104 protein-coding genes (1 of these 104 only partly in view) are annotated in these 113,337 nt (G+C 72.2%); 65 read left to right on the forward strand and 39 right to left on the reverse strand.

Going from position 1 to position 113,337, the window contains the following annotated elements:
• The first annotated feature begins 157 nt into the window (after positions 1-157).
• Positions 158-472, forward strand: coding sequence for a response regulator transcription factor (locus ACZ6W9_RS09545; RefSeq protein WP_389968872.1), 315 nt, complete (start codon positions 158-160; stop codon positions 470-472).
• A 153-nt stretch (positions 473-625) separates the two neighbouring features.
• Here ACZ6W9_RS09545 and argG read toward each other — a convergent pair whose 3' ends face one another.
• A complete protein-coding gene (gene argG / locus ACZ6W9_RS09550; protein ID WP_470117206.1) occupies positions 626-2,074 on the reverse strand; it encodes an argininosuccinate synthase in 1,449 nt (482 codons plus the stop codon).
• A 283-nt stretch (positions 2,075-2,357) separates the two neighbouring features.
• Between argG and ACZ6W9_RS09555 the strand changes: the two genes are divergently transcribed.
• Positions 2,358-2,585, forward strand: a complete 228-nt coding sequence (locus ACZ6W9_RS09555) for a TetR-like C-terminal domain-containing protein (RefSeq protein WP_389968869.1) — start codon at positions 2,358-2,360, stop codon at positions 2,583-2,585.
• Positions 2,586-2,690: 105 nt separating this feature from the next.
• On the forward strand, positions 2,691-3,539 hold the full coding sequence (locus ACZ6W9_RS09560; RefSeq protein ID WP_389968867.1) for a phosphotransferase: 849 nt from the start codon (positions 2,691-2,693) through the stop codon (positions 3,537-3,539).
• Positions 3,540-3,710: 171 nt separating this feature from the next.
• On the opposite strand, the gene ACZ6W9_RS09565 is transcribed toward ACZ6W9_RS09560, so the two are convergent.
• Both ACZ6W9_RS09565 and ACZ6W9_RS09570 read right to left on the reverse strand, forming a co-directional pair.
• Positions 3,711-4,343, reverse strand: coding sequence for a response regulator (locus tag ACZ6W9_RS09565; RefSeq protein ID WP_389968865.1), 633 nt, complete (start codon positions 4,341-4,343; stop codon positions 3,711-3,713).
• Positions 4,340-5,599, reverse strand: coding sequence for a sensor histidine kinase (locus tag ACZ6W9_RS09570; protein ID WP_470117209.1), 1,260 nt, complete (start codon positions 5,597-5,599; stop codon positions 4,340-4,342). Before ACZ6W9_RS09570 ends, ACZ6W9_RS09565 begins: the two co-directional genes overlap by 4 nt.
• A 229-nt stretch (positions 5,600-5,828) precedes the next feature.
• On the opposite strand from ACZ6W9_RS09570, the gene ACZ6W9_RS09575 reads away from it, so the two are divergent.
• Positions 5,829-6,911, forward strand: coding sequence for an FtsX-like permease family protein (locus ACZ6W9_RS09575; protein ID WP_389968861.1), 1,083 nt, complete (start codon positions 5,829-5,831; stop codon positions 6,909-6,911).
• Positions 6,908-7,582 (forward strand): ABC transporter ATP-binding protein, encoded by a 675-nt coding sequence (locus tag ACZ6W9_RS09580; RefSeq protein ID WP_470117211.1) that lies wholly within the window; start codon positions 6,908-6,910, stop codon positions 7,580-7,582. Before ACZ6W9_RS09575 ends, ACZ6W9_RS09580 begins: the two co-directional genes overlap by 4 nt.
• Positions 7,583-7,598: 16 nt before the next feature.
• On the opposite strand, the gene ACZ6W9_RS09585 is transcribed toward ACZ6W9_RS09580, so the two are convergent.
• The 3 genes from ACZ6W9_RS09585 to ACZ6W9_RS09595 all read right to left on the reverse strand — a co-directional run bounded on the left by ACZ6W9_RS09585 (position 7,599) and on the right by ACZ6W9_RS09595 (position 10,869).
• Positions 7,599-8,795, reverse strand: coding sequence for an NAD(P)/FAD-dependent oxidoreductase (locus ACZ6W9_RS09585; RefSeq protein ID WP_470117213.1), 1,197 nt, complete (start codon positions 8,793-8,795; stop codon positions 7,599-7,601).
• Between the two features lie 120 nt (positions 8,796-8,915).
• Entirely contained in the window at positions 8,916-9,860 is a 945-nt protein-coding gene (locus tag ACZ6W9_RS09590) for an RNA polymerase sigma-70 factor (protein ID WP_470117215.1), read from the reverse strand.
• Between the two features lie 49 nt (positions 9,861-9,909).
• Positions 9,910-10,869, reverse strand: coding sequence for an MBL fold metallo-hydrolase (locus ACZ6W9_RS09595; protein ID WP_470117217.1), 960 nt, complete (start codon positions 10,867-10,869; stop codon positions 9,910-9,912).
• A 219-nt stretch (positions 10,870-11,088) separates the two neighbouring features.
• On the opposite strand from ACZ6W9_RS09595, the gene ACZ6W9_RS09600 reads away from it, so the two are divergent.
• The 5 genes from ACZ6W9_RS09600 (at position 11,089) to ACZ6W9_RS09620 (ending at position 18,388) form a co-directional block, all read left to right on the forward strand.
• Entirely contained in the window at positions 11,089-11,547 is a 459-nt protein-coding gene (locus ACZ6W9_RS09600; RefSeq protein WP_470117569.1) for a helix-turn-helix transcriptional regulator, read from the forward strand.
• A 5-nt stretch (positions 11,548-11,552) separates the two neighbouring features.
• Positions 11,553-11,963, forward strand: a complete 411-nt coding sequence (locus tag ACZ6W9_RS09605) for a VOC family protein (protein ID WP_389968852.1) — start codon at positions 11,553-11,555, stop codon at positions 11,961-11,963.
• A gap of 135 nt (positions 11,964-12,098) precedes the next feature.
• Complete coding sequence (locus ACZ6W9_RS09610; RefSeq protein ID WP_470117219.1) at positions 12,099-14,489, forward strand: ATP-binding cassette domain-containing protein; 2,391 nt, start codon at positions 12,099-12,101, stop codon at positions 14,487-14,489.
• 199 nt (positions 14,490-14,688) lie between these two features.
• Positions 14,689-17,499 carry an ATP-binding protein gene (locus ACZ6W9_RS09615; RefSeq protein WP_470117221.1) on the forward strand — a complete coding sequence of 937 codons (2,811 nt, stop codon included), beginning with the start codon at positions 14,689-14,691 and terminating at the stop codon, positions 17,497-17,499.
• Between the two features lie 475 nt (positions 17,500-17,974).
• Positions 17,975-18,388: a hypothetical protein gene (locus ACZ6W9_RS09620; RefSeq protein WP_389968846.1), complete on the forward strand. Its 414-nt coding sequence runs from the start codon at positions 17,975-17,977 to the stop codon at positions 18,386-18,388.
• A gap of 113 nt (positions 18,389-18,501) precedes the next feature.
• Here ACZ6W9_RS09620 and ACZ6W9_RS09625 read toward each other — a convergent pair whose 3' ends face one another.
• Together ACZ6W9_RS09625 and map are read right to left on the reverse strand one after the other, a co-directional pair.
• Entirely contained in the window at positions 18,502-19,614 is a 1,113-nt protein-coding gene (locus ACZ6W9_RS09625) for an ABC transporter substrate-binding protein (RefSeq protein ID WP_470117223.1), read from the reverse strand.
• A complete protein-coding gene (map, locus tag ACZ6W9_RS09630; RefSeq protein WP_470117225.1) occupies positions 19,611-20,420 on the reverse strand; it encodes a type I methionyl aminopeptidase in 810 nt (269 codons plus the stop codon). The genes ACZ6W9_RS09625 and map overlap by 4 nt, the downstream gene beginning before the upstream one ends.
• A 625-nt stretch (positions 20,421-21,045) precedes the next feature.
• Between map and ACZ6W9_RS09635 the strand changes: the two genes are divergently transcribed.
• The 10 genes from ACZ6W9_RS09635 to ACZ6W9_RS09680 all read left to right on the forward strand — a co-directional run bounded on the left by ACZ6W9_RS09635 (position 21,046) and on the right by ACZ6W9_RS09680 (position 32,884).
• Positions 21,046-23,226, forward strand: coding sequence for a glycoside hydrolase family 18 protein (locus ACZ6W9_RS09635; protein ID WP_470117227.1), 2,181 nt, complete (start codon positions 21,046-21,048; stop codon positions 23,224-23,226).
• 160 nt (positions 23,227-23,386) lie between these two features.
• Complete coding sequence (locus ACZ6W9_RS09640; RefSeq protein ID WP_389968838.1) at positions 23,387-24,502, forward strand: GntR family transcriptional regulator; 1,116 nt, start codon at positions 23,387-23,389, stop codon at positions 24,500-24,502.
• Between the two features lie 52 nt (positions 24,503-24,554).
• Positions 24,555-25,847: an extracellular solute-binding protein gene (locus tag ACZ6W9_RS09645; protein WP_389968836.1), complete on the forward strand. Its 1,293-nt coding sequence runs from the start codon at positions 24,555-24,557 to the stop codon at positions 25,845-25,847.
• Between the two features lie 2 nt (positions 25,848-25,849).
• The gene (locus ACZ6W9_RS09650) at positions 25,850-26,776 is read left to right on the forward strand and encodes a carbohydrate ABC transporter permease (protein ID WP_389968834.1); all 927 of its coding nucleotides are present in this window, start codon (positions 25,850-25,852) and stop codon (positions 26,774-26,776) included.
• The gene (locus tag ACZ6W9_RS09655; RefSeq protein ID WP_389968832.1) at positions 26,769-27,581 is read left to right on the forward strand and encodes a carbohydrate ABC transporter permease; all 813 of its coding nucleotides are present in this window, start codon (positions 26,769-26,771) and stop codon (positions 27,579-27,581) included. The genes ACZ6W9_RS09650 and ACZ6W9_RS09655 overlap by 8 nt, the downstream gene beginning before the upstream one ends.
• Before the next feature lie 29 nt (positions 27,582-27,610).
• The gene (locus ACZ6W9_RS09660; protein WP_389968830.1) at positions 27,611-28,618 is read left to right on the forward strand and encodes a Gfo/Idh/MocA family protein; all 1,008 of its coding nucleotides are present in this window, start codon (positions 27,611-27,613) and stop codon (positions 28,616-28,618) included.
• A complete protein-coding gene (locus ACZ6W9_RS09665; protein WP_389968828.1) occupies positions 28,615-29,385 on the forward strand; it encodes a sugar phosphate isomerase/epimerase family protein in 771 nt (256 codons plus the stop codon). The genes ACZ6W9_RS09660 and ACZ6W9_RS09665 overlap by 4 nt, the downstream gene beginning before the upstream one ends.
• Positions 29,382-30,848 (forward strand): beta-N-acetylhexosaminidase, encoded by a 1,467-nt coding sequence (locus tag ACZ6W9_RS09670; RefSeq protein WP_470117231.1) that lies wholly within the window; start codon positions 29,382-29,384, stop codon positions 30,846-30,848. The genes ACZ6W9_RS09665 and ACZ6W9_RS09670 overlap by 4 nt, the downstream gene beginning before the upstream one ends.
• Position 30,849: 1 nt before the next feature.
• A complete protein-coding gene (locus tag ACZ6W9_RS09675; RefSeq protein WP_389968824.1) occupies positions 30,850-31,875 on the forward strand; it encodes an NAD-dependent epimerase/dehydratase family protein in 1,026 nt (341 codons plus the stop codon).
• 1 nt (position 31,876) lies between these two features.
• Entirely contained in the window at positions 31,877-32,884 is a 1,008-nt protein-coding gene (locus tag ACZ6W9_RS09680) for a dihydrodipicolinate synthase family protein (protein ID WP_389968822.1), read from the forward strand.
• Between the two features lie 94 nt (positions 32,885-32,978).
• Here the strand turns inward: ACZ6W9_RS09680 and ACZ6W9_RS09685 are convergent, their stop codons facing one another.
• The 3 genes from ACZ6W9_RS09685 to ACZ6W9_RS09695 all read right to left on the reverse strand — a co-directional run bounded on the left by ACZ6W9_RS09685 (position 32,979) and on the right by ACZ6W9_RS09695 (position 37,722).
• A complete protein-coding gene (locus ACZ6W9_RS09685; protein WP_389968820.1) occupies positions 32,979-34,124 on the reverse strand; it encodes a mandelate racemase/muconate lactonizing enzyme family protein in 1,146 nt (381 codons plus the stop codon).
• A gap of 300 nt (positions 34,125-34,424) precedes the next feature.
• Positions 34,425-36,989 (reverse strand): glycosyl hydrolase family 18 protein, encoded by a 2,565-nt coding sequence (locus ACZ6W9_RS09690; protein ID WP_470117234.1) that lies wholly within the window; start codon positions 36,987-36,989, stop codon positions 34,425-34,427.
• Positions 36,990-37,110: 121 nt separating this feature from the next.
• Complete coding sequence (locus ACZ6W9_RS09695; RefSeq protein ID WP_389968816.1) at positions 37,111-37,722, reverse strand: LysE family translocator; 612 nt, start codon at positions 37,720-37,722, stop codon at positions 37,111-37,113.
• Positions 37,723-37,844: 122 nt separating this feature from the next.
• On the opposite strand from ACZ6W9_RS09695, the gene ACZ6W9_RS09700 reads away from it, so the two are divergent.
• Positions 37,845-38,819: a LysR family transcriptional regulator gene (locus tag ACZ6W9_RS09700; RefSeq protein WP_470117236.1), complete on the forward strand. Its 975-nt coding sequence runs from the start codon at positions 37,845-37,847 to the stop codon at positions 38,817-38,819.
• 89 nt (positions 38,820-38,908) lie between these two features.
• Here the strand turns inward: ACZ6W9_RS09700 and ACZ6W9_RS09705 are convergent, their stop codons facing one another.
• Positions 38,909-39,913, reverse strand: a complete 1,005-nt coding sequence (locus tag ACZ6W9_RS09705; protein ID WP_389968812.1) for a D-alanyl-D-alanine carboxypeptidase family protein — start codon at positions 39,911-39,913, stop codon at positions 38,909-38,911.
• Between the two features lie 190 nt (positions 39,914-40,103).
• On the opposite strand from ACZ6W9_RS09705, the gene ACZ6W9_RS09710 reads away from it, so the two are divergent.
• Genes ACZ6W9_RS09710 through ACZ6W9_RS09720 form a run of 3 tightly spaced genes read left to right on the forward strand, consistent with a single transcriptional unit; the run spans position 40,104 to position 42,800 of the window.
• Positions 40,104-40,778 carry a response regulator gene (locus tag ACZ6W9_RS09710; RefSeq protein WP_389968923.1) on the forward strand — a complete coding sequence of 225 codons (675 nt, stop codon included), beginning with the start codon at positions 40,104-40,106 and terminating at the stop codon, positions 40,776-40,778.
• 7 nt (positions 40,779-40,785) lie between these two features.
• A complete protein-coding gene (locus ACZ6W9_RS09715; protein ID WP_470117238.1) occupies positions 40,786-42,276 on the forward strand; it encodes an ATP-binding protein in 1,491 nt (496 codons plus the stop codon).
• Positions 42,273-42,800 (forward strand): hypothetical protein, encoded by a 528-nt coding sequence (locus tag ACZ6W9_RS09720; RefSeq protein ID WP_470117240.1) that lies wholly within the window; start codon positions 42,273-42,275, stop codon positions 42,798-42,800. Before ACZ6W9_RS09715 ends, ACZ6W9_RS09720 begins: the two co-directional genes overlap by 4 nt.
• 66 nt (positions 42,801-42,866) lie before the next feature.
• On the opposite strand, the gene ACZ6W9_RS09725 is transcribed toward ACZ6W9_RS09720, so the two are convergent.
• The 3 genes from ACZ6W9_RS09725 to ACZ6W9_RS09735 form a co-directional block, all read right to left on the reverse strand.
• Positions 42,867-43,559: an aspartate/glutamate racemase family protein gene (locus ACZ6W9_RS09725; protein ID WP_389968806.1), complete on the reverse strand. Its 693-nt coding sequence runs from the start codon at positions 43,557-43,559 to the stop codon at positions 42,867-42,869.
• A gap of 131 nt (positions 43,560-43,690) precedes the next feature.
• Positions 43,691-45,061, reverse strand: a complete 1,371-nt coding sequence (locus ACZ6W9_RS09730) for a UDP-N-acetylmuramoyl-tripeptide--D-alanyl-D-alanine ligase (protein WP_389968921.1) — start codon at positions 45,059-45,061, stop codon at positions 43,691-43,693.
• A gap of 5 nt (positions 45,062-45,066) precedes the next feature.
• A complete protein-coding gene (locus tag ACZ6W9_RS09735; protein ID WP_389968804.1) occupies positions 45,067-46,095 on the reverse strand; it encodes a D-alanine--D-alanine ligase family protein in 1,029 nt (342 codons plus the stop codon).
• 1,020 nt (positions 46,096-47,115) lie between these two features.
• Here ACZ6W9_RS09735 and ACZ6W9_RS09740 point away from each other — a divergent pair.
• Positions 47,116-47,685 (forward strand): dihydrofolate reductase family protein, encoded by a 570-nt coding sequence (locus ACZ6W9_RS09740; protein ID WP_389968802.1) that lies wholly within the window; start codon positions 47,116-47,118, stop codon positions 47,683-47,685.
• Here the strand turns inward: ACZ6W9_RS09740 and ACZ6W9_RS09745 are convergent.
• Together ACZ6W9_RS09745 and ACZ6W9_RS09750 are read right to left on the reverse strand one after the other, a co-directional pair.
• Positions 47,675-48,136 (reverse strand): hypothetical protein, encoded by a 462-nt coding sequence (locus ACZ6W9_RS09745; protein WP_389968801.1) that lies wholly within the window; start codon positions 48,134-48,136, stop codon positions 47,675-47,677. The two genes, ACZ6W9_RS09740 and ACZ6W9_RS09745, sit on opposite strands and share 11 nt — an antisense overlap.
• A 73-nt stretch (positions 48,137-48,209) precedes the next feature.
• A complete protein-coding gene (locus ACZ6W9_RS09750) occupies positions 48,210-50,807 on the reverse strand; it encodes an AfsR/SARP family transcriptional regulator (RefSeq protein WP_389968799.1) in 2,598 nt (865 codons plus the stop codon).
• A gap of 57 nt (positions 50,808-50,864) precedes the next feature.
• Between ACZ6W9_RS09750 and ACZ6W9_RS09755 the strand changes: the two genes are divergently transcribed.
• Positions 50,865-54,338: a serine/threonine-protein kinase gene (locus ACZ6W9_RS09755; RefSeq protein ID WP_470117243.1), complete on the forward strand. Its 3,474-nt coding sequence runs from the start codon at positions 50,865-50,867 to the stop codon at positions 54,336-54,338.
• Between the two features lie 266 nt (positions 54,339-54,604).
• Here the strand turns inward: ACZ6W9_RS09755 and ACZ6W9_RS09760 are convergent, their stop codons facing one another.
• Positions 54,605-54,841, reverse strand: coding sequence for a hypothetical protein (locus ACZ6W9_RS09760; RefSeq protein WP_470117245.1), 237 nt, complete (start codon positions 54,839-54,841; stop codon positions 54,605-54,607).
• A 481-nt stretch (positions 54,842-55,322) separates the two neighbouring features.
• Here ACZ6W9_RS09760 and ACZ6W9_RS09765 point away from each other — a divergent pair, with 481 nt between their 5' ends.
• From ACZ6W9_RS09765 to ACZ6W9_RS09785, 5 genes are all read left to right on the forward strand, one after another.
• Entirely contained in the window at positions 55,323-55,829 is a 507-nt protein-coding gene (locus ACZ6W9_RS09765; RefSeq protein WP_389968793.1) for a hypothetical protein, read from the forward strand.
• 277 nt (positions 55,830-56,106) lie between these two features.
• On the forward strand, positions 56,107-56,322 hold the full coding sequence (locus ACZ6W9_RS09770) for a hypothetical protein (RefSeq protein WP_470117247.1): 216 nt from the start codon (positions 56,107-56,109) through the stop codon (positions 56,320-56,322).
• A 206-nt stretch (positions 56,323-56,528) separates the two neighbouring features.
• Positions 56,529-57,419 carry an RNA polymerase sigma-70 factor gene (locus ACZ6W9_RS09775; protein ID WP_389968789.1) on the forward strand — a complete coding sequence of 297 codons (891 nt, stop codon included), beginning with the start codon at positions 56,529-56,531 and terminating at the stop codon, positions 57,417-57,419.
• Positions 57,420-57,519: 100 nt separating this feature from the next.
• A complete protein-coding gene (locus ACZ6W9_RS09780) occupies positions 57,520-58,263 on the forward strand; it encodes an SDR family oxidoreductase (protein WP_389968788.1) in 744 nt (247 codons plus the stop codon).
• Positions 58,260-58,658 carry a hypothetical protein gene (locus ACZ6W9_RS09785; protein WP_389968786.1) on the forward strand — a complete coding sequence of 133 codons (399 nt, stop codon included), beginning with the start codon at positions 58,260-58,262 and terminating at the stop codon, positions 58,656-58,658. Before ACZ6W9_RS09780 ends, ACZ6W9_RS09785 begins: the two co-directional genes overlap by 4 nt.
• Before the next feature lie 133 nt (positions 58,659-58,791).
• Here ACZ6W9_RS09785 and ACZ6W9_RS09790 read toward each other — a convergent pair whose 3' ends face one another.
• Entirely contained in the window at positions 58,792-59,160 is a 369-nt protein-coding gene (locus ACZ6W9_RS09790) for a DoxX family protein (RefSeq protein WP_389968785.1), read from the reverse strand.
• A 97-nt stretch (positions 59,161-59,257) separates the two neighbouring features.
• Between ACZ6W9_RS09790 and ACZ6W9_RS09795 the strand changes: the two genes are divergently transcribed.
• From ACZ6W9_RS09795 to ACZ6W9_RS09805, 3 genes are all read left to right on the forward strand, one after another.
• Positions 59,258-59,866 carry a TetR/AcrR family transcriptional regulator gene (locus ACZ6W9_RS09795; RefSeq protein ID WP_470117250.1) on the forward strand — a complete coding sequence of 203 codons (609 nt, stop codon included), beginning with the start codon at positions 59,258-59,260 and terminating at the stop codon, positions 59,864-59,866.
• A gap of 82 nt (positions 59,867-59,948) precedes the next feature.
• Positions 59,949-61,574 carry an FAD-dependent monooxygenase gene (locus ACZ6W9_RS09800; protein ID WP_470117252.1) on the forward strand — a complete coding sequence of 542 codons (1,626 nt, stop codon included), beginning with the start codon at positions 59,949-59,951 and terminating at the stop codon, positions 61,572-61,574.
• Positions 61,575-61,608: 34 nt separating this feature from the next.
• Entirely contained in the window at positions 61,609-62,481 is an 873-nt protein-coding gene (locus tag ACZ6W9_RS09805; protein ID WP_470117254.1) for an SAM-dependent methyltransferase, read from the forward strand.
• A gap of 324 nt (positions 62,482-62,805) precedes the next feature.
• Here ACZ6W9_RS09805 and ACZ6W9_RS09810 read toward each other — a convergent pair whose 3' ends face one another.
• Positions 62,806-63,162, reverse strand: a complete 357-nt coding sequence (locus ACZ6W9_RS09810; RefSeq protein ID WP_470117256.1) for an ArsR/SmtB family transcription factor — start codon at positions 63,160-63,162, stop codon at positions 62,806-62,808.
• Positions 63,163-63,311: 149 nt separating this feature from the next.
• Here ACZ6W9_RS09810 and ACZ6W9_RS09815 point away from each other — a divergent pair, with 149 nt between their 5' ends.
• The 7 genes from ACZ6W9_RS09815 to ACZ6W9_RS09845 all read left to right on the forward strand — a co-directional run bounded on the left by ACZ6W9_RS09815 (position 63,312) and on the right by ACZ6W9_RS09845 (position 71,031).
• Positions 63,312-64,367 carry a cation diffusion facilitator family transporter gene (locus ACZ6W9_RS09815; RefSeq protein WP_470117258.1) on the forward strand — a complete coding sequence of 352 codons (1,056 nt, stop codon included), beginning with the start codon at positions 63,312-63,314 and terminating at the stop codon, positions 64,365-64,367.
• A 249-nt stretch (positions 64,368-64,616) separates the two neighbouring features.
• Positions 64,617-66,320: an ABC transporter substrate-binding protein gene (locus tag ACZ6W9_RS09820; protein ID WP_470117260.1), complete on the forward strand. Its 1,704-nt coding sequence runs from the start codon at positions 64,617-64,619 to the stop codon at positions 66,318-66,320.
• Complete coding sequence (locus ACZ6W9_RS09825; RefSeq protein ID WP_389968773.1) at positions 66,307-67,236, forward strand: ABC transporter permease; 930 nt, start codon at positions 66,307-66,309, stop codon at positions 67,234-67,236. Before ACZ6W9_RS09820 ends, ACZ6W9_RS09825 begins: the two co-directional genes overlap by 14 nt.
• Positions 67,233-68,219, forward strand: a complete 987-nt coding sequence (locus ACZ6W9_RS09830) for an ABC transporter permease (protein ID WP_389968771.1) — start codon at positions 67,233-67,235, stop codon at positions 68,217-68,219. Before ACZ6W9_RS09825 ends, ACZ6W9_RS09830 begins: the two co-directional genes overlap by 4 nt.
• Positions 68,212-69,246 (forward strand): ABC transporter ATP-binding protein, encoded by a 1,035-nt coding sequence (locus ACZ6W9_RS09835; protein WP_389968769.1) that lies wholly within the window; start codon positions 68,212-68,214, stop codon positions 69,244-69,246. The genes ACZ6W9_RS09830 and ACZ6W9_RS09835 overlap by 8 nt, the downstream gene beginning before the upstream one ends.
• Positions 69,243-70,031 carry an ATP-binding cassette domain-containing protein gene (locus ACZ6W9_RS09840; protein ID WP_389968767.1) on the forward strand — a complete coding sequence of 263 codons (789 nt, stop codon included), beginning with the start codon at positions 69,243-69,245 and terminating at the stop codon, positions 70,029-70,031. Before ACZ6W9_RS09835 ends, ACZ6W9_RS09840 begins: the two co-directional genes overlap by 4 nt.
• A gap of 121 nt (positions 70,032-70,152) precedes the next feature.
• Positions 70,153-71,031 carry an alpha/beta fold hydrolase gene (locus tag ACZ6W9_RS09845; protein WP_470117263.1) on the forward strand — a complete coding sequence of 293 codons (879 nt, stop codon included), beginning with the start codon at positions 70,153-70,155 and terminating at the stop codon, positions 71,029-71,031.
• On the opposite strand, the gene ACZ6W9_RS09850 is transcribed toward ACZ6W9_RS09845, so the two are convergent.
• The 5 genes from ACZ6W9_RS09850 to ACZ6W9_RS09870 form a co-directional block, all read right to left on the reverse strand.
• Positions 70,989-71,951, reverse strand: a complete 963-nt coding sequence (locus ACZ6W9_RS09850; protein WP_389968763.1) for a LysR family transcriptional regulator — start codon at positions 71,949-71,951, stop codon at positions 70,989-70,991. The genes ACZ6W9_RS09845 and ACZ6W9_RS09850 overlap by 43 nt on opposite strands.
• A 454-nt stretch (positions 71,952-72,405) precedes the next feature.
• Positions 72,406-72,801 (reverse strand): nuclear transport factor 2 family protein, encoded by a 396-nt coding sequence (locus ACZ6W9_RS09855; RefSeq protein WP_389968761.1) that lies wholly within the window; start codon positions 72,799-72,801, stop codon positions 72,406-72,408.
• Complete coding sequence (locus tag ACZ6W9_RS09860; protein WP_389968759.1) at positions 72,798-73,766, reverse strand: helix-turn-helix transcriptional regulator; 969 nt, start codon at positions 73,764-73,766, stop codon at positions 72,798-72,800. The genes ACZ6W9_RS09855 and ACZ6W9_RS09860 overlap by 4 nt, the downstream gene beginning before the upstream one ends.
• 245 nt (positions 73,767-74,011) lie before the next feature.
• Positions 74,012-74,449 carry an IS5 family transposase gene (locus ACZ6W9_RS09865; protein ID WP_389968757.1) on the reverse strand — a complete coding sequence of 146 codons (438 nt, stop codon included), beginning with the start codon at positions 74,447-74,449 and terminating at the stop codon, positions 74,012-74,014.
• 46 nt (positions 74,450-74,495) lie between these two features.
• Positions 74,496-75,905, reverse strand: a complete 1,410-nt coding sequence (locus tag ACZ6W9_RS09870) for an FAD-dependent oxidoreductase (RefSeq protein WP_389968755.1) — start codon at positions 75,903-75,905, stop codon at positions 74,496-74,498.
• A 755-nt stretch (positions 75,906-76,660) separates the two neighbouring features.
• Between ACZ6W9_RS09870 and ACZ6W9_RS09875 the strand changes: the two genes are divergently transcribed.
• The 5 genes from ACZ6W9_RS09875 to ACZ6W9_RS09895 all read left to right on the forward strand — a co-directional run bounded on the left by ACZ6W9_RS09875 (position 76,661) and on the right by ACZ6W9_RS09895 (position 78,724).
• Entirely contained in the window at positions 76,661-77,410 is a 750-nt protein-coding gene (locus ACZ6W9_RS09875) for a TetR/AcrR family transcriptional regulator (RefSeq protein ID WP_389968753.1), read from the forward strand.
• A gap of 13 nt (positions 77,411-77,423) precedes the next feature.
• Positions 77,424-77,870: a hypothetical protein gene (locus ACZ6W9_RS09880; protein WP_389968751.1), complete on the forward strand. Its 447-nt coding sequence runs from the start codon at positions 77,424-77,426 to the stop codon at positions 77,868-77,870.
• 77 nt (positions 77,871-77,947) lie between these two features.
• A complete protein-coding gene (locus ACZ6W9_RS09885) occupies positions 77,948-78,226 on the forward strand; it encodes a hypothetical protein (protein WP_470117265.1) in 279 nt (92 codons plus the stop codon).
• Complete coding sequence (locus tag ACZ6W9_RS09890) at positions 78,180-78,503, forward strand: hypothetical protein (protein WP_470117266.1); 324 nt, start codon at positions 78,180-78,182, stop codon at positions 78,501-78,503. The genes ACZ6W9_RS09885 and ACZ6W9_RS09890 overlap by 47 nt, the downstream gene beginning before the upstream one ends.
• Positions 78,500-78,724, forward strand: a complete 225-nt coding sequence (locus tag ACZ6W9_RS09895; protein WP_389968744.1) for a hypothetical protein — start codon at positions 78,500-78,502, stop codon at positions 78,722-78,724. Before ACZ6W9_RS09890 ends, ACZ6W9_RS09895 begins: the two co-directional genes overlap by 4 nt.
• A 198-nt stretch (positions 78,725-78,922) precedes the next feature.
• On the opposite strand, the gene ACZ6W9_RS09900 is transcribed toward ACZ6W9_RS09895, so the two are convergent.
• Complete coding sequence (locus tag ACZ6W9_RS09900; RefSeq protein WP_470117267.1) at positions 78,923-79,366, reverse strand: Tn3 family transposase; 444 nt, start codon at positions 79,364-79,366, stop codon at positions 78,923-78,925.
• A gap of 225 nt (positions 79,367-79,591) precedes the next feature.
• On the opposite strand from ACZ6W9_RS09900, the gene ACZ6W9_RS09905 reads away from it, so the two are divergent.
• A complete protein-coding gene (locus ACZ6W9_RS09905; protein WP_470117269.1) occupies positions 79,592-79,732 on the forward strand; it encodes a hypothetical protein in 141 nt (46 codons plus the stop codon).
• 95 nt (positions 79,733-79,827) lie between these two features.
• Here the strand turns inward: ACZ6W9_RS09905 and ACZ6W9_RS09910 are convergent, their stop codons facing one another.
• Positions 79,828-80,220, reverse strand: a complete 393-nt coding sequence (locus ACZ6W9_RS09910; RefSeq protein ID WP_389968738.1) for a hypothetical protein — start codon at positions 80,218-80,220, stop codon at positions 79,828-79,830.
• A gap of 130 nt (positions 80,221-80,350) precedes the next feature.
• Between ACZ6W9_RS09910 and trpB the strand changes: the two genes are divergently transcribed.
• Genes trpB through ACZ6W9_RS09925 form a run of 3 tightly spaced genes read left to right on the forward strand, consistent with a single transcriptional unit; the run spans position 80,351 to position 83,118 of the window.
• A complete protein-coding gene (gene trpB / locus ACZ6W9_RS09915; RefSeq protein ID WP_470117271.1) occupies positions 80,351-81,553 on the forward strand; it encodes a tryptophan synthase subunit beta in 1,203 nt (400 codons plus the stop codon).
• Complete coding sequence (trpA, locus tag ACZ6W9_RS09920) at positions 81,550-82,353, forward strand: tryptophan synthase subunit alpha (RefSeq protein ID WP_389968734.1); 804 nt, start codon at positions 81,550-81,552, stop codon at positions 82,351-82,353. The genes trpB and trpA overlap by 4 nt, the downstream gene beginning before the upstream one ends.
• Before the next feature lie 9 nt (positions 82,354-82,362).
• Positions 82,363-83,118 carry a GntR family transcriptional regulator gene (locus ACZ6W9_RS09925; protein WP_389968732.1) on the forward strand — a complete coding sequence of 252 codons (756 nt, stop codon included), beginning with the start codon at positions 82,363-82,365 and terminating at the stop codon, positions 83,116-83,118.
• 19 nt (positions 83,119-83,137) lie between these two features.
• On the opposite strand, the gene ACZ6W9_RS09930 is transcribed toward ACZ6W9_RS09925, so the two are convergent.
• The 3 genes from ACZ6W9_RS09930 to ACZ6W9_RS09940 form a co-directional block, all read right to left on the reverse strand.
• The gene (locus ACZ6W9_RS09930; RefSeq protein WP_470117273.1) at positions 83,138-84,295 is read right to left on the reverse strand and encodes a hypothetical protein; all 1,158 of its coding nucleotides are present in this window, start codon (positions 84,293-84,295) and stop codon (positions 83,138-83,140) included.
• Positions 84,296-84,379: 84 nt separating this feature from the next.
• Entirely contained in the window at positions 84,380-85,573 is a 1,194-nt protein-coding gene (locus ACZ6W9_RS09935; protein WP_389968728.1) for a hypothetical protein, read from the reverse strand.
• A gap of 4 nt (positions 85,574-85,577) precedes the next feature.
• Positions 85,578-86,666, reverse strand: coding sequence for a HesA/MoeB/ThiF family protein (locus ACZ6W9_RS09940; protein WP_389968726.1), 1,089 nt, complete (start codon positions 86,664-86,666; stop codon positions 85,578-85,580).
• Between the two features lie 229 nt (positions 86,667-86,895).
• On the opposite strand from ACZ6W9_RS09940, the gene ACZ6W9_RS09945 reads away from it, so the two are divergent.
• Positions 86,896-89,805 (forward strand): AfsR/SARP family transcriptional regulator, encoded by a 2,910-nt coding sequence (locus ACZ6W9_RS09945; protein ID WP_470117276.1) that lies wholly within the window; start codon positions 86,896-86,898, stop codon positions 89,803-89,805.
• Between the two features lie 30 nt (positions 89,806-89,835).
• On the opposite strand, the gene ACZ6W9_RS09950 is transcribed toward ACZ6W9_RS09945, so the two are convergent.
• Positions 89,836-91,017 (reverse strand): erythromycin esterase family protein, encoded by a 1,182-nt coding sequence (locus ACZ6W9_RS09950; protein WP_470117278.1) that lies wholly within the window; start codon positions 91,015-91,017, stop codon positions 89,836-89,838.
• 90 nt (positions 91,018-91,107) lie between these two features.
• Between ACZ6W9_RS09950 and ACZ6W9_RS09955 the strand changes: the two genes are divergently transcribed.
• Together ACZ6W9_RS09955 and wrbA are read left to right on the forward strand one after the other, a co-directional pair.
• Positions 91,108-91,791: a TioE family transcriptional regulator gene (locus tag ACZ6W9_RS09955; RefSeq protein ID WP_389968720.1), complete on the forward strand. Its 684-nt coding sequence runs from the start codon at positions 91,108-91,110 to the stop codon at positions 91,789-91,791.
• Between the two features lie 241 nt (positions 91,792-92,032).
• Entirely contained in the window at positions 92,033-92,647 is a 615-nt protein-coding gene (wrbA, locus tag ACZ6W9_RS09960; RefSeq protein ID WP_389968718.1) for an NAD(P)H:quinone oxidoreductase, read from the forward strand.
• A 36-nt stretch (positions 92,648-92,683) separates the two neighbouring features.
• Here the strand turns inward: wrbA and ACZ6W9_RS09965 are convergent, their stop codons facing one another.
• Positions 92,684-93,595 (reverse strand): helix-turn-helix transcriptional regulator, encoded by a 912-nt coding sequence (locus ACZ6W9_RS09965; protein ID WP_470117281.1) that lies wholly within the window; start codon positions 93,593-93,595, stop codon positions 92,684-92,686.
• A gap of 251 nt (positions 93,596-93,846) precedes the next feature.
• On the opposite strand from ACZ6W9_RS09965, the gene ACZ6W9_RS09970 reads away from it, so the two are divergent.
• From ACZ6W9_RS09970 to ACZ6W9_RS10015, 10 genes are all read left to right on the forward strand, one after another.
• Entirely contained in the window at positions 93,847-94,863 is a 1,017-nt protein-coding gene (locus ACZ6W9_RS09970; RefSeq protein WP_389968714.1) for a zinc-dependent alcohol dehydrogenase family protein, read from the forward strand.
• Positions 94,864-94,986: 123 nt separating this feature from the next.
• Positions 94,987-95,142 carry a hypothetical protein gene (locus tag ACZ6W9_RS09975; protein ID WP_389968712.1) on the forward strand — a complete coding sequence of 52 codons (156 nt, stop codon included), beginning with the start codon at positions 94,987-94,989 and terminating at the stop codon, positions 95,140-95,142.
• A gap of 264 nt (positions 95,143-95,406) precedes the next feature.
• Positions 95,407-96,654: a hypothetical protein gene (locus ACZ6W9_RS09980; RefSeq protein WP_470117283.1), complete on the forward strand. Its 1,248-nt coding sequence runs from the start codon at positions 95,407-95,409 to the stop codon at positions 96,652-96,654.
• Positions 96,655-96,739: 85 nt separating this feature from the next.
• Positions 96,740-97,009, forward strand: a complete 270-nt coding sequence (locus ACZ6W9_RS09985) for a metal-sensitive transcriptional regulator (protein WP_362931900.1) — start codon at positions 96,740-96,742, stop codon at positions 97,007-97,009.
• Positions 97,010-97,385: 376 nt separating this feature from the next.
• A complete protein-coding gene (locus tag ACZ6W9_RS09990; RefSeq protein ID WP_470117286.1) occupies positions 97,386-98,783 on the forward strand; it encodes an MBL fold metallo-hydrolase in 1,398 nt (465 codons plus the stop codon).
• 79 nt (positions 98,784-98,862) lie between these two features.
• Complete coding sequence (locus ACZ6W9_RS09995) at positions 98,863-99,456, forward strand: rhodanese-like domain-containing protein (RefSeq protein WP_362931896.1); 594 nt, start codon at positions 98,863-98,865, stop codon at positions 99,454-99,456.
• Positions 99,457-99,535: 79 nt separating this feature from the next.
• On the forward strand, positions 99,536-100,318 hold the full coding sequence (locus tag ACZ6W9_RS10000) for a sulfite exporter TauE/SafE family protein (RefSeq protein ID WP_389968705.1): 783 nt from the start codon (positions 99,536-99,538) through the stop codon (positions 100,316-100,318).
• Between the two features lie 194 nt (positions 100,319-100,512).
• Positions 100,513-101,142: an SAM-dependent methyltransferase gene (locus ACZ6W9_RS10005; RefSeq protein WP_389968703.1), complete on the forward strand. Its 630-nt coding sequence runs from the start codon at positions 100,513-100,515 to the stop codon at positions 101,140-101,142.
• 93 nt (positions 101,143-101,235) lie between these two features.
• The gene (locus ACZ6W9_RS10010) at positions 101,236-102,051 is read left to right on the forward strand and encodes an ABC transporter ATP-binding protein (RefSeq protein WP_389968701.1); all 816 of its coding nucleotides are present in this window, start codon (positions 101,236-101,238) and stop codon (positions 102,049-102,051) included.
• Positions 102,036-103,772 (forward strand): hypothetical protein, encoded by a 1,737-nt coding sequence (locus ACZ6W9_RS10015; RefSeq protein ID WP_470117289.1) that lies wholly within the window; start codon positions 102,036-102,038, stop codon positions 103,770-103,772. Before ACZ6W9_RS10010 ends, ACZ6W9_RS10015 begins: the two co-directional genes overlap by 16 nt.
• Before the next feature lie 27 nt (positions 103,773-103,799).
• On the opposite strand, the gene ACZ6W9_RS10020 is transcribed toward ACZ6W9_RS10015, so the two are convergent.
• From ACZ6W9_RS10020 to ACZ6W9_RS10045, 6 genes are all read right to left on the reverse strand, one after another.
• Entirely contained in the window at positions 103,800-104,876 is a 1,077-nt protein-coding gene (locus tag ACZ6W9_RS10020; protein ID WP_470117291.1) for an epoxide hydrolase family protein, read from the reverse strand.
• Positions 104,877-105,155: 279 nt separating this feature from the next.
• Positions 105,156-106,751, reverse strand: coding sequence for an ABC transporter permease (locus ACZ6W9_RS10025; RefSeq protein WP_470117293.1), 1,596 nt, complete (start codon positions 106,749-106,751; stop codon positions 105,156-105,158).
• On the reverse strand, positions 106,748-106,936 hold the full coding sequence (locus ACZ6W9_RS10030; protein WP_470117295.1) for a hypothetical protein: 189 nt from the start codon (positions 106,934-106,936) through the stop codon (positions 106,748-106,750). Before ACZ6W9_RS10030 ends, ACZ6W9_RS10025 begins: the two co-directional genes overlap by 4 nt.
• Complete coding sequence (locus ACZ6W9_RS10035) at positions 106,929-107,615, reverse strand: TetR/AcrR family transcriptional regulator (protein ID WP_470117297.1); 687 nt, start codon at positions 107,613-107,615, stop codon at positions 106,929-106,931. The genes ACZ6W9_RS10030 and ACZ6W9_RS10035 overlap by 8 nt, the downstream gene beginning before the upstream one ends.
• 350 nt (positions 107,616-107,965) lie before the next feature.
• Positions 107,966-110,077 (reverse strand): AfsR/SARP family transcriptional regulator, encoded by a 2,112-nt coding sequence (locus ACZ6W9_RS10040; RefSeq protein WP_389968689.1) that lies wholly within the window; start codon positions 110,075-110,077, stop codon positions 107,966-107,968.
• A gap of 332 nt (positions 110,078-110,409) precedes the next feature.
• Complete coding sequence (locus ACZ6W9_RS10045) at positions 110,410-111,276, reverse strand: alpha/beta fold hydrolase (RefSeq protein WP_389968687.1); 867 nt, start codon at positions 111,274-111,276, stop codon at positions 110,410-110,412.
• Between the two features lie 106 nt (positions 111,277-111,382).
• Between ACZ6W9_RS10045 and ACZ6W9_RS10050 the strand changes: the two genes are divergently transcribed.
• Together ACZ6W9_RS10050 and ACZ6W9_RS10055 are read left to right on the forward strand one after the other, a co-directional pair.
• A complete protein-coding gene (locus ACZ6W9_RS10050) occupies positions 111,383-111,862 on the forward strand; it encodes a CGNR zinc finger domain-containing protein (protein WP_389968685.1) in 480 nt (159 codons plus the stop codon).
• A 76-nt stretch (positions 111,863-111,938) separates the two neighbouring features.
• On the forward strand, positions 111,939-112,307 hold the full coding sequence (locus ACZ6W9_RS10055; RefSeq protein ID WP_470117300.1) for a hypothetical protein: 369 nt from the start codon (positions 111,939-111,941) through the stop codon (positions 112,305-112,307).
• A 260-nt stretch (positions 112,308-112,567) separates the two neighbouring features.
• On the opposite strand, the gene ACZ6W9_RS10060 is transcribed toward ACZ6W9_RS10055, so the two are convergent.
• Positions 112,568-113,337, reverse strand: the 3' portion of a protein-coding gene (locus tag ACZ6W9_RS10060) for a helix-turn-helix transcriptional regulator (protein ID WP_470117302.1). Its footprint extends 181 nt past the window's final position; the window shows 770 of its 951 coding nt (coding positions 182-951); its start codon lies off the right edge, out of view — the gene reads right to left on this strand; it ends in the stop codon at positions 112,568-112,570.

The following is a 113,337-nucleotide window of genomic DNA, read 5'->3' on the forward strand; positions in this document are numbered from 1 at the left end:
TTCGCACTCGAAGGATCACGCGATGGCCGTTCTCATTTCACGGCGCCACGCCTGCTAGCTGGGGAAACTCATACACCACCTCCGTGGACGCAACCCCGCCCCGCCCCGCGACGCCCGGCCGGTGCGCGCAGGGCGTGTCCGGTTTCGTGCCGAAGACATGCGCCCCCGACGAACTGATCCGGGCGGTCCGCGCCGCCCACGCCGGACACGCCTACCTGTCACCGCCCGTGGCCCGTCAGGTCCTCGACACGGCGGTGCCGGGCGACGACGTGCGCCGGCCGCCCTCACCGCGCGCGAAGCCGACATCCTCGCCCCGGTGGCGCAGGGGCTGTCCAGCGCCCAGGTGGCTCGGCGCGTCCACATGACCGAGGCCGGCGTCAAGACCTACGTCAGCCGCATCCTCACCAGACTGGACTGCGCGAACCGGGTGCAGGCGGCCTTGCTGCTGCACGACGCGCCGCTCCCGTCCTGATACGGGGAAACCGCCGGGTCGTCGGTTCTCCGGATGAAGACCCGGCACATGACCCGGTGCGGACGCCTCCCCGTTTGCTCCATCAAGCCGAGGAATCCCCTGATCGTGAAGGCGGCCTCCCGGATCGGGAGACCGCCTTCACGTGGTGGCCGGTCAGTCGGTGCCGGACTCCATCGCGGCCTGGTCGAGCAGCACCTCGTCGGCGGGGGCCTCGCCGCGGGAGGCGATCGCCTCGGCGCCGCCCTCGGACATCGCGCCGATCAGCCCGGTCGAGGCGGCCTGCGCGGCGCCGATCAGCTGCGGGTGGCCGCTGCCGACCATGCCGAGCCGGGCGTACTGCTCCAGCTTGGCGCGGGAGTCGGCGATGTCGAGGTTGCGCATGGTCAGCTGGCCGATGCGGTCGACCGGGCCGAAGGCGGAGTCCGCGGTCCGCTCCATCGACAGCTTGTCCGGGTGGTAGCTGAACGCCGGTCCGGAGGTGTCGAGGATCGAGTAGTCGTCGCCGCGGCGCAGCCGCAGGGTCACCTCGCCGGTGATCGCCGTGCCGACCCAGCGCTGCAGCGACTCCCGCAGCATCAGCGCCTGCGGGTCCAGCCAGCGGCCCTCGTACATCAGCCTGCCCAGCCGCCGACCCTCGTTGTGGTAGCTGGCGAGGGTGTCCTCGTTGTGGATCGCGTTGACCAGCCGCTCGTAGGCGGCGAACAGCAGCGCCATCCCCGGCGCCTCGTAGACGCCCCGGCTCTTGGCCTCGATGACCCGGTTCTCGATCTGGTCGGACATGCCCATGCCGTGCCGGCCGCCGATGGCGTTGGCCTCCAGCACCAGGTCGACGGGGGAGGCGAACTCCTTGCCGTTGATCGTCACCGGGCGGCCCTGCTCGAAACCGATCGTGACGTCCTCGACGGGGATCTCGACGGACAGGTCCCAGAACCGGACGCCCATGATCGGGTCGACGATCTCGATGCCCGCGTCGAGGTGTTCCAGCGCCTTGGCCTCGTGGGTCGCGCCCCAGATGTTGGCGTCGGTGGAGTACGCCTTCTCGGTGCTGTCGCGGTAGGGCAGGTCGTGGGCGAGCAGCCACTCCGACATCTCCTTGCGGCCGCCGAGCTCGGTGACGAAGTCGGCGTCCAGCCACGGCTTGTAGATCCGCAGGGAAGGGTTGGCCAGCAGGCCGTAGCGGTAGAACCGCTCGATGTCGTTGCCCTTGAAGGTGGAGCCGTCGCCCCAGATCTGCACGCCGTCCTCGAGCATGGCGCGCACCAGCAGGGTGCCGGTGACGGCCCGGCCGAGCGGGGTGGTGTTGAAGTAGACGCGGCCGCCGGAGCGGATGTGGAACGCCCCGCAGGCCAGGGCCGCGAGGCCCTCCTCCACGAGGGCGGCCCGGCAGTCGACCAGCCGGGCGATCTCCGCGCCGTACGCGGTGGCGCGCCCGGGCACCGAGGCGATGTCGGGTTCGTCGTACTGGCCGATCTCAGCGGTGTAGGTGCATGGCACCGCACCCTTCTCGCGCATCCACGCGACCGCAACAGAGGTGTCGAGGCCGCCGGAGAAGGCGATCCCGACCCGTTCACCGACAGGCAGAGAAGTGAGCACCTTGGACACGAGTAGAAGTATATACATAGCACTGCATGACTATGCAAGCGGAGGAGGCGGGCGCGTGTCCGGCGTCCCCGCCGGGGACGTACGCCACGCCCCGGCGCCCCGGCCGGCACGCTCTCCGTCCCGCGGGAAGATCATCCGGGCGCCCTGCGGCTGAGGTGCTCCCAGGCGCGGTACTTCGCCGCCCGGTCCTGGAGGTCCTGCTGCACCATGTCGTAGGACGCGGCGCCGACGATGAGACGACCCCGCCCTGACCGCCCTCTACCTCGAGAAGCTGGCCGGTCCGGTGGACGAGGCCAAGAAGGCCCGGCTGCGCGGTGCGCAGCGCGCCGGGCAGCTCGCCGCCGACGCCGACCCCGACCTGGCGCTCGAACTGCTGTACGCCCCCCTCTACCAGCGCTGGCTGCTGCGTTCCGGCCCGCTCACGGCGCAGTACGCCGACACCCTCGTCGACGCCTTCCTCAAGGCCATGGGGCCGGACACCGACCGCGGCACCGCCGCCCCCCGCGGCTGAACCGCTGCGGAACGGGCCCTCCCGGGCACCGGAGGCGGGCCCTGCCCCAGGAGGACCGCCGGAGCGGATCTCATGCCGGGGGACTCCGGGAGGACAATGATCCTCATGCATCCCGTCACGTACGCCGAACCGGCCGAGTCCCAGCCCGAGATACCCCTGGTCGGCGGGGACGTCACCGAGGGGGTGGTGCGCGTCGGCGACACGGTCCGACGCCCGGTCGGGCCCAACGCCCCGCTCGTCCACGCGCTGCTGCGCCACCTGGAGGAGGTCGGGTTCGCGGGCGCCCCGCGGTTCCTCGGCATCGACGCGGCCGGGCGCGAGGTGCTGACCTTCGTCCCCGGTGAGGTCGCCGGACGCCCCAGGCCGGAGTGGGTCGCCGACGAGGAGCGGCTGGTCTCCGTCGGGCGCCTGGTGCGCGCCTACGACGAGGCCGTCGCGGGCTTCTCCGTCCCCGAGGGGGTGCGTCCGGGCGCCGGGATCTCGGAGGCGCCGGGCATGCCGCCCGCGCCGCCCTACCCGGCCGAGCTGGTCGGGCACATGGACTACACGCCGGACAACATCGTCTTCCGGGACGGCCGGGCGGCCGCACTGATCGACTTCGACCTGGCCAAACCGGTCGCCCGGGTGGAGGAGCCGCTGAACGCGATGCTGTACTGGGCTCCGCTGGGCGATCCCGCCGACGCCGGCCCGCCGCTGCGCGGGGTGGACGTGCCGCGCCGCTGCCGGATCCTCGCCGACGCCTACGGGATGTCGGAGACCGACCGCTCCCGCCTCGTCGAGGTGGCCGTGCTGCGCGCGCGGCGGTCGTGGTTCTCGATGAAGAGACTCGCCGAGGAACGGGGCGGCGGCTGGGCGAGGATGTGGGACGAAGGCGTCGGCGACCAGATCAAACGCCGGGAGGCCTGGCTGGAACGCAACGGCGCGGCCCTCGAAGCGGCGTTGACCGCGCCCTGACCTCGCCTCCGGCTCCGGCCGGGCGTGGAGGAGCCGGAACGGCTCGGGCGTCGGGCCGGGAGCGGGCAGGCCGGGATCAGACGGATCCGGAAGCCGGCAGGCCGCGGTCAGGCGGGGCAGAGATCAGGACGGGCCAGGTTCGGACAGGGCCGGGTTCAGGCCGGGCCGGGATCAGGCGGGGCGGATGAGGCCGCGCCTGGTGGCCGCGGCCACCGCGGCGGTGCGCGAGTCGACGCCGAGCTTGGCGTAGACGCGCACCAGGTGCGTCTTGACCGTGGTCTCGCTGAGGAACAGCCGCCTGCTGATCTCCCGGTTCGACAGGCCCTCGGCGACCCGGGTGAGCACCTCCAGCTCGCGGGGGCTCAGGGTGGTGTCCGGGGTGCGCATCCGGCCCAGCAGACGGGAGGCGACGCTGGGCGCCAGGGCGCTGCCGCCGGCGGCGGCCGAGCGGATCGCCGCGTGCAGCTCGTGCCGGGGAGCGTCCTTGAGGAGGTAGCCGGTCGCGCCGGCGTCGACGGCGGCCAGGATGTCGGCGTCGGTGTCGAAGGTGGTCAGCACCAGCACGCGCGGGCCGCCCGCCGCGACGATGCGGCGGGTGGCCTCGCTGCCGTGCATGCCGGGCCCGAGCCGCAGGTCCATCAGCACCACGTCCGGGGACAGGCGGCGGGCCATCTCGACGGCCTCCTCCCCGGTGGCGGCCTGGCCCGCCAGCTCGAAGTCGTCCTGGCCGGTCAGCATGGCGCACAGCCCGGAGCGGACCACCGGGTGGTCGTCCACCAGCAGGATCCGGATCACCGCCGTCATGGCGCGCTCCCGGACGGCAGCGGCAGTGCCGCCGCGATCGCGGTTCCCTCGCCGGGGACGGACTCCACGGTCAGGGCGCCGCCCAGCGCGGTGACGCGGTCGCGCATCGCGCGCAGACCGAAGCCGGTCCCGCGGCCGGTTCCGCGGCCGGCGCCATCATCACCGGTTCCGTCCTCGCGGGCGCCGTCCTCATGGAAACGGGCGGGCGGGCCGGGGGCGAAGCCGCGGCCGTCGTCGACGACGTCGAGCACGACCGTGTCGTCGAGGTAGGTGAGGGTGACCGCGGCGTGCCGGGCGGCGGCGTGCCGGCTGACGTTGCCGAGAGCGCCCTGGGCGATGCGCAGCAGCACCTGGTCGTAGTCGGCCGGCAGCGGCAGCGGGACGCCCGACACCTCGAAGCGCACCTCGGTGCCGGTGCCGGCCACCGCCGCGTCGCTGATGCGGCGCAGCGCCGCGGTGAGCGAGGAGTGCTGCAGGGCGGGCGGCGCCAGGGCCCGCACGAAGTTGCGCGCCTCCTCCAGGTTGTCCTGGGCGGCGCGTTCGGCCTCGTCGACGCGCGTCCCGGCCAGTTCCGGGTCGCGGGCCAGGTCGGCGCGGGCGGCGCGCAGCAGCAGGATGATGCTGGACATCCCCTGGGCCAGGGTGTCGTGGATCTCCCGGGCCAGGCGTTCCCGTTCGGCCAGGCGGGCGCCTTCGCGTTCGGCCTCGACGAGCCTGTCCCGGGTGCGCACCAGGTCGTCGATCAGCCTGCGCCGCTGCTCGCTCTCGGCGTGCAGGGCCTTGTAGACCAGGCCCATCAGCGTGGCGACGGCCGCGCCGACGACCGGGCCGACCACCTGGGCCCCGGTCAGGCCCCCGGTGTGCCAGCCGGTCGCGGCGACGGCGGCGGCGGTCAGCACGGCCACGCCGGGCAGGGCGACCGGCGGCGGCAGCAGGTGCAGGTGGGCGAAGAACAGCGGGAAGGCCAGCCAGACGTACTGCGGGGCCGCCAGCGCCAGCCCGGCCCAGCCGAGGGTGATCGCCACGAGCCAGATCCGGCCCAGCAGCAGGTGCGCGCGGCCGCCGAAGCGCGGCAGCCGTCCCTCGATGACGATCCCCGCCGCGTACAGCACGCCCAGCGGTACGCCGGCCGCGGCCAGGGGTGCGTGGCCGCGGCGGAGCAGGCCGATCAGCGCGACGGCCAGCAGGGCCGCGAAGGTGCCGTGGACGGTCCACCGCAGCAGCCGCAGCGCCGGAGGAAACGGATAGTTCATCATTTCTCGCTCAGAGTAGGCGAAAAATTCCATCCGTCGCGTCGTCCGAAAGGTGTACCCCGGGTCACCGTACGGGCGATCCCGGGCGGGCCGCGGGCACGACGCGCCGGGCGGGCCGGATCCCGGACGCTGGGAGAAGCCCCGGTGCCCGGCCTTCGGACACCGGGAAGAGCCCGGACTCCGGGCGCCGGGAGAAGCCCGGACCATCGACAACCGACCGGGGGGATGCGCCGTGTTCGTGGCGCTCAGAGACCTGCGTTTCGCCAAGGGGCGGTTCGCCCTCATGGGGACCGTCGTCGTACTCATCACGCTGCTGGTGACCATGCTGTCCGGACTGACCGCCGGCCTGGCCCGCGAGAACGTCTCCGCGATCGAGGACCTGCCGGCCGACCACATCGTCTTCGCCGGCGGCGGCGACCCCTCCTTCGCCGACAGCCGGATCGGCGAGGGCGCCTGGCGCGGCTGGCGGGACCTCGACGGTGTCCGGGCCGAACGCCTGGGCGTGTCCATGGCCCGCCTGACCCGCGGCGACCGGGGCGACCGCGGCGCCGCCGCGGCCGTCTTCGCCGTACAGCCCGGGGGGAGCCTCGCCCCCCGATCACTGCGCCCCGGCACGGTGGTGCTGTCGGAGGCCCTGGCCGGCGAGGGCGACCCGTCCATGGGGGAGGCGGGGGACACGGTGCGGCTGCTCGGGAAGGACCTCACCGTCGCCGGAACCACCGGTCCGGTCTCCTACAGCCACGCCCCGGTCGCCTGGATCGCCATCGAGGACTGGACCGCCGGGGTGCGGGGCCAGACCGGCCCCGACACCGCGGCGACCGTCCTGGCCCTGCGCACCGGCGGCCGGGCCGATCTCGCCGCGGCCGACGCCCGGCTCGGCACCGTCACCGTCCCGCTGGCCGACGCACCGGCCGCGATCGGCTCGTACACCTCGGAGAACGGCTCGCTGCAGTTGATGCGCGGCCTGCTGTTCGCCATCTCCGCCCTGGTCATCGGCGCCTTCTTCACCGTGTGGACCATCCAGCGGCGCGGTGACGTCGCCGTGCTCAAGGCGCTGGGCGCCGGCACCGGTTACCTGCTGCGTGACGCGCTCGCCCAGGCCGTCATCGTGCTGCTGCTCGGCGCCGGTCTCGGCGGCCTGCTCGGCGCCGCCCTCGGCGCGCTGGCCGCGGGCACCGTGCCCTTCGTGCTGTCCGCCGCCACCACGGTCGTCCCCGTGGCCGTGATGGTCCTCCTCGGCGCCGCCGGCGCGGCCCTGGCCATCCGCAAGATCACCTCCGTCGACCCGCTGACCGCCCTGGGAGCCTCCCGATGACCCTCAAGCTCACCGACGTCGTCCTGACCTACCCCGACGGCGACCGTGTCCTCACCGCCCTGGACCACGTCGACCTGGCGGTCGCACCCGGCGAGTTCACCGCGGTCGTCGGCCCGTCCGGTTCGGGGAAGTCCAGCCTGCTGGCCGTCGCCGCCACGCTCATCCGTCCCGCCTCCGGCACCGTGTCGGTGGCCGGGACGGACGTCACCGACGCCGGCCAGGCCGCCAGGACCCGGATCCGCCGCGACCACGTCGGGATCGTCTTCCAGCAGCCCAACCTGCTTCCAGCGCTGACCGCGCTCGACCAGCTCCTGGTCATGGCCCACCTCACGGGCGCCAGGCCCGCCGCCGCGGTCCCGCGGGCCCGCGAGCTCCTGCACGCCGTCGGCCTGGACGGCAAGGAGGGCAGGCGGCCCCACCAGCTGTCCGGCGGCGAGCGCCAGCGGGTCAACATCGCCCGCGCCCTGATGAACGCCCCCGGCGTCCTGCTGGTGGACGAGCCCACCAGCGCCCTCGACCACCAGCGCGGCGAGCGGATCGTCACCCTGCTGGCCGGGCTCACCAGGGACAACGGCCTGGCGACCGTGATGGTCACCCACGACGCCTCGGCCCTGTCCCTGGTCGACACCGTCCTGACCATGACCGACGGCAGGCTCACCGGCGGCCGGTGACCGCGCCGGCGCCGGTCTACGCCGTGGCCTTGGCGGCCTCGCCCGCCGCGGTCCGCCCCCGCGTGACGGGGCGGCGCCGGCCCGGCAGCCCGAACGTCGGGTTGGCGACCGCCCAGGCGGCCCCCTTGCAGACCAGCTCCTTGTAGACGGCGGCGAGCCGTCCGGTCAGCGCCGCCCGCACGGCGCGGTCGTCGGCGGTGACGTACTGGATCAGGCCGTCCCCGCGGCCCAGCGAGATGCACTGGTTGAAGTAGCGGATCGGCACGTCCGGGAGCTTCCCGGCGGTCAGGCGCGCCGCGATCGCGTCGGCGGCCTGCAACGCGGCCGGAGCGCCCGAGGCGCACGACATCCGCAACGGCTTGTCCCCCGGGCCCATCGCCATGGCCGCGTCGCCGACGGCGTACACGTCCGGGTGCGAGACCGAGCGCATGGTCGCGTCGACCACGATCTGACCGGTGCCGGTGACCTCCAGGGTGGTGGCCTTCGCGATCGGGTGGACCGCGAAGCCGGTGGTCCACACGGTGACCGCGGCCGGGATGGTCCCGCCGCCGGCGGTGACGACGCGGCCGGCCTCGACGCGGGCGACGTCGGTGTGCTCGTGCACGGTGATCCCGAGCCTGCCGAAGACCTTCCGCAGGTGCTCGCGCCCCTTGGGGGAGAGCCAGTCGCCGAGGCCGTCGCGGGCGGCGAGGGCCACCTCGAGGTCCGGGCGGGCCTCCGCGATCTCGGTGGCGGCCTCCAGGCCGGTGAGGCCGCCGCCGACGACGAGCACGGTCCGCCCGGCGGCGAGACGGGCCAGGCGCTCGCGCAGCCGGAGCGCCCCGGGACGGCCGGCGATCTCGTGGGCGTGCTCGGCGACCCCGGGGACGCCCTGGGCGTTCCAGGCGCTGCCGAGGGCGTAGACGAGCGTGTCGTAGGCGAGTTCGGCGGCGCCGTCGGTGCCGGTGACGGAGACGGTCCGGCGGTCGGCGTCGACGCCGGTGACCTTCGCGATCCTCAGCTCGACGCCGGTGCCCGCGAACATCTCGCCGAGCGGCCTGGGGGTGAGGTCCTGGCCGGCCGCCAGCTGGTGCATGCGGACGCGTTCCACGAAGTCGGGCTCGGCGTTGACGAGGGTGATGGCGACGTCCTCGCGGCGCAGCCGCCTGGCGAGGCGGCCGGCGGCGATGGCTCCGCTGTATCCGGCTCCGAGGACGAGGATGCGGTGCTGCATTTCCTTCTCCTGTCGTGTACGGCTTCCGCCGGCGTACGGTTTCGCCCCTTGAACCGGGCGGCCCGCCGTTTCCTGACAGGGACGCGGTGTGAAGCACCTCACACCGCGTTCAGCGGCGGATCAGAAGACGTGGAACAGGGGCTCTCCGTGGTCGGCGGCCGCCCAGCGCGCGGTCGCGCGTTCGAGCTTGTCGGGGTTGACCTGGTTGCGGACCGCGACGACGCCCCCGGCGGTGACCTCCAGGCACATGACGCCGACGACCCGGCCGTCCACGACGGCCACGGCGGCGGGCTCGCCGTTGGCGGTCCAGGCGTAGACCCCGGGCGAGCCGCCGGCCAGGGCGCGCTTGGCCCCGCCGGGTTTGAACAGGCCCCGCAGGAACCTCGCGACCGCGGTGACGCCCTCGAACGCTCCGGCGCGGGCCGGGATCTTGCCGCCGCCGTCGCCGATCGCGATGACGTCCCCGGTGAGCAGGCGCACGAGCGGCTCGGTCCGGCCGCTGGCGGCGGCCGCGAGGAACTCCTCGACGATCCGCCGGGTGGCGGCCTCGTCGATCTCGGTGCGGGCCCTGCCGTCGGCGACGTGCTTCTTGGCGCGGTGGAGGATCTGCTGGCTGGCGGCCTCGGTGACGCCGAGGATCTCGGCGATCTCCCGGTGCGGGTAGCCGAACGCCTCCCGCAGCACGTACACCGCCCGCTCGGCGGGGGAGAGGCGCTCCATGAGGACGAGGACCGCGTAGGAGACCGACTCGCGCTGCTCGGCGGTCTCGGCCGGGCCGAGCATCGGGTCCCCGTCGAGCAGAGGCTCGGGCAGCCACTGGCCCACGTAGGTCTCGCGGCGCGCCCGCGCTGAGGAGAGCTGGTTGAGGCACAGGTTGGTGAGGACCTTCGTCAGCCACGCCTCGGGGACCTCGACGCGGTCGACGTCGGCGGCCTGCCAGCGCAGGAACGTCTCCTGCACGACGTCCTCGGCCTCCGCGGCGGAGCCGAGGAGGCGGTAGGCGATGGCCTCCAGGCGCGGCCTGGACGTCTCGAACCGGTCGACGTCGTTCGCGGTCAGGGGCATGACCCGATCCTAGAGCGGTCGCGCGCGGACCGGACTCGGTCGGGGCGGCTCAGGCGCGCCCGGTCTCCCGGTCGGTGGCGATGCGGCCGCGGAGCATCTCCTCCATCACGTCCATGAACCGCTGCGCCCTGGAACGGCCGATGACGAACGGGTTCTCCGGGTCCGCGGACCCGGCGCGGAGCCGCTCCATGCGCACCAGGCCCTGGTCGCAGGCCCCGTGGTTGTTCAGCTCGACGTCCACTCCCGCTCGCCTCATGTGGGAGGCGAACCTCCGCACCGAGGACAGCAGGGCACGCTTTCCCGTCGTGTCTGCGGGAGGGTTGGTCCCGCCCCACAGCATCGCGGTGTGCCGCCTCCCCCTCCACCGCACGGGGAAGATCGCCGAGACGGTCCCGGGGGTGTGGCCGGGGGTGCGGTGGAACACCACCGTCGTGCCGCCGAGGGTCAGCCGCTGTCCGTCGGAGATGTCCAGGTAACTCCCGTGGGCGGGGGAGGATGCGGCGGCGATCTTCCAGTCGGCCCGGTTCATCATGACCCTGGCCCCGTACCGTTCGGCGAGGTGGCGGGCGCCGCCGAAATGGTCGTCGTGGCCGTGGGCGGCCACCACGTACCGGATCTCCGCCGGGTCCACGCCCACCGCGCGCAGCCCGGGGACGAGGACCTTCTCGGCCTCCTCCGGCGACCCGAGCGCGTCGATCAGGATCACGCCTTCGGACGTCAGGATCGCCGTGACCGAGACGAAGCCGGTCGTCACCACCGCCACGTCGTCGAAGATCCTGAGCGGTTCGACGGGGTCCGGGGACGGCGGCACGGCGCCCGGGGAGAGCGCTCTGACGATGTTCCGCAGGATCGGGTCGTCACCCGCCAGCCTGGCCGCGCGGTCGTAGTGGGACCGCGCGCTCTCCGGCGCGGCGGCGGACGCCCGGGCCTCCGGGCCCGCCAGCGGCACGATGGCCGTGGCGGCCAGCACGGCGCGGCGGGACAGGCCGGAAGGAGGTTCGAAGGACATTCGGTGGCACCTGCTCTCACTCTCCCCGCGGTCGTACGGGACCATCGGGGCCGGACGTCGGCGCCGTCCAGCAGACCAGAGCCGATCTTGGGATGTCCAATATCGATCTTGCCCGCGCATCGATAGGGGAGCCGATATCGATGCGGGCCGGACGGTACGCGCGTGTCCTTCCCGGCCCCCGCGACGGCTCCCGCCGTACTGTCGGTGGCGGGCCGTACGATTTCCGGTGTGACCGGCAGATCCTCCGCGGTGCAGCGACTGCGCGACCTCGCGCGGCTGCGGCGCGTCCGCGACCGGATCGACCGGGAGTACGCGCAGCCGCTGGACGTCGAGGCGCTCGCCCGCGGCGCGAGCATGTCGGCCGGGCACCTCAGCCGCGAGTTCAAGCTCGCCTACGGCGAGTCCCCGTACAGTTACCTGATGACGCGGCGCATCGAGCGCGCCATGACGCTGCTGCGCCGCGGCGACCTCAGCGTCACCGAGGTCTGCTTCGCCGTCGGCTGCTCCTCGCTCGGCACCTTCAGCACCCGCTTCACCGAACTGGTCGGCATCTCGCCCGGCGCCTACCGCCGCCACGCGGCGGACGCGACCGCGGGGATGCCGTCATGCGTGGCCAAACAGGTGACCAGACCGGTCAGGAATCGAGAAGTGCCGGTCGCGGAGCCGCGGATAGGGTGACCGGCATGGACATCGCCATCCACACGGTCTTCCTGCCGCACGACGATCCGGACGCCTCCCTGGCCTTCTACCGTGACGTCCTCGGCTTCGAGGTCCGCGACGACGTCGGCTACGGCGGGATGCGCTGGATCACGGTCGTTCCCCCCGGGCGGCCCGGAACGTCCATCGTCCTGTACCCGCCGGCCGCCGACCCCGGCGTCACCGCGGACGAGCGCCGCGTCATCGCCGAGATGATGGCCAAGGGCACCTACGCCACCATCGTCCTGTCCACCGAGGACCTCGACGGAGTCTTCGAGCGGCTCCGGGCCGGTGACGCCGAGGTCGTCCAGGAACCGGCCGAGCAGCCGTACGGTGTCCGCGACTGCGCCTTCCGCGACCCCGCGGGCAACCTGGTCCGCATCAACGAGACGCGCTGAACGCCCGGCCGGGAAGCCGCGCGCCACCGGAAGGAGACCGGAAATGTCGCCCGCACCTGGTTGGATCATCCAGGGCGACGCCGGCGCAGGCCGAAGGCGGGCCCGACCATCCCCCGCAACGAACGGAGACACCGCATGGCCCCGAGGACGAACCCGCAGTCGCCCTCGTCGCACCTCGCCGACAGCCACGACCTGATCCGCGTCCAGGGCGCACGGGAGAACAACCTCAAGGACGTCAGCGTCGAGATCCCCAAGCGCAGGCTCACGGTGTTCACCGGCGTCTCCGGCTCGGGCAAGAGCTCGCTGGTGTTCGGCACGATCGCCGCAGAGTCGCAGCGGCTGATCAACGAGACCTACAGCGCCTTCGTGCAGGGCTTCATGCCGACGCTGGCGCGGCCGGAGGTCGACGTGCTGGAGGGGCTGACCACGGCGATCATCGTCGACCAGGAGCGGATGGGCGCCAACTCCCGCTCCACCGTCGGCACCGCCACCGACGCCAACGCGATGCTGCGGATCCTCTTCAGCCGGCTCGGCGAGCCGAGCGCCGGGCCGTCGTTCCACTACAGCTTCAACGAGCCCGCCGGAGCCTGCCCCCGCTGTGAGGGCATGGGCAGGATCAACGACATCGACCTGACCCAGCTCTACGACGACGGCAAGTCGCTCAACGAGGGCGCGCTCACGATCCCCGGCTACAGCATGGACGGCTGGTACGGCCGCATCTTCGCCGGCTGCGGCTTCTTCGACCCCGACAAGCCGATCCGCGAGTTCACCGAGACCGAGCTCCACGACCTGCTCCACCGGGAACCGACCAAGATCAAGGTCGAGGGCATCAACCTGACCTACGAGGGTCTGATCCCGCGTATCCGCAAGTCGTTCCTGTCCAAGGACAAGGAGGCGCTGCAGCCGCACATCCGGGCGTTCGTGGAGCGGGCGGTCACCTTCACCGCCTGCCCCGAGTGCGGCGGCAGCCGGCTCAACGAGGCCGCCCGCTCCTCACGGATCAAGGGCGTCAACATCGCCGACGCCTGCGCGATGCAGATCAGCGACCTGGCCGGATGGATCCGCGGCCTCGACGCGCCGTCGGTGGCGCCGCTGCTGGCCACGTTGCAGCAGACCCTCGACTCGTTCGTGGAGATCGGGCTGGGCTACCTCTCGCTCGACCGGCCGTCGGGCACCCTGTCGGGCGGCGAGGCGCAGCGCACCAAGATGATCCGCCACCTCGGCTCCTCCCTCACCGACGTCACCTACGTCTTCGACGAGCCCACCACGGGCCTGCACCCCCACGACATCCAGCGGATGAACGACCTGCTGCTGCGGCTGCGCGACAAGGGCAACACGGTGCTCGTCGTGGAGCACAAGCCGGAGACGATCGCGATCGCCGACCACGTCGTCGACCTCGGCCCCGGCGCCGGTACGGCGGGCGGCGCCGTCTGCTTCGAGGGCACCGTCGAGGGGCTGCGGGCCGGCGGCACCCTCACCGGCCGCCACTTCGACGACCGGGCCGCCCTCAAGGAGACGGTGCGGACGCCGACCGGGAAGCTGGAGATCCGCGGCGCGACGGCGCACAACCTGCGGGACGTCGACGTCGACGTCCCGCTCGGGGTGCTCGTCGTCGTCACGGGCGTCGCCGGCTCCGGCAAGAGCTCGCTCGTGCACGGGTCGATCCCGGCCGGCGCGGGCGTCGTGTCGGTCGACCAGGGCGCGATCCGCGGGTCGCGGCGGAGCAACCCGGCGACCTACACCGGGCTGCTCGACCCGATCCGCAAGGCGTTCGCGAAGGCCAACGGTGTGAAGCCGGCGTTGTTCAGCGCCAACTCCGAGGGCGCCTGCCCCAACTGCAACGGCGCCGGCGTCATCTACACCGACCTGGCGATGATGGCCGGCGTCGCCACCGTCTGCGAGGAGTGCGGGGGCAAGCGGTTCCAGGCGTCGGTGCTGGAGTACCGCTTCGGCGGCCGTGACATCAGCGAGGTGCTCGCGATGCCGGTGACCGAGGCCGAGGAGTTCTTCCGCGCCGGCGAGGCGCGCACGCCGGCCGCGCACGCCATCCTCGCCCGGCTCGCCGACGTCGGGCTCGGCTACCTCAGCCTCGGCCAGCCGCTCACCACCCTGTCCGGCGGCGAGCGGCAGCGGCTCAAGCTGGCCACCCACATGGCCGAGAAGGGCGGCGTGAGTTCGCCGACTGCGTCGGCTTCGACACACTCAATCGGCTCGGGAGCACGAGCAAGCTCGCGCTCCTCTCGCCTCAATCGCGTGTACGTCCTCGACGAGCCGACCACCGGCCTGCACCTCGCCGACGTCGAGCAGCTGCTCGGCCTGCTGGACCGGCTCGTCGACTCCGGCAAGTCGGTCATCGTCATCGAGCACCACCAGGCGGTCATGGCGCACGCCGACTGGATCATCGACCTCGGTCCCGGCGCCGGCCACGACGGCGGCCGGATCGTCTTCGAGGGCACGCCCGCCGACCTCGTCGCCGCCCGCTCCACCCTCACCGGCGAGCACCTCGCGGCCTACGTCGGCGCCTGACCGGAGCCGCCGGGGCCACCAGAGTCGCCGGGGCCGCCGGGCCCGTGGAGGCCCTGGGGCCCGTTTCCGGAGGTTCCGCGGCGGAGATCCGTACCGTGCCCGCCGGTGTGACCCACCGCCTCCCCGGAGGCGCCGGGTCGCACCGGACGGGCGGGCGGTCCGGTTCCCCGCCGACCCTCTGACGGGGGTGCGGCAAACTATGACGGTGGTTGCAGGAGCGGACATCTCACCTCGGGAGGCCGAGGTGCTGGAACTGGTCGGGGCCCATCTCAGCAACGCCGAGATCGGGGCACGGCTGTACATCTCAGTGCGCACCGTGGAAAGCCATGTCTCCTCGCTGCTGCGCAAGCTGGAGGCTCCGGATCGGCGCGCGCTCGCCCGGCGCGCACCCGAGCCGTCCGGCGCCGGCCCGTCCCACCCGGCACCGGTTCTGCCGACCTCGCTGACCTCGTTCGTCGGCCGGGAGAGCGAGCGGGCCGAACTGACCGAGCTGATCAAGGCGCACCGGCAGGTGACCGCGACCGGTCCCGGCGGCGTGGGCAAGACCCGGCTCGCGCTGGCGGTGGCCGCGGAGGCGGCCGGCGAGTACGCCGACGGGGTGTGGTTCGTCGACCTGGTCCCGGTCACCGACCCGGGAATGATCGCCACCGCGGTCGCCGGGGCACTCGGCCTCGGAGAGCAGCCCGGCCGCGACATGACCGCATCCGTGGTCGGCGCGCTGGCCGACCGTCAGGCGCTGCTGGTGCTGGACAACTGCGAGCACGTGGTGGACGGGGTGGCGCTGTTCCTCGGGCGGCTGCTGGCGGCGTGCCCCCGGGTGACGGTGCTGGCGACCAGCCGGGCCCGGCTGATGGTGCCGTTCGAACGGGTGTATCCGGTCCCGCCGCTGTCGCTGGCCGCCGACGGAGGGTCGGACGCGGTCGCGTTGTTCATGGAGCGGGCGGCGGCGGCCGGCCGGCCGGCGGATCTCCTGCGGCGCGATCGGATCGCCTCCGTCTGCGAGCGGCTCGACGGGATGGCGCTGGCGATCGAGCTGGCCGCCGCCCGGTATCCCACGCTCGGGCTGGACGGCATCACCGCCGCGCTGTCCCATCCGCTGCGGATGCTCACCGGCGGTTCCCGCGCCGACGAACGGCACCGTTCGGTACGGGCGGCGCTGGACTGGAGCCATGCCCTGCTGGAGCCGGCCGACCGGGCGCTGCTGCGCCGGGTGTCGGTGTTCGCGGCGTCGTTCACCGCCGCCGCGGCGGCGGAGGTGACCGGGGCGGAGGAGGGCATGGTCGCCGACGTCCTGGCCCGGCTCGCCGAACAGAGCCTGCTGGTGGTGACGGCCACTCCGGACGGTACGGAGTACCGGGCGCTGGAGACCATCCGCCAGTACGGCACGGAGCGGCTCGCCGAGGCGGGCGAGCTGGCCGGCGCCCGGTCCCGGCACCTCCGCTGGTGCCTGGAGCGGGCCGCCGGCCTGGCAGTGGCAGGACCGGACTGGCGGGCCCGGTTCGACCTGGTGGCGGACGACCTCCGCGCGGCCCTGGTGTGGGCGGCCGACCGGCCGGAGCGGCGCGCGGACGCCTGCGAACTCGCCCGGCACCTGGCGGAACTGTCCTTCACCCGCAACCTGGTCGGGGAGTCGCAGCGGCACTTCGAGCAGGCGGCCGAGCTCGCGACCGACCCCGCCGTCACCGCGTCGATGCTCCGGCAGGCCGCGGCCGTGGCCGGCTGCCGGACGGCCGGGGATGACATGTACCGCCTTCATCTCGCGGCCGCGGACGCCGCCCGCAGGTCCGGCGACTCGGTCGGCGCCGCCGCCGACCTGGCGACCGCCGCCACCGTCGCGTTCCGGTTCTCGACCACGTTCGTGCGCCTCCCGTCCGGGGAGGAGGCGCTCGAGCTGGTCGCCGAGGCGCGGGAGCGGGCCGGCGACGACCCGGTCGCACAGGCCGCGGTCGCCCTGGCCGAGGCCGCGGTGCTCGCCGACGCGTTCGGCGCCGCCCAGGGCCCGCCCGGCAACGCCGTACCGGAGACGACGGCGTACGCCGAGCGGGCGGTCGAGCTCGCCCGCCGGACCGGTGACCCGCTCGCGGAGTCGGCCGCGCTCGACGCGCTCACCGGCGCTCAGAGCTGGGCCGGTGACACGTTCGCCACCGCGGCCACGGCCCGGCGCCGGATCACGATCCTGTCGTCCATGCCGATCTCACCGGCCGGAACCCACGAACTGATCGACGCGCTCGGCATAGCCACCGAGGCCGCCCTCGGCGCGGGGGATGTGCGGGACGCCCGCCGATGGGCACGCCGGCTGGCCGGCCATCCGTCACTGGCGGAGGTCGGTCACCGCGCCACATGCCGGCTGCTGATGGTCGACGCGCTGGTGGGCGACGTCGACGAGGTGCTCACCGGCGGCGTCCGGTTCCTCGACGCGTGGCAGCGGGCGGGCAGCCCGTCCCGGTCGCTTCTCCGCCCGGCGGCGGCCGCTGTCGCGATGATCCACGATCTCCGTGACGACCACGCCGCCCGACGCGAATGGCGAGAAGTCCTGGATCGGCTCGGCGCGACACCGGAGCACACCTTCGGCTACGGTGCGGTCTTCGACTCGATGGTCCTCCTGCACCGCGGGCGGGCGTCGGAGGCTCTGCTGCGGATGGCCCCCGAGCCTGAGCAGGTGTGGAAGTGGGTCACCTGGATCTGGCACCACTGGTATGTCGCGCTGCGTGCCGAGGCCGCCGTGCTCGCCGGGAGTCCCGGCGCGTGCGACCGCCTGGCCGAGGCCCGGACCATCGTGGCCGGCAACCCGGTCGCCGGTGCCATCGTCGAGCGGGCACGGGCGCTGTTCGACGATGACCGGGAGCGGTTGCTCGCCACGGTGGACGCGTTCGACGCCGCCGGCTGCCGCTACCAGTCCGCACGGACGCTGGTGCTCGCCGGCGGCGACCACGCCGCCCGCGGCGCGGCCGTACTGGCCGGCCTCGGCTTCGCCCCGATGGCCCCGCCCGTCCGCCCGGCAGCGCCATGAGGCCCACGCTGCGGCATCACCACAGGTCAAAGCCATATCCGACCGAAACTTCGTGAGTGCCACCGAAAACCCTTCAGGCTCCTCCCGCAGCCCGGCCACCGGGGATCCGGCTCCGTTGACCCAAGGTCGTCCGTCCCTTTTCGCGCAGGACCAAAAGGCATTGCGGCCGGGATTCGGCTGGGGAAGCATTACCGCCACGGGCCGATGGGACGTCGTCTCATCCGTCTCACGAAGGACGGCGCACTGTCGACCCCCTGCCGGGCGCAATCATCTCTCAACGGCTCAGAAAGGGTGGTGACAGCCATCCGGCCCATGAGCGATTTATCTGCAGATAGCGGAAAGATCGGTCACCCCCGGCTGTCACCGACACCCGGACAGCACGATGCTCACGTTCTGTACTCCTGTGCTTGAGCACGCGTGCCGGCTTCCCCGAACCGTCCGGCACTCCACCCATTCCCTTGTGAAGGAGACCGTCATGCCCATCGCCGTCTCAGCCCAGCGCAAGCCGATACGGAAGACCAGGAACGTTCTGGCCGCGGCTCTGGCCGCGGGCGCGGTAGCGATGATCTTCTCTCCCCAGCCCGCGTCCGCGGACGGGGTGGTCCGGACCTACTGCGAGAGCGGCCGTGCGTGCGCCATCGACACGGGCCCATCCCCGGACAAGGTCTGGAACGCCCTTTGGTGCGGGTTCCACAACATGGGAGATGAGGGCTTCAACGACAAGACCGATAGATACCAGACGAGCGGCAACAGGATCCAGTTCGGTAACTACAAGGGGTCTGGCGACACCCACACCACGTCCAGCTTCGTCTGGGATTCGATTCTTCCCGCGAACAGCAGTGGATCCGTCCCTGCGAACAAGTACGACGCCATGTGGGTGTACTGCTGATCAGCGGGCCCGGGTGACGCCGAGCGGAGAGAGGCCACTCGTCGTCCGGGCCCGCTGACCAGCGCGGACGCCCTACTTTGCGTCTGGCGACACCGATCCGGGCGCCGGGCCTCTCAGCCGGTGTGAAGGACCCGGAAGTGATCCGGTCTCGCCGGGTCCCGATCGACGACCTGGATCGGCGCCCAGGCCCACTGCCGGACGCCGATGCCCGGCACGCGGGAGAACCGGATCGGCCCGCGGGTGCCTTCGACCTCGACGCGCGGCCAGGCTCCGGCGATGCGCGCCCGGTCCGTTCCGTGGGACCGCAGCACGTCGGCGAGGACGGCGACCGTGTCGTACCCCTCGAAGGCGACGAAGGAGGGCGCTTCGGCCAGCCGTTCACGCAGGGCCGCCTCGACCCGTGCGCCGAGCGGCCCGAGGCGCTCGGGCAGGTAGCGCAGGAACGGGATCGCGGCACCCTCGCCGCCCAGCGCCGTCGCCCATCCGGCGAACTCCGGCTGCCCGGCCGGAGCGCCGATCATGACCTCGGCGAGGCGCCGGTCACGGCGGACGGCCCTGACGATCGGCATCGCCGGCTCCGGGTGGCCCACCAGCAGGAGGAGGGCCGTCGCACCGTCGGCGGCGAGTCGGTCGCACACCTCCGCGGGGGTGAGCGCGCTCACGTCGAGTTCGGCGACGGCGCCGCCGTGGGGAGCGAGGTGGTCCCGCAGGATGCGGGTCCCGGAGGCCCAGTAGACGCTCGGCTGGGTCGCCACGGCGATCCGGCGGTGGCCCGCGCCGAGGAGGAAGTCCGCGTAGACCCGCCAGCCGCGCGACTGCGCCGGGGCGAGGCGCGCGACCCGTTCCGTCGGCTGTTCGGTGAGCGCGTCGAGAACCGCCGACGAGCAGAGGAACGGCAGGCCGAGGGCGTCGGCCCTGGCCGCGGCGGCGCGGGCGACGACGCTGTGGTACTCGCCCGCCAGGGCGGCCACGCCCAGGCGGGCCAGCTCGTCCACGGCCTCCGCGGCCCTCTGCGGATCGGCCGCGGTGTCCCGGACCACCAGGTCGAGGGGCCTTCCGGCGATCCCACCGGCGTCGTTGACCTCGTGGACGGCCAGTTCCAGTCCGGCGAGCAGATGCCGGCCCGCCTCGACCCAGCCGGGCCGGGTCAGCGGCACGAGGACGCCGATCCGTACGGATGACTCGTCGGTCCGCTTCGCTCCGGGCGATGACGGTCGCGGGTTCATGCGGCGTCCTCTCCCGTGTGACGGTTCCGCCGGCTCTGCGCCGGCAGGGTGAGGATCTCGGCTCCGTCGTCGGTGATGGCGATCGTGTGTTCGCTGTGGGCCGTCCGGCAGCCCGTCGCGCTCCGGAGCGTCCACCCGTCGGCGTCGGTGACGAGTTCGGCGGTGTCGGCCATGACCCACGGCTCCAGCGCGAGCAGCAGCCCGGGACGCAGCGTGTATCCGCGGCCGGGCCGTCCGGCGTTCGGGACGTGCGGGTCCTGGTGCATCGTCGATCCGATGCCGTGGCCGCCGAACTCGGTGTTGATCGGATATCCCGCCTCGCGGAGGACGGTGCCGATGGCGTGGGAGATGTCGCCGATGCGGGCCCCGGGCCCGGCGGCGGCGATCCCCGCGGCCAGCGCGCGTTCGGTCGCATTGATCATCGCGACGCTCTCCGGGGGCCGCGTGTCGCCCACGATGAAGCTGATGGCGGCGTCCGCGGCGACTCCGCCCCTGGAGACGGCGAGGTCGAGGCTCAGCAGATCGCCGTCGGCGAGCGTGTAGTCGTACGGCCGTCCGTGGAGCACGGCGTCGTTGACGGCCGTGCAGATGTGGTGGCCGAACGGGCCGCGCCCGAAGGACGGCGCGTAGTCGACGTAACAGGACAGCGCCCCCGCCTCGACGATCATGTCCTTGGTCCACCGGTCGATGTCCATGAGGTTCGTGCCCACCGCGCTGCGGCTCTTCAGCGTCTGCAGGATGTCGGCGACCAGGGCGCCCGTGTCCTTCGCGCGGGCCAGCAGGATGGGGCTCAGGATCTCGATCATGCGGCGTCCTTCTCACGTAACCAATAGCTATACCGGCCATACTATACCGGTATAAGAATCGGAGGCATGTCCGGGCCGCCGTCCGCTCCCGCGGAGGCCGAGCCCGGACGACGTCCCGGCGTCTCCCGCGCCGGACCGCGCCGGACCGCGCCGGACCGCGCCGGACCGCGCCGGACCGCGTCGGACCGCGTCGGACCGCGTCGGACCGTGGGGGACCGCTCGACGCCCGGCGCCGCGCGTGTCCCGCCGGAAGGCCGCCGGTCGCGGGTCGCGGGCACCCGCGAGCCCTTGCGCTCCGTTCCGCGCCTGGCGATCGGGGGCGGGAATTCATGCCATTTTTCTCCTCTTGTTTGAGGGCTATTGTTTCGCCATCTTACGGATCCACTGTCCGGATATTTCGTGACCCGGTGTTAATTCATTCCTATTGGAGGTGGCTTCCATCAGAGCCAGCAAGCGGTCCGCCGGGTTCACCCGGTGGGGGAAACGCTTCCCCGATCCGGTCCCCGTGTTCGAAGCGGGCAGATCCCGTCCGTCTCCCACCCCGGCGGACGGAAACGGGAAACCGTTCCCCGTAAGGAGAGGAAGGGGCGGGCACGCGGGGCTGCCCAGGATCGCCGGCGCGCTCATGCTCGCCATGACGGCCGTGCCGATCGTCACGGCGGCCCCGGCCGCCGCCCGCGCGGCGGACCCGCCGTCGGTGGTGATCGACTCCTCCGAGGCCGCCCCCGGCGTCGTACGGCTCGCCGGGCGCTTCACCGGGGCGTACGACGTGTCCGTCGTGGTGAACGGCGAGCGGATCGAGCGCGCCCGGGTGAGCGACCCGGACGCCGACGACAGCGGGACATGGTCGTACGACCTGGACACCGGCGCGATGGACGGTGAGATCGAGGTCTACGCCAAGGCGACGGCTGCGGAGACGCGGTACGGCACGTGGTCGGAGCCGCTCACCCTGCGGGTGGACGACCCGCGGGCCAGGGCGCCCGAGGTGTCGATCGCAGAGCCCGCCGACGGGGCGCGGCTCACCCGGCCCACGCCGGTGCGGGTCGACGTCGCCGGGGCGGACGTGCGTTCGGTGCGGGTCCGGGTCAACGGCGGCCCCTGGCGGCGTGCCGCCGGCGCCGGGGGACGGTACGTCGCGCTGGTCAAGCCGGCGGAGCACGGCGACGTCATGGCGAGCCTGGAGGCGGAGGCGGTCGACGCGCGCGGCCACGTCTCCAGGTCGGCCAGCAGGTACGTGGCGTTCGGCGCGGCGAAGAAGGAACGCCCGGTGCCGCACCGCCAGGACCGGGCGATGTGGATCTGGGAGAAGGCGTCCTACAACCTCGTGCTCAACCCCGGGTCGCGCCGCCTGCTGGAGACCGTTCTCCCGCCCGGCTCGACGATGTACCTGGGCGTGGACACGTACGCGGGACGCGACATGATCGAGGACGCGCGTCCCGGACTGCGCGATCTCGTGGCCTGGGCGCACCGCCGGAAGATGAAGGTGCACGCCACGGTGGCGGGCGGGACGCGCCCGCCCTACCTCGGCGCGCTCTCCCGATACCGCGACCGCGCCGTCGGGGAGATGGAACGGGTCCTCGACTACAACCTCTCCTCGAAGCCGGCCGAGCGGTTCGACGGGATCAACGTCGACATCGAGCCGTACAGCCTGCCCTGGTTCAACAGCGCCAAGCCCGACGTGCAGATCCAGTGGCTGGACACCCTCCGCGCGATGATCGCGCGCCGGGACGCCTCCGGGCAGCCCCTGCTGTTCGGCCCCGCCGTACCCCGCTGGCTGGACACCTCCGCCTGCTGCACGGACATCCCGTACGGCGGGACCGTCCGCGCCATGTCCGAGCACGTCCAGGACATCAGCGACTACATCGCGATCATGGACTACCGCGACCAGGCGGACGGCGGCGTCGGCATCATCGCGCAGGCCGCCGGTGAGATCGCCTACGCCGGGCGGATCGGCAAGCCGCTGTCCGTGGTGGTGGGGGTGGAGACGCTGGACATCGCGACCAGCGGCGACCCGTCCAGCATCACCTTCCGCGAGGAGGGCAGGGACGCGCTGGAGGCGGAACTGGCGAAGGTCTACCGGGCGTTCTCCGGCGACCCCGCCTTCGCCGGGGTGGCGCTGCACCACTACGACTCCTACCGGGAACTGCCCACGATCTGGGGCCCCTCGGCGCGATGGCCCGCGCCGCCCGCCGACTCCGGGCCGCCCACGGGCGTCGGGTCGCCGCCGAAGGCCGTCGCCTTCGACCACGCCACGGTCGACCTGACCTACGGGCGGGCGCGCGACGACACCGAGGTCGACTTCTACGAGGTGCACCGGTCGGCGGAGCCGGGTTTCACGCCCGGCCCCGGGACGCTCGCCGGCAGGGCGCGCGGCCTCACCCACACCGACACCGGGCTGCTGCCCGGCACCGCCTACCACTACCGGATCGTGCCCGTGGACGTGGCCGGACACCGCGGTCCCGCGTCCGACCCGGTCACCGTGACGACCGGCGCCACCGACCTGCGTCCCATGGTCGTGGAGTCGATGACCGTCACCCTGGAGGGCGGTGCGGCGCGGGTGAGACTGCGGGTCGTGGACGAGGAGACCGGGCGGCCGGTGGCCGCCACGGTGCGCGGGCGGTTCACCTTCTCCGCCGGGCGCTACGTGACGGTGACCGCGGACGCCGACGGCTGGGCCACCGCGACGTCGGAGGCGCTGAAGCAGCCGACCGGCGAGGTCGGCTTCGCCGGTCACCGGCTGACCGCCGCCGGCCACTACTGGGCCGGCGCCTACGACCGGGGCAGGGACGTCACCGCCCGCTGGTGACGCCCGCCCCGCCGAAGGGCCGTCTCCCGTCGGAGGCGGCCCTTTCGTCATCCCTAAAGGAATGAATTCATCCCCTTTTAGAGGTAAAAAAGGGGATGAATTAGCATTGACATTGCCCCTGTTTGACGAGAAGAATCCCGTTATGGAGCCACCTGATGGAATGAATTCCCTCCCCAGGGGAAGACGATTCCGCACCCTCGCGGCGCGCCTGCGGCAGGAGATCGTGCAGGGCCGCTGGCCCGTCGGCGGCAGACTGCCGACCGAGGCCGAGCTGGCGCAGACCTACGCGGTCGGGGTGAACACCGTGCGCCGCGCGGTCGACCTCCTGGTCGAGGAGGGGCTCGTCCGCCGCCGCCAGGGATCGGGCACATTCGTGGCGACCTCCGTCACCGCCGGGGCCAGGCCACGTCTCATCGGCGTGCTCGTCCCGTCGAACACCTACTACTTCCCCCAGGTCGTCCAGGGCATCGAGCGGGCGGCCAACGCCGCCGGAGTACGACTCGTGCTCGCGTGCTCCGACTACGACCCCGACGTCGAGCCGGCGCAGATCCAGCAGCTCATCGACGTCGGAGTCGCCGGTCTGCTGCTGGTGCCCAACCTGCACCTCGTGGCCGACCCCGACGCGCACCTGGCCCGTCTGCGCGAACTGCCGGTGCCGTACGTGCTGGTGGAGCGGCGGCCGTCCGACCCCCGCCCGGCCGACCCGACCTCGTACGTCTGCACCGACGTGCACGGCGGCGGCTACGCCGCGGTCCAGCACCTCAGCCGGCTCGGCCGGAGCCGGATCGGCTACCTCGGCCGGCTCGGCACCGCCAGCTCGGAGCAGGTCTTCGCGGGATACCGCCAGGCCGTCGCCGACCTGGGGCTTCCGGAGATCCCGGAGGCCGTGGCCAGGCAGCCCGTCTGGACGGGGACCGACATGCTCGCGTACGCCAACTCGCTGGTCACGGAGAAGGTCCGCGCGGTGGTGTGCCTCGGCGACCGCGAGGCGACCACGCTCCTGCCCTACCTGCGCCGGGTCGGCCTCACCGTTCCCGACGACATCGCCGTGGTCGCCTACGACGACGAGGTCGCCGATCTGTCCGAGGTGCCGCTCACCGCGGTGTCGCCTCCCAAGGCCGAGGTGGGCCGCATGGCGACCGAACTGCTGCTCCGCCGGATCGAACTCGGTCCCGTCGCCCCGGTCTGCCGGGTCGTCCTGCAACCCCGCCTGGCCGTACGGGCCTCCTGCGGAGCCGCCTCCGGGAGCCTCGTCGAGGTCCGCGTCCCGATGTGACGCGGCCGTCACCCTCACCCCCTTCCCCCCTTTGTTCCTGTTGGAGGTCCCAATGAGAGTGCGCACGCTCGCCGCCGCCGCGGCGGCCGTCCTCACCATGGCCGGCACGGCGTCATGCGGCGGCTCGGCAGACGACTCCGGAGCGGTCACCCTGAAGCTCGGCTTCTACGCCGCCGCCGGAGACAAGGCCGACACGACCATGCGGGAACTCGTCAAGGAGTTCACGGCCGCCAACCCGTCGATCAAGGTGCAGCTCGAGGTCGCCCCCTACGTCAAGTTCTTCGAGCGGCTCCGGACCCAGATCGCCGGCGGCCAGGCGCCGCAGGTGTGGCTGTCCGACGGCGTGCTCGTGCAGGAGTTCGCCGCGCGGGGCGCCCTCGCCGACCTGACCGACCGGGTCAAGACCGTCAACGCCGCCGACTACTCCGGCATCGAGCTGAACCAGGACGCTCAGGGCCGGATCCACGGTTTCCCCCAGGGCGCCCAGACCCCGGTGCTCTTCTACAACAAGAAACTGTTCGCCGAGGCCGAGGTCGCCGAGCCGACGGCCGAGTGGACCTACGACGACCTCGCCGCGGCGGCCAAGAAGCTCACCAAGGACACCAACGGCGACGGCAAACCCGACACCTACGGCTTCCGCGCGTACTCGCCGGGCTTCACCGAGAGCTGGTGGCCCGTCATCAAGGCGTTCGGCGGTGATATCGTCACCGACGGCAACCGCAAGGTGGTCGTCGACAGCCCGCAGTCCACGGCCGCGCTCGACTGGATGCTCGGCGCGATGGGCAAGGACGGCTTCGCCCCCGACTACGTGACCACCGAGGCCATGGGCAAGGGCGTCGTCCACACGTTGTTCGCCACCGGCCGGGTCGCCATGTCGTACGGGATCTACGCCCGCACCCTGCCCGCGGTGAGCGCGGGCGTCGACTTCGGGGTGGCGCCGCTGCCGAAGGGCCCGGCCGGCCGCGGCAACGTCGCGATCGTCAACTCCTGGGTGGTCAGCAAGGCGGCCTCGCAGGCGCAGGCCGACGCGGCGTGGAAGTGGATCACCTTCTTCTCCGGTGAGGGCCCGCAGCGCAAGTGGGCCGAGCTCGGCGAGGCGATCCCGATCAACAAGAAGGTCGCCACCACGGCCCTGCCCGCCGACCGCGGCAAGGTGTTCCTCGAATCGCTCGACGCGGCCACCGACCTCGGCACCAACGCCGTGTGGTCGGAGTACACCGAGGCCCTCGCCAAGCGGATGAACGAGGCGCTGTCGGGCACCACGCCCGTCGCCACCGCGCTCCAGACGGGGCAGAAGGAGTCCCAGGAGGTCATCGACCGCTTCTACGCGGGGCAGACCCAGTGACGGTGCTCACCAGAGGGACCGGGAAGGTGGCCGCCGAACAGCGGCCACCCGCCCGGCGACGGCACGCCGGCGAGCGGATCTGGGCGTTCGCCTTCGCCTCGCCCTACATCCTCCACCTGGTCGCGCTGGCCGCCTGGCCGCTGCTGGCCTCGCTGTTCTTCAGCATGACCGACTACGACCTGATGGCCCCGCCACGGTTCGCCGGGTTCGACAACTTCACCCGGCTCTTCGGCGACCCGGTCTTCTGGCGGACGCTCGGCAACACCGCGTACTTCGCCGTGCTGTTCGTGCCGACCCAGACGGCCCTGGCCCTGGCCCTGGCGATCGCGCTCAACCAGCGGCTGCGCGGCATGGCCCTGTTCCGCGCGGCCTACTTCGTCCCGGTCGTCTCCTCGTGGGTCGTCGTCGCGTACGTCGCCGACGCGGTCTTCAACCCGCAGACGGGCATCGCCAACCAGGTGCTCGGCCTGTTCGGGCTGCCCGCCGAGAACTGGCTGCAGGACCCCGCGCTGGTGATCCCCACGCTCGCGGCGGTCGCGGTGTGGAAGGGCGTCGGCTACATGACGGTGCTCTTCCTCGCGGGCCTGCAGGCCATCCCCGAGGACCGCTACGAGGCCGCGAAGATCGACGGTGCGTCGGCCTGGAACCGGTTCCGGTACATCACCCTGCCGGGCATCTCCGGCACCACGTTCCTGGTGCTGGTGCTCACCTCCATCGAGACCCTGCAGTCCTTCGAGCAGGTCTTCGTGATGACCGACGGCGGCCCGCACGGCGCGAGCGAGCTGACCGTGCTCTACCTCTACCGGCAGGGCTTCCAGTTCTTCCAGATGGGCTACGCCTCGGCCATCGCGTGGGTGCTGTTCGTGCTGGTGCTCGCGCTCACCATGGTGCAGTTCCGGCTCCAGCGCAGATGGGTTCACTATGCGTAAGACCGTTTCCTACGCGCTGGTGCTCGCGGGCGCCGCGGTCATGCTGCTGCCGTTCGTGGCGGCCCTCGGAAACTCGCTCAAGAGCTTCGCGCAGTACATCCAGGTCCCGCCGACGTGGATCCCCGACCCGTTCCAGTGGGACAACTACGCGGAGGTGTGGCGGCGTACCCCGTTCGGGCTCTACCTCGTCAACAGCCTCGTGATCGCGGTCCTCGCCGTCGCCGGCAACGTCCTCACCAGCGCCATGGTCGGGCACGCCCTGGCCAGGATGCGCCTGCCTGGCAAGCAGACGCTGCTCACCCTGGCCCTCGGGACCATGATGCTGCCGACCGTCATCACGATCGTCCCGAACTTCCTGCTGTTCCGCTCGCTGGGCTGGCTGGACACCCTGCTGCCGCTCATCGTGCCGTACTGGCTGGCCACGCCCATCGGGATCTTCCTGATGCGGCAGACGTTCCTCGGCATCCCCAAGGACTTCGAGGAGGCGGCGGGCCTCGACGGGGCCAACCCCTGGCAGGTGTTCTGGCGGGTCCACCTCCCGCTGGCCAAACCCGCCCTGGCCACGCTCGCGGTCTTCACCTTCACCACGTCGTGGAAGGCCGTGCTGGAACCCACCATCTACCTCACCTCGCCCGAGAACTACACGCTGCCGGTCGGCGTGCTGAGCCTCAAGGGGGAGTTCGTCGGGAACGACCAGCTCGTCACGGCCGCGGCGATGATGAGCCTGCTGCCGATGCTGGTCGTGTTCGTCCTGGCCCAGCGTTACTTCGTCCGCGGAACCATGTCCGCGGGACTCAAGGGCTGAAAACCCTCATCCGTTCGAGGAAGGAAATCGTGACCACAACATCCGGGCTGCGCCTGGGCGTCATCGGCGCGGGCACCATCGCGGAGTTCCACGTGGCCGCCGCCCGCCGGACCGCCGGGCAGGTGAAGATCGCCGCGGTGTGCGACGTGCGGGCCGAGGCGGCGGAGAAGCTGGCCGTGGAGGCCGGCTCCCGCGTCTTCACCGACCACCGGGCGATGATCGACGCGGGCGGCCTCGACGCCGTCGTGATCACCGTCCCGCACGCCCTGCACGCTCCGATCACCCTGGACGCCGCCGCGGCCGGGCTGCACGTGCTCGTGGAGAAGCCCATCGCCACCACGCGCGGGGACGCGGTCCGCATGATCGAGGCATGCCGTACGGCCGGCGTCGTGTGCGCGGTCGGACACGTCCTGCGCTTCGTTCCGACGCTGCGCACCGCCGCGGCCTTCCTCGCCTCGGGCGAGCTCGGTCACGTCGTGGTGGCCTCGGAACGGCGCACCGCCGACTACGCCGACCCGTCACGGCCCCGCTGGTTCCTCGACGCCGACATGGCCGGCGGCGGGATCGTGCTCAACGTCGGCACCCACAGCATCGACAAGCTCCAGATGCTCGTCGGTTCGCCGATCGTCGAGGTCACCGGCCACATCGCCGGGTCCGCCGGCGGATCGGTGGAAACGGAGGCGGTGGCCCTGGCCAGGCACGCCGACGGCGCCCGCTCGACGATCTCCGTCACCGGCACCGGCCTGCCGTTCACCGACGAGGCCGAGATCGTGTGCGGCGAGGGCGCGGTACGGATCAGCCGCGGCGAGGGCGTCTGGTCCTTCCGCGGCGGCGTCGCCACCCAGGTCGCCGCACCCGAACCCGGCGAGATGGCCAGGGCGTTCGCCGCGCAGCTCACCGACTTCGCGCGGGCCTGCGCCGCGGGGACCGCACCCGAGGTCACCCCGGAGTACGCGCTCTCCGTCCTGGACGTCGCCCTCGCCGTCTACGAATCCGCCCGTCACGGTTCCACCGTCACAGTGAAGGGACAGATGTGAACCCGCTCGCGTTCAGCACGCTCGGCATGCCGGGCGCCTCCGCCGACGAGGTGATCGCCACCGCCTCCCGGTACGGCTGCGCCGCCGTGGAACTGCGCTGCGCCGACGGTGAGATCGTCTCGCCGGAGACGTCCCCCGGCGACCTGCGCGCGGTCGCCCGCGCGTTCGCCGCCGCCGGGGTCGGGATCGTCGCCGTCTGCTCCTACACGCGCGTGGCCCGGCCCGACGGCGACCCGGTGGCCGAGGTCCTGCGCCACGTCGAGATCGCCGAGGCGCTCGGCTCGCCGTACGTGCGGGTCTTCGGCGGGGTCGAAGGGCAGGACGGTCCGGCGGCCGCCGCGACCCGCAGACTCGCGGAGGTGGCCGACCGACTGCCGGACAACGGCGTCGACGTGCTGCTGGAGACCCACGACGTCTTCCTCACCGGCGAGGCGATCGCCGGGGTCCTCGCCGGGGTCGGCTCGCCACGGATCGGGGCGCTGTGGGACGTGGTCAACCCGTGGCGCGCGGGGGAGACCGCCGCCGCCACCGCGGACACGCTGGCGCCGTACCTCAGGCACGTGCAGATCAAGGACGCGGCGACGCCCACCGAACTGGCGCCGGTGCTGCCCGGCCGGGGCGCGGTGGGGGTGCCCGGCGTGCTCGCCGAACTCGGCCGCATCGGCTACTCCGGCTACCTCGCGCTCGAATGGGAACGCGCCTGGTACCCCGACGCGCCGCCCATCGGAGAGGCGCTCACCGCCTTCCGTGAGGTGCTCGGGCGATGACCTCCCCGGTGAGCCCGCCCGCGACCCTGCAGGTGATCCCGCGGGTCGGCTCGTGGCATCCGGCGGAGGGGCGGTTCCCACTCGGCCGGGGCACACGGGTGCGCGGCCCGCACGCCGGGACGGCGCGGGACCTGCTCGGGCTGGACGCGGACGGCGACGGCCCCGGTGAGATCGTCCTCCGCCTCGTGACCGACCCCTCCCTCGGGGAGGAGGGCTACGTCCTCGCCGTCACCCCGGAGGAGGCCGTGATCGCCGCGGCGGGCGCCGCCGGGCTGCGCTGGGGCGCCCAGACGCTGCGCCAGCTGCACGGCCCCGGCGGCGTGCCCTGCGGCACCGTCCGCGACGTGCCCAGGTACGCGTGGCGCGGCGTCATGATCGACGTGGCCCGCTGGTGGCGCCCGATCTCCTTCCTGCGCGCGTACGTCGACCTGCTGGCGCTGCACAAGTTCAACGTCCTGCACCTGCACCTCACCGACGACCAGGGCTGGCGGTTCGAGGTGCACGGGCACCCGCGGCTCACGGGGATCGGCGCCCACCGCGCCGAGTCCCCGGCCGGGCACGCGCGGGAGGGCAGGTCCGACGGCACCCCGCACGGCGGCTTCTACACCCAGCGGGAGCTGCGCGACCTGGTCGACCACGCGGCGGCGCGCGGTGTGACCGTGCTCCCCGAGATCGAGTTCCCCGGACACTCCCAGGCCGCGATCGCCGCCTGCCCCTGGCTCGGCCACCCGTCCGCGAGGCCCGTCGAGGTGCGGACCTCGTGGGGCATCTCCTCGCACGTGCTCAACGTGGGCGACCGCGCCGCCGGGTTCGCCCGCGACGTGCTCGACGAGCTGAGCGACGTCTTCCCGTCCCGGTTCGTCCACATCGGCGGAGACGAGGTCCGAGGCGACGAGTGGGCCACCAGCCCCGAGGCCGCGCGGAAGGTTGCGGACGCCGGGCTCGCCGGCCCCGCGGCCCTGCACGGCTGGTGGGGCCGGCTCCTCGCCGATCACCTGCGCGGGCTCGGCCGCCGCGCGGTGGCCTGGGACGACATGCTCGACCACGACCCGCCCGAGGACATGGTGATCATGGCCTGGCGGGGCGCGGACCGGATCGAGGCGGCGTCGCGGGCGGGACACGAGGTGGTCGCCGCGCCCCACACGCACACCTATCTCGACTACGCCGAGTCGGACGCCCCCGGTGAGCCGGTCAGCATAGCCGGGCCGCTTCCGCTGGAGACCGTCTACGGATTCGACGCCGGCGAGGCCGTCCTCGGCACGCAGGCGCAGCTGTGGGGCGAGTACCTCCCCACGAGGGAACGCTTCGACTACAACGCCTTCCCCCGCCTCTGCGCCGTCGCCGAAGCCGCCTGGTCCTCCGGCCGGGACATCGGCGACTTCACCCGGCGGCTGACCGCCCACCTGCCGCTCCTCGACCGGCTGGGCGTGCGCTACCGGCGGCCGCACGACGAAGGAGCATGACATGTTCACATCCGAGCGGGAGCTTGAGGACCGGCTGGCCACCCCCTCGGCCGCGCTGGTCGCCGACGCCGCCGAACTGGACGGCGACCTCGTCGTGCTGGGCGCCGGAGGCAAGATGGGGCCGAGCCTGGTCCGGCTGGCCCGGCGCGCGCTGGACGCCGCGGGGCGGGACTCCGCCCGCGTGTACGCCGTGTCGCGCTGGTCGGACGACGAGGCGGCGCGGGCCCTGGCGGACGAGGGCGCCGACGTGGTCCGCCACGACCTGATGGGCGGCGACGACCTCGCCGCGCTGCCCGACGCGGCGAGCGTCGTCTTCATGGTCGGGGCCAAGTTCGGCACGTCGGCCGCGCCGTACCAGGCGTGGGCGGTCAACGCGGCGCTGCCCGCCGCCGTCGCCCGGCGCTACCGCGACTCGGCGATCACGGCGTTCTCCACCGGCAACGTGTACCCGCTGGTGGACGTGGCCTCCGGCGGCAGCGCTGAGGACGACCGGCCGGGACCGGTCGGCGAGTACGCGATGAGCTGCCTCGGCCGGGAGCGCATCTTCGAGCACGCCGCCGCCGTGTACGGCACCCGGGTCGCGATCCTGCGCCTCAACTACGCGGTGGACCTGCGTTACGGCGTGATCGCCGACATCGCGGCCACGGTGGCCGCGGGCGAGCCGGTCGACGTCACCACCGGGCACGTCAACGTCGTGTGGCAGGGGTACGCCAACGAGGTCGCGTTGCGCTCGCTGCGGCACGCGCGCGCCCCGGAGGCGTTCACGCTCAACCTGACCGGCCCGGAGACCGCCTCGGTGCGGCGCACGGCGACCCGCCTCGCCGCCGCGCTCGGCGTCGAGGCGGCCTTCGGCGGCGACGAGAGCGGCACCGCCCTGCTGAGCGACGCCTCCCGCTGCCACGGCCTGTTCGGCTATCCGGACGTGCCGCTGGACACGCTGATCGCGTGGCAGGCCGACTGGCTGGCGCGCGGGCTGCCCCTGTCCGGGAGACCGACGAAGTTCGCAGTCCGCGACGGGAGGTTCTGAGGTGTCGATCGACCTGCTCAGGGCGGGAACGGTCATCCCCGCCCATCCGCTGGCGCTGACCGGGGGGCGCACCCTCGACGAGCGCCGCCAGCGCGCGCTCACCCGCTACTACCTCGCCTCGGGAGCGGGCGGCGTGGCCGTGGCGGTGCACACGACGCAGTTCGAGATCCGCCAGGCGGGGCTGCTCCGGCCGGTGCTGGAGATCTCCGCCGACGTGGTGGCGAAGGAGGCGGAACGGCCCTTCGTCATGGTCGCCGGCGCGTGCGGCGACACCGCCCAGGCCGTCGCCGAGGCGGAGCTCGCGGCCTCCCTGGGCTACCACGCCGTACTGCTCTCGCCCAAGGTGCCCGGCGCCGGCGAGCCGGAGCTGCTGGAGCGTGCCAGGGCCGTGGGCGAGGTGCTGCCCGTCATCGGCTTCTACCTCCAGGAGGCGGTGGGCGGGCGCAGGCTCAGCCCGTCCTTCTGGAGCTCGCTGAGCGAGCAGGAGTCCCTGGCGGCGATCAAGATGGCGCCCTTCGACCGTTACCGTACGGTCGACGTGGTCCGGGCCGTGACGGCGTCGGGGCGCGGCGACGACATCGCGCTCTACACCGGCAACGACGACAACATCCTGGCCGATCTGCTCACCCCCGTCGCGGGGCGCCGAGTCGTCGGCGGGCTGCTCGGCCAGTGGGCGGTGTGGACCCGCGCGGCGGTGCTCATGTTCGAGGAGGTACGGCGGGCCTGGGCCGGCGACGACGAGGTCCTCCGCTCCCTGCTGGGCCGCGCCGGCGACCTCACCGACGCCAACGGAGCCGTCTTCGACGTGGCGGGAGGCTTCCGCGGCTGCATCGCCGGGGTCCATGAGGTGCTGCGCGGGCAGGGGCTCCTGGCCGGCACCTGGTGCCTCGACCCGTTGGAGGGGCTGTCCCCGGGGCAGGCCGGGGAGATCGCCCGGGTGCGCGCCGCCTACCCCTGGCTGTCGGACGACGACTTCGTCGCCGCCCGCCTGGACGACTGGCTGCGCTGAACACGTGTGAACGGCGGCCCGGGGCCGGGGGAGTGCGTCCTCCGGCCCCGGGCCGTGGTCGTGGTGCGGTGCGTGTGACGCGGTGCGCCGCCGGTCAGGCGCTCCAGTGCGCCGTGGAGAGGGCGCGGACCGCGTCCTCGTCCACCTCGACGCCGAGGCCCGGCCCGGTGGGCACCAGGGCCGTGCCGTCGACGACCTCCACCGTGCTCCCCCCGACGTACGCCGAGCGGACGAACTGCCGCCCGTTGAGATCGACCGGGGTGTCCACGCCGAACGCGGCGAACAGGTGCAGTGAGGCGGCGAACCCGAGATCGGTGTCGGTCAGTCCCGAGCCCATGACGCGCAGCCCCGCGTCCTCGGCGAGCTGGCACAGCCTGCGGGAGAGCGTGAGGCCGCCCGACCGCTGGACTTTCGCGATGGCGATGTCGATCGCGTCGAGCTTCACGAACGTGGCCAGGTCGGAGGGGTGGCGCAGGCTCTCGTCCAGCGCCACCGGCAGGGGGCTGTGGTCGCGCAGTCTGCGCAGCCCGGTGAGGTCGTTGGCGGGCAGCGGCTGCTCGAACGCCGACACGTCCAGGTCGGCGAGCCTGCGCGCCATGCGCAGCGCGCCGTCCACGGTGTACGCCTGGTTCGCGTCCACCCAGATGGGCGCGTCCGGGGCCGCCTCCCTGACCGCCGCCACGACGGAGACGTCCGTCGCCTCGTCGTGCAGGCCCACCTTGACCTTGTAGGCGTGGTAGCCCTGCGCCCGCCCCTCCTCGACCGCCTGCCGCACCTCGCCGGGGGTCTGGCCGGCCACGATCCAGCCGAGCGTGATCCGGTCGAGGCGGCGCTGGCCCCACAGCACGCCGACGGGGACCCCGAGGGCCCGGCCGAGCAGGTCGTGCAGCGCGATGTCGAGCGCGGACTTGGCGATGGGGGAGCCGATCGTCAGGCCGCGGTTGATCACCTTCTCGTAGGCCGCGCAGGCACCGTCCAGGTCCCACGCGGGTCGTCCGACCAGGGCGGGAGCGAGATAGCGGGCGATCGTCGTCGAGATCGACTCCACGGTCTCGTAGGTCCAGGCGGGCGTCGGCGTCGCCTCCCCCCAGCCGGTCCGCCCGCCGGCCGTCACCTTGACGAGAACCCGCTCGGCGGGCTTTCCCGCCGTGGTGACGCTTCCTCCGGAAATGCTGAACGACCGGATGGACGGCAATTCCACGACGAATACGTCGACCCGCTCTACGACCAGCGACTCCATGCTTCTCCAATGGGGAGGAATTCATACTGTTCAATGCATTCGGGCGCTCCGAACCTAGCACGACATAAATAGCAGACGAATTAAAGGAATGAATTCATGGCGGCCGCCGTTCGTGACGCCGGCTCGTCCTGTGCCGGCTGTGACCTGGGGCCGCCCCGGCGGCACAGCCGGGGCGGCCCGCCCGGGAGATCGTCCGCGGTTCACCTCACACGTGTGTCACGGCTTCTTCCCGCGTCCCTTTCTCCCTTCCAGGTCCCCTGCTCCGCGACCTCCCGGGTTCGCGGATTCCCTGTCTCCGGTTCACCTCAGGCCCGCGTCCACCGCGGCGGTCAGGACCCCGGGGTCGCCGGACATCTCCCAGATCATCACGCCGAGCAGGCCCTTGCTCCGCAGCCAGGCGGTCTTCTTCCCGATCGACCACGTGTCGTCGAAGGTCCACCACTGCCCGCCGTTGCCGGTGTGGCAGTAGGTCGCGACCGCCTGCTCGTCGTGCTTGACGGTGCACCCCGGCACACTCGCCAGCAGGTTGGCGTAGCCCCGGGTGCCCGCCTCCTCCTGGAACTGCCCGGGAGCGGCGCCGGTGGCCGGCTGCCACTCGCCGGATTTCCCGCCGTCGGCGACACCCTGCCAGCCGCGCCCGTAGTAGGCGAGGCCGATGGTGATCTTGCGGGGGTTCACCCCGGCCTTGAGGTAGACGTCGACCGCGTTCTCGACGCTGAAGTGGAACGGGTAGGGGTCGTCGGTGTCGGCGTACAGGTTGCCCTGGTGGCCGGTGCGGTTGGGCTCCCAGGAGTTGTCGCTCCCCGCGCCGTGGAAGTCGTAGCCCTGCACGTTGAAGATGTCCAGGGACTTGGCGACCTCGGGCAGGTCCCAGCCGGCGGCCACCTTCGCCGGGTCGGCCGGGGTGAACGCGGTCAGCTGGTAACGCTTGCCGGTCTCCTGGGTCAGGGCGTCGAGCTGCCTGCGGAACTCGGCGATCAGCAGCGTGTTGTTCGCCTTGTCGTCGGCGCCGATGTGGTTGCCGGCGTGGCCCTCCGCGCCCGGCCACTCCCAGTCCAGGTCGATGCCGTCGAAGATCCCGGCGGCGCTTCCCGGACCGCCCGCGGCGTTGTAGACCGGCAGGTTCCCCTTGATGTACATGTCGATGCAGGAGCTCACGAACTTCTTGCGGGAGGCGTCGGTGGCGGCCACGTCGGAGAAGTACTTGGAGTAGGTCCAGCCGCCGAGCGAGATCAGCACCTTGAGGTTCGGGTACTTCGCCTTGAGCTTGCGCAGCTGGTTGTAGTTGCCGCGCAGCTTCTCCCAGCCGGTGTCGGCCACGCCGTCCACCGACTGGGCCGCGCTCATCGGCCTGCCGTAGTCGGCGTCCGCGTCACCGGCGCCGTCACCCTGTTTCGGATCCTGGGGGTCGGCCGTGGTGCCCTTGGTGACGCCGTGCAGGCAGGTCAGGTTCACCGGGTCGATGTTGCCGAAGGCGTAGTTGAGGTGGGTCAGCCTGCCCGCGACGCCGGTCGTGTCGAGGTTGCGCACGAAGTACTGGCGGCCGTAGATGCCCCACTGCACGAAGTAGCCGACTCTGGCGTAGCCGCTGCCGACGATGTCGTCGGTGCTCACCTTCAGCGCGTCACTGGCGGCCGAGACGTTGTCGTACAGGTCACGGGCCCTGACGGTGAAGGTGTACTCGGTGGACGGCGACAGCCCGGTCACGGTGGCCGAGGTGCCGGTCACCGTCGCGGCCAGGGTCGTCCCGGTGTAGACCTCGTATCCGGCGACGCCCTTGTCGTCGGTGGAGGCGTTCCACGCGAGGGAGACGCTCGACGAGTTCTTGCCGGTGCTGCGCAGGCCGGTGGGCGCGGTGGGCGGCCGGGTGTCGTCGCCTGCGTTGTTGGTCGTCACCTTCAGCGCGGCACTGGCGGGGGAGAGGGTCCCCTTGCGGTCCTTGGTCCTGACGGTGAAGGTGTACTCGGTGTTCGAGGTCAGGCCGGTGAGGGTCGCCGCCGTCCCGGTGACGGTCGTGGCGAGGGCGGCGCCGTTGTAGACCTGGTAGCCGACGATGGGCAGGCTGCCCGGGGTCGCGGCGTCCCACTCCAGCGACACGGTCTTGGTGGTCTTGACCGGTGAGCGCAGGTTGCCCGGCGCGGCGGGCGGGGTGTCGGCCGAGCCGTCGCACCTCACGTCGTTGATCCGGCAGTTCGCCGGTTCGGCGGACGCGCTGAGCGTGAACGCGGGGCTGTAGGGCTCGGTGGACCCGTGCGCGGCCACCGACGTGTTGTAGTGGGCCGGGGTCAGGGTGACCTGGCGTCCGCTCTGGCTGAGCGAGCCGTTCTGGGCGTTGCCCGCGGTGACCCCGGCGGGCAGGTCGAAGGTGATCGTCCAGCCGTTGAGCGCGGCGTCGGTGTTGTTGTTGACCACGAACCTGCCCTGGGTCCCGTCGGCCGAGTAGGTCGCGGTGACGGGCGCGTCAGGAGGAGGCGGGTCACCGCTGCCGTCGCAGTTCGCGCCGTTGATCGTGCAGCTCGTGGGCCGGGCCGCGGCGCTGAGCGTGAACGTGGGGCTGTAGGGCTCGGTGTCGCCGCCGGCGCGCACCGTGTTGATGTAGAAGGCGGGGGTCAGCTTGACCCGCGTTCCCGTCTGGGAGGCGGTGGCGTTCTGGGCGCCGCTGACGGTGACCCCGGCGGGCAGGTCGAAGGTGATCGTCCAGCCGGTGACCGCGGCAGAGCCGGGGTTGCTCACCACGAACTTGCCCTGGGTCCCGGTCAGGGTGAAGGCGGCGGTGAGGCGGGCGGCGGCGCCGGCGGGTGCGGCGAGGGCCGCGAAAGCGATCGCCAGGACGGCGGCCAGTAGAACGGAGAGGCATCGGCGCATGTAGAAGCCCTTTCTTTTAGTAAAGTTTACTAACAATTAGGCGGATGCTAACTCCGCCCCGATGCTCCTACAAGGCCCAAAACAGCAGTGAGACGATCGGGAACGCAGGGCCGTACGGCCCTCAGGCGCCCGCCATCACCGCGGCGCCCAGCCCCAGCAGGACGACGCCGGTGGTCACGCTGAGCCCCCGCAGGACGGCCGGTCGCGACACCAGGGCCCGCCCCCGGCCGACGGCCCAGGTGAGCAACGTGTACCAGGAGGCGCTGACGAGCGCCCACAGGGCTCCCAGGGCGACGGTCGACAGGAACACCGGGCCTTCCGCGGTCACGAACTGGGGCAGCACCGAGACGGCGAACACGCCCGCCTTGGGATTGCCGAGGTTGGTGATCAGGCCGGTGAGATATCCGCCCGCGAAGCCGGTACGGCGCCCGTCCTCACGGGGCGGGCGGGCGGAGACGGTGGCGAGCGCGGTCCGGATCGTCTTCACCCCGAGGATCATCAGCACGACGCCGCCCGCGATCCGGAGCGCCGCGTACGCGGTGGGACTGGCAAGCAGGACGGCGGACAGCCCGGCCGCGGCGGCCGTGGACCACAGCAGGAAACCGGTTGCGTTGCCCGCGAGCGTGCCCCGGACCGTGCGTCGCCCGCCCTCCAGGACCTGCCGGACCATCAGGGCCTGGCTCGCGCCCGGCAGCATCGCCAGCAGCAAGGTGGTGAGGATGAAAACGGGCACATGTGTGGGCATGGGAAAAGAGCCCCTTCCAGGGATGGCGGCCGGTGGATGCACCACCAGGCTTCCTGTCTCGCGCCCGTAAGAGAAGTTAAAAGAGAAGGGTGCAGCGTTAAGATCGGTGAATGGTGGTGGATCCGGGACAGCTGCGGCTTCTCGCGTTGATCGAGCGGCACGGCTCCCTGACGGCGGCGGCCCACGCGCTCCGCCTCACGCCCGCGGCGGTCACCCAGCAGGTGGTCAAGGCCGAACGCGACTGGCAGGTGCCCCTGGTCATCCGTGGTCCTCGCGGAGCGAGGCTCACCGCGGCCGGCGCGCTGCTCGCCTCCCACGGCCGGACCGTGCAGGAGGCGTCGGACGGCGCCGAGGCGCAAATGGCCGCGCTGCTCGGCCACCTCTCGCTCCGCCTGCGGATCGGGGCGTTCCAGGCCGCCGCCCTGCACCTGCTGCCACCCGCCCTGACCGCCCTGCGGCACCGCCACCCGGACGCCGACGTCTCGGTCGTGGACGTGGTGTCCGGACGCGGAGCGGACGAGATCAGCGCGGGGCGCCTGGACCTCGCCGTCGTCGCGTCCTGGGGCGCGCCGCTCGCGCCGCCCCCGCACCTGCGGGCCCACCCGCTCCTGTCGGACCCGATGGTCGTGGTCCTGCCCGATGACCACCCACTGGCCACCGGGCGACCCGCCGGCACCGAACTCCGCCTGGAGCAACTGCGCGACGAATCGTGGGTCTCCATCCTGGCCGGCCACGCCGCCCGCGAACAGTTCCACGACGCCGCCCGCGAGGCCGGCTTCACCCCCGCCGTGCGGTTCGAGACCGAGTCCTACGACGTCGCCCAGGCCCTCGTCGGCACGGGCATCGCGGTGGCCCTGGTCTCACGCCTGGCCCTGACCCGTACGCCGGGCACCACCCATCGCGAACTGGCCCACCCCAGGCCCTACCGCCGGATCTACGCCGTGACCAGAGCCGACACCGGCCTCACCCCGCTCGCGGGCATGCTCATCGACCTCCTGCGTGATGTCGCCCGCGACATCACCGCCACCTGGGAGGCCCTCCCGCAGGGAGAACACCCCTCATCGGACCCACCCCCGGGAGCCTGAAAGGCCCTCGGCTCCGAACCGGCACCGCCGGCCGTGGCTGTGCGGGCGCGGGGCCGGGACCCGCGGTGCGACGGGAACGGCCGGGGCGTTCACGAAGCCGGCGTTCCGGAATCCACGTGCCGCCGGGCCGCCGCGATCAGTCTCCTGCTCGCGGCGAACGCGGCCTCCTTCCTCTCCGCCAGCGTGTCCCCGGGTCCGCCCTGGCGCAGGACCACCCCGAGGATCAGCCGGTCGCGGTCCCCGGAGGCGGGACGGACGGCCCACAGCAGCGCTCCGCCCGCCGCCGTGCTGGTGCCGGTCTTCATGCCGACCACCCCGCGCAGCCCGAGCAGCCTGTTGCTGTTGACGATCTCACCCGCGACGCCCGGTACGGTCGTCCTGACGGTGGCGACGATGTCACGCAGCACCGGGTTCCTCATGGCCTGCCTGGCCAGCCTGAGCTGGTCCACCGCCGTGCTGACCGTGGTGGACTCGTATCCGCTCGCCCCGGTGTAGACGGTGTCCCTCATGCCCAGCTCGGCGGCGACCGCGTTCATCCTGCGGACGAAGGCCCGCTCCGAGCCCGCGTCCCAGCGGGCCAGCAGACGCGCGGCGTTGTTCCCCGAGGGGATCAGCATCAGCTCGAGAAGCTGCCGCTCGGTGAGGACCTGGCCCGCGGTGATCGGCACCGTCGACTCGTCCCGGTTCCCCGCCTCGATCGCCGCCTGCCGGTCGACCTCGATGGACGGCCCCGCGGCGTTCACGCCGAGCGGATGGTCGCGGAGGATCACCAGGGCGGTCATCACCTTGGTGAGGCTCGCGATCGGCACGGGCCGCTGCTCGCCGTGCACCCTGAGACCGTTCGCCCGCCCGGTGAACTCGACCGCCGCCTGCCCTGTCGACGGCCAGGGCAGCGCGGGCGGGCGGGACAGGGCCGGCGGCCGGGCCGCGGTGGCCGGCGCCGGCCTGGAGCTCGACGACGGTGACGGCCTGCCCCGCGCGCCGCCGTGGACCGTACAGCCCGTGGCGGCGAGGACGGCGGACACGGCCGCCGCCGGCAGCAGCACGGAGAACAGCCGGTCCCGTGACCGGGGGAGGATGCGTGGTTCGCTCATGCCGAACTACGATTGGCGCCTGATGTGCGCGCGTCGTCCGCCGTATGTCATGGTTCATCGACGGCGGCCACCGCCGGCGCGACCGTGACACGACCATGACACGGCGCGGACGAGGCGGGGACACGGCCGGCCGACAGTGGACGGAGTTGACCGGGGGCGAGTTACGGAGCGTGCTGTGGTGCTCGGCGGCGTGTCGCGGGTTTTGCTGATCGAGGACGATCCGGCCGTGCGGGAGGGCCTCGAGCTGGCCCTGGGCCGGCACGGGCACCGGGTGCGCGCGGTGGAGTCCGGCGAGCAGGGGATGGAGCGGCTGCGCGCGGACCTTCCCGACGTCGTCGTGCTCGATCTGATGCTGCCCGGCATGGACGGGTTCGAGGTCTGCCGCCGCATCCGGGCCATCGGTGAGACACCGATCATCATGCTGACCGCGCGCGGCGACGACATGGACGTGGTGGCCGGGCTGGAGGCGGGCGCCGACGACTACGTGGTCAAGCCGGTGCAGCCCAGGGTGCTGGAGGCGCGCATCCGCGCGGTGCTCCGGCGGATCGGCCGGGACCAGGCCGAGCTGGAGCGGCACGGGGACCTGACCATCGACCGGGCCGCGCTGACGGTCTCCCGCCGCGGCGTGCCGGTGGGCCTCGCCCCGACCGAGTTGCGCCTGCTGCTCGAACTGTCCGGCACGCCGGGCCGGGTGCACAGCCGCCAGCAGCTGCTGGAGTCGGTGTGGGAGCACGACTACTTCGGCGACTCGCGTCTGGTGGACGCGTGCGTGCAGCGGCTGCGCGCGAAGATCGAGGACGACTCGGCGGCGCCCGTCTACGTGCAGACGGTGCGTGGGTTCGGGTACCGGTTCGGGCCGGTGTGAGCCGCCGGTGACGCCTCGGCCGAGCCTGGGGCTGCGCGCCCGGCTGCTGTCCGCCTTCGCACTGCTGTGCGTGGTCACCGCGACGGCGGTGGCCGGCGGCGGCTACGTCCAGGCCCGCATCGCCATCCTGGAGCGGACCCAGGACGCCGCGGTGAAGGCGATGACCGGCCGCCTGCAGGCGCTCTACCCGTTGCGGAGCGCGGCGCCGGGCCCGGAGGAGCTCGGTGGGATCGCCGAGGCCGCGGCCGACCCCGACCAGGGCATGCGCGCGGTCGCCGTCTACCGCGGGACGCACTCGCCGTTGCCGCCGGGCCCGCCCCAGCCTCCGGGACGGGGGCGTCCGAGCCTGAGCCCGCCGGTCCTGGACCCCGGGGTGATCCCCAGAGGACTGCGGCGGGTGGTGGCCGGCGGCGACACCGCCTGGCAACGCGTGGTGTGGCGGGGCACCCCCTTCCTGATCATCGGCACGCCGTTGCTGATCACCGAGCGGGACGGGGCGGCGCGGATGTCCGGCATCGAGGTCTACGTCGCGCGCAGCCTGCTTCCCGAACAGCAGAGCATCGACGAGCTCGCCACACGCGCCTGGCTCATCGGCGGGGCGGCCCTGGCGTTCGCGGTCCTCCTGGCGTCGCTGGCCACCCGTGGCGTGCTGCGCCCGGTGCGCGAGCTCGGCCGGGCGGCGCGTCTGCTGGGCGAGGGCGAGCTGCGGACCAGGATCGCGGTCCGCGGCTCCGACGAGCTGGCGGAGGTGGCGCGCACGTTCAACGACACCGCCGCGGAGCTGGAACGGCACGTCAGGCAGCTGCGCGAGATGGAGGCCGAGGCCCGCCGGTTCGTGGCCGACGTGTCCCACGAGCTGCGCACCCCGCTGGCCGCGCTCACCGCGGTCGCCGACGTCCTGGACGAGGAGGCGGCCCGGCTGCCCGAGCCCGCCGGCCGGGCCGCCAGGCTCGTCAGCCAGGAGACGCTCAACCTCACCGTTCTGGTGAACGACCTCATCGAGATCAGCAGGTTCGACTCCGGCGTCGCGGCCCTCGCGCCGAACGAGGTCGACATGGCCGAGCTGGTGCGCGCGACCCTGCGCGTCCGGGGCTGGTCGCAGCGGGTGAGCACCGACCTTCCCACCGGGGTGACGGCGCGGCTGGACCCGCGCCGGGTGGACGTCGTCCTCGCCAACCTCGTCGGCAACGCCCTGCGGCACGGTGAGCCGCCGGTGTCGATACGGCTCCGCGCCGACCCGCACCGGATCTCCCTGGAGGTCCGCGACCACGGGCCGGGGCTGGACGAGGCGGTGCTGCCGCACGTGTTCGACCGGTTCTACAAGGCCAGCGCGGCACGGGCCAGGTCCGAGGGCAGCGGCCTCGGCCTGGCCATCGCGCGGGAGAACGCGCGCCTGCACCGAGGCGACCTCACCGTCGCCAACGCCCCGGACGGCGGCGCCGTCTTCACGCTGCACCTGCCGCGCCGGGCACACGAACCGGACGGAGGCCCCGAGTGAGAACCGGACCCGCCCGCCGCGCGCTCGCCGCGGGCCTCGTGTCGCTGGCCGCCGTGACCGGCTGCGGCGTGCAGCCCAGCGACGCCATCCCCGCCGGCGACCCTCCGAGCGGACCCGTCGCGCCGACCATCGCGCAGGCCACGAAGATCACCCTCTACCTGGTGAAGAACGGCCGGCTCCGCGCGGTGACGCGGACCGGTCTCCGGCTGTCCCAGGCGGACACGCTCGCGTTGCTGGCCGTCGGGCCCACCCCGACGGAACGGACGCGCGGGTTCACCACCGCCGTCCCGCCCGGAGCCGTCCCCTTCTCGGTGGCCATCGGGCCGGCCGGCCGCGTGGCGGTGAACCCGTCCGTCCCGGCCGGTGAGCTGTCCGCACCGGCCGTCGCGCAGATCGTGTGCACGGTCGCCGCCACGATGCCGGAAGGCCCCGCCCAGGTCACCGTCGTCGGCGCCGGGCGCGGCGCCGGCCCCCGCGAATGCCCTCTGGGTGACGGCGGCGACCCGTCCTCCGCTCCGGGCTGATCGCCGTGGCGCCGGAGAGACCGGGCGGAACGTACGGCAGGCGGCGGCGACCGCGGCGAGGGCGCGTCAGCGGGCCAGCGCGAAGCCGGCCGCCGCCTCCGCGTGCAGCCGGGCGCTCGGCAGCAGCGGCACGGTCGCGTCCTTCTCGGTGATCAGGAGCTCGATCTCCGTGCAGCCGAGGATGACGCCTTCGGCTCCGTCGGCTGCGAGATCGGCGACGACCTGGGCGTACGCGTCCCTGGACGACTCCCGGAGCACCCCGCGCACTAGCTCGTCGAAGATCACACGATGGACCAGCTCCCGCTGCTCACGCCGCGGGACGACCACGTCGAAGCCGTGGGCGGCCAGCCGGTCCCGGTAGAAGGGCTGCTCCATGGTGAAGCGGGTGCCCAGCAGACCGACCCTGCGCATCCCCCTGGCCCGGACCTCCGCGCCCACGGCGTCGGCGATGTGCAGCACGGGCACGCCCGCGGCCCGCGCCACGTCGTCGCTCACCCGGCTGAAGGTGTTGCTGCAGACGAGCAGGACCTCGGCGCCGAGATCCTCCAGCTTCCGGCCGGCGTCGGCCAGCAGGGTGCTCACCTCGTCCCAGCGGCCGGCGAAGACGAGATCCTCGACGGTCGTGTAGTCGACCGACCAGATGAGGCTGTTGGCGGAATGGCTGCCGCCGAGCCGTTCGCGTACCCGCCGGTTGATGACCTGGTAGTAGATCACCGTTGATTCCCAGCTCAATCCGCCGATGAGACCGATGGCGCGCATGGAACTCCGTTTCGCTGGTCTGCGCCGGCACACCGATCGGTGCCGGCCGTGGTGACGGTGCCGCCACCGGCCGGGCGGTGCGTCGGCAGGGACTTTCCGGACCCGCTCGGTCCTCGGGGACGCGCCGGCGGTCAGGCGCCGGCCAGCGCGCGGGCGCAGGCACCGAGCCCGACCTCGCTGGAGGCCTTGACGAACACCACGTCTCCCGGTTCGAGAAGCGCGGTGGCCAGCCTGAGTGCCTCGGCCACGTCCTCGGCGGCGTGGACGGTCACGCCCCGGTCCGCCGCCTCCGCCGCCTCGGCCATCGCGAGCGGATCCCCGGCTCCCACCGCGATCAGCACGTCGAAGCGAAGGTCGGCGACGAGACGGCCGATCTCCGCGTGCCGGGCGCGGGAGGCGTCCGCCTGCTGCCCCATCGCACCGAGTACGGCGACGGTACGGCGGGCGCCGGCCAGGGCCTTCACCGCCCGCAGCCCGGCCCGCATGGACTCGGGGTTGGCGTTGTAGGCGTCGTCGACGACGGTGACGCCGTCCGGCCGTTCCACGATCTCCAGCCGGCCCGCCGAGCGCCGCCGCGCGCAGCTCAGCCCGTCGGCGATTCCGGCGGCGTCCAGGCCGAGTGCGGTGGCGGCGGCGGCCGCGGCCAGGGCGTTGCCCACCTGGTGCCCGCCCATGAGGTCCAGCTCGACCGGGGCGCGGCCGGAGGGCGTCACCAGCTCGAACGCCGTCCGCGCCCCGTCGCGCATCCGCACGTCCTCGGCCCGCACCGGCGCCTCCGGCGACCTGCCGTACAGCAGGATCCGCGCCCTGGTGCGGCCCGCCATGCCCAGGACGTACGGGTCGTCGGCGTTGAGCAGGGCGAACCCGTCCGCCGGAAGCGCCTCGACCAGCTCGCCCTTGGCCTCGGCCACGTCGGCGATCCGGCCTCCCATCCGCTCCACGTGCGCGGTGCCGACGTTGAGCACCAGTCCGACCCGGGGCGGTGCGATCCCGGTCAGATACCGCAGATCGCCCTTCCGGCCCGCGCCCATCTCCAGCACGAGGTACCGGGTGGCGGCGTCGGCGCGCAGCACGGTGAGCGGCAGGCCGAGCTCGTTGTTGAACGACCTGTCGGTGGCGACCGTCGCGGCGTGCCGTTCGAGCACCTGGGCCAGCAGGTCCTTGGTGGTGGTCTTGCCCACGGAGCCCGTCAGGCCGATCACGGTCGGGCTGATGCGTCCGAGCAGGTGCCTGGCCAGCAGGCCGAGCGCGAACTGGACGTCCTCGACCACGAGGGCGGGCACGCCGACGGGCCTGGAGGCCAGTACGGCGACGGCGCCGCCCGCGACGGCGCCGGCCGCGTGGTCGTGGCCGTCGGCGCGGACGCCGACCGTCGCGGCGAACAGGCCGCCGGGCGCCACCTCGCGGGAGTCGACCACCGAGGGCGCGGTCACCGGCGTCTCCGGGTCGCGCACGTCGTGCATCGTCGCGCCGACGACCCGCGCGATCTCGTTCAGCGTCATGGGGATCACGAGCCGCTCCCCGTGGTGCTGACGGCGGCACTCCTGGCGGCGCTTCCGGTGGTGCTTCCGGCAGTGCTCCTGGCGGCGCTCCTGGCGAACGCGAGGTCGATGAGGCGGCGCAGCAGGTCCGGGTACGGGACGCCGCCGGCGGCCCAGGCCCTGGCGTAGACGGAACGGGAGGTGAAACCGGGCATGGTGTTGATCTCCAGTGCGTACAGCCGTCCCGTGTCCTCCTCGTAGAGGAAGTCGGCACGGGCCAGGCCGTAGCCGCCGATCGCCCGGAAGGCGCGCAGTGACAGCTCACGCACCTCCTCGGCCACCCGTTCCGGCAGAGCGGCGGGGATGACGGCGATCTCGGCCGAACTGAGGTACTTGGCCTCGTAGTCGAGCCAGTCACCGGGCGCGATGAGCTCGCCGGGCACCGAGGCCTCCGGCGCGTCATGGCCGCCGAGCACGCCGCAGATGATCTCGCGCGCGGTCACGCCCTGCTCGACGACGACCTCCCGGTCGTAGGTCAGGGCCAGTTCCACGCCCGCGCGCAGCTCGTCCACGGAGGTGACCCGTGAGACACCGATGGAGGAGCCCAGACCGGCCGGTTTGACGTACATCGGCCAGTCGAGCGGCTTCACAAGCCCCCGGTGGTCGGTGGTGGCGCGCCATTCGTGGTCGGTGAACCACACGTACGGGGTGACCGGAATGCCCTCAGCCAGGAACGCCCGGCGCATCGCGACCTTGTTCATGGCCACGGCCGACGCCAGGACGCCGCAGCCCACGTACGGGATGCCCAGCGTCTCCAGGTGTCCCTGGACGACGCCGTCCTCACCGAACGGCCCGTGCAGCGCGGGGAAGACCACGTCCGCCAGACCGCGTCGCAGTTCCACCGGCCATCTGCCCTGCCGGTCGATGATGACGGCGACGGGCTCGTACAGCTCCCTCGGCAGCGCGTCGAGCACGGCCTGCGCCGACTGCAGCGACACCTCGTGCTCGGCGGACGGCCCACCTGCCAGCACGGCCACGCGTACGCGTTCGGTCACGATCGATCAGCCTTTCTCGGTGACACGGAGCCGGCCGGACCCACCGCCGGAGAGCGGGCGCCGGTCGACTCCGTCCACCGTCTGCCGACCGTGTCCCCGCCCCGTCAGCGCCGTGTCATGGTCGTGTCACAGCCGCACCGGCCGCCGTCGTCACACCCGGCGGCCGGCGGCTGCCCGACCGGCCGGAGTCCGGGAAAGACCCGTGACGTCCTGGTCCGGGATGCCGGAACCATTCGAACCGAACGGCTGATCCTCCCCGGCTCGGCGAGAGAGGCCGTGCGTTCTCGCGTGTGCGGAGACGGCCCTGTTCCGGCCCGCGGAATCGAGGCGTCCTGGGGCGTGTCCGATGGTCCGGTGCGGCGGAGCCGGAACGGTGGGAAAGTGATGTCGGCACCCGTGAGGCATCACCTGGCCTCACCACCCGTGTCATTCATCGGACACGCCTCAGGCGGATGACGCCGGGTCGTCGAGGGAATCCCCGCCTCGCGCACGTCTTCCGCCGTCTGTGCGTCCACGAGGCGTTGTCCGAGATCTGCCGCGTACTGATCCGCCTGCGTCGTCTCAGCTCATCGCGTCATGAATCTCCTGGCCGGCCCTCCTAATGAGTGTTAGCGAGTCGCCATCCGGCAGACTCGGTGCCTGGTAGCCGCCGGCAAGTGAGCACTTGTTCCTCCTGGACCCCGAGTCCTGGTGAAAGATCGTGCCCTTGCCGGTCGGCCGGGAGAGTTGATCGCTGATGGGATGTCGTGCCCGCCCGCTGTCGGCGTGAGCACTGCTTCATTAGGTCGCTGATGGTTCTCCCGCAGGCTGCTGCCACCGCCCGCGGCTCGGGTGGCCCGGCTGTTCACGGTCCCCCTGCCGGGGACGAGCGGCATCGGCCGCGCGCTCGGTCCGCGGTCTGGTTCGCATCACGACGGTGTTGAGCAGGTGGGATCGGACGCCGATGAGAAATGGCGCCGACAGCCGTCTAAGTAGACGTCCGGTGAAAACGCGCTGCGCGCATCAAGGGAGAACAACGAGATGAGACCACTTCGATACTCGATCAACGTCACGCTCGACGGCTGCTGCCATCACGAGGCGGGGCTCGCCCCGGACGAGGAGTCGATGCGTTACTGGACCGCTGAGATGGAGCGAGCCGATGCCCTGCTGTTCGGCCGGGTGACCTACGAGATGATGGAGTCGGCGTGGCGGAAGCCGGCCACGGGCACGTGGCCTGACTGGATGGGTGAGTGGCAGATCCCGTTCGCCGAGACCATCGACCGGGCGAAGAAGTACGTCGTGTCGAGCACGCTGAGCGCGGTCGATTGGAATGCCGAGCTGGTGGGAGGCGACTTCGGGCAAGCGGTTCAGCGGCTCAAGCAGGAGCCGGGCGAGGGCCTGTGGGTGGGTGGCGTGACGCTCCCCCTGGCGTTGGCGGATCTGGGACTGATCGACGAGTACGAGTTCCTTGTGCAGCCGATCCTTGCCGGACACGGGCCGACGTTGCTCGCCGGTCTGCGCGAGCGCATCCAGCTCGAGCCCGTGGACCGCCGTGAGTTCCGGTCGGGGGCGGTCGCCCTGCGATACCGGCCCACGCGAGTTACGGCTTGACGTGATTCATCCCGGCACGTTGGCGGCTCCCTCGCGACGGAACGGCGGCTCGGATGTCGGCCTGGGTCTCCTGCGGATCGGCGGTGGGCGCCGTCATGTGCAGGGGCGGCGCATCGGCGCGGGCCGGGTGCTTGACCAACCCTATGATCGGGTTGGCGAGCATGGCCGGCAGGGCGGCGATCAGGTCGGCGGGCCCGGCCTCCCGGTAGGGGGTGCCACCGGGATACGGCAGAAGGTCTGGATTCGCGGGCGGGTACTGCCGGGCCGTGGGCACGGTCGGGACGCAGACCGGCGCCGTCAACGCTGCCGCGATGACCACCGGCGGGAACGGCACGAGTCGCGCCGCCCGGGTACGACGCCGACCGTCAACGCGGCGGCCGTGACGGTCGCGGCCGACAGTGCGGAGATTGCCGCCGGTCTCCTGGTCACCATCGTTCGGATGCCGATTCACGTCGTCTTCCTCTCGTGTCGTGCGGTGTGAGAGGAAGACGGGCCGGGCGTGCCGAGGAAACGTCGAGGATCCGTCAGAGCCGGTCAAGCACGTCGAGCGCTTCGCCCCTGCCTCGGTCGTCACCGACTCCGTCGAAGATCTTCAGTGCTTCCTCGGCCAGGTCGCGCGCTCGGCTCGCGGCGCCTTCCGCGAGGTTGACGCGCGCCAGCATCAGCAGCCCACCGGCGTCCAGCAGCCGATCGCCGAGGCGTACGGCGATGCCCCTCGCCTGCTGCGCCGCCTGCCTGGCGTCGGGAACCAGGCCCTGCGCCAGCCGTACCGCGGTCAGCTCCAGCAGCGCGTCCGCGTGCTGGTGGCGGTCGCCCAGACCGGCCAGGCGCGAGGCCGCGTCCGCAAGCCGCTCGGCCGCCTCCGCGAGGCGGCCCGCCCGGTGCGCTACCGAGCCCAGAGCGCAGATCGTCTCCGCCGTGTCCTTCGCGTTCTCGGCCACGGCCAGGCACTTGAGGAGGTTACGCTCCGCCTCGTCAAGTCTGCCCTGCTCCAGGTAGACCCGGCCTAGTCTGTGCCGGGTGCGAGCCACATCCCGCACGGCGCCCTCGCGCAGGAAGGCGCTCAGCGCAAGCCTGAGCCGGTCGTGGGCCAGATCCCACCGCTGTTCGGCGCGATGCAGGTCGCCCTGGTCGCGCAGGCTCAGGGCGACGCCGCGGGCGCTGCCCGCGCGGCGGGCGGCTTCGAGGCCGGTTTCGCAGATCCGCCGCCAGTCGTGCAGGAACCGCTGTCGTTCGAGGAAGGGGGTGAGCAGGTGCGCCAGCCGCCGGCTCTCCTCCCATAGTCCGGCCTCGTGCAGGTCGTCGACGAGGTGCACCAGGAACACCCGCTCGGCGTGGAGCCACTCCATCGAGTGTCTGATGTCCGTCGTCGCGGCGGGAGAGGGGACCGACTCGCCGGAAACAAGGGTGAACCGTGAGGCCAGAACCCTGGCCGTCGCGACCGCCGCGAGATTCGACAGCGCCTCCTGGGTGGTGTCGGCGTTCAGCTGTTCTCGCGCGAAGAGCCGGGTGAGGGCGTGCAGGCGGTAACGGACCTGGCCGGCGACATCGATCACGTGCGTCTCCAGCAGGCCCGCCTCCACCAGCGCCTCCGCGTGATCGCCGAAGACCGCGGCCGCCCAGCCGGCGAAGTCGGGCGCCGACAGCGCGCCGAGCCGGCGCAGCGTGCGCCTGGCCGGCTCGGGAAGGCCGTCGTAACCGAGACGCAACACCCCACGGACGGCCTGGTCGCCCACACGCAACCGGTCGAGCCGCCCATGCTCGTCCTCCAGCAGGCCCACCAGGTGATCGACCGTCCAGGCGGGGCGGGTGGCGAGCTGGGACCCGGCGACGCGCAGCGCGATCGGCAGGCCGCCGCACAGGCGCACGAGCCGTGCCGTCGCGTCCGGAGCCGCCCGCAGTGGCCCGGCGAGCCGGGTGATGAGGTCGCAGGCGTCGTCATCACCGAGGACGCCGACGGGCACGTGGGTCGCGCCGGTGAGCCCGCCGAGCGTGGAGCGGCTGGTGACGACCGTCGGGCACGATGTCAGCAGCGGCCGGACCTGGCCTTCGTCGGTGGCGTTGTCGAGCAGCATGAGCAGGCGCCGGTTGGCCGCGTATGTACGCAGCAGCCGCTCACGCCGTTCGAGGGTGGTGGGGACGGCTTGGGCGGGACAGCCCAGCCAGCGCAGGAAGTCCTCGAGCACCGCGGCGGGAGTGGTCGTCTCACGCAGGTCGGCGTAGAGGATTCCCTCGGGGAAGCGTTCCCTGTGCCGCCAGGCGGCGTGCACGGCCAGCGCCGACTTGCCCACGCCCGCCGGACCGTGGACGACGACCAGGTCGCCGATCACCCGGTCGACCAGGTCCCGTCTGTCGGTGAAGTCGGCCACGTCACGAGGCAGGAGCACGGGCGGGCCGGCGGAGACGTGCAGCGAGACGTCGTCGTGGAGCATCCGGTGGTAGAGCAGCTGAAGGTCCGCGTCAGGCTCGATGGCGTGTCCGTCGTCGAGCTCGTCGCGCAGCGCGGAGTAGGCGTTCAGCGCGTCCACCCGGCGGCCGCTGCGATAGAGCGCGAGCATGTATTGACCGCGGAAGCCCTGCCAGAGCGGGTGCTGCGCGATCAGCCGCCGTAGCTCCGCGAGGACCTCACGATGGAGACCCGCGTCGAGCTCGTAGCCGATCCGGCGTTCGAGCGCCAGCAGGCGAAGCTCCTGCAGTTCCTCACGCAGCGGCCCGGTCTCCGCCCAGCGCCCGGCGTCGGGGTCGACGTCCTCCAGCACCGGTCCTCGCCACAGGGCGAGCGCCTCCCGGAGGTCCTCCCGCGATCCCCGCGCCACAAGCCGCCTGAAGCGCTCGACGTCGAGCTGTTCCTCATCGATGGCGAGCGTGTAGGTCCCCGACACGGTGGTGATTACATCTTTGCCGATCAATCGCCGGAGTTGGCCGATGTATCCCCGTACGAGCGAATCGGAGCGTTCCCCGTCCTCACGAGGCCACAGCAGCGCGCGCAGCCGCCCGACCGTCAGCGGCCGCCGGGCGTTCAACACGAACAGCGCCAGCAGATCCCGGTGCTTGGGCACGGTCGGGGTGCGGTCCTCCGCATCGTCGCGTACCTCAAGTGCGCCCATGATGCGAAATTCCATGTGAATTTCCTCAATGCGACGGACAGATGATCATTTGATCCTCAGAATTTCATATTGATGACTCCTCTGGCTCCTTCTGATCCGCAGCGGTTGGGCCACTACCGGCTGGCGGGGCGGCTGGGCGCCGGCGGTCAGGGAGTGGTCTACGAGGCCTACGGCGAGGCCGGCGAGCGGGTCGCGGTCAAGGTTCCCAGGATCGACGATCCGGCCTCCCGAAGCCGGCTGGCCGCCGAAGCCGCGGCCGCGCAGCGGGTGGCGTCGTTCTGCACGGCCAGGGTCATCGAGGCCCATCTCGATGCGGCCCAGCCCTACATCGTCAGCGAGTTCGTCCCCGGGCCCAACCTGCGCCAGGTGGTCGAGGAGACGGGCCCGTACGAAGGGGACGCGCTGCGGCGCCTGGCCGTCGGGGTCGCCACCGCGCTGGCCGCCATCCACCAGGTCGAGGTGGTCCACCGCGACCTTAAGCCCGACAACATCATCATGGGTCCCGACGGGCCGCGAGTGATCGACTTCGGTGTGGCCCGGCAGGTGGGGCCGACCACGACGGGTCCGATCATGGGTACGCCCACCTACATGGCGCCGGAGGTTCTGACGGGTCGCGGCGCCACGGCCGCCGCCGACATCTGGGCCTGGGCGTTGGTGGTGCTGTTTTCCGCGTCGGGGCGCGATGCCGTACAGGATCGGGACCCCGTGACGGTCATCGGGAGCGTGCTCGGCTTCCGGCCCGATCTGAACGGCCTGGCGGAGCCTCTCGGCGGGCTGGTGGCCGCGGCGCTCTCACGGGATCCCGCCCGGCGGCCCTCGGCCAGGGGCGTCCTGCTGGGCCTGCTCGGCCTGCCTGACGACCTGGACGGCGGCGAACTGCTGATCGAGGGCGGCGCCGCGGCCGCCGCGCTGAAGGGTCCGGCGGATCCGGATCTGGGCACGATCGCCGAGGAGCTCTTCGAGGAACTCTCCGAACGCGAGAGGGTCGTCGCGCCCGAGGTCTTCCTGCGGATGATCGACGTCGACGAGACGATCAGGAAGGTCCCTCGCTCGGAGTTCCCGGGTTCCGAGGCCGTCGATGCGCTGCTGTCCCTCTACGCCGCCGCCGGGCTGATCGTCCAGGTGGACGCCACGGTGGATTCCGCCGTGGACCGCGGTTACACACTGGCCAGGCCCGCCCTGGTCCAGGCGTGGCCGCGGCTGCGGCAGTGGCTGGACGACAACCGTGAGGGTCTGCCCGTCCACCGGCGGCTGACCGAAGCCGCCCGGTTCTGGGACGGCCACGGTCGCAAGCCCGGTGATCTGCTGCACGGCTCCAACCTCGACAGGACCCTGCGGTGGGCCGCCACCGAGCGCAGGGACATCACGCTGATGGAGCTGGAACGCGAGTTCCTTGACGCCGCGGCAAGACGGACCAGACGGCAGTCCAGGCGCCGCGGCCTGCTCGCCGCCGCGCTCGCCGTCCTGTTGGTGGCCGCGCTTGGCGGACTCGGTCTGGCGGAGTACCGCCGGGGGGTCTCCGACCGGCAACGGGACGCGGCCACGGCCCGATCGCTCGCACTGCGCGCGGCCGGCCTGCGGCAGAGCGATCCCAGGCTCGCGATGCTGTTGAGCGTGGCGGCGTGGCGGCTGACCCCTTCACTGCCCGAGTCACGCGGAGCGCTCTACGAGGCGCTGTCCCAACCCATGACCGACTCCTTCACCGATCCGCACGCGAGTCCCGGAACCGTCTATGCCCTCAGCCACGACGGTCGCGCGCTCGCGGCCGTCCTCGGCGGCCAGGTGCGACTCTGGAACGTGCGGGCACACCGTCAGACCCGCGCTTTCTCCGGCGTGGGCGAGACGGTCAGGAAGGCCGCGCTCAGCCCCGATGCCAGGATGCTCGCTCTCCAGGACGATCGGAACGTGCGGCTGTGGGACGTCACCACGGGCAGGCCCGTCGGCGGCGGATTCGCGGCCGGGGTCGAGGAGTTCCAGCCGGGTGAGATGACCTTCGACCGAACCGGGCGGTTGCTGGCCGTACCCGAAGGCGCTTACGCGGCCCGATGGTGGGACGTGGCCGGCCGCACACCGCTCCGGGCGGGATCGGGGGCGGGTCTGGACGCCGTGAACGCCGACCGGAGCCTCGGCGTGGTCGCCTCCACGGGGCAGGGCCGCGCCGAGTTGTGGGATCTGCGCAGGAGCAGGCGAATCCTTGCGCCCTGGCTGCCTGTGAAGCATCGTTTCAGCGAGGTCCAGTTCAGTGAGGACGGCCGCACCCTCGCGTTCGTCGTGGACGGGGCGCAACAGAGACGGGTGCTGATAAGACGCGTGCCCTCGGGTGGCCTCGTGACGGACTACCCCGGTGGCGCCGCCGGAATGCGGATCGCGTTCAGCGCCCGGTTCGTGGCGCACTGGAGCCTGCTCGGAGAGCTGGTCGTGCGCCGGAACAGCGACGAGCGCATCGTCATGGAGCGACAGCTGCCCGAGCCGCCGGACACCCTCCGCATCGACGAAGCCGACCGGGTGCTGCGCGTGGCGACGGACGGGGGGAGGGTCCACACGCTCGACATCTCACCGTTGTTCGACCACCCCGTGGCCAGGGGCACCCTTGACGGCGGCGCGCTGGTGGGACCGGGCGGGCGGACCCTCGCGATCGGCGTGGGCGACGAGACGCGGCTCTGGGACATCCGCGAGAGCCGGCAGGCCGGCGCGCCCGTCCCGGGGCCAGCCAACGTGTTCGCCTTCAGCGCCGACGGCAGACGCGTGGCCGCCGGAGACAGAGCCGGCAGGCGGGTACGGGTCGCCGACGCGGGCTCGGGCAGGCTGCTCACCTCCTTCGAGGTCTCGAACAGGCAGGCCACGGGCGTCGACGGCCTGGCGTTCAGCCCGGACGGCGGCACGCTGGCGGTCACGGTCACCGGGGTGGACGGCATCCTGCCCATGGAGCTGTGGAACCTGAAGACCGGCTCGGTCACCGTCACCGACGTGGCCGCCGGCGGTTCCCCGGCCTTCCACCCCGGCGGAGGGCTTCTCGTGGCCGGCATGGTCCCCGAACCCCTCGACCCGGTCAGCGGCTCCCGCCGCCCACGTCCCGAAGGGCTCGGCAGCCTCTCCACCCCCTACGCCTTCCGTCCCGACGGCGGACTCATCGCCTTCAGCGGACCCGGCCGGATCTCCCTGTGGAACTCCACCCTGACCTCCGCCGTCGGCGACCTGCCCGCCGCGGGCGAAAGCACCTCCCTCGCCTGGTCACCCGACGGGCGCACGCTCGCCTCCTACGAGTCCGGCGACCGGATCCGGCTGTGGGACGTGCCGAGCAGGCAATCGCTCGGTGTCGTGTTCGACGGCCTGACAGGCCTCGGCATCGGAGCGGGCGCTTCGATGGCGTTCAGCGTGGACGGCGAGACGCTCTACAGCACGACGCCGGAGGGCGTCGTGCGACGGCACCCTCTTGAGGGGGAGCGGGTCACGGCGGCCGTCTGCGCCAGAGCCGGCCGGACCATGACCCCACAGGAATGGCAGCGACACCTCCCCGGGATCCAGCGCTTCAGGGTGTGCGGATGACGCGCCGAGACGACCACCCGGGCTCACCGCTGTACCAGCCCGAGCCAGGCGGGCGGTCAGCGGCAGGGGCGTTTCCGGAACGTCGATCCTCGACGGACGGGACGCCCGGACACTCTTTTCGAGTGGGTAAGCGCTCCGGTCTTCGAGCGCCACCGTGGCTCGTCATCGTCCGCTGAGATGTCCCTGCCAGCAGCCATGCTCAACAGAAACTCAACATATTCTCAACACAAGGCGCCCTACCTTCTCCACAACCGAGCACCACGTACTCATCGGGAGAAGGAAGGAGACGACATGAAGGCCACGACGAAGATCAGCGCCGTTGTCGCGGCGGGGGTGTTCTCGCTGGTGCCGGCGGGAGGGCCGAGTGCGTCAGCGTAGAGCGCCGCATCGCCCGTCACTTCGGCATCCATTGCCTCGGCATCCGTGACCTCGGGCGTCCAGGCCGGCTCGCCGAGGCCCAGCATCAAATGGCTCTGCGGGAAGCGGATCGTGAAGAAGTCCATCCCTGCCTGCTCGCACGGTAAGTGGGAGCAGGTAACGATCAAGAAGATGCGCCGCCTTCAGGGCCCGGTGCTCGGGTCGCCGCCACCAGGGGCAGAGTAACGTTGAGCAACTATTGCCACTCTTTGTGGTCGCGAGGTTGGTTCATCTCAGCGTCGAATAACCCTGGCACCCTCGTTTTCCGGCACACTCACGCCGCGAAGAACATCTGAATCGAAATGCGCGCTTGCACTGTCAGCCACCTATGTCACAGAGAGTGCTACCGCCAAAATCCGATCCGGTCCTCCCCGGAGGCCGGCCCGTCCCGGAACATCCCGTAGCGACAGTGCGTCCCCGCAGACCGGGGACAGACGCGTCCCTGAAAGTCCCAGACGCCCCGCCGTGGAATCACGGGACGCGTGCCGCAATTCCACGATTGGTACCAGCGGCGGCCACTCGGGCCACCGCCCACGATCGCCCCCAATCGATTACCAAGGAGCGAAAGTGTCCCTCATCAAAACGGCCACGACCGGACTTGTTGGACTGGTCACCGCAGGTGCGGCGCTCAGCATGAGCGCCTCCATCCCCTCCGCCAACGCCACCACCCGTCCGGCCGTGCGGACCATGGCGGACCTCGCCCAATCGGCGCCGATCGCGCGCAGGGAGGTCTCGACCAACGCAAGCGCAACGGCAAGAAGCGGCTGGTACAACATCCGGCACGAGGCGTTGGGCCCCGGCACGTTCTTGGAGACCCGTGCCTGGAAGCGACCCGCAGGTGACCGCGTAATGCAGGTCAAGGCCCGCTGCTGGGGCAACAACACAAGGATGTATGTCAAGCTCTACTACAGGTCCCGCTGGCACGCCGAGAAACTTGCCAAATCCGGCTCGTGGCGCTGCAACGGCAAATACGGCATCGTCCGTATCCACAACGCCGGGCACACATGGTATTGGGCGAGATTCGTCCTCGGAAAGAAGCACACCGTCGAGTACTGGGCGCAGTACTACAAGTAATCGGCCTGGTAGGCGAGCATGAGCTGCTGGGGTTTGTGCCGGTGGACAAGGCGGTTGGCCCGGAGCCGAGCGATGGTGATCTCCGGGCAGGCGGCGAGGTCGAGGTAAGGCTGGCCTGGATCGCTGAGCCAGATGCGGTGGCGTGTGCAGATTTTCTGGTGAGCGGCGGTGGACGGCGATGCGCTCGTCGATGCCGCGGCGAGCGGTGCATGAACGGGGGGTCGCGCTGATCGGCGCCGACACTCCCCAGGAGGTTCAGCCGTCAGGGTACGACGACGTGTTGATGCCGGTTCACGCCGTGGGACTCGTCGCGATCGGTCTGTGGCTGCTCGACAACTGTGACCTGGAGGCGTGCGCGGCGATGGCCGCCGAGCTCGGTCAGTGGGACCTCCACCTGGCGGTCGCGCCGGTCCGCTTCGCCGGCACGTCCGGCAGCCCGGTCAACCCGATCGCCACATTCCGACCTCGGCTCACGAGGGGTGTGACGCCGTGAAGGACCCGGCCCGCCTCTGGAACGCGGTCACGGCCGGTGCGGACACGCCGTGCCGGTCGGGGCGGCGGAGGAGACGTGCCGTCCGCGCCCACCGGGGAAACGCCAAGGGGACCCGCCTCGTCCGCGCGCCGTGACCGCCGGTTGATCGTTGCTCCTCATGGCCTCCAGGCGACCGGGCCCGTAAGGGGGCTGAGAGTCTGGTGCGCGTGACAGTTGATGCGGTTGAGGAGTTCGAGCGGCATCGTTCGAAGCTGTTCGGGTTGGCCTATCGGATGCTGGGTTCGGCTGAGGAGGCCGAGGACGTCGTCCAGGAGACCTTCCTGCGTTGGCATCAGGCGAGTGCCGTCGCGGCGCCGTGGGCGTGGCTGGCCAAGGTCGCCACCAACCTGTGTGTGAACCTGTTGACGTCCGCTCGTGCACGCCGAGAAAGTTATGTCGGTTTCTGGCTGCCGGAACCGGTGCTGACCGCGGGCGGCGCTTTGGGCCCGCTGGACAGCGCCGAGCAGCGGGAGTCCGTCTCGCTGGCCTTCCTGGTGCTGCTGGAAAGGCTCAACCCGGTGGAGCGCGCGGTGTTCGTCCTGCGCGAAGCCTTCGGTTACAGCCATCGGGAGGTGGCCGGGGTCATCGACTCGTCCGAGGCGAACTCCCGGCAGCTGTACGCCCGGGCTCGTCGGCGCCTGACCGAGGCGCGTGGCCGCTCCGATCGCCGCCTGGACCAGGCCCGCCGCCGCGACCTGGTGGAGAGCTTCCTGAAAGCAGCGGAACAAGGAGACCTGCCGGGGCTGGAGAAGGTGCTGGCCGAGGACGTGACCGTGTGGGTGGACGGTGGCGGCAGAGTCAGCGCCGCCCGGCGGCCCATCTCCGGTGTCTCCAGGGTGGCGCGCTACCTGGTGGGGACGTTGAGCATCGCCGGTGAGGGGGTGCGGTTGTCGGCCACGGAGGTGAACGGCGTGCCGGGGCTGCTGGCCCGGGCCGGCGGGGAACTGGTCGGCGTACTGGTGCCGGAGACGTCGAACGGCCGGATCAGCGGGATTCGCATCGTCGCCAACCCCGACAAGCTGCGGTTGTCACATTCCGGAGGGCCATCCGGTTCCTAACGGGTGACCGCGAACGCCGGGACCCGGCGTGAGGCGGTGACCTGACAGCCGCGCGAGGCCGGACCACCGGCATCGCGCTCCCCATGGAGGATTGCCACTCATGACGAACCCGATCCTGGTGACGGGCGGTACCGGCCGGCTCGGCCGCGCGCTCGTGCCACGGCTTCTGTCGGCCGGTCATGCCGTCCGCGTGCTGAGCCGCAGACCGTCGTCGGATGAGCGGATGTGGCGCGGTGACCTGGTCACCGGCGAGGGCCTGGAGGGAGCGGTCGGCGGCGTCGGTGTGATCGTCCACTGCGCGACCGGTAACGGCCGTGCGGACATCGCCGGCACGCGCAATCTCATCCGGGCGGCGGCGCGAGCCGGACGCCCGCATCTGATGTACGTGTCCATCGTCGGCGTCGGCCGAGTGGACATGGCCTACTACCGGGCGAAGCTGGCATGCGAGCAGTTCGTGGAACGCTCCGCCCTGCCGTGGACGATCCAGCGTACGACGCAGTTCCACGAGCTCATCGTCTGGATGTGCACGAGTCAGCGGTGGCTGCCGTTGATCGTGATGCCCGGCGGGGTCAGCTTTCAGCCTGTCGACGCCGGCGAGGTGGCCGCCCGCCTGGTCACGCTGGTCGGCGCGCCGCCGGCAGGCCGGGTGCCGGACATGGGCGGGCCCGAGGTGCGCCCCGCCGCCGATCTGGCCCGCGCCTATACCCGCTCGCGCTCCAGCCGCCGGCCGGTGGTGTCGGTGCCGATGCCCGGGGCCGGCATCCGCGGCTACCGCGAAGGGGGCCATCTGACCCCTGAGCATGCTGACGGACGGATCACCTTCGAGCAGTTCCTCGCCGCATGAGTGCCCGCACCTGGCTCCGCGCCGGCCTGGCCTTCCTCGCCGTGGCGCAGTTCACCGTGGGAGGCTGGGCGCTGTCGTCGCCCCGCTCGTTCTTCGAGATTCCGTGGGTGGGGATGCGCATGCCGTACAACGCGCATCTGATGATGGACTACGGCGCGATGAGCCTGGCCACGTCGGTGGTGCTGGGCGTGAGCGTTTTCATCGTACGGCGGAGCATGACCCGTACGGCGCTCGCCGTGTACCTGGTGTTCGCCGCGCCGCACCTGGTGATCCATCTTCGGCTGCTGCACCACCTCACGCCCGGCGAACGCGTGCCGTTGCTGACCGCGCTCACGGCGGCCGTCGTGATCCCGCTGGTGCTGCTTCCGCTCACCAGCCGGCTTGAAAAGGCATAATTCCTCCCCCTCTCGGCGAGGGCGGCGAGTTCTGTCTGGTCGCTCCCTGGACTCGCCGCAGGCGGATTCGGTGACGGGTGGTTCCTTCCATACGGCTCAGGCGATGAAGCGGTGCCGTCACCGCGCTCTTCGCTCAGGAAGCCACGAGCAACAAGGCCACGGTTGTTCCGGTGACCACCGCCAGCACCACGGGCGCCACGGCGTGGGAGCGGTGGCGCCGGTGCGTGAAGTCGCGGGCGCGGAGATGGAATCCCACTGCTCCGATCAACAGCAGCGTGAGACCGGCCGCGGCCGCGACGGCGAGCGGCTTGAACCAGAGGCCGGCCGCGAGCCCGAGCGCGCCGGCGATCTCCAGGGTGCCGATCGAGCGGGTCATCGTCGAGCCGACGCCGAGCCTGAGCAGGTTGGCCGTCACGGGATCCCGTAACAGGACCTTCTGGGCGCCGGCGAGCAGGAAGACGAGAGCGACCAGAGCGCTCAGTGCGTTGGCGGCGAACGGCATGGTGCGACCTTTCACGATAAAGAGAACGAACGTTCTTTTTCTAGAAGGGTGGTGGCGAAGTTGTCAAGTACGAATGTTCGTTCTACGTTGTGATCCCATGGCACGCATGCCCAAGGAGCACCTCGAAGCCCGCCGCCGCCAGATCCTGGACGCCGCCCGGCGCTGCTTCATCCGCAACGGCTTTCATGCAACGTCCATGCAGGACGTGCTGGCCGAGGCCGAGCTGTCGGCCGGGGCCGTCTACCGCTACTTCAAGAGCAAGGACGACATCATCGCGGCGATCGCCGCCGAGGCTCTGGCCGAGGTCGCGTCGGCCTTCGAGGCGGAGGACGACGCGCGGCCGCCGGATCTGGACAACATCGTCGATCTCGTACTGGGGGTCGAGCGCCCGCCGCTGTCCGGATCGCAGGGGTCGGCCCAGCTGCTGGTCCAGGTCTGGTCGGAGGCTCTGCGATCGCCGTTGCTGGGCACGAAACTGAAGGAGGTCATGGCGGAGGCCCGCGGCGTGGTCGGCGGCCTTGTGGCACGGCATCAACAGCGCGGACTGCTTCCCGCCGACGTCCCTGCCGAGCATGTGGCCGATGTCCTGATGGCTCTGGTCGACGGGTTCCTGGTGCGCCGCGCGGTGTTCGGCCACGCGGATCCGGTGACCTTCAGGAACGGCATGCGGGCCCTGATGTCGGCGCCCGCGCAAGCCGGCCGGTAGGGGAGGACATTCGCTCTTGACGGCGATCGGAGGCTCATGCTCTTCTAAAAAGAACGATCATTCGTTCTAAGAGGGTGGGTTTGTGACCACGAAAGCGGACGTTCTCATCGTCGGCGCGGGGCCGACCGGCCTGGTGCTGGCCATCGACCTGGCACGGCGGGGAGTGATCCCACGGATCATCGACGCCGCGCGCGCGGACCACCGGGAGAGCCGGGCGGTGTCGATCGTGGCGAGATCGCTGGAGATGCTGGACGACCTCGGGCTGGCCCAAGCGGCCATCGAGCGGGGCGTCCCGCTGCACACGCTGAACTTCTACCAGGGCACGACGGTCCTGGCCGAGATGGACGTGACGGCCGTGGACTCCCCGTTCCCGCTGGACCTGTGCATCCCGCAGTGGCAGACGGTCGCGCTGCTGCGCGAGCGCGCCGAGGAACTCGGAGTCACCATCGAATGGGGCACCCGCCTGGTCGGACAGCAAGCCGGTGAGCACGGCGTCAGCGTGGAACTCGGCCACGAGGACGGTCGCGGTGAACAGTGCGAAACCGGGTGGCTGATCGGCGCCGACGGCGCCCACAGCGCCGTGCGAGAGACGGCGGGCATCACCCGGGAGAGAGCCGACCTGAAGCGGGGGTTCATCCTGGGCGACGTCGCCGTGGACTGGCCGCTCACGCGGGACCGCTTCCATGTCTACTTCGGCAGGTCCGGCCTCGTGGCGGTCTTCCCCATGGTCGGGGGCTACTGGCGCATCCTGGCCAGCACGCCCGACGACCGGCCGCCGCAGACCCCGGGGCTGGACGACTTCGCCGCCTACGTCACCGAACGCACACCCCTGGACTCCCGCGTACGCGATCTGCAGTGGAGTTCGTCGTTCGTGGCCCGCGAGAGCCTGGCCGACCGGCTTCGCCAGGGCCGGATCCTCCTGGCCGGTGACGCCGCGCACAGCCACAGCCCGGTGGGCGGCCAGGGCATGAACACCGGCATGCAGGACGCCTACAACCTGGGCTGGAAACTCGCGCTCGTCGTCACCGGGCGCGCCGAGGAGTCCCTCCTGGACAGCTACGAGGCCGAACGCCGGCCCGTGGTCAAGGCCGTGGTCGACGCGACCTCGACCACCACGAAGGCCGCCACCGGCAGCACGCTGGTCGCCCGCAGAGCCAGGCGGCACGCGCTGCGCCTGTTCGGCCGGCTCAATCCCGTGCAGCAGCGGCTGTCGAACGCCTTCGGCGAACACCTCGTCCACTATCGCGACAGTGACCTCGTCTTCGAACGCTGGCACGAGTCACAGGCCAGGGCATGGAGTGACGTCGCCCGTACCGGACCGGAAGCCGGCGAGCCGGTGCGGGACGCCTACGTTGAGAACCGTGAGGGGCCGGTGGCTCTCCGTCACATCCTCCGGGCGCCGGGCCACCACCTCGTCCTGTTCGCGGCGGACACGACGGACTCCGCCACCCTGGCCGCCTGGCATGTCTCCGCACACGAGGCGATGGCCGGGCACGGCGAGGTCCATGTCATCACCCGGGGCCACCTGCCGCACGAGCCCATGGACGGAGTCTTCGCCGACCTGCGCAGCGAGGCGCACAACCGCTACGGCGTGCGCCGCCCCAGCCTGTACCTGATCCGCCCGGACAAGTACGTGGGCTTCCGCGGCGACAGCGTCGACTTCGCACCCGTGAGCGACTACTTCCGCGCCCTGGGCGCCCGCCCGTGACACCGCCTGCCAAGATGAGGAGCCGGACAACCCCGTGACGCAAGAACCGACCGTCCCCGAAAGCCTGGCCGGAATCGGCGCCACCGCCTTGGGCGTGGCTCTCCTGCGAGCCCAGGAGAGCAGCCGCCCGGACCGGCTGTTCGATGACCCCTACGCACGGCACTTCCTCCAGGCCGTCGATCCGGCGTTCAGCCCTTGGGCCGCCGGGACCTCTCCGGCGACCGAACGTTTCCTGCAGGTCATGGCCGAGCAGGTCGCCGTCCGCACCCGGTTCCTCGATCGCACGCTACTGGAAGCCGCCGAACGAGGATGCGAGCAGGTGGTCCTGCTGGCGTGCGGCATGGATGCCCGCGCGTTCAGACTCGCCTGGCCGCCCGGCACCAAGGTCTTCGAGCTGGACTTCGCCGACGTGCTCGCATTCAAGGCGGCCGTACTCGACGGCCGCGGCGCGACCGCCGCGTGCCACCGCGTCGAGGTCGCCACCGACCTGCGCCAAGACTGGCCGCGCGCGCTGACGGAGTCCGGCTTCGACCCGGGGCGGCCGGCCGCCTGGCTGGCCGAGGGCATCCTGTACGCGCTTCCGCCCGAAGCCGCCGACCTGCTCCTCGACCGGATCACCACCCTCTCCGCCCCGGCAAGCATGCTCGCCCTGGATCACATGAAGGACTCCGAACTGCTCCGCAGCGCCCGCGCGGACATCTCCGCCGAGCTCGTCGACCTATGGCGCGGCGGCCCCACCGAGAACCTCGACGCCTGGCTCGCCCGCCGCGGCTGGCAGCCCGCCGTGACGGACATCGCCGAGGCCGCGGCCGCCGGCAAACGCCCGGTTCCACCCGCGTTCGATCCCGCCCGCGCCGCCGCCGGCCGCGGCTGGCTGGCCACGGCACACCTCCCGGAACCTCCCTGAAAGGCCCTCGACGTTTCACCCCGCGGCCATCGGGCATGCGCGGTGCGCACGTACACACTCGAGATCCATCGGCCCTGAAGGGCACCGGCCCCTGCCGGCCTCCGTCGATGCCCGGCCGACCCACCGTGCCCGTTTCCAACACCGTCGCGGGACTCGGCATCGCTGCGGGCAACCTGCTGGCGGGCGCTTTGACCGGCAGCGCCGGAGTCTGGGTCGCGCCGGCCGTCCTCGGCTCGCTGTGCGCCCTGGCCGTCGCCGTGCTCAACCGCCGGGGATTCCTGCGGCCGCCGTCGTGCCGGCCCCGGCCGGACCCCGACACCCTGCTCAGTCATGCCGTGGCAGGCCCGAGACCTCGTGGCCGGCATGAAAGAGGGCCTCGGCGATGAGGGAGCGGACATGGGCGTCGCGTGCCCGGTACAGCACGCGGCGTCCGTCGCGGCGGGTCCGCACCAGCCCGCCCATGCGCAGCTTGGCCAGGTGCTGGGAGACCGACGGGCGGGCCACGCCGGTCATGGCGGCCAGCGAGGTGACGTCGTACTCGCCGCCCGACAGCAGCCACATCAGGCGCAGCCGGGTGCCGTCGCTGAGCATGCGGAACGCCTCGACCGCCGTCTCCACCTGCGCGCCGGTCGGTTGCTCCTGCAACGGGTTGGCACCTGCTTCGTTGTCGCGTGCATACATGACTACATATAATCCGGCAAAACACGCCTTATGCAAGCGAGGTGCGCACCGTGGCCGACCCGATACCCCCGCACAACCAGCACGACCACGCCGATCATCACGGCCACGGACATGGGCATGGCAACGGGCACGGGCATGGGGATGAGGGCGTGCGCGGGTTCAAGCGCCTGGTCTCCGCGGCCGGCCATGCCTTCACCCCGCACAGTCACGACAGCGCGGACAAGACCGACGCGGCCCTGGAGTCCAGCAGCCGCGGCATGCGGGTGCTGGCCATCTCCTTCGCCGCACTCATGATCACCGCTGTGGCGCAGGCCGTCATCGTCGCCTTCTCCGGCTCGGTGGCCCTGCTGGGCGACACCCTGCACAACTTCGCCGACGCGCTGACCGCGATCCCGCTGGCGATCGCCTTCTCGGTCGGCCGACGCGCGGCCACCCGCCGCTTCACCTACGGCTACGGCCGGGCCGAGGACCTGGCGGGCATCGTCATCGTGCTGCTGATCGCACTGTCGGCCGCGCTGGCGGGCTACGAGGCGGTCAAGCGCCTCCTCGATCCGCAGGACGTGCGGGCCCTGGCCTGGGTGGCCGTCGCCGGTTTCGTCGGCTTCCTGGGCAACGAGCTCGTGGCCCGCTACCGGATCAAGGTCGGCCGCCAGATCGGCTCGGCCGCCCTGGTGGCCGATGGCCTGCACGCCCGCACCGACGGTTTCACCTCACTGGCCGTACTCGCCGGCGCAGGCGGCGCCGCGCTGGGCTTCCCCGTCGTCGACCCGATCGTGGGGCTGCTGATCACCGTCGCCATCGTGTTCGTGCTGCGCGACGCCGCCCGCGAGATCTACCACCGGCTGATGGACGCCGTCGACCCCAAGCTGGTCGAGCAGGCCGAGCAGGCCCTCGCCGCGGTATCCGGCGTCCGGCGGGTGGGCTCGGTACGGCTGCGCTGGATCGGCCACGTCCTGCGCGCCGAGGTGGACATCCAGGTCGATCACCGGCTGTCCCTGATCGAGGCGCACGCCGTGGCCGTGGAGGCCGAGCACCGGCTCATACACGACGTGCCGAGGCTGAAGGCCGCCACCGTGCACGCCGACCCCGACGGCCCGGCGGCGGCTGAGCATCACGCCGTTTTGCTGGCGCACCGCCAATACTCCAGCATCACTGACGTGCTGCGGGTGGATCTGGACGTGACCGGAACTCCCACGCCGCAATAGCCGTCAACAGACCTGACAGGGCGCCACCAGGTTGGGTACCGCGAGTGGGCGCCGTGGACTTCCAGTCACCGGGGCCGCCCGGCTATCATGGACGCCGCCCGCGCAGGCCCTGCGATCTTGAAGTTTTTCTGCAAGGTTCCCTGCAGGTCTTCTCGATGGACGCGCGCTTCCGCCCGCCAACAGACTCCCTTCCTGAGATCCAAGCAGCGGACCCGATCGATCGGGACCGCCTCACAGGAAGCGCGATCTATGGCGAATCGATCCCGGAGAGTGCTGCCCACGGGGCTCGCGCTCGTCCTGGCCCTAGTGACGGCGGGCTGCAACGCGAACTCGCAGCCCCCCGAGCCGGCCAGGGAAAGGAAGGCTGCGGCGCTCGACTCCGTGCCTCAGGGCGGGACCCTGCACTACCTCTCGCGGCGCGCGACCGAGTCCTTCGAGACCGCCAGCGCGCAGATGGTCCCGACCAGCCGGCTGCGGTGGGTGCACCGCGGGCTGACGTCGTGGCAGACGCTCCCGGACAAGGACACCGTGCTCGTGCCGGACCTCGCCACCGACACCGGCAAGACGGACGACGGCGGCAAGACGTGGACCTTCATCCTGAAGGAGGGCTTGAAGTTCTCCGACGGCACCCCGATCACCGCGCAGGACGTGAAGTACGGCATCGAGCGGTCGTTCGCACCGATGTTCCAGGGCGGTCTCGGCTACCACAAGACGTTGCTGGTCGGCGGCACCGACTACGAGGGCCCGTACGACGGCAAGGAGCTCGACTCCATCGAGGTCGCCGGCGACCACAAGATCGTCTTTCATCTGAGGCGTCCGTTCGGCAACTGGCCGTGGATCGTCAGCATGCCGGCCTTCGCGCCGGTGCCGGCCGCGGCCGACACCAAGCCGGAGACGTACGGCGAGCACCCGGTCGCCAGTGGGCCGTACCGGGTGACGAGCTTCCGCAAGGGCTCGCAGGCGGTGCTGGAGCGCAATCCGAACTGGAAGGCCGACACCGACCAGGTCCGATTCGCCGGCCCGGACAAGATCATCCTCGACATGGGGCTGAACAACGACACCATCGTGCAGCGCCTTATCGACGACAAGGGCGAGGACCAGAACGCGATCAGCAACGCGCTCATCTCGCCGTCGCAGTTCCAGCGGATCGAGTCCGACCCGGCGATCTCGGGGCGCATGGCCAACAGCCCGTCGGGCTACTTCCGCTACCTCGCCATGAACGTCAAGCGCCCGGGGCTCTCCGACGTCCGCGTGCGGCGGGCGATCAACTACGCGATCAACAAGGCCGAGGTGCAGAGCGTGTACGGCGGTCCGAAGTTCGGCGGCCAGATCACCTCGACCATCATGACGCCCGGCATCCCCGGCTACACCGAGTACAACCTGTACGACGGCGGTGAAACCGGCGACGTCGACAAGGCCAAACAGCTGCTCGCCGAGGCCGGCGTCTCCGACCTGAAGCTCACGCTCACCTACCCGACCGACGTGAGCGCGATCGAGGAGAAGGAAGCCCAGAGCATCAAGAACTCGCTGGCGCGGGCCGGTGTCAAGGTGGAGCTCAAGGGCCTCGACGGCAACGCCTGGTACGAGCTCATCTCCGCTGCCGACGGCGACTACGACCTGACGACGAACGGCTGGGGAGCGGACTTCCCGAGCGGCATGAGCACCATCCAGCCGCTGTTCGCGTCCAGCGAGATCGATAACGGCGGTGGCAACGCCTCGAAGTTCTCCAGCCCGAAGGTGGACGCCGCGATCGAAGCCGCGGTCGCGGAGCCGGACCTCGACAAGGCCGCCACGATGTGGGCCGCGATCGACAAGCAGATCATGCAGGACGCTCCCGTCGTGCCGATCCTCGTGCAACGCACCCAGGCCCTGGCGGGTTCGAAGATCTCGAACTACTTCATCCCCGCCTACCCGCCGTTCGCGAACGAGTTGGTCGTCGGTGTCGATCACTGAGTCGCAGCAGGCCCAGGGCCGGCGTACGTCGGTCCTGGGCCGCCTCCTCCGAAAGCGGTCCGGGGCCGCCGGCCTGGCCATGCTGGTCGTGCCGCTTGTCGCGGGGCTCTGCGCGCCGCTGCTCGTGCGGATCGAGGGGCAGGATCCGAACACCATGCACACCGACCTGCTCGCCCCCGACGGCGGCCGTCCACTGGGGGCCTTCGGTGGCGTCAGCGCCGACCACTGGCTCGGCGTCGTCCCGGTGACGGGCGTCGACCTGTTCGCCCAGATCGTCTACGGCATTCGCTCCTCGCTGTTCATCGCGTTCGGGGCGAGCATCCTGGCGATCGCCTTCGCCGCCGTCCTCGGTACGGCGATGGGGTACTTCGGCGGCTGGCTCAACGCCGTCGCGGGGCGGGTGATCGACTTCATGTTCGGCTTCCCGGGCCTGATGTTCGTCATCGCGATCACCGCGATCGTGCCGCCGGAGTTGCCGCGGGGCCTGGTCCTCGTGCTGGTGCTGGCCTTCTTCGGCTGGACCGTTCCCGCCCGGATCATCGGCGCCCAGGCCGGTGCCGTCAACGCCCGCGCCTTCGTCGAGGCGGCGCGCGCGACCGGGGCGCCGGCCTGGCAGATCATCCGCCGCGAGATGTCGCCGCACCTCTTCGGGCTGGTCGTCATCCTGTTCGCGATGTCACTGCCCGGCAACGTCAGCGTCATCGCGGGCCTGTCGTTCCTCGGTGTCGGCCTGCGCGGCGATGTCCCCGACCTCGGCAAGCTGCTCTCGGACTCGCTGCCGTGGATCTACAGCGGTGCGGACGTCTGGTACATGCTCTTCCCGGGCGCCGTCGTGTTCCTGATCGTATTCGGCGCCACGCTCGCCGGTGATGCGCTGCGCGACGTCCTCGACGTGCGCACGGAGGATGCCGCATGATCGTCTACATCGCCCGCCGCCTGTTCACCGCGGTGTTCATGCTCCTCGCGATCGCCTTCGTGACGATCGCCCTGTTCTTCGGGGCCTCCAAGGACCCGGCCCGCGCGATGTGCGGCAAGCCGTGCCCGCCCGAGACCCGGGCCAAGGTCAGCGCCTACATGCAGACCGACCAGAGCCCGGTGTGGCAGTACACCGAGTTCGTGAAGGGCCTCTTCGCCGGCCGTACCTACGGCGAGGGCTCCCAGCAGGTGCACTGCGACGCCCCCTGCTTCGGCTACTCCTTTCCCAACCGCAGCGACGTCACGACGCTCATCGCCGAGCGGCTGCCCGTCACGTTGTCGCTCGCGATCGGCGCGGCCGTCCTGTGCCTCGTCGTGGGCATCGGCCTCGGCGCGTTGTCGGCGATACGCAAGGGCGGGGTCGTCGACCGGTTCTCGACCGGCTTCGCCATGTTCGGGCTGTCGGTGCCGACCTTCCTCGTCGGGCTGCTCGTCGTCCAGGTCTTCGGCTTCATGCTCAACGCGCTGCCGTACTCGGGGTTCGTGTCGTTCGCGGAGTCTCCGGTGGACTGGGCCTGGCACCTGGTCGGCCCGTGGATGGTGCTGTCGTTCATCCTGGCCGCCGGCTACGTCCGGGTCACCCGCAACCAGCTGCTCAACGAGCTCTCGGCCGACCACCTCGTCGCGATGACTGCGCGCGGCGCGTCGTCCCGGCAGGTGAACCGGCACGCCGTCCGCGGCGTCATGGTGCCGGTCGTGGCGATGTTCGCGCTCGACGTCACCGCGCTCCTGGGCGGGTCGGTCATCGCGGAGAAGGTGTTCAGCCTGCACGGGCTCGGCGACCTGCTGCTTTCCGGTGTGAACGAGTCTGACCTGAGCATCGTCGTCGGGGTGACGCTCTTCTCCGCCTTCCTCATCATCGTCGGCAACCTGATCGCCGACCTGCTGATGCCGCTTCTCGACCCGAGGATCCGCCGTGCCTGACCCCGTTCTCCAGGTCGAGAACCTGTGCGTTTCGTTCACCGGCGGCGGCGTCACCGTCGATGTCGTCCGGGATCTGTCCGTGCGGCTGGAGGGCGGCCGCACGCTCGCCGTCGTCGGCGAGTCGGGGTCGGGCAAGACGATGACCGGCAGGGCCGTCATGCGGTTGCTGCCGCGCGGGGCGAGTGCCACGGGCCGGATCGTCGTCGCCGGCCGGGAGATGCTCTCCGCCGACGAACGCGAGCTGCGCCGGGCCCGTGGCTCCGACGTGGCCATGGTGTTCCAGGACTCGATGTCCGCGCTCAGCCCGTACCTCGACATCGGCGCGCACATCGCCCAAGCGGTCCGCTTGCACGACCCGTCGGTCACCCGCCGCGCCGCGCGGGCCCGTGCCGTCGAGATGCTCGGCCGGGTCGGCATCCCCGGGCCCGCGGACGCCGTACGCCGCTTCCCGCACGAGTTCTCCGGCGGCATGCGGCAACGGGCGGTGATCGCGATGGCCCTGGTGAACCGACCGGCGCTGCTCATCGCCGACGAACCGACCACCGCGCTCGACGTGACGGTGCAGGCGCAGATCCTGGCCCTGCTCCGCGAGCTGCAACAGGAGTACGGCATGGCGATGCTCCTGATCAGCCATGACTTCGGGGTGGTGGCGAGGGCCGCGGACGATGTCCTCGTGCTGTACGCCGGCCGCCAGGCCGAGTACGGCAGCCTCCGCGACATCTTCGATCGGCCGGCCCACCCGTACACCGCCGGTCTCCGCGCGGCCACGCCGCGGCTGGACGCCCGGCTCGACACCGGAGGGCGGCGGACCCGGCTCCGTGCCATCCCCGGCTCGCCCACGTCGTTGCGTGCCGCCGGACCCGGTTGTGCCTTCGCGCCGCGCTGCGGCTTCGCGGACCAGGTCGGCGAACGCTGCGCTGCCGAGGCGCCACTGCCCACTGTCCGCCCGGCCGGCGAGGTCGGCGGCCTGCACCTTGCGGCCTGCCACCTCGATCGTCTCCCCGCACAGCAGGAGGTCGCCCGATGAGTGCGCCGATTCTGGAGATGACCGACGTCAGCAAGCGTTTCCGCACCGCCGGTGGCTTCGGCCGCCGGCGCGGGAGCTTCCTCGCCGTGGACGGCGTCTCCCTCCACATCGAACGGGGCGAGGCGCTGGGCCTGGTCGGCGAGTCCGGCTCGGGCAAGTCCACACTGGCGCGGATGGTCAACGGCCTGGTGGCGCCGACGTCCGGCACCGTCCGTACGAACGGGCAGGACGTCGCCGGCCTCGGCCGGCGAGGACTACGGCGGCTGCGGCGCAATGTCGCCATGGTCTTCCAGGACCCATTGGCGTCGCTGAACCCGCTGCAGACCGTGCGGCAGACGCTGGAGAACGTCTTCCGCGCGCACGGCGAGACGACGTCGACCGCTGAGCTGGTCGCGCTGCTGGAGTCGGTCGGCCTCGGCGCCGACTACCTGGGGCGCTACCCGCATGAGGCGTCCGGCGGGCAGCTCCAGCGCGTCGCCGTGGCACGCGCGCTCGCCCTCGGACCGGACCTGATCATCGCGGACGAGCCGACCTCGGCGCTCGACGTGTCGGTCCGCGCCCAGATCCTCAACCTGCTGGCCGACCTGCAACGCGACCAGGGGATCTCGTTCCTCCACGTCAGCCACGACCTGGCGGTGATCCGGCTCTACAGCGACCGCGTCGCCGTCATGCGGCGCGGCCGCATCGTCGAGACCGGCCCGTCCGACGAGTTCTTCCGCTCCCCACGGCACCCCTACACGCGCGCGCTGGTCGAGGCGACGCCGGAGGCGGAGCTGCTGACCTGACCTGCGGGAGCGTTGCGCGACGCCGAAGAGGCGTGCCACGATCATGACCATGATCCATTGAACGACAACCCCGTCGTGCCTCGGCCGGGGGCCGGCGCGACAGAGCACCGAATGAGGACATGTGGGAACCGACCTGTTCGTCCGGAAGTACGGGCGGGACGCAGCAGATGCGCCCGCCATCCTCATCCTCCACGGCGCCGTGGAGTCCGGCGCGTGCTACGGTGACGCCGTCGACCGCTGGGGCGGCGACTACCACATCGTGGCGCCGGACGCCCGAGGCCACGGCGAGTCGCCCGGCCGCCTGCCCGAGCACGAGGGCGTCCCGTCCACCGACGTAATGGTGCAGGACGCGATCGACATCCTCAACGACATGCTCGACGAGACCGGGCGCAGGACGCTCCTCGTCGGGCACTCCATGGGCGCGCGGATCGCAGCCTTCGTCGCCGCCGATGCCCCTCATCTCGTGGCCGGCGTCGTGCTCGAGGACCCGCCGTGGTGGGTGCCGGAGGCCGGCCCCAACCCTTGGCTCAGCGTCGAGCAGACGACCAAGGACCCCTTCGACTACGCCGGCACGGCATCGGTCGAGGAGCTCATGGACATGCAGCGCGAGCTCAAGCCCCACTGGGCGGAGCAAGAGCTGCGCCCGCTCGCCGAGGCGATGAAGGCCGTCGACATCGACTACATGCAACAGCGGGTCCACGAGAAGCGCCGGATCTGGACGCCGACCGCGCGGCAGATCACGGTCGGCCCGGCCGGCGTGCCGGCGCTGCTCGTCACCGGCACCGGCGACGTCATCGTCGACAAGCACTCCCGTGAGCGGCTCACGGCCGTCGCGCCCGGCTTCGACGTCGTCGTGATCGAGGGCGCCCACCACTGTGTGCGCCGTGACAAGCCGGAGGAGTACCACCGGCACGTCGACGCCTTCCTCTGGGAGAACGCGCCGCCCGGCCGGAACCGTCACTCGACGCTGAAGGTGTCGGATCGCGCAAGCGGACCGTAGATCTCCGAGCCCGGCTCGGCGACGGCGGCCCGCATCGCCTCCAGCCCCGCGCGTACGACGGGGTGACTCTGGTTGTCGCGCCGCGTTGTCATGATCACCTTGCGTAGCGGCGCGATGCCGCGCGTCGGCAGGATCGTCACCCAGTCGGCGTCGCGGGCGTAGAGCGCGGACTCCGGCACCAGGCAGATCCCCGCCTCCGCGGCGACCAGCGCCAGCGCGGCGCGGTAGTCGTCGGAGACATGGCTGATCGGCGGGTGAAAGCCGAGCTCGGCGCACGCCTGCAGCACCATCGTGCGGCACGGGTTGCCGGGCGAGGGCATGATCCAGCCCTCCTCGGCGAGCTGGGTGAGCGCGACGCCCTCCTCACCGGCCAGCGGATGGGCCTGGGGGAGGACGGCCTTGAACCGCTCGATGTAGAGCGGGAACTTCACGATGTCGGGGGAATCGCGCTCGGGGTCGGACTCGTACTCCAGGCTGATGGTCATGTCGATGTCGCCGCGCATCAGCATCCGGTGGCTCATGTGCACCTCCGCGTCGAGGACCGTGACGTCGACGCCCGGCGCCTTGTGGCGCAGTTCGACGATGGCGGGCGCCACCAGCCAGCTGATCGCCGTGGGGAACGCGCCGATCCGGAGCTGCCCGAGGACACCGCCCGCGTGCGCGGCCAGGTCAGCCTCGGCGATCTTCAACAGGGAGCTGATCTCCTCGGCGTGTCCGGCGAGGATGCGCCCGGCCGGCGTGAGCGCCAGCTTGCGCCCCGTGCGTACGACGAGCGCGTGGCCGACCTCGCGTTCGAGCGCCGCGAGCTGCTGCGACACCGCGGACGGCGTCAGGTGCAGCGCCGCCGCGGTCGCGGTGACCGAGTCGGACAGTACGAAGGCGCGGAGGATGAGGAGACGTCGAGGGTCGATCGTGGGCACGCGTGCTCCGTGGCGAGTCGGCCGAGCGTCCGTCGCGGCGCATCCGCGAGGCGGGACCAGGAACCCCGATGCTAGCGTGCGCCTCCGGGACGCGTCCGCTCCGGCATGGTGCACCGCTCAGCCGCCGGATCACGTGACCTCGGCTGCGGTTCACAGCGCAGCGTCCCGGCCTCCAGCCGAGGCCCGACCACCCCGGACGCCACGTGCCACCGCGGCGCAGGCCCCGCGTGGCCACCGGACGGTACATGTGGATCATCCGGACGACGACAGGTACCGGCCGGTTTCTCAGGCATGATGCCGTCCCTCCTCACACCAGGCGGCGGAGGGACGGCATCGTCACCATGCCTGCATCAGGCCCAATCGAAACCAGGTGACCACACGTGAACGTCGTCAGTCATCTCTCTGCCTCCCTTCATGCCTTGATGAGATAGCCGGACGGCTGGCCGGCGTGTCGCTAGCCCACCTCATCACCTGCCGTATGCGGCAGAGGGCTGACGTGGTGGGCAAGGTGCCGCCATCCGTGGTCGCGGCGGACCAGAACGTCCGTGGCAAGGCCACGCATGGTGAACGGTGCGCCGAGATGCACGCCGGTTTCGCTCCAGACGTAGGAGCAGACGGCGGCGTCGCCGTACTGACGCACTTCCATCGCGTCCACCGCCCACTCGTCGATCCTGGCCTGGGCGAAGAAGGCGGTCGCCTCGGTGATGAGAGCGAACCGCCCGACGGAACGACCCGCGGGACCGCCGGAAGACAGATAGTCAGGCAGAACCAGCTCGGAGAGGGCCTGGGGATCCCGATCCTTCATCGCCTGCCACCACGCGGTGACGGCGGCCTGCGGCGTGGCGGTCATCGTGTCTCCTCCGCGCCTCGGAGTCGCGCGGGCGCATGCGGCCGGTCGGCAAGACGGGCTCGCTCCCACTCCAATGGGCACGTGGGCACCGCGTCAACGACGCCCAGTTCGGACAGCGCCGCCGCCAGGATCTCCCGGCGACAGGCGGCATAGGTCAGCACGTGCGCGATGACGCCGCCCAAGGTGAAGCTCTGAACCGGATCGCACAGCGCGTCGACGAAGGTGTCATCCCAGGCATTCCGCTGACGGATGTCCCGTACGAGTGCCCGGAAGTCTGTGCTCGCCCGCTCCCAACGCGTGCGCAGGCCGCTTGGGGAGCGGTCACCGTCGGCGGGCAGATCGCGACCCGCAATCGCCGCCGTCCAGACCTCCTTGGTCCAGACGAGCCGGTCGAGCATGTGACGCACCGTAGGTTCGGGGCCGTCGAATCCGAGCAGGACGTGTCCTGGCCGGACCTCCCTGTCCCATTGCTCGCTGGTCAATCCGCCGGCGCGGTCAAGCAACGCCCCGGTGAGCCAGTCGTCGTGGTCTATCAGCCGATCAGTCAGGTCCATCGTGATCTCCGATACTTCGCCGGTCACGAACAAACCGGCAGGGGGGTGGAAGTGGACACCGTTCGGAGCCGGGAGCCGAAAGTCCGCTTCCTGAGCCTTGTACTTGATTGGTGACCTTCCGAAGGCGCGCCGAAAGGCGCGGGAAAACGCTTCGGTCGAGTCGTAGGCGGCTTCGAAACCGGCGTCCGTGACCGACGATCCCCCGGTCAGGCGCCAGGCGGCGCGTTCCAGCAACATGCGGCGGCGGAAGGCCGCCGGCGCCTCGCCGAGCCCTGCTGACAGCAGCCGATCGAAGTGGAACCGGCTCAGGTGGGCTCGGTCGGCGATCCGCCGGCCGTCGAGCCGCTCGTCAAGCGTGGCCAGCACCGTGTCGAGCAGCATCCGCAGGCGGTCGGGCCGCACGTTGTCCATACGGGTGATTCTCCGGCGCCGAGCCGCTTCTCCGCCTGATCGGTTTTGCTGTACTCGATGACACGGCATCGAGGCGGAGCAGCGACCCGTCACATGCCGGCTCCCCGGCCGCCGGGAGCGAGGGTCACCCGCCGTATGGCCCTGCCCCTTCCCAGGTGAGCGGTCCCGTCGCCACACGCGGCCTCGGTGGGCGGCGTCGCCGCCGGTCAGATGCAGGGCGAGCGGCAGGCCGTGGGCTTCGGTGATCAGATGGAGCTTGGTGGTCGGCCCGCCCCGGGACCGGCCGAGGGCCTGTCGTCTTTGGGAGGCTCTCGCGTCGATCGTCCCTCCGCCGTCCCCCTTTTTCGGGCGCCGGCGGCGTGCTGATGGGCTCGGGCGATGGTGGAATCGATGCCGGCGACCAGCTGCACCGCGCCGAGGGAGTCGTCCTTGACCTGCATCTCCTCCAGCAGGCGGGTCCAGGCGCCGTCTTCCTCCCAGCGCTTGAACCGCTCGTAGCAGGTCTGCCGGGGACCGTAGCGTTCCGGGACGTCACGCCAGGGCGCTCCGGTCCGCAGCCTCCGCGAGATCCCGTTGATGACGGCGCGGTGATCCCGCCAGGGCCGTCCCCTGCCGTCCTTGGCGGTCAGCAGGGGCTCGATCCGCTGCCGGGCTTTGCCGGTCAGCTCACCTCCTCGCACCACGAGGAATCATCTAACCGCACCACCGAGATCATTTATCAGACACGCCTCAGGAAGGGGCTCCGCGCCCGCCGGTGCCCACACCGGCCGCGAGATCGGCTTCGGGCCTCGGTGCGGCCGGCGCCGGGCGGCCCAGCAGTCCCCACAGGACGCGCAGCGCGACGGCGGGGGCCAGGAGCCTGGCGGGCGCGTCGATCAGGTTGAGGACGCGCAGGAACGCCGCCCCCACCACGGGGTCGGTGGTCGCGGCGGCGTGCACCCGGTTGACGTAGGCGTTGACGAAGCGGACCATCGCCGTGCGCCGCCCCTCGACCCCCGGGAACCGCAGGTCGGTCCCCACCGAGATCGACCAGGGGGCATCGATGATCCTGGCCGCGCCGCGGAAGAACCGCCGCGCCAGGCCGTCGGCCCCGCGGGTGAGCAGGCGGCGCAGCAGCAGCGCCTCAAGCGCGGCGACCGTCATCCCCTGCCCGTAGACGGGGTTGAAGCTGCACAGGGCGTCGGCCATCACGAGGTAGCCGTCGGGGAAGCGCCGCAGCCGCTCGTAGCGCCGCCGCACGCTGGCCGGGTAGCGCATCCGCACCGGCGCGCTCAGCGGCACCGCCGACCGCACGACCTCGGCGATCTGCGGCGCGGTGAGCGTCGCGGCGTACCGCGCCATGCCCTCGTCGTCGGTGGGCGGCTCCTCACCCAGCATGCCGGACAGGACGACGGCGAACGTGCCGTTCTCCTGCGCGGCCACGATCCCCGCGCGCGGCAGCTCCGGGGTGGCGTTGGTGAAGGCGCCCAGCAGACCGCCGAGATGGTGCGGCTCCCGCCGGTAGGTGCGGGTCACATAGGTGATGCCGACGCGCACCTGCTCCTGCGCGGCGGGCGCGTAGCCCAGCTCCTGCAGCCAGACCGGGCTTCGGGAGCCGCGCCCTCCGGCGTCCACGACCAGGTCGGCGTGGATGACCGACTCCGCGGCCGGCGCCGTGTCCCCGGCACGGGGCCGCACTCGCACGCCCGTGACCCGTCCGGAGCCGGGCGCCGCGACGAGGCCGGTCACCTCGCACCCGGCGACCAGGTTCACGCCGGGCAGCGCCGCCACCCGGGCCCGCACCACGTGTTCGAGGAGCGGCCTGCTGATTCCGAACGCCACCAGGGGGGAGGGCACCCGGCGCATCCGGTGGCCGTCGTTGTACCAGTGGACCTGCTCCTGAAGGTCGATCAGGGGCGCGCCCATGGCGGCCAGCTCCTCCGTCAGGCCGGGGAACAGCTCGTCGAACGCCTCCCTGCCGCGGGCCAGCAGGACGTGGAGCTGCCGGCCCTGCGGCACGCCGCGACGGCTCGCCGCCTCCTCGGGCAGCAGGTCACGATCCACCACGGTGACCTCGGCATGGGTTTCGCTGAGCGCGCGGGCGGCCAGCAGCCCGCCGATGCTCGCGCCGATCACAACCGCACTGTCGGTCCGCTCCATGCTCAGCACGGTAGGCCGCCGGTCGCCGGCCCGTGTATCGCCCGTTGCTCGGTCGGTGAGCCGTCTTCACACCGCACCGCGAGGTCACCGGCGCGGGCTTGCCCAGCGGCGGCGACAGTGGTCCGGTCCGCCGGCGGACCGGACCGCACGCGGGTACGAGGATCGTCCCCCGGCCGTGGTCGCGGCCAGGCGAGGCGGGGGTCTCAGCCCGCCGCGCCGCCCCTTCCGCCGGTGTCGCCTTGACGCGTCGGAACTAGAAGTGATCTTGCTGACATCTCATGCATATCTACTGACACCTACTGGCAGAAGCCCAGGACGGCTTTGTGGCAATCCGCACCGAGCCGACCCTCTCGTGTGCGGGGCGCGGGGGAGTGAAGCACTCATACCCGGATATCCAGGGTTGCGATAATGAAGCTTATCGCAACCCTGCTTCATGAAACCCATTGCTTCAAATTTCGTTTCGTTACATAACCGACAGCAATATCGTTCGGACGAAACGAAACCTCTCCGCCTGGCCGGCCAGCGCCCTACCGGCTTTTCGAAGAGGCGGAAGGCGGCGCCGAGCCTCCGTCGCTTCGTAGAACAGTCCGCTGAAAGCGATGCCGGCAGGCTCCGTGCCGGGAGGGTCGCCGGGGTCGCGCCCCCTGTCGCGGGGTTCGTGACTTTGACGGTTGTCCGGTGGGCCAGGACATGGCCGAAGCCCTCATGCTATAAATAAACCGGCAGCCGGTTTGCTAATGAGACAGGAGGACTGAGTGGCGCGGACAGTCGATCAGGCTGCGCATGCCGGACGGCGGACGCAGTTCCTGGACGCGGCAGAGATCCTGCTGCATACCAAGGGCTACGAGCAGATGAGCGTGCAGGACGTCTGGTCGCAGGTGGGCGCCTCCAAGGGCGCCTTCTACCACTACTTCGCCTCCAAGCGGGCGCTCATCGAAGCGGTGATGGAACGCATGGCCGACCAGATCGCCGCGGCATTGGCCCCGCTGGTCGCCGACCCGGACACGCCGGCACTGGAGAAGCTGCAGAGCTTCTTCACCGGGCTGGGCCAGTGGAAGGCCCAGCGGCGCAAGCTGCTGGTCGCGCTGCTGCGTGTCTGGCAGTCCGATGACAACGCCGTCGTACGGCAGAAGTTGCGCCCGGGCATCGCCGACCGCATCGCCCCGCTGCTGGCCGGTGTCCTCGAGCAGGGCGCACGCGAGGCCACCCTGGCCGTCACGCATCCGGAGGAGACCGGCCGCGTTGTCGTCGCGCTGGTGCAGGACCTCAACGACCGGCTGGCCGAGCTGATCCTGTCTTTCGACGCCACCGGCCGGCCGGGCCTGCCTGCTGCTCAGGAGACGGTGGCCGCCCACACCCAGGCCCTGGAGCGGATTCTCGGTCTTGCCGAGCACTCCGTCGTCCTGGTCGAGCCCGACGTGCTGAGCCCGTGGTTCACCGCCACCCCCACCGCGCCCACCGTCACCGCCACCGCCACCGGTGGCGACGACATCTCGACCTTATGAAAGGACGCCGGCCATGACCATCGCGCTGAGCGTCGTGATCGCCCTGTTCTATCTGCAGGCATTGGCCAAGTTCGGCCTGTGGCTGTTGGTCCCCTATCAGGTCCGGATCAAGCGGATCGCCGCCTACTACGCGCGCTCGCAGCGCCTCATCGGCATCTATGACACCCTCACGCTGCTGTGCGTCGTGGCCATCATCGGCCTGCAGTTCGCCGCCGGGTTGAGCGCGCTGAGCTTCGCGGCGGGGCTGGTAGCCGGCATGAACCTCATCCAGATCTTCATCCACCGCTTCAACGAGCCCCTGGCCGAGAACCGGCGCCCGCCCGCGCCGGCGGCGCCCAACATCACCATGTCGTACGCCATCCAGGCCAGGCCCGCCCTCGGCTGGCGTGAGATCGTCATCATGGCCGGGTTGTCGCTGTGGGCGCTGTACGTCATCGTCACCGAAGTCCTGGCCGGTTAGAGGGGTGTCCCTTCTCCGGGCGTCGACACCTGGAAGGCGGGCCGTGGCCGACTGGCCGGGACACCCGTCGAGATCTGATGAGCAACCGCGCCCTCGGCCCGTTCCTCGCCGGTGTCGCCCCCGACCTGCTGGCCCCGCCGGTCAACATGGTGCGGCTGGGGCTGGATCCGCGTGGGCTCGCCCCGCACATCGTCAACCTGGCGCAGGTGCGCGCGCTGCTGCGTGTCCGGATCGCACGGCAACTCGCCACGGCTTCCGATCCGGAGCTCACCGCACTCTACGAAGAACACCTCGCCCAGGCAGATGATCATGGCCACAGCCGACGACGACGGCACGATTCACTGCGACGACCATGAGATCACCATCCGCCGCTACTACCTGTGGGGGCCCGAGACGATCCCGTACGCCTCGGTCACGGGCGTCAAGACGCTCGCGCTGACCGGCGCCAACCAGATGCGCCGGTGGCGCATCTGGGGCTCAGGTGACTTCATCCACTGGTGGAACCTCGATCCGCACCGGCCCAAAAAGGACACGGCCCTCGTGCTCGACGTCGGCCGCAGGGTCCGCCCCACGATCACACCGGACGACACGGCTGCCGTGGCCCGCATCATCACCGAACACGGGCAGGGATGATGGGGGCGTACGTCACCACGCTGATTCCCCTTGCGGTCCTGCTCGGGAGCGTGGGCTGGGTCTACCAGGACGCGTCGGCCCACGCCAGGCGCGGAACACCCGTCTACTTCTCGGCGGGATCGATCGAGCTGAGCAAGCCCCCCGCCTGGGCCCTCGGCTGCCTGTGCTTGTGGATCGTCTTCCTGCCGCTCTACCTCACGTGCCGGCGGCAAGCCAGCTGACAGCCGATGAGGCGGCCAAACGGGGCCCGCAGCCGCGGATGCGCCGAATGTGGCGTGCTACGCGCCATCGCTCCGTGTGGCTCCCAGTCTCACCGGAATTCAGGTGACTCCTGACCCAGGCGGAGACGTGGCTCTCGCCAACCTCGGAGAAAGCAATCTCGTCCTCGGTGAGGACGTCGCGCGCATCGTTCATGCTGCTCAGGATGCCCCGGAGGCGGGCGCCGATCGGGCGGTTTCCGCCTCGGGCGCGGTGCGGGGGCCGGCCACCGCGGCGGCGAGGTCGAGGTGGGAATTCATGTCCGGCTCGAACCGGCCGTAGGGGTTCACGTGCGTCCAGAACGGCGGGGACAGAGCCCGCCGGTCGGCGTCGGTGAGCCGCTCCCGCCACTTCTCCTTGCTCAGGATGTCCTGTAGGAGCAGGGTGTTGACGTGCACCAGCGCGGACTGAAGCAGGTGCAGGGCCAGCATGGAGACCTCCTGGGACTCCTTGTCGGAGTCGGTCAGGTCGCCGTCCTTGCCGTAGAACAGATCGTGGTTGGCGGTTCGCCCCTGGCACCCAGATCTCCCGCCGAAGCAGCGCATCCCGCAGGGCCACCAGCACGCACAGCTCGTACGGGATGCGCTCCATCCGGCCGCGCTCATCCACCACGACCTTGCGCCACTCTTCGCACACCACCCCACCCAGCGGAATCTTCTCCGCCTCGTCGAAGAACGCCCCCTCCTTGGCGATGGGCTGGTCCAGATACCGCTTGAGCAGGTCGATCGCATCCATCACCGGCCGGTAGGCGGTGTTGTTGCACTTCAGATCTTCCGGAGGGCGAACCCGTTTTCGCCACCGGTCTCTGGCGGAGCGGATCGGAGCTCACGGTGCTGTTGGACGGGAAGCGCCAGCGTGCCTACGGGGTCGACACCCGCACCGGGAAGGCCCATCGGCTGACCGACTACCCGGAAAAGGCGGCTCTGGTCCTGCCGGGGCTCGCGAGCGACGCGATGACGATCTCCGGGTAGGAGCGGAACCGGCCTGCCGGGGCGCCGTACCCTACGGCGCCCCGGCAGGCGTGGTCGGTCGCTGTCCCGGTGGTCCTGGAGACCGGGGCCCTGCCTCACGTGCGTGCTCCTCCCGGAGGCCCGGCGTCCGGAGCCGCCGACATGGCCGGTGCGACGGCGGCGGCGCGGGCCTGCAACGCGTCCAGCACCTCGGCGTGCCGCGCCGGGACCGTCACCTCCAGCGCCAGGTCGCCGTCGGCGACGGTCACGGCGAAGGCGAAGAAGGAGCAGCAGCCGCTCTCCCGCGCCGCCAGCTCCGCAGCGCGTGCCGCGTGCCCGGGGGAGAAGGCGAGTTCCAGCCGCAGCCGCGTGGGCCGCTCACGCCGTACGGCCTGTACGGCCTCGGTGAACAGCGCGTCGAACTCGGCCACCCGCAACGGCTGCTCGGCGGTGGGCAGCGTGCACGCCGGTGGCACCCATGCCCGGCCGGAGACGATGTCGTCACTCATGCCTCGACGGTAAGCCCGTACCCGGGTACCGGATGCGACGTCCTCGCCGGGGTGGCGCGTCCATGCCGCTCCATGCCACACTCACTGTTATAGAACTCATAAATGAGTTATAGAACGATAGGAGTGTGACATGCGAGACGTGCTGCCGCGGCGCGCACCGGCCCCGCCGGACGGAACGATGGGCGAGCCCCGGGCCCGGGGCCGGTTCGGCGGGTACGGCGGACGGTACGCGCCGGAGTCCCTGGTGGAGGCGTGCCGCGAGGTGGACGAGGCGTTCCGGGAGGCATGGGCGGATCCGGGGTTCCGCGGCGCGCTGGCGGAGCTGCTCGCCCTGCACGCGGGACGGCCGACCCCGCTCACCCCGGCCCGCCGGCTGTCGGAGGAGTTGGGCGTGCGGCTGTACCTCAAGCGCGAGGACCTCGCCCACACCGGATCCCACAAGATCAACAACGTGCTGGGCCAGGCACTGCTGGCCACCCGGATGGGACGGCGCAGGCTGATCGCCGAGACCGGGGCGGGCCAGCACGGGGTGGCCACCGCGACCGCCGCCGCGCTGCTCGGGCTGGAGGCCACGGTCTTCATGGGCGAGCGCGACATCGAACGCCAGGCGCTGAACGTCTTCCGGATGCGCATGCTGGGCGCCGAGGTGATCCCGGTGACCACGGGCAGCCGCACCCTCAAGGACGCGACCAGCGAGGCCATGCGCCACTGGGTGGGAGCGACCGGCGACTCCCACTACTGCATCGGCTCGGTCATCGGGCCGGACCCGTACCCGTGGATGGTCAGGGAGTTCCAGCGGGTCATCGGCGACGAGGCCCGCGGGCAGTGCGCCGCCGAACTGCGGACCGGCGTGCCGGACCACGTGGTCGCGTGCGTCGGCGGCGGCTCCAACGCGGCCGGCACGTTCGCCGGATTCGCCGACACCCCGGCGCGCCTGATCGGTGTCGAGGCGGAGGGCGGCGCCGGGGCGGCCCTCGGCCGGCCCGGCGTCCTGCACGGCTGTCGCTCGCTGTTCCTCCAGGACGACGACGGGCAGATCCCGCAGGCGCACTCCATCGCCGCCGGACTCGACTACCCGGGGGTCGGCCCGGAGCACGCCCACCTGCGCGACCTGGGCCGGGCCCGCTACGTCACGGTGACCGACGACGAGGCGGTCGGCGCGGCCGTACGGCTGGCGCGCACCGAGGGAATCGTCCCGGCGCTCGAATCGGCGCACGCCCTCGCCTGGGTGATCCGCGCGGCGGGCGGCGACCTGCCCGCGGGGTCGACGGTGCTGATGACGCTGTCCGGCCGGGGCGACAAGGACGTCTCAACCTTGAAGGAGCTGCTGTGACGAACCCCGCGACCCTCGCCGCGGGCGCGGTCGAACGCCGCCTGCGTGCCCGCCGGGACGCCGGCCGCGGCCTGCTCATGCCGTACGTCACCGGGGGGATCACGCCCGGCTGGACGGAGTACCTGCGGGCGTTCGCCGCCGCCGGCGCGGACGCGATCGAGGTCGGCCTGCCCTTCTCCGACCCCACGCTGGACGGCGTCACCATCCAGCAGGCCGGTGACACGGCGCTGGCCCGGGGGGCGAGCACCCGCCGGATCCTCGCCGGCCTGTCCGGGGTGCGGGGCCTGGACGTGCCGCTGGTCGCCAGCACCTACTACAACCTGGTGCTGAACGACGGCCCCGAGGCGTTCTGCGCCGCGCTGCGCCGGGCCGGCGTCACCGGGCTGATCGTGCCCGACCTGCCGGTGCACGAGGCGGACGAGCTGGCGGACGTGGCCGCCGACGCCGGGATCGACCTGGCCCTGCTGGCGTCGCCGTCGACGCCGCAGCCGCGGCTGGCGGAGATCGCGCGCCGCAGCCGCGGATTCGTCTACGCGGTGTCGCTGATGGGCACCACCGGCGAGCGGGCCGCCCTCGCCGCTTCGGCGGCGGAGCTCACCGGGCGGGTCAGGAGCGTCACCGACCGGCCGGTCTTGCTAGGATTCGGTATCTCCACCCCGGCCCAGGCACGCGAAGCCCGCCGGTACGCCGACGGCGTGGTGGTCGGCGCCGCGGTCATGCGGCGGGTGCTCGACGGGGCCGGGCCGGACGACCTGCGGACCTTCCTCACGGCGCTGCGGCAGGCCCTCGACCAGGAGTGACCGATCACGATGACCCCCGACGCCGGGCACGAGGCGAGATACCGCGCCATCGCCGCCGACCTCGCCGCGAAGATCCGGTCGGGACACTACGCCCCCGGTGAGGCCCTGCCGCCGCAGCGGGAGCTGAGCGCCTCCTACGGGGTGACCCTCATGACGCTGCGCCAGGCGTTGCGGGAGCTCAGCGACGAGAAGCTGATCGTGCAGCGGCCCGGCAAAGGCACGTTCGTCGCCCCGCCCCACCTGGCGTACCAGCTCGACTCGCTCCGCAGCCTGGTCGACGACCTGCGCAAACAGGGTCACGACGTGCGTACCGCGGTGACCGGGCGGGCGGTGCGCCGGGCCCCCGGCCGGATCGCCGCACAGTTGCGGCTGCGTCCCGGCGACACCGCCCTGCGGCTGGAGCGGGTCCGCGAGTTCGCGGGACGTCCCGCCGTGCACCAGGTGTCCTGGGTCCGCCGGCCGGTGGCCGACCGGATCCGCGACCGCGACTTCACCTCCGTCTCCCTCTACACGGCCCTCGCCGACGAGGGGGTGACGGTCGCCCGGGCGTCCGAGGTGGTCCGGCCCGGTCTGCTCGACCCCGCCGCCGCCCGTCACCTCCAGGAGCCGGAGGGCAGCCCGGTGCTCGTCAGCGCCCGGATCACCTACACCCTCGACGCCACGCCCGTGGTGTCCGACCACGCCACCATCCTCGGCAGCATGATGGAGATCCGCACCGAACGCGCCGCCACCGGTCTCTCGCTCACCTGGGGCGCCACCAGCTGAGCCGTGGCCCCGGTCGTCGTCAGGACGGTTCGGGGGCCTCCCAGCGGGTGACCGAGAAGGTCGCGGAGACGGGGTCCCCGGCGGTCACGGCGGTCACCTTCAGCAGCGCGACGTACTTGTCGAAGCCGTCGAACATGCAGAACCGGTCCCCGGTCCGCAGTTCGGACATCGGCACGTCGAGGTCGTCACGCCCGCCGCGGATCGCCGTCTCCTGGCAGGCGGTGATGTCCGGGTCGGCGTCGCCCTTCACCCGGGCCGCGTATCCGCCGAACCGCATCTTCGGGCTTCCCAGGCAGCTCGGGAAGTACTCGACGTCCCCTCCGCCGCCGGACAGCATGTGCCGGTACCGGACGCGCGGCATGTCCGAGGCGATGCCGACGCCGCCGGGGCTGCAGTCGTTCGCCTCGGCCACGTCGTCGGACACCGTGAACGGCTGGTCCTCGTAGCTCCTGTCGCCGGGCTTCGCCAGGGGACCCTCGACCTCGGGCGGTACGGCCCACAGCGTCGCCGACAGCGTGAGCTCCGCGACCGGGGAGCCGCTCACCTTCACCACGCGCAGGAGGAGCACGCGGCCCTCCGCGGCGAAGTCCTCACAGAACCGCTCGCCCTCCACCAGGGCCCGGGTGCGGTAGCGGTCGATGGCCGTGCCGCTGCCGACCGCCGCCCGTGCGGCGTCCCGGCAGCCCGTCTCGTCGAGGTCCCCGGCGTCCGCCGCCGCCTGGGCGACGGCCACGTCGTCGAAGTCGAACCGCCCGTCCGACGAGGAGCAGGGGGGCGACCACGCCAGGACGGGCGGCCTGTCCTCCTCCGTCTGCCGCCCGTAGTCGTCCTGGCGCGGGTCCGACTCGTCGGTCCCGAGGACGCGGGGCCCGTCGTCGGCGAACTCCACGTAGACGTCCGACGGGCAGCCGTTCTTGATCGCCTGGATGTCGCTCAGCGAGATCTCCCGGTCCCGGTAGAGCAGCCCGGTCCTGGGGACCGCCGGCGTGGGGGACGGCGACCCTTCCGGTCCCTGCGACGTGGGCGACGCCGATCCGGCCGGCGTGCGGGGCACCGGTCCGGCCGGGTCCGCGGACCGCGCGTCGCCGTCCCCGCAGCCCGCGAGGACCACCGCCAGCAGCAGGACGAGGCCGGTTCCCCATGACACCCCGGCCCGGCGGCCGTCGATTCCCTGCACGTCAACTCCTTGATCAGATTCGTCGGGCCACCCACCGTAGCGACGGCCGGAGCTCCGGGGGGCCGGTTTCGTACGATGTCCGGTCTATCGCCGGGCGTACTCCCGGGCGGCCAGGGAGGCGGCCAGGAGATACGGGCCGAGCAGCAGGACGGCGCACAACAGCGCGTACCAGAACCGCGGGCTGAGCGGCCCGAGCAGGAACCCGTCGGCCGCCCAGGCCAGCACGGTCACCGCGACGGGGGCCACGAAGAAGACGAACCAGGCCAGCACTCCGGCGAACCCGGCCAGCCACAGCCACCGGAACCACCGCCCGGCCCGCACGTCGGCGGGCGCGGCCGAGAGCAGCTCCGCCGCCTGCGCCGGGGTCAGCCCGCCGAACGCGCGCCGCAGCATCAGCGACTTGACCCGCCACAGGTCGCGGCAGCCGAGCACGTTGACCAGCACGCCGTACAGGTCGGTGCGCAGGAAGACCATGCACTGCCACAGCAGGCCCGCCAGCTTCACGAACACCCATGTCGAGAGCGTCGCGTCCACCAGGGGGTCCGGCGACCACGTTCCCCGCAGGATCAGCAGGCGGGCGCCCAGCAGCAGGCTGAGCAGGACCACGTCCACGGCCATCCCGCCGAGCAGCGGCCCGTAGCGGCGGCGGCGCGGCACCGTCCAGATCTGGGACAGGTCGGTCTCCAGGACGGGCAGCATCATCCGCCGGTCCACCCCGAACCGGGACTCGACGCCGATCGCCCGGGCGGCGAGCCAGTGCCCGCCCTCGTGCAGAGCCGTCGAGACCAGGAAGAACGGCACGAGCAGCAGCGCGCTCAGCCCGACGTCGCCGAGCAGGAACGCGTCCCGCGCCGGGTTCGGGAACAGGGACGGCGAGGTGGCGAAGACGGCCAGGCAGAACAGGGCGAGGACGGTGTAGCAGGTCCAGGCCACCGGTCCGAAGAAGGGACGGGCCGCGCGCTGGCTGACCCCCGCCATCCAGTTCCGCATCTGGATGGGCGCGGTGCGCACGGCCCGGCGCTCCTCGTCGGGCCGGTCGTCGAGGAACCCCAGTTCGGCGAGGGTCGCCACGAACGACGGCATGTCCACGGGCTCACCGGCGAACGCCTCGGCCTCGGCCGCGGCCTCCTCCTCGGTCGCGCCGCGCAGCAACGCCGAGATCACCACCCCGCCCACGGCCGGCATGGTCACGAAGGTGCCGGTGGCCGGATCGCCGACCAGCGCCTCCTCGCCCTCCTCGACGACGCTGAGCGGGCGCAGCGGGACCCCGCCGCTCATCGGCTCACTGCCGGGCCAGCGCGCACGCCGGGCACGCGGGGTCGCGGGGGAAGGGCTGCCACACCGGGACGAGCCCGTTGAGCAGGTCGACGACCACCCGGAACCCGGCCGCGCGAGGCGGCTCGACGCCGGTCAGGTACCGCATGGCCTCGTAGGCGACCAGCGACCCGACCTGCATCGCCATCGGCCCGGTGAGGCCGTTGGCGAGCCGCAGCCCGCGGGTGATCCGATGGGCGACCGCCGTGGTCGTGGGTTCGTCGGGGCCGGGCAGGTCGGACTCGTCGCAGCGCAGGCAGGCGCTCTGGCCCGGGTCGACGGAGAAGTAGATGAGCTGGGTGCGGGTCATCCCGCCGGCCACCCAGGGGACGCCCGCGCGCAGCGCCGCCTCGTTGACCCACAGGTTCGCGTCCATCTCGCCGTCGAGGCCGCCGGCGATCAGATGGACGTCACCGGTCAGGTCCTTGAGGTCGTCCGGGCCGGAGATCCACCGGTCCACGGCGCGGACCTCGATGCCCGGGTCGTACTCGCGCACCCACTCGGCGGCGCGTTCCACCTTCGACCGGCCGATGTCGGAGTGCCGGTAGAGGAACTGGCGGGCGAAGTTGCGCGGAGCGATGTCGTCGCGGTCCACCAGCGTCAGCGCGCCGACGCCGAGCCCGGCCAGGCACTGCACGAGGGACGAGCCGCCGCCGCCCGCGCCGAGCACCAGGACGTGGGAGTCGCGCAGCCGCCGGACGAACTCCGCCCGCGACCTGCCGAGCCGGGCGAAGACCCCGAAGAACGTCAGGTTGGAGAAGTGCCGCTCGTCGGCCTCCGGGTCGCCCAGCAGGCGTTCGCCGGCGTCCTCGACCAGGCCGAGGGAGTCGAGCCCGGCGAGACCGTCGCGGACGTCCTCCACCGTGACGGCCACGCCCCGCGCGGCCAGCGCCTCGCTCAGCGCCTCCGCCGTGGCCGGCCCGCGGGCCAGCTCGTCGAGGAGCGCCGCGATCCGGCCGTCCGGGTCGGCCAGCGTGTACGCCTCGCGCGGGTCGTGGACCACCACCAGTTCGTCGCCGAGGGACTCCCAGGCGCACTCTTTCAGCATCACTGTCATCGCAGCATCACCGGCATCGTTCATCCGCGTCGCTTCCGCATCGCTCGTCGGGACGGCGCCGGCCGGGGGGCGGCCCGCGCCGTCCCCCCGACCGGCTGAGAGGCGGTGCCTCAGGTCATGACCTGGGTGGCCTTGACGGCCTCCACCTTGCGAACCTCGATCTTCATCTCATCCACCTCCTTCCGGACGTCTTTGATCAAGGTCCTCCCTTCACCCACACAAACCGCATATGGTCGCCATAGAAGAGGCAGAACCGCTGATCGTTCCGGGAGACGAAGTGGACTTCGCGGTCCTCGGACCGGTCCGGGCCGCCGACGCCGGGCGGCCGATCCGGCTGACAGCCAAGGCGCGCGCGGTGCTCGCCGTCTTCCTGCTCCACCCGGGCGCCGTGCTGTCCAGGGACCGGCTGATCGCCTCGGTGTGGGACGACCCGCCCCGGTCCGCCCTGCCGAATCTCCAGACGTACCTGACCGCGCTGCGCCGTGCCTCGATCGACGTCGAGACCGTGCCGTACGGCTACCGCCTGCGCCTCGGCCCCGACCGGCTCGACCTGCTCGCCTTCGACGAGGCCGTACGGCGGGCCCGGCTGGAGGCGGCGGGCGGCGACGCCGCCACGGCGGACCGGCTGTTCGCCGAGGCGCTGGCGCTGTGGCGCGGCCGGCCGGCCGAGGACGTGCCGCTGGCCGCGACGATGCAGGCGCGCGTCGCCGAGCTGGAGGAGCGCCGGGAGAACGCCCGGCTCGGCTGGATCGACGTGCGCCTGCGGCTCGGCCTGCACGACGAGCTCGTCGGCGAGCTGACGCCGCTGGTGGAGGCCGCGCCGCTCAACGAACGCCTGTGGCACCGGCTCATGCTGGCGCTGCACCGGGCGGGCCGGCGCGCCGAGGCGCTGGAGGCGTACCGGCGGGCCCGCTCGACGCTCGTCGCCGAGCTGGGCGTGGAACCCGGCCAGGAACTACGCGGCCTGCAGGCGGCGGTCCTCGACGACGCCCCCGCCCCGGCCCCCGCTCCGGAGGAGGCCCGGCAGCCCGCCTGGACGGGGATCTGCCTGCTCCCGGCCGACATCGCCGACTTCACCGGCCGCGAGGACGAGACCCGCGACCTGGTCGCCGCGCTGGACGGCACCGGAACGGCGCCGGTGATCGTGACGGTGTCGGGCCCGCCCGGGGTCGGCAAGAGCACCCTGGCGGTCCACGTCGCGCACCTGGTGCGGCGGCGGTATCCGGACGGCCAGCTGTTCGTCCGGCTGTGCGACGCCTCGCTGTCGCCCCGCGACCCGGCCGACGCGCTCGCGGAGCTGCTGCGGGCGCTCGGCGTGGACACCGCCGGCCTGCCCTCCTCCGCCGGAGAGCGGGCGGCGATGTACCGGGCCAAGCTCGCCGACCGGGCGGTGCTCGTGGTGCTGGACGACGCGGCCGGCGAGGCCCAGGTGGAACCGCTGATCCCCGGGACACCGGGATCGGCGGTCCTCGTCACCTCCCGCGGGCCGCTGCCCGCGCTGCCCGGCGCGACCGCGTACGCGCTGGACGTGCCGCCGCCCGCCGACGCCCGCGACCTGCTCGCGGGCGTGGCCGGGGCGGGCCGCGTGGCGAGCGACCCGGAGTCGGCGGAGACGATCGTGGACGCCTGCGGGCGGCTGCCGCTCGCGCTGCGCATCGCGGGGGCGCGGCTGGTGACCCGTCCCGCCTGGCCGCTGGCCGAGCTGGCGCGGCGGCTCGCCGACGCCTCGGCGCTGAACGAGCTGCGGGCGGGCCACCTGGACGTCCGCGCCACGTTCGGGGCGAGCTACGCGGCGCTGTCGGCCCCCGCGAGGTACGCGTTCCGGCTGCTCGGATCGGTGGCCGCCGACGGCGTGGCCGCCTGGACGGTGGCCGCGCCGTCGGGGGCGACCGCCCGTGACGTGGACGGCTCCCTGGAGGAGCTGGCCGCCGCCGGACTGGTCACCGCCGGTGACGCCGACTCCGCCGGCCAGCCCCGCTATCGCATGCACGACCTGCTGCGCGGCTTCGCCGCCGAGCTGTTCGCCGCCGAGGAGAGCGAGCGGAGCCGGACGGAGGCGCTGCGCCGGATCGCCGCCGCCGCCCGGGACCGCGCCGTCGACGCCGCCCGTGAACTGCCCCTCGCCTTCGCCCCGCCGCCGCCCGGCGTCCCGGCCCGGACGCCGCCCTGCCCCCGGGGCGGCGCCTGGCTGGAGGCGGAGCGCGGCGTGCTCGTCGCCGTGGCCGAGACCGCCGCCCGCGCCGGGCTGGCGCACGAGGCGGCCGGACTCGCCTGCGCGCTGGCGCCGTTCCTGGTCGTGCGCGGTTTCCACGACGAGGCCGTCCGCATGCTGGGGACGGCCGCCGGCGCCGCCGCCGCGGCGGGTGACGCCGACGCCGAGACGCGCCTGCGGCTGGTGCGTGCCGACGCCGAGGTGGACCGCAGACGCGCCGGCGAGGTCGCCGGCGAGTTCCGCCACCTGCTCGACCGCTGCTCACGGGCGGGGGACCGGCACGCCGCCGCGTACGCGTCGCTCGGTGTCGCCGCCACCCTGGAGGCGGATCTGGGATCCGCGCTCGCCTTCGCCACCCTGGCCGCCGAGCGGTTCGAGGCGCTGGGCGACGGGCACGGCCTGCTGAGCGCGTGGACCGAGATCGCCGCGATCCAGCTCTTCGTGGGCCGTAACGACGCGGCCGTGGTGACCTGCCGCCGGGCCCTCGCCCACGCCGGGGGACACAGCGCGGTCCACCGGGCCCGCTTCCTGCGGATGCTCGGCATCGCCTGCTATGAGACGGGCCGCGTCGAGGAGGCGATCGGCCTCTACCGGGCCTGCCGGGACCTGTGCCGGGATCTGCGGTGGAGCACCGGCGAACGTCTGACGCTGCACCGGCTGGCCCAGGCCGAGGCCGCGCTGGGCCGCCACGACGCCGCCACCGGCATCCTCCTGCGGTGCGCGGAGATGTCCGTCAACGCCGGGGACACCCGGGGGGAGGCGCTGATCTCCTACACGATGGGCGAGATCAGCCGGTGGCGGGGCGACGAGCGGGCCGCGCTGGCCCACTTCACCACCTGCCTCGACCGGCTCGACCCGCTCAACGAGCACTTCTGGTCCGCCCGCACCCGCGACCAGATCGCCCGTTCCCGGGCCGTCCTCGGCTGACCGAAGGGGCCGCAGTGACGAGGCCGCCGGTCATTCCGAGCCGGACGGGGGCCAGTGGGAGAGCCTGACCGCCTGCTTGAGGAAGACGATGCCGTCGATCATGTCGAGCCGGGCCGGATCCAGCGGGAAATAGGCGAAATCGTGGGATACGCGTGGGGTGAGGTCCGGGACTGCCTCGGCCAGGCGGCGGGCGTCGACGAGGGAACGGTTCCAGGGCAGCGTGGACAGGACGCCCTCGACGGTGTCCGGGGGCGGGGTGTCGTCGCCGGCCGTGCCGAAGGCCGAGGCCAGGAACGCGTACCGGTCGCGCAGATGCGTGGCGGCGATCGCCCCGGCGCCCCACCACTCCAGCTCGTGGTCGCCGAACGACATGAGGCTCCTGTTCCGCTGCAGGTGGAGGTTTTGGGCGAAGACCAGGGCCGGGCCGTGCTCGGCGACGGCCAGCAGGTTGGCGGCCATCATCGCGTCCCGCAGAGCCGACAGCCGGCCCCAACGCGCCGGGGACGTGTCGGCCATCCAGTGGTGGTAGCGGAGCAGGCCGACGGCGGTGCGCCCGTACAGTGCCGCCCGCTCCATGTCCCGCGCGCTCAGCCGCGGCGCCTGCGTGTCGAGCAGCGCCACCAGGTCGTCGGCGATGACGCGCAGCCGCTGGGCGTCGGCCGACCGGCCGATCGACCGGGACGGATCCATGACCGTGGCCTCGTCCGACCACCGCTCGTCCGGGCCGAGCAGCGCGTCGAGGGTCTCCGCGGTGCAGGGGAGCGGTCCGTCGAGGAGGGAGTGCAGGGCGGTGAGCGCCTGGCGCGGGCTCGCCGCCCAGTACTCCAGCGGGCCGTCGAACCCGAAGAACCGGAGCTTGTCGTCGTGCTCCTCGTTGTACGCCCGCATCCAGCGCACGAGTTCGCGGTTACCCGGTGCGTCACCGAAGCCGTGGCTGAAGCCGCGTTCCATGACGTCGTCGAGCGTGCCCGCGCCCGTCGTGACGTAGTCGTCCACCGCGAGGCCCATCAGGCAGTCGCTCTCGATGGCGAACGAGCGGTAGCCCTCGTTCTCGGCCAGATGCCGGAAGATCTCGTTGCGCACCTCGCCCAGTTCTCCCACGAAGTGCCTGGCCTCACCCAGGCCGAGCAGCAGGGGCTCGGCGGGAAGCGACCGGAGGAACGCCGAGACGCCCGCGCCGTCAAGTGAGCGGGCCGTGTCCTTGATGTCCATGCCTTCAACGGTATCTTTGAACACTCGGTGTAAGCTTTTCCCGAAGAAATCCCTTCTTTTTCCGAGGAACCTTCAATCAGGGGTGCACTCATGAGGCCGGTGGACCTGGCACGCGAGCACGGCCTGTCCACCCAGGCGATCAGGAACTACGAGGACGCCGGCATCCTGCCCGCCTCCGGACGCACGGTCCACGGCTACCGCGTCTACACGCCGCTGCACGCGAAAGCCCTGCGCGCGTTCCTCGCCCTCGTGCTCGGACACGGTCACCAGACGGCCACCTCGATCATGCAGGCGGTCGACCGGGGAGCCGTCGAGGACGCGCTGCGGCTCGTCGACGAGAGCCACGGCCGCCTCCTCGACGACCGCCGCACCCTCCAGGCCGTCGAGGCCGCGCTCCGTGATCTGGCTCCCGTGCCACAGGAGCACGGCGACACGTTCATCGGCCCGCTGGCCAGGAAACTCGGCATCCGTCCCGCCACCCTGCGCAAATGGGAGAACGCCGGACTGGTCCGGCCGCGCCGCGACCCGCAGACGGGCTACCGGGTCTACAACGCGGCCGACGTGCGGGACGTCCGGCTGGCCCACCAGCTCAGGCGGGGCGGCTACCTGCTGGAGCAGATCGCCCCGCTGATCGCCCAGGTCCGCTCCGCCGGAGGCGTCGCCCCGCTGGAGTCGGCCCTGCACGACTGGCGGGCCCGCCTGTCCGCCCGGGGCCGCGCCATGCTCAGGGGTGCCGGCGAACTCGACGTCTACCTCCGCGCCCGCGAACCCTGAGCCCGGGTTCGTCCGGGTCCGGGGCCCGTCCGGCCCGGGCCCGGAACAGGCCTGGGGCGTCGGCGTGCCCGCGCGAGCCCGGTGTCACCGGCCCTGCCCGGCGGCGTTCCCTCTTCCCTTTTCCCGTCCATCCGGTCCCGCGGCGCGGACCGTCCGGGGCGTGAGGCCGGTGCGCCGCCTCACATTCGGCGGAGGTGCGTCGTCGTACCGCAGAGACGGACGCTGAGAAAGGAAGCCGAGCATGGAGCCGGTGAATGTAGCGGTCATCTACTACAGCGCCACGGGCACGGTTCACGCCCTGGCACGGGCCGCCGTCGAAGGCGCGGAGAAGGCCGGCGCGAGTGTGCGGCTGCGCAGGGTCGCCGAGACGGCCCCACAGGAGGCGATCGCCGCCAGACCTGACTGGGCCCGCCACCTACGGGACACCGCCGACGTCGTCGAGGCGGGCCTCGACGACCTGGGCTGGGCCGACGCGGTGCTGTTCGGCACCCCCACCCGCTTCGGCAACCCCGCCGGCCAGCTCCGGGCGTTCATCGACACCACCGGGCCCCTGTGGTACCAGGGAAGGCTCGCGGGCAAGGTGTACTCGGCCTTCACCGCCTCCAACACCGCCCACGGCGGGCAGGAGTCCACCATCCTGGCGCTGGGCAACACCTTCTACCACTGGGGCGGTGTCATCGTGCCTCCCGGCTACACCGACCCGATCCAGTTCCGGTCGGGCAACCCCTACGGGGCCTCCCACGTGACCGGCGACGGCGCGCCCGGCGACGTGTCCCTGGAGGCGGCCCGTCACCAGGCCCGCCGCGTCGCCGATGTCGCGGCCGCGCTCAAGAGGGGCGGCTGGAGCGCGGGGTGACGCCCGTGACGGCCCACGAGGAAACCGAGTGCCCTGTCATCGATCGGCATCGGATCCGATTGGATGGACGCCGCCACGGTGTCCAGGAATCTCCGGGGTGGCGGCCCAGGAGGCGAGCAGACGCAGGCTCTCTTCGGAGGGCGATCCGGGTTCGGCGGTGTAGATGGTGAGGGTGAGGCCGGGGTCGGCGGCCATCTCCAGGCCCTCGTAGGCGAGGGTGAGGTCGCCGACGGCCTGGTGGTGGAAGCGTTTGGTGCCGGTGCCGTGGTGGCGGACGTTGTGGGCGCCCCAGCGGATGCGGAACTCGTCGCTGCGGGTGGACAGTTCGCCGACCAGGTCGTGGAGATCCTTGTCGTGGGGGTTGCGGCCGGCTTCGGTGCGCAGGATGGCGACGGCGATGTCGGCGGCCTGGTCCCAATCGGGGTAGAAGCGGTGGGAGGCGGGGTCGAGGAAGTTGAAGCGGGCCAGGTTGGCCTGGTTGCCGGGGGTGGCGTAGACGTCGCTGTAGAAGGCGCGGGCGAGCCGGTTGGCGGCGAGGATGTCCATGCGGCCGTTGCGGACGAACGCGGGCCCGGCGGTGATGGCGTCCAGGGTCCATTGCAGGCTGCGGTGCGGTTTCCACCCGCCTTCGGCGGGTCGGCGGCGGGGGCGGGTGAGGGCGTCGGTGCCGTCGGCGGCCTGGGTCAGGTTCAGCAGGTGGGCGCGTTCGGCGTCGTCGAGCCTCAGTGCACGGGCGAGGGCTTCCAGGACCGCCGGGGAGACGCCGGCGAGGTTGCCGCGTTCGAGCTTGGCGTAGTACTCCACGCTCATGTCGGCCAGGGCGGCGACCTCGCTGCGGCGCAGTCCCGGCACCCGGCGCCGGGAACCGGCGGGCAGCCCGGCCTGCTCGGGGGTGATCTTTGCGCGCCGCGAGGTCAGGAACTCGCGGGCTTCCTCACGGCTGTCCACACCTCGACATTACGTGCCGGCGCGGCCGTAGGGATGTACTGCCGGCACACCCTTCACCGGTGACTGGTTACGTGCGCCGACCAGGGGTTATCTAGGAAGTGTGGGCTTCCTCCCGCCGGGTGTCGGGCCGGTGATCGGAGAGGCCCGTGCCCGGCCCCGGCGGTCCGCCGTCTGAGGTTCCGGGCTCCCACGCGCACGCGGCACGGCCGGAGGCCTACCGGTGCGCCCCTATCGAGCAAAGGACTCTCCTCATGCGCGGAGCAGTGATCCACGCCCCTGGCGACATCCGTTTCGAGACCCTGGACGACCCGGAGATCCTCCACCCCACTGACGCGATCATCCGCACCGCGGTGACGTGCGTGTGCGGCTCGGACCTGTGGCCCTACCGCGGTGCGGAGCCGACCGACGCGCCGCATCCGATGGGCCACGAGTACGTCGGTTTCGTGGAGGAGGTCGGCTCGGAGGTGACGGCGGTGAAGCCGGGGCAGTTCGTCGTCGGGTCGTTCGCGACCTCGGACGGCACCTGCGCCAACTGCCGCAACGGCTTCCAGTCCAACTGTGTGAACCGTGAGTTCATGAGTACCTGCCAGGCCGACCACGTCCGCATCCCCAACGCCCAGGGCACGCTGGTGGCCACCGACGGCGTGCCCGGTGAGGAGTTCTGGCCGGGTCTGCTGGCCGTCTCCGACGTGATGGGCACCGGCTGGTGGGCCGCCGACGCCGCCGAGGTCCGCCCCGGCTCCACCGCCGTGGTGGTCGGTGACGGCGCGGTCGGCCTGTGCGCGGTGATCGCGGCCAGGCAGATGGGCGCCGAGCGGATCATCGCCATGTCCCGGCACGAGCCCCGCCAGAGGCTGGCCCGCGCGTTCGGCGCGACCGACATCGTCACCGAACGCGGCGATCAGGGCGTGGCACGGATCAAGGAGCTGACCGGCGGAATCGGTGCCGACAGCGTGCTGGAGTGCGTCGGCACTCCCGAGGCGATGCGCCAGGCCCTGCACTCGGCGCGGCCGGGCGGCAACGTCGGGTTCGTCGGCGTCCCCCACGACGTGACGGTCGACGGGCAGGAGCTGTTCTTCTCCCACGTCGGCCTGCGCGGCGGTCCCGCTCCCGTGCGCCGTTACCTGCCCGACCTGATCGAGCGCGTCCTGACCGGCGCCATCGACCCGGGCAGGGTCTTCGATCTCACGCTGCCCCTGGACCAGGTCGCCGAGGGCTACAAGGCCATGGACGAACGCCGCGCCATCAAGACCCTCCTGAAGCCATGACCCCGAAGTCCTGACCACGTTCGCACGCCCGCGCCGCCGCTCCCGCTACCGCCTAGTTCCGCACCATCCAGGCCACGTCCTGACTCAGGCCGCACCGCGCACCTCCGACAGGAGCGATTCCTCATGAATCCCGTCTATGACTTCACCGGCCAGGTCTCCTTCGTCACCGGCGCCTCCTCCGGGATGGGCCTGGCCGCCGACGAGAGCGCCTGCAGCCCCGGCGCCGGCTACGTCACCGGCGTCGCCCTGCCCGTCGACGGCGGCTACACCGCCCGATGACGGCTCGACGCCCTGGCCCGTTGAGCCGGCGCGGCTGAGCCCTCACCCTCGACGGCCGGGAGGGGAGGACCGCCGCGCCTCGCCGCCGGTGCGCTTCGGCTCCCCCACCGTCGCCGGTAACGTGGTGCCGCTCTCATCGGCCCGGCCTCGGCCCTCTCCTGCGACAGGCGGTCACTCACGCTCATGGCGGAAACAGGATCTCCTCCACCGGCACCTCGTACGGAACCCGCGGATGAGGGCTCCGGCGGCGAGGGCTCCGGCCCTGTGACGCGGCCGTCCGGCGGCGGGGAGCCGCCCGGCCGTCAGGGGCCGCTGTGCGCCCGTTCCGGCTGCGGAAACCGGCTGGAGATCTCCGGACGGCGCGCCGGGCGACCGGCCGTGTACTGCGGTGACTCCTGCCGGGCCGCCGCCCACCGCGCCCGCGCCGCCGCCCACACGCCGGTCGTGGCCGAGGCGTTGCGGCGTGCCGAGGCGCTGGCCGCGCCGCTGCTGAGCGCGGGGGAGCAGTGGTCCGCGGCGCTGTCGGCGCTCACCGCCCAGCTGAACGCCGCCACCACCGGCGCCCTGGCCCAGCTCGACGCCGCCGAGGAGGCCGCGGAGGAGTCCCGGGCCGCCGCCGCGCTCGCCGAGCAGCGCGCCGCCGAACACGTCACCGCCGCCGAACGCCGCGCCGCGGCGGCCGAGGACAGGGCGAAGGCCGAGATCGAGGCTGCGCGTACCGCCGTGAGCGAGGCCGCCGTCGTACGGGAGCGCGCCGAGGAGAGCGAGCGGACGGCCTGGCGGGCGGTCGGGGAGCACCAGAGTGAGCGCGCCCGCGCCGAGCAGACCGCCGCCGAGGCCGTACGGCGGGCCGCCACCGCCGAGGCGTCCGCGCGTGACCGGGCCGCCGAGCTGGCGGCGCTGACCGCGGCGGCGGCCGGTGAGCGCGAGCGGGCCGCCGCGCTGCAGGCCGAGCAGGCGGCGAGGATCACCGCGCTGGAGGGCGAGCTGGCCGGACGCGCCGCCGAGCTCGCCCGGACGGGGGAACGGCTGGATGCCGCCGAGGGCCGCGCCGGCCGCGCCGAGTCCGAGCGTGACCGGGCCATGGCCGACGCGGAGCAGGCCCGTACGGAGATCGGGGAGATCCGGGCGGAGGCCGGGCGGATCCGCGAGGAGCTCACCGCGGAGCTCACCCGGCTGCGGGAGGAACTGGCCGGGGAGCGGGCCGCGGCGCGTCAGGCGGGCGGCGAGCGTGACCGGGCCCTGGCCGAGCGCGACGCCGCCGGTGAGGAGTTGCGGGCCGTCCGTGCGGAACGGGACGCGGCGCGCGCCGAGCGCGATGAGGCGCGTACCGCCGCCGCGGTGGCCGAGGCGCGCTCCCAGACCGGGGAGGAGGCGCTGCGCCAGGTCGAGACGGCCGCCCAGGAGGCCGTACGCCGCCTGCTCGCCGGGTGGGAGACGCGCGGACGGGAGACGGAGTCCGACGATTCCACGGGGAAGAATACGGGTGGGGGTATGGTTGCGGGGGAGTGAGGGCGTCCTCGGGACGCCCCGCCCGGAGTGGGGAAGACCTCCGTCTCTTCCGCGTCCGGGTGCGCGCCGGGCGGGAAGGTGAAACATGGAGATGGACGCGACGGTTCTGTCCGACGCCCTCAACCGGCTCAAGCGGGCCCACGGCCAGCTGGGCGGGGTGATCGCGATGATCGAGAACGCCGAGGACTGCGAGCGGGTGCTGACGCAGCTGGCGGCGGTGTCCAAGGCATTGGACCGCGCCGGATTCAAAATCATCTCAACCGGCCTGCAGCAGTGCCAGCTGGCACGGGAGAACGGCGAGGAGCCGCCGATCACCCCCGAGCGGCTGGAGAAGCTGTTCCTGGCCCTGTCCTGAAGCGGCCCGGAGTCCTGAGGCGGCCAGGGACCTCGCAAGCCGAAGCCTCGCGGACCGGGATCCCGCGGACCGGAGCCTCGCGGGCCGGCGCCTCCCGGGTCGGGTGGATGCGTCGGGCCCGGATGCCCGTTCGCCGGCCTGCCGAACGGGTACCCCCTCCGAACTGGGGATACCCCTGACCGATGGGTACCCCCGTGGGTATATCCTTCTGATCGATGGATACCCCCCTGGTATTTTTGACGAGGAGTCGCGTGATGACGGTCCCCGAAGCGGCCGGCTGTAAGCCGTACCGCGACGACCCGGTCCTGATTCCGGCTCCGGCCACGCGAAGGCCCCGCCGGCGCGAAGGCCCCGACGACACGAAGGCGGTAACACGGTGACCACGATCCACGTCGAGGTGGTGGAGACCTCCTCCCTGGGCGACCGCAGCTACCTGGCCCACGACGGCCACGTCGCGCTGGTGGTCGATCCGCAGCGCGACATCGACCGGATCCTCGCCCTGGCCGGCCGGCTCGGCGTGCGCGTCACGCACGTGGCCGAGACCCACCTGCACAACGACTACGTCTCCGGCGGACTGGCCCTGGCCCGGGTGACCGGGGCGACCTACCTGGTCGCCGGGGCCGACACCGTCGGCTTCGACCGGCTGCCGGTGGCCGACGGCGACGAGATCGTCCTGTCGGAGGCCATGCGCGTCTCGGCGGTGGCCACCCCGGGACACACCTTCCACCACCTGTCGTACGTCCTGTCCGGCCCCGAAGGGCCCGAAGGCGTGTTCACCGGCGGGTCGCTGCTGTTCGGCACCACCGGCCGCACCGACCTGCTCGGCGAGCGGCACGCCCACACCCTGGCCCACCACCAGCACGCCTCGGTGCGCCGCCTGGCCGACCTGCTGCCCGACGGCGCGCAGGTCTGGCCCACCCACGGATTCGGCAGCTTCTGCTCGGCCGCCCAGTCCGACGCCCCCGACTCCACCATCGGCCGCGAACGGCGGGCCAACCCGGCGCTGAGACTGGAGGCCGACGACTTCGTCGCCGAGACCCTGGCCGGGCTGGACGCCTACCCCGCCTACTACGCCCACATGGGTGCGCGCAACGGCGCCGGCGCCGACCTGATCGACCTGACCCCGGCCGGGATCGCCGACGCCGGGCAGCTGCGGGAGCGGATCGCGGCCGGAGAGTGGGTGGTGGACCTGCGTTCGCGCAAGGCCTTCGCCCGGCGGCACCTGACCGGCACCCTGAGCTTCGGCCTGGACGGGCCGATGTCCACCTGGCTGGGCTGGATGGCCCCGTGGGGCGCGCCGATCACGTTGCTGGGCGAGTCGCCCGAGCAGGTCGCCGAAGCCCAGCGCGAGCTGGCCCGCATCGGCGTCGACCGCCCGGCCGCCGCCGCGACCGGAGGCCCGGAGGAGTGGGCCGCCGGCGACGAGACCCGCCTCGGATCGCTGGCCGTCGCCACGTTCGCAGACCTGGCCGCCGCCCGCGCCGGGCGGGCCCCGCACGGGCTGCCCGCCCCGGACGCGGTGCTGGATGTGCGGATGACGAACGAGTGGCGCGCCGGGCACATCGACGGCGCCGTGCACATCCCGCTGCCCGACCTGCCGGACCGGCTGGCCGACGTGCCGGACGGAACGGTGTGGGTGCACTGCGGCTCCGGCTACCGCGCCGCCGCGGCCACCGGCCTGCTGCGGCGGGCCGGGCACCGGGTGGTGCACATCGACGACGCCTACGCGGAAGCCGCCGGCGCGGGCCTGACCGTCACCGCCCCCGAGAGCTGACCGCCCGGAAACCACCCATGCTGAAGCGGTCTGCCCGGGAAGCGGCCGGCCGCCGTCACGTCCCGACAAGGAGCACCACATGACCACCGACACGAACCCGGCGACCCCCGCCGCCCTGGACGCCGCGTCCCTGCGGGACCTGCTGGAGTCCGGCCGCGCGCCCCGGCTGATCGACGTGCGCACCCCCGGCGAGTTCGAGACCGCCCACATCCCCGGCTCCTACAACGTGCCGCTGGACCTGCTGCGCGAACACCGCGCCGAGCTGCGCGCCCACCTGGACGAGCAGGTGGTGCTGATCTGCCGGTCCGGGCAGCGCGCCACGCAGGCGGAACAGGCCCTGGCGACCGCGGGCCTGCCGGGCCTGCGCGTGCTCACCGGCGGCATCACCGCCTGGCAGGCCGCCGGAGCGCCGATCGCGTCGGGCAGGCCGCGCTGGGACCTGGAACGTCAGGTCCGCCTGGTGGCCGGCTCGATCGTGCTGGGCTCGGTCCTGGTCAGCACGGTGTTCCCGCCCGCCAAGTGGCTCGCCGCGGCCATCGGCGGCGGGCTGACCTTCGCCGCCCTGTCCGGCACCTGCGCGATGGGCATGATGCTGGCCAAGCTGCCCTACAACCGCGGCCCGCGCGCCGACATCGCCACCGTGCTGGGCGCCCTGGCCGGCGGTCACGGGTGAGCCGGCGCGCGGCCGTCCCGGCACGGGAACGCGCCCCGGCTCGCTGAAGACGATCGAGACGACCGAACGGAGAAAAGCCATGCCGACCGCTCTGGGCCTCGGCGCCGCGATCGGTGTCCTGCTCGGGCTGCTGGGCGGCGGCGGATCCATCCTGGCGGTGCCCGCCCTGGTCTACGGCGTGGGCCTGCCCCTGAGCTCCGCCGTGCCGGCCTCCCTGCTGGTGGTGGGGATCTCCTCGGTCACCGCCGTCCTGCCCCGAGTCCGCGCGCACCAGGTTCGCTGGCGCATCGCCGCCGTCTTCGGCGGCGCCGGAGCGGTGGCCGCGTTCGGCGGCGCCGCACTCAACCGGCTCCTGCCACCGCAGGCGGTCCTGATCGGCTTCGCCGCGCTCATGATGCTGGCCGGGTGGCGGATGCTGGCCGGGGAGGCATCCACGGGCGGGGCGTGCGAGCTGCCCGGCGGCGGCGTCAACTGGCGCGGCTGCCTGCCCAAGGCCATCGGCGCCGGCACCGCGGTGGGCGTGCTGACCGGCCTGTTCGGAGTCGGTGGGGGGTTCCTCGTCATCCCGGCCCTGGTGCTGGGGCTGGGACTGCCGATGACGGCCGCGGTCGGCACCTCGCTGCTGATCGTGGTGGTCAACTCGGCCGCCGGGTTCGCCGCCCACGCCGGGGAGCCGGCGCTGGACTACGGCGTCATCGTGTCATTCACCGCGGCGGCGGTGGCCGGGTCGCTGACCGCGGCCCGGCTGGGCCGCCGCCTGGATCCGGTACGGCTGCGCCGCTGGTTCGCCTACCTGGTCTTCGCTGTGGCGGCATTCGTCGCCGCCCAGGCGGTGTTCAACCCGGCCGCGCTGAGCCACTGAACCGGGCCGCCGAACCCTGGACCTGCCCCGGCCACGCCCCGGAAGCCGGGTGACGATCCCGGCTCCCGGGGCATCACTCGCGGTACAACCCGTGAGAGCCGTCCGAAGAACAGGAGAACTCCGTTGAGCCGCCCCCGAATCATCACCTTCCGCACGCCGCCCGGCGCCGCGGTCACGACCGGCGAGGCCCCGTGATGGACGCCGCCGCCTGGGACGAGCGATACGCCGCCGCCGAACTCGTCTGGAGCGCCGAACCCAACCGGTGGGTCGCCCAGGCCCTGGACGGCCGCCCGCCCGGCACCGCCGTCGACCTGGCCTGCGGGGAGGGCCGCAACGCCGTGTGGCTGGCCGAGCGCGGCTGGCGGGTCACCGGCGTGGACTTCTCCTCGGTCGCCCTGGGCAAGGCCGAGGCGATGGCCGAGCGCCGCGGGGCGCCGGTGACCTGGGTGCACGCCGACGCCACCGCCTGGAGCCCGCCCGAGCCGGTCGACCTGGTCGTCCTGGCCTATTTCCACCTGCCCGCCGCCGAACGCCGCCGCGTGCACCGGACGGCCGCGCACGCCCTGGCCCCGGGAGGCACGCTCCTGGTGGCCGGGCACGACACGACGAACCTGACGCGCGGCGTCGGCGGGCCGCAGGACCCCGCGGTGCTGTTCACCCCCGGTGACGTGCTGGCCGACGTCGAGGGTCTGGGGCTGGAGACCGTACGCGCCGAGCAGCTCGTTCGGCCGGTGACCGGTCCCGGCGGGATCCGGGACGCCATCGACGCGGTGGTCGAGCTGCGCCGCCCGGATCCCGCCGGCGACGTCGACGCGCCCGCGTAGGTGTCCGCTCTGCCGCGTCGGGATTATCGGAAACACTTTATGCGGGCGGCAGTCCGCCCATAAGGTGCTGTCTGCCGAACAATGACCCGTGTCATGTTCCGGGGAAGGCCCGTTCGCCAACGTTCGACAAGGAAGTCCGTGAGCGCATCAACCGACGTTCCCGCCCTGCGCCTCAACGGCCTGGTCAAAAGATTCGGCCACGGACTCGCGGTCGACCACGTCGACCTGGAGGTGCCGGGCGGGTCGTTCTTCGGCCTGGTCGGTCCCAACGGAGCCGGCAAGACCACCACGCTGTCGATGGCGGTGGGCCTGCTGCGGCCGGACGCGGGCCGCGCCGAGATCTTCGGCCAGGACGTGTGGGCGGCCCCTGAGCGGGCCAAGGCCACGGTGGGGGTGCTGCCCGACGGGCTGGCCATGCCCGAGCGGCTGACCGGGCGGGAGGTGCTCACCTACCTGGGCCTGCTGCGCGGCCTGGCCGAAGACGTGGTGGCACGGCGGGCCGAGGAGCTGCTGGCCGTGCTGGAACTGGACGGTGCGGACAGGACGCTGGTCATCGAGTACTCGACCGGCATGCGCAAGAAGATCGGGTTGGCCATCGCGCTGCTGCACGCGCCGCGCCTGCTGGTGCTGGACGAGCCGTTCGAGGCCGTGGACCCGGTCTCGGCCGCCGCGATCAAGAAGATCCTGCGCGGCTTCGTCGCCGGCGGCGGCTCGATCGTGCTGTCCAGCCACGTGATGGCGCTGGTGGAGCAGCTGTGCGACCGCGTCGCGGTGATGGCCAAGGGCCGGGTGGCCGCGGTCGGCACGGTGGACGAGGTGCGTGGCGAGCGTTCCCTGGAGGACGCGTTCGTCGGGCTCGTCGGTGACCAGGACGACGACGTCAGGGAGCTGTCGTGGCTGTCGCGCTGACCATGGCCCGGATGAAGCTCGCCGTACTGCGGCACTCCTTCCACGGCACACGCGCGCAGATGGCGGGCACGGGAGCCGTGCTCGGCGTGCTGCTCGCGGCCGGAACGGTCTACCTCGCCTTCGCCGGCCCCGACCTGCTGGCCGCCGGGTACGCGGTCTGGCTGCTGGGCTGGATGCTCGGGCCCGTCTTCATGGGCGGCGGCGACGAGACGCTGCGTCCGGAGTACTTCTCCCTGCTCGGCCTGCCACCCCGCCGTCTGGCGACGGGGCTGCTGGTCGCGGCCTTCGTCGGCGTCGCACCGCTGGTCAGTCTCGGCGCGCTGCTCGGGCTGCTGGTCGCGGGCGTCCGCCTCGGTGCGGTGAACGCCCTGGTGGCCGTGGTCGCGATGGTGCTGCAGCTGGCCGTGTTCGTGCTGCTGTCGAAGGTGAGCGTGGCGGTGGTCGGGCTGGCGCTGCGGTCCCGGCCGGGTGCGCTCGCCTCCGGCCTGATCAACGGCGCCATCCTGGCGGCGCTCGGGCAGATCTGGGTCTTCTTCTGGGCCTTCGGCCAGACGGGCGTGCCCGCCGCGGTGTGGTACCTGCCCTCCGGATGGGGGCTGCTCGCCGTACGGGGCCAGTGGTGGGCGCTCGGCGCGCTGGCCGTACTGGCGCTGCTGCTCCTGGGCGCGTGGGCGGCCCTGATCGCCCGTCGCGTGGGCGCGGCCCGGGTCTCCGCGGGCGGCCGGCGGCCGATCACGGCGGGCACCGCCGTCGGCGCGGTCGTCGCCAAGGAGCTGCGCACCTGGTCACGCGACCTGGTGCGCAACCACCAGTTCGCCTTCGCCCTGTCGTACGCGCTCTGCTTCACCGCGAGCCCGCTGCTTCTCGGCTGGGACGCCATGCTTCCCTACGCCGGCCCCGTCTTCGTCGTGATGGCGGCCGCCATGACCGCCAACCTCTACGGCACGGACGGCACGGCCCTGTGGCTGACGCTCATGACGCCCGGCGCGAGCGACGTGCGCGGCCGGCAGCTGGCCTGGCTGTCGGCTCACGCGCCGGTGGCGACCGTGCTCGCCGTGGCGTTCACCGCTGTCGCCGGCGGCCCGTGGCCGCCGGTCCTGGCCCTGATGCCCGCCCTGCTCGGCGGCGCGGCCGGGCTGGTGCCGTTGATCTCGGTGTACGCCCTGGTGCCCGGCACCGACCCGCACCGCCGCGCGGGCAACCCGCTGCGTACCAGTGAGGACGACAGCGGCCTGACCGGCCTGGCCTACCTGATGCTCGTCCTCGTGGTCCTCACCGGCGCGCCCGCGGTCCTGACGGCGATCCGGTACGGCTGGGCCGGCGTGGCCGTCGGCGCCGCGTCCGGCGCACTGTGCTACTGGGGTCTCGGCCTGCTGGCCGAGCGGCGGCTGCGCGCGCACGGCCCCGAACTGCTGGACGTCATGCGGACCGGCCGCAGGCCGCGGACGACGATGACCTCCCGCTTCGACCAGCTGTCCAGGACCCAGAAGACCGTCGCCGGCTGGTGCTTCGGCTTCGGCGCCATCCCGCTGATCCCGCAGGGCGTTCTGGCCGCCGTCTTCGTGTCCGACGACATGCTGCGCCACAGCTGGTTCCTGGCCACGTACATGCCGCCCGGCCTGCGCTATCCGGTCGCCGCCGCCTTCGTCCTGCTCGGCCTGGCGATCTACGGCACGGGTGTGTGGATCATCAGGCGGCGATCGGCTCCGGCGGCGTCATAGGGCGCGCGGACCGGAGGAGGGGCCGGGTCAGGCACGGGCGAGGAAGAAGGCCCGGACGTCCCCGGCGAGCAGCTCCGGCACCTCCATCGCGGCGAAGTGGCCGCCGCGGTCGAACTCCGACCAGTGCCTGACGTCGTACAGCCGCTCGGCCAGCGGCCGCACCGACTGGGTGATGTCGTGCGGGAACACCGCCACGCCGAGCGGCACCGGGCACGGCTGCCCGCTGCCTCGCGGGGCGTCGCGGTGGAGCCGGCCCGAGGAGGCCGCAGTCGCGGTCAGCCAGTACAGCGAGACGTCGGTGAGCATCCGGTCGTCGCCGACCGGCGTGGCGGGGTCGGTCCACTGCGCGAACCGCTCGGCGATCCAGACCAGCTGGCCGACCGGCGAGTCGGTCAGCGCGTAGCCGATGGTCTGCGGGGTGAGCGCCTGCAGGGCCTGGTACGGCGGGCGGTTCGCCATCAGCTGCCGGACCTTGTCCAGCCGGGCCTCGTCCGCCTCGGACACCTCGACGCCGGGGTCCGGCCGGGTCGGCAGGTAGTTGACGTGCACCCCGACGACGTGCTCGGGCGCGACGGCGCCGAGTGCGATGGAGATGCCCGCGCCGAAGTCGCCGCCCTGCGCGCCGTAGCGCTCGTATCCGAGGCGGCGCATCAGCTCGGCCCAGGCTTGGGCGACCCGGACGGTGTCCCAGCCGCGCTCGTGGGTCGGCCCGGAGAAGCCGAAGCCGGGGATGGACGGGATCACCAGGTGGAAGTCGCGCGACAGCGGCTCGATCACGTCGAGGAACTCCAGGAACGACCCGGGCCAGCCGTGGGTGAGGATCAGCGCGAGCGCGTCCGGCTTCGGGGACCGGACGTGGACGAAGTGGATGTTCTGGCCCTCGATCTCGGTCGTGAAGTGCGGAAGCTCGTTGAGCGCGGCCTCGTGCTCGCGCCAGTCGTAGCCGGTGCGCCAGTGTTCGGCCAGTTCCCTGAGCCGCGCCAGCGGGAACCCGTAGTCCCATCCGGCGTCGGCGACCTCGTCAGGCCAGCGGGTGCGGGAGAGCCGGTCGTTCAGGTCGTCGAGGTCCGCCTGGGGGACGGCGATGCGGAACGGCTTGATCATGGTCTTCACTCCGGGGGACTGGTTCGACGCCTGATGGCCGGAGGGTTTCCACGACCATGGCGCCCAATTGATTGGCAAGGCCAACGTTGGTATCACCAACTGTACATGCATTCATTGGTCACGCCAACGGTATGTGGCGGCCGGTTCGACGCGGTGGCAGGCCGGGTGCCCACCAGGTCGGGCTCCGTCGATGTGGTCGGGCTCGGGGACGGGCGCGCCACCGACCCGATGCGCCGGGGTACACGACCGGCCCGTTCCGGCCGGGTTCGGCGTGGGAGGTCAGCCGAAGTCGCGACGGCGCAGGGACAGCAGACCGCCGATGAGAAGGAGGACGGTGACCGCGGTGAGCGCGAGGGTCGGGCGGGCATCGTACGGCGTCCCGGTCATCGCGTTCGCGACGTAGTGGAACGGCTCCACGGGGAGACCGCCGAAGAATCCGTAGAAGGGGGTGATGATCTGTCCCAGTGCGGAGGTCAGGACCCAGGCCGACCAGGAGATCGCCACGACGGCCCGCGGTGTCAGCCCGTACGCGAGCACACAGACCGCCCCCACGCTCCACGCCGCGGGCACGGTGGTCAGCGCCCCCGCGACGAAACGGGGTAGATCGATGGCGAGGTCGCCGACGAGCAGCGAGAACACCATGCCGAAGACCAGGCCGGCGACGGTCATCAGCGCGGCTGTGCCGAGCCCGGCCACGAGCAGGTGCCCGCCCGCCCAGCGCAGACGGGTCAGTGAGGTGGCCAGCACCGCCTCCCCCCGGCCCGAGACCTCCTCCGCCCGCAGCCGGATGACCATGAGCACCGGGTAGAGCGAGACGGCGTACGCCATGATCATGATCAGGTACCAGACGTACGCGGCAAGTGACGGCGATCGCATGCCGGTCATGGTGGTGATGGTGTCGAGCATGATGCTCGGCCGCGTGAGCAGGTCGTTCGTCAACGGGGACAGCCCGCCTGCGGCCCCCGCGAAGACCCCGACCCCCACCGCCCACTTCAGGAGCAGGCCGCGGTGCAGCCGCCAGGCCAGGCTGACCGGGCCGCGCAGCTTCGGGGCCGTGGCCGGGCCCGGCCGCTCGGTCAGCACGCCCGCGCCGAGGTCACGGCGGTCGAGCAGCCGGCACGCGAGCGCGTGCGGCGCCGCGCCGGCCACGAACACGACACCGGCCAGCCACCACCGCTCGTCCTGGTACGGCTGCACGAGATGACTCCAGCCGATGGGGGACAGGTACTTCAGCCAGGGCTGTCCCATGGCGTCCCCGGAGATGCGCATCACGTAGGCGAGCCCGAGCACGGACAGAGCGATCGTGGTGGCCGTGCGGGCCCCGGCGGCGAGCTGGGCGGCGACCGCGGCGACGCCCCCGAACAGCCAGCCCGCGAGCGCGATGGCGGTGCCGTACGCGACCGACCCGACCGGCGGGAGCCCGACCGTGATCAGCGCGGCCGTGGTCAGCGCCCCGGCGAGCAGGCTGACGCCCGTCGCCACCAGCACGGCGGCGATCAGTGGGGCACGACGGCTCACGACGGCGGCGCGGACCAGCTCGGCCCTGCCCGCGTCCTCCTCCCTGCGGGTGTGCCGGATGACCGACATCAGGGCGGCGAACGCGCTTGCCACGTACAGGAAGCCGCCGCTGCGCCAGGTCGCGAGCACCTCGAGCCGGGGTTCCACCCGGCCGCCGCCGATCGCATGGAGGAAGGGCGTCCTGGTGATGATGCCGAGGTAGGTGAGCTTCAGCTCCCTGGTGGCCATGTAGCGGTTGATGTAGGCCACCATCACCAGGCTCATGCCCACGATCAGCAGGATCCACCAGGGGGCGATGGACCGTTCGCGGCGCAGTGCCAGGCGGACCAGGTGGCCGGTGCCGGTGAAAGGGCTCATGGTGTCGCTCCTGCGTGTCGCCCGTCGCTCCCGCCGGGGCGGCCGTAGCACCGCAGGAACGGCTCCTCCAGGGTGGGGGGCCTGTGCACCTCTCCGGCGCCCGCCACGACGAGAGCGAGGCCGTCCGATGCGCGGGTGGCGCCGAACGTCTTGACCGAGCCTGTCACGGAGATCGCGTCACGCATCGGGACGCTCCTCGGCCGAACCGAACGTGACTCCGGTGTCCGTCCGGGTCCTGTCCAGGGCGTCGCGGCGGGCGGCGGCCTCTTCGGGGCTGAGCCAGGGGTGGGAGTAGAGGTCGAGCAGGGTCAGGGCGAGCAGGTGGGCGCCCTCTTGACCGGAGACGTCGGCGCCCAGCCCTCGGGACACGTGCTTGTGGAGGATCGCGACGGCCAGGGCCATCGCCGTGCCCACCGTCGCCCTGGCCTTGCGGCCGGTGAAGGGGGGATCAGAGCGGCGCTCGTCCAACCTTGCGAGCCACTGCTCGCTCATCTGGACCATCGCGTCGAACACCGGCTCGGCCCATCCCTCGGTCAGGGCGCGCGCCAGGTATCGCTGGTAGGGCCCGAGGGCCGCCATGGAGGCCGCGACGTGGTTCACGCTGTTCACGCCGGCGGTCGTGTCGGCGTCGGCCTGCTCGTTGATCCTGCTGATCAGTTTGATCAGGTGGGCGTCACACGCCTCGCGCAGGGCCTGCTTGGACCCGAAGTGATGGCGCAGCAGTCCCGGAGAGACGCCGGCGGTCTCGGCGATCGCCCGGGTCGTCGCCCTGTCGAAGCCATGCTCCCCGAAATGCCGCAAGGCCGCGTCCCTGATCCGCGCACGAGCGGTCAGGTCCTCAGCCTCGTGTCCTGATGTCGTCACTGCCCGTAGCTCCTATCCGATTGCATAGTAAATTGCCCTTCTGGAGAGAATGCTATGCAAGCGCATAGTACGTCTGAGGCGCGGGAGTGAACAGGGGAGAGGCCGAGTACGAGAGAAAAAGGGACGGTCATGTCGCCGGCCAAGGCGATCACACGGCTCCCGCGAGCGCGCCGCATGGCCGGGACAGGTGTGCTCCGAAGGCGGCGACGGCCCGGCCCCGGCGGGTGCCGAACCGGCCGGGCACGTGCGCATCGGTCACGCTCGCGCCTCCACCGTCCGGCGGTCCTCGGACGGCGGCGCCGCCGTCACAGCGCTGCGCTGCGAGGGGCGGCGCCGGCCGTACGGCCCGCTCACCGGGTGCGGCGGAGGGCGGCGTCGAGGTCGCCGAGGTAGGCGGAGACCGGGCCCAGGCTGAGCACGCCGCTGCCCGCGCCGGCCAGCTCCGCCGCCGCGGGTACGAGCGCGGCGCGGGCGCGTTCCATCGTCTCCCGGTCGCCGGCGGCGATCGCCGCCCGTGCCACCAGGCACCACAGAGCCTCATGCAGCAGGTCGCCGGGCGGGTCCGGGACCGCGCGCAGCGCCTCCGCCGCCTCGTCACGGCGATCCCGGTCCAGCAGGACCAGGGGCCGGACCCACGGCTCGTACGGCCCCCAGCCGGTGAGCCCGCCGGTCCGCGGGGACCCGCCCTCGCACACTCCCGGGTCGGCGTGCCCGCCGGTCCGCGGGGACCCGTCCCCGCGCACTTCCACGTCGGCGTGTCCGCCGGTCCGTGGCGGTCCCTCCCGGCGCACCCGCAGGCACAGCAGCGCGAGCGGCAGCAGGCCGCACTCCAGCCCCGGCATGCCGACGCCGTCCGGCCGCGCGGCCGCGTAGGCCGCCTCCACCTCCGCCCGCGGCGCGCCGCCCTCCTCGGCGAGCCGCATCACCCGGTACAAACGGGTGAACACGCCCGCCAGCGGCAGCTCGTTGCGCCCGGCCAGGCGGTCGGCGGCCTCCGCGTGGCGGTCGGCCGCCGCGAAGTCGCCGAGCGCGCCGCGGGCCTGCAGACGGATGAGGTGCCCGAGCACCTCGAAGGTGACCAGGCCGTGACGGGCGGACAGCGCGACCAGCTCGGCGCCGATCCCGTCGCGGCGCGCGGCCAGACCCGCCCGGTGGAAGGTCTGCATGAACACGCCGTTGAGGGCGAACGCCAGCAGCGCGGGATCGTCCAGGTCGCGGGCGAGCCGCTCGGCCTCCCGGGCCGCCCGGAGGGCGCGCGCCGTACGGTCGCCGCGCGACTCCACGGCGATCGTGGCCAGCAGCCGCGCCCGCGCCGCCTCGTGCCCACCGGGCGGAAGCGCGGCCAGGGCGCGCTCGGCGGCCGCGACCACCTGGGCGGCCTGCTCCGGATCGTCGACCCGGGTCCAGATCGCCGGGACGTCGTAGGCGCCGATCACGCGGGCGGTCAGCTCCGCGTCGCCCAGCTCCTCCGCCGCCGAGACGGCGGCCACCCGGTGCCGTCGTGCCTCCTCCAGACCGCCCGCGCCGGTCACCGCGAGGTTGCGCAGCAGGCCCACCGTCGACTCCAGCCGTGCTCGGGCGCCGGAGGCCACGGCGCGGTCGTAGGCCGCGGCCGCCCGCGCCCACACCCGGGCCGCACCGGCCGCCGCGGAGCCGTGGTCGAGATCGGGGCCGGGGTCGGGGCCGGGGTCCGGAGGGTCGAGATGGCGGGCCTGGCCGAGGATGTCCGCCTCCAGACGGCGCAGCCGCGGCCCCGGATCCACCCCGAGCTGCTCGACCAGGAGCGTCCGCGCCCGGCGCAGCACCGCCAGGGCGTCCCCCTGGCGGCCGGCGCGGTACAGCGCGAGCGCCAGCAGCCGCCAGGCGTCCTCGCGCCAGGGATGGCCGGTCACGTGCGCGTCCAGGTCCGGCACCGCCTCCGCCGCCAGGCCCAGGGCCAGCCGGGCCTCGGCCCGGCGCTCGACGGCGTGCAGCCGCAGCTCCGCCAGGCGGGAGCGTTCGGCGCGGGTCCAGTCCTCGTCGGCGAACTCGGCGTAGGCGGGTCCGCGCCACAGGTCCAGCGCCTCTCCCAGCCGTGCCGCCGCCTCGGCGGGAGGCAGCGCCGCGGCGGCGGTCACCGAATCCTCGAAGCACCAGGCGTCCACCGCGCCGGGGTCGGCACGCAGCGCGTACCCCGGCCCCTCGGTGACCAGCAGCCGGGCCGGGGCCCGGGGCGGGCGCTCCGGCTCCAGTGCGCGGCGCAGCGCGGCCACGAAGGTGCGCACCGCACCCACCGGGCCCACGGTGTCGGGGAAGGGGTCCTCCCACAGGTCCTCCACCAGCCGGGTGACCGGGACGACGCGGCCGCGGGCGACGATCAGCCGGGCCAGCACCGCGCGGTGCCGCGGCCCCCTGAGCGCGATCGCGTCCCCGGCGCCGTCCCAGGCCGCCACCGGCCCCAGCACCCCGAACGTGACCCGCATCCCCCGACCGTCCCCTCCGGGCGCCCGGCTGTCTCACCCGGCGCCGATCCGGCATCGCCCCCGGTCAAGCTACCGGCTCGGGCCACCGCGCCGGGAACGGCGGAGACCCGGCCACGCGACGCCGGTCCGGCCGGGATCCGTCCGGCCACGCGGACCCCTGCCACGTGCCGGGGTTGAGGAACCCCGGGATGCCGAGGAGCAGGAGCCGCTCGGTCTGGAGGGGGTATCGCCGAGGCGAGCCCAAAAGGGGCCACGGGATGGTCACACCTATGGCATGCGGCTTTAGGGTGGGGACCGGCGCGGTGGCCCTCCGTTTCCAGCCCCGGCCCTACTTATCCCAGCACCCGTCCGAGGAAGCCGCGCAGGTAGCCCGCGACGACGTCCAGGTGGCTCTCCAGCAGAAAGTGACCGCCGTTGATCAGGTGCACCTCCGCGTCCTTTGCGTCGCGGGCGAAGGCCTGCGCGCCGGCCGGGCCGAAGATTTCGTCGTTGCGGCCCCACACGGCGAGCACCGGGACCTCGCTGGTGCGCAGGAATTCGTGCAGCAGCGGGTAGAGCGGGCGGTTGTTCTGGTAGTCGTGGAACAGCGCCAGCTGGACCTCGTCGTTGCCCTCGCGGGAGACGAGGGCGAAGTCGTGCTCCCAGGTGTCCGGGCTGACCAGGCTCGGGTCGGGTACGCCGTGCATGTACTGCCAGCGGATGGCGTCGATGCTCAGCGCGGCGCGGACGGCGGGTTCGGTGTCGGGGCCGGGGTTCGCCCCGTAGGCCCAGACGTCGGTCCAGAACGACTCGACGAAACCGTCCTCGTAGCCGTTGCCGTTCTGGGTGACGAGGGCGGAGATCCGTTCGGGGTGCTGGAGCGCGAGGCGCCATCCGATGGGGGCGCCGTAGTCCTGGACGTAGAGGGCGTAGCGGTCCAGGCCCAGTTGGTCGAGCAGTCCGGAGGTGAGTTCGGCGAGGGCGTCGAAGGTGTAGGTGAATTCTCCCACGAGGGGGGCGTCGGAGTGGCCGAAGCCGAGGTGGTCGGGCGCGACGACGTGGTAGTCGTCGGCCAGCAGCGGGATGAGCTCGCGGAACATGAACGAGCTGGTCGGGTAGCCGTGCAGCAGGACGATCACGGGAGCGTCGGCGGGGCCGGCTTCGCGGTAGAAGATCTCATGACCGTCGACAGCGGCGGTCCTGTGGTGCACCGAGTGCATATCTAACCTCTTTGGGTGTCTAATCCGGTTAGTTTCTCGCCATGCAAGCACGGGATGGTCTAACCTGTCAAATGATTCGATCTGGTTAGAAGGGGAATGGCACCCGATGGACGCGCTACTGGACCTGCTCAACAGCAGGCCACTGGTCAACGGCGAGGAACAGGACGCACTCGGCGACCCGTCCGAAGGCAGGCGCTGGGCGCAGGAGCGCGGCGGCGATGGCAGCCTCGCGGAGCTCGCGCTGCTGCGCGAGACGCGCGACATCCTGCAGGGCATAGTGCGCGGAGAAAGCTCGCCCGCCACGATGAGCCCGCTGCTCGAAGGGGTCCACCAGACCCCAGAGATCACTTCGGGTGGCCTTCAGTGGACGCTCAAGACCCCCCCGCATGCCCGGCTGGCCGTTGAGATGGTCCTCGCCTGGGCCGCCACCGAGAAGCAACTGCCTGGCCGACTGCGCCCCTGTGCCAACAACGAGTGCCAGCTTTTCCTGCTCGACCGCAGCCGCGCCAACCGCGCCCGCTGGTGTTCAATGGCCGTCTGCGGCAACCGCGAAAAAGCACGTCGCCACTATGAACGCACCCGTTGACCCGTCCCCACGCGGCTAGCGTTCTCAAGCCCGCAAGGGCAAGCACGGCGGCCGGCCGCCGGTCATCACCGAGGACATGCTGCACACCGTGCTGCGGCGCCGGGCGAACGGCGAGTCCGTCGAGCAGATCCAGCCCGGCCTGATCATCCCCACCGGCAAGCGCAAGGGCCAGAACCCCTCCGTGGCCGGCATCTACCGGGCGCTCGCCGAGCACGCCAGGCGCGAGGCGTACCCCGAAGCCATCGAGGCCGCGCACGCCGACTTCGCCGCCCTCCAGGCCGGTGCCGTTCCCGAGCCCCGTACCGGCGCCGCGGCCGTGACGACGGGCTGCTCGTCGATCACGAAGCAAGATCATCCCATGGCCCCTTTTGGGCTCACCTCGGCCTCCGGGGAGGATCGGACCGGATTTTGGCGCTGCGGAGTCGCTCTTGACGACGATTCGTGAAGACGGCCGTTTGCCCTGGTCGAGGTCCTTGGCGTGCCTGCTCGTGCCTCATATGGGGCATACGGAGGGGCAGGGCCGGAGGGTGCCGATGGCCCCGCCTGCCTCCTGAATCCCGGTTCATCGGTCCGACCCTCCGCGGTGGCGTTCAGCGCGGGATTGCCCAGTCCGGCATCCAGGTCCCCGCGGCGCGGACCTCCTGTCTGAGACAGCGTTTCCGCAGGTCGCGTCTTCGCGGACCGGCAGTGCGGCGGGTGTTTGTGTTACTGGTTGTCGTTGAGGAGCCGTTGTGCGCGGGTGAGGAATGCCTGGCGGACCTCTTCTGGGTGCAGTATCTGGAGTGGCCGGCCGAGGCTGAGCAGGTAGCGGGCCAGGCCGTCGGCGTCCGGCCCGCCGATGTCGATGATCGTTGCGTCATCGCCGTCCGGGTGGTGGACGCCGACCGTCGACGGCACCAGCCTGCGCGCCTCATCGGCCGGTACGGCCAGGCGGATGGTCACCCGCACCGGGTGGGGCCTCAGCGCGATGCCCGTACCGACCATCTGTGCCGGATCCGGCGGGTCGGGCAGGGCGGCGGCCTGCCCGGTGGCCGTGGCATCGATGATGCGATCGGTACGGAAGGTGCGCCAGTCCTGCCGCGTCAGGTCGTAGGCGAGGAGATACCAGCGGCGGCCGGTGTAGATGAGCCGGTGGGGGCCCACTCGGCGGGTGGACGTCGTTCCGGTCCGGTCGCGGTAGGTCAACCGGGTGCGTTCGCCTCGCCGGCACGCGGTGGCCAGGTCGAGGAGCAGCGCGGGGGAGATCTGGCTGTCGTCGGGTCGTGCGGTGTGGGTGAACGCGGTGTCCAGCCCGCCGAGCCGGTCGGCGATCCTGGCCGGCAGCACCCGGCGTAGTTTCAGCAGCGCCGACAGGGCTGCCTGGTCGCTGCCGGAGACTCCGCTGAAGGCGGCGGTGCGCAGCCCGACAGCGACTGCGAGGGCCTCCTCCTCGTCAAGGATCAGTGGCGGAATGCTGGTTCCGGGCCCGAGGTGGT

This window comes from Streptosporangium sp. NPDC053982, from assembly GCF_055585205.1.

Coding starts and splice junctions, on each gene's coding strand:
- ACZ6W9_RS09795 (WP_470117250.1), top strand. CDS start 59,258: ATGGCACGCATGCCCAAGGAGCACCTCGAAGCCCGCCGCCGCCAGATC.
- ACZ6W9_RS09830 (WP_389968771.1), top strand. CDS start 67,233: ATGATCGTCTACATCGCCCGCCGCCTGTTCACCGCGGTGTTCATGCTC.
- ACZ6W9_RS09725 (WP_389968806.1), bottom strand. CDS start 43,559: ATGCGCGCCATCGGTCTCATCGGCGGATTGAGCTGGGAATCAACGGTG.
- ACZ6W9_RS09730 (WP_389968921.1), bottom strand. CDS start 45,061: ATGACGCTGAACGAGATCGCGCGGGTCGTCGGCGCGACGATGCACGAC.
- ACZ6W9_RS09935 (WP_389968728.1), bottom strand. CDS start 85,573: ATGAGCGGCGGGGTCCCGCTGCGCCCGCTCAGCGTCGTCGAGGAGGGC.
- ACZ6W9_RS09560 (WP_389968867.1), top strand. CDS start 2,691: ATGCATCCCGTCACGTACGCCGAACCGGCCGAGTCCCAGCCCGAGATA.
- ACZ6W9_RS09645 (WP_389968836.1), top strand. CDS start 24,555: ATGAGAGTGCGCACGCTCGCCGCCGCCGCGGCGGCCGTCCTCACCATG.
- wrbA (WP_389968718.1), top strand. CDS start 92,033: ATGGAGCCGGTGAATGTAGCGGTCATCTACTACAGCGCCACGGGCACG.
- ACZ6W9_RS09880 (WP_389968751.1), top strand. CDS start 77,424: ATGACCATCGCGCTGAGCGTCGTGATCGCCCTGTTCTATCTGCAGGCA.
- ACZ6W9_RS09605 (WP_389968852.1), top strand. CDS start 11,553: ATGGACATCGCCATCCACACGGTCTTCCTGCCGCACGACGATCCGGAC.
- ACZ6W9_RS09840 (WP_389968767.1), top strand. CDS start 69,243: ATGAGTGCGCCGATTCTGGAGATGACCGACGTCAGCAAGCGTTTCCGC.
- ACZ6W9_RS09975 (WP_389968712.1), top strand. CDS start 94,987: ATGAATCCCGTCTATGACTTCACCGGCCAGGTCTCCTTCGTCACCGGC.
- ACZ6W9_RS09860 (WP_389968759.1), bottom strand. CDS start 73,766: ATGGACAACGTGCGGCCCGACCGCCTGCGGATGCTGCTCGACACGGTG.
- ACZ6W9_RS09890 (WP_470117266.1), top strand. CDS start 78,180: ATGGCCACAGCCGACGACGACGGCACGATTCACTGCGACGACCATGAG.
- trpB (WP_470117271.1), top strand. CDS start 80,351: ATGCGAGACGTGCTGCCGCGGCGCGCACCGGCCCCGCCGGACGGAACG.
- ACZ6W9_RS09640 (WP_389968838.1), top strand. CDS start 23,387: ATGAATTCCCTCCCCAGGGGAAGACGATTCCGCACCCTCGCGGCGCGC.
- ACZ6W9_RS09545 (WP_389968872.1), top strand. CDS start 158: ATGCGCCCCCGACGAACTGATCCGGGCGGTCCGCGCCGCCCACGCCGG.
- ACZ6W9_RS09675 (WP_389968824.1), top strand. CDS start 30,850: ATGTTCACATCCGAGCGGGAGCTTGAGGACCGGCTGGCCACCCCCTCG.
- ACZ6W9_RS09945 (WP_470117276.1), top strand. CDS start 86,896: ATGGTCGCCATAGAAGAGGCAGAACCGCTGATCGTTCCGGGAGACGAA.
- ACZ6W9_RS09970 (WP_389968714.1), top strand. CDS start 93,847: ATGCGCGGAGCAGTGATCCACGCCCCTGGCGACATCCGTTTCGAGACC.
- ACZ6W9_RS09995 (WP_362931896.1), top strand. CDS start 98,863: ATGACCACCGACACGAACCCGGCGACCCCCGCCGCCCTGGACGCCGCG.
- ACZ6W9_RS10010 (WP_389968701.1), top strand. CDS start 101,236: ATGTTCCGGGGAAGGCCCGTTCGCCAACGTTCGACAAGGAAGTCCGTG.
- ACZ6W9_RS09565 (WP_389968865.1), bottom strand. CDS start 4,343: ATGACGGCGGTGATCCGGATCCTGCTGGTGGACGACCACCCGGTGGTC.
- ACZ6W9_RS09625 (WP_470117223.1), bottom strand. CDS start 19,614: ATGAACCCGCGACCGTCATCGCCCGGAGCGAAGCGGACCGACGAGTCA.
- ACZ6W9_RS09685 (WP_389968820.1), bottom strand. CDS start 34,124: ATGGAGTCGCTGGTCGTAGAGCGGGTCGACGTATTCGTCGTGGAATTG.
- ACZ6W9_RS09705 (WP_389968812.1), bottom strand. CDS start 39,913: ATGAGCGAACCACGCATCCTCCCCCGGTCACGGGACCGGCTGTTCTCC.
- ACZ6W9_RS09615 (WP_470117221.1), top strand. CDS start 14,689: ATGACGGTGGTTGCAGGAGCGGACATCTCACCTCGGGAGGCCGAGGTG.
- ACZ6W9_RS09810 (WP_470117256.1), bottom strand. CDS start 63,162: ATGTATGCACGCGACAACGAAGCAGGTGCCAACCCGTTGCAGGAGCAA.
- ACZ6W9_RS09570 (WP_470117209.1), bottom strand. CDS start 5,599: ATGATGAACTATCCGTTTCCTCCGGCGCTGCGGCTGCTGCGGTGGACC.
- ACZ6W9_RS09580 (WP_470117211.1), top strand. CDS start 6,908: ATGACCCTCAAGCTCACCGACGTCGTCCTGACCTACCCCGACGGCGAC.
- ACZ6W9_RS09590 (WP_470117215.1), bottom strand. CDS start 9,860: ATGCCCCTGACCGCGAACGACGTCGACCGGTTCGAGACGTCCAGGCCG.
- ACZ6W9_RS09885 (WP_470117265.1), top strand. CDS start 77,948: ATGAGCAACCGCGCCCTCGGCCCGTTCCTCGCCGGTGTCGCCCCCGAC.
- ACZ6W9_RS09940 (WP_389968726.1), bottom strand. CDS start 86,666: ATGACAGTGATGCTGAAAGAGTGCGCCTGGGAGTCCCTCGGCGACGAA.
- ACZ6W9_RS09610 (WP_470117219.1), top strand. CDS start 12,099: ATGGCCCCGAGGACGAACCCGCAGTCGCCCTCGTCGCACCTCGCCGAC.
- ACZ6W9_RS09785 (WP_389968786.1), top strand. CDS start 58,260: ATGAGTGCCCGCACCTGGCTCCGCGCCGGCCTGGCCTTCCTCGCCGTG.
- ACZ6W9_RS09895 (WP_389968744.1), top strand. CDS start 78,500: ATGATGGGGGCGTACGTCACCACGCTGATTCCCCTTGCGGTCCTGCTC.
- ACZ6W9_RS09670 (WP_470117231.1), top strand. CDS start 29,382: ATGACCTCCCCGGTGAGCCCGCCCGCGACCCTGCAGGTGATCCCGCGG.
- ACZ6W9_RS09925 (WP_389968732.1), top strand. CDS start 82,363: ATGACCCCCGACGCCGGGCACGAGGCGAGATACCGCGCCATCGCCGCC.
- map (WP_470117225.1), bottom strand. CDS start 20,420: ATGATCGAGATCCTGAGCCCCATCCTGCTGGCCCGCGCGAAGGACACG.
- ACZ6W9_RS09655 (WP_389968832.1), top strand. CDS start 26,769: ATGCGTAAGACCGTTTCCTACGCGCTGGTGCTCGCGGGCGCCGCGGTC.
- ACZ6W9_RS09900 (WP_470117267.1), bottom strand. CDS start 79,366: ATGAGCGCGGCCGGATGGAGCGCATCCCGTACGAGCTGTGCGTGCTGG.
- ACZ6W9_RS09700 (WP_470117236.1), top strand. CDS start 37,845: ATGGTGGTGGATCCGGGACAGCTGCGGCTTCTCGCGTTGATCGAGCGG.
- ACZ6W9_RS09690 (WP_470117234.1), bottom strand. CDS start 36,989: ATGCGCCGATGCCTCTCCGTTCTACTGGCCGCCGTCCTGGCGATCGCT.
- ACZ6W9_RS09985 (WP_362931900.1), top strand. CDS start 96,740: ATGGAGATGGACGCGACGGTTCTGTCCGACGCCCTCAACCGGCTCAAG.
- ACZ6W9_RS09635 (WP_470117227.1), top strand. CDS start 21,046: ATGCTCGCCATGACGGCCGTGCCGATCGTCACGGCGGCCCCGGCCGCC.
- ACZ6W9_RS10030 (WP_470117295.1), bottom strand. CDS start 106,936: ATGCGTGACGCGATCTCCGTGACAGGCTCGGTCAAGACGTTCGGCGCC.
- ACZ6W9_RS10025 (WP_470117293.1), bottom strand. CDS start 106,751: ATGAGCCCTTTCACCGGCACCGGCCACCTGGTCCGCCTGGCACTGCGC.
- ACZ6W9_RS09755 (WP_470117243.1), top strand. CDS start 50,865: ATGACTCCTCTGGCTCCTTCTGATCCGCAGCGGTTGGGCCACTACCGG.
- ACZ6W9_RS09750 (WP_389968799.1), bottom strand. CDS start 50,807: ATGGAATTTCGCATCATGGGCGCACTTGAGGTACGCGACGATGCGGAG.
- ACZ6W9_RS10050 (WP_389968685.1), top strand. CDS start 111,383: ATGGACGCGCTACTGGACCTGCTCAACAGCAGGCCACTGGTCAACGGC.
- ACZ6W9_RS09790 (WP_389968785.1), bottom strand. CDS start 59,160: ATGCCGTTCGCCGCCAACGCACTGAGCGCTCTGGTCGCTCTCGTCTTC.
- ACZ6W9_RS09780 (WP_389968788.1), top strand. CDS start 57,520: ATGACGAACCCGATCCTGGTGACGGGCGGTACCGGCCGGCTCGGCCGC.
- ACZ6W9_RS09595 (WP_470117217.1), bottom strand. CDS start 10,869: ATGTCCTTCGAACCTCCTTCCGGCCTGTCCCGCCGCGCCGTGCTGGCC.
- ACZ6W9_RS09870 (WP_389968755.1), bottom strand. CDS start 75,905: ATGGAGCGGACCGACAGTGCGGTTGTGATCGGCGCGAGCATCGGCGGG.
- ACZ6W9_RS10000 (WP_389968705.1), top strand. CDS start 99,536: ATGCCGACCGCTCTGGGCCTCGGCGCCGCGATCGGTGTCCTGCTCGGG.
- ACZ6W9_RS10020 (WP_470117291.1), bottom strand. CDS start 104,876: ATGATCAAGCCGTTCCGCATCGCCGTCCCCCAGGCGGACCTCGACGAC.
- ACZ6W9_RS09585 (WP_470117213.1), bottom strand. CDS start 8,795: ATGCAGCACCGCATCCTCGTCCTCGGAGCCGGATACAGCGGAGCCATC.
- ACZ6W9_RS10055 (WP_470117300.1), top strand. CDS start 111,939: ATGCTGCACACCGTGCTGCGGCGCCGGGCGAACGGCGAGTCCGTCGAG.
- ACZ6W9_RS09740 (WP_389968802.1), top strand. CDS start 47,116: ATGAGACCACTTCGATACTCGATCAACGTCACGCTCGACGGCTGCTGC.
- ACZ6W9_RS09910 (WP_389968738.1), bottom strand. CDS start 80,220: ATGAGTGACGACATCGTCTCCGGCCGGGCATGGGTGCCACCGGCGTGC.
- ACZ6W9_RS09950 (WP_470117278.1), bottom strand. CDS start 91,017: ATGGACATCAAGGACACGGCCCGCTCACTTGACGGCGCGGGCGTCTCG.
- ACZ6W9_RS09955 (WP_389968720.1), top strand. CDS start 91,108: ATGAGGCCGGTGGACCTGGCACGCGAGCACGGCCTGTCCACCCAGGCG.
- ACZ6W9_RS09820 (WP_470117260.1), top strand. CDS start 64,617: ATGGCGAATCGATCCCGGAGAGTGCTGCCCACGGGGCTCGCGCTCGTC.
- ACZ6W9_RS09620 (WP_389968846.1), top strand. CDS start 17,975: ATGCCCATCGCCGTCTCAGCCCAGCGCAAGCCGATACGGAAGACCAGG.
- ACZ6W9_RS09760 (WP_470117245.1), bottom strand. CDS start 54,841: ATGGACTTCTTCACGATCCGCTTCCCGCAGAGCCATTTGATGCTGGGC.
- ACZ6W9_RS10045 (WP_389968687.1), bottom strand. CDS start 111,276: ATGCACTCGGTGCACCACAGGACCGCCGCTGTCGACGGTCATGAGATC.
- ACZ6W9_RS09855 (WP_389968761.1), bottom strand. CDS start 72,801: ATGACCGCCACGCCGCAGGCCGCCGTCACCGCGTGGTGGCAGGCGATG.
- ACZ6W9_RS10005 (WP_389968703.1), top strand. CDS start 100,513: ATGGACGCCGCCGCCTGGGACGAGCGATACGCCGCCGCCGAACTCGTC.
- ACZ6W9_RS10040 (WP_389968689.1), bottom strand. CDS start 110,077: ATGCGGGTCACGTTCGGGGTGCTGGGGCCGGTGGCGGCCTGGGACGGC.